This is a genomic window from Candidatus Kerfeldbacteria bacterium, from assembly GCA_016214565.1.
Lineage (GTDB): Bacteria > Patescibacteriota > Patescibacteriia > UBA10025 > JAHIVO01 > JAXDBW01.
This window is the reverse complement of record JACROE010000002.1, coordinates 1-115,343: the sequence shown is the minus strand read 5'-3', so window position 1 is coordinate 115,343 and position 115,343 is coordinate 1. Positions and strand designations below refer to the sequence as shown.

At 47.3% G+C, this 115,343-nt stretch carries 103 protein-coding genes, 2 tRNA genes and 1 other RNA gene (1 of these 106 running past the window's edge); 82 read left to right on the top strand and 24 right to left on the bottom strand.

Going from position 1 to position 115,343, the window contains the following annotated elements; translation table 11 throughout:
• Both HZC01_00535 and HZC01_00530 read right to left on the bottom strand, forming a co-directional pair.
• Nucleotides 1-891: the 5' portion of an ATP-dependent Clp protease ATP-binding subunit gene (locus HZC01_00535; GenBank protein MBI5037184.1), read on the bottom strand. Its footprint begins 75 nt before the window's first position; the window shows 891 of its 966 coding nt (coding positions 1-891); its start codon is at nucleotides 889-891; the stop codon falls past the left edge of the window.
• 350 nt (nucleotides 892-1,241) lie between these two features.
• Nucleotides 1,242-1,757, bottom strand: a complete 516-nt coding sequence (locus tag HZC01_00530; GenBank protein MBI5037183.1) for a hypothetical protein — start codon at nucleotides 1,755-1,757, stop codon at nucleotides 1,242-1,244.
• A gap of 278 nt (nucleotides 1,758-2,035) precedes the next feature.
• On the opposite strand from HZC01_00530, the gene HZC01_00525 reads away from it, so the two are divergent.
• The 7 genes from HZC01_00525 (at nucleotide 2,036) to HZC01_00495 (ending at nucleotide 9,145) form a co-directional block, all read left to right on the top strand.
• On the top strand, nucleotides 2,036-2,584 hold the full coding sequence (locus HZC01_00525) for a hypothetical protein (protein ID MBI5037182.1): 549 nt from the start codon (nucleotides 2,036-2,038) through the stop codon (nucleotides 2,582-2,584).
• A gap of 15 nt (nucleotides 2,585-2,599) precedes the next feature.
• A complete protein-coding gene (locus HZC01_00520) occupies nucleotides 2,600-5,146 on the top strand; it encodes a type IV secretory system conjugative DNA transfer family protein (GenBank protein MBI5037181.1) in 2,547 nt (848 codons plus the stop codon).
• Between the two features lie 6 nt (nucleotides 5,147-5,152).
• Nucleotides 5,153-5,692, top strand: coding sequence for an SAM-dependent methyltransferase (locus HZC01_00515; GenBank protein MBI5037180.1), 540 nt, complete (start codon nucleotides 5,153-5,155; stop codon nucleotides 5,690-5,692).
• Nucleotides 5,693-5,750: 58 nt separating this feature from the next.
• Nucleotides 5,751-6,371, top strand: a complete 621-nt coding sequence (locus HZC01_00510; GenBank protein MBI5037179.1) for a hypothetical protein — start codon at nucleotides 5,751-5,753, stop codon at nucleotides 6,369-6,371.
• 89 nt (nucleotides 6,372-6,460) lie between these two features.
• Complete coding sequence (dnaX, locus tag HZC01_00505) at nucleotides 6,461-8,056, top strand: DNA polymerase III subunit gamma/tau (protein MBI5037178.1); 1,596 nt, start codon at nucleotides 6,461-6,463, stop codon at nucleotides 8,054-8,056.
• 321 nt (nucleotides 8,057-8,377) lie between these two features.
• Nucleotides 8,378-8,448, top strand: a tRNA-Gln gene (locus HZC01_00500).
• A gap of 250 nt (nucleotides 8,449-8,698) precedes the next feature.
• Nucleotides 8,699-9,145, top strand: a complete 447-nt coding sequence (locus HZC01_00495) for a hypothetical protein (protein ID MBI5037177.1) — start codon at nucleotides 8,699-8,701, stop codon at nucleotides 9,143-9,145.
• Nucleotides 9,146-9,199: 54 nt separating this feature from the next.
• Here HZC01_00495 and HZC01_00490 read toward each other — a convergent pair whose 3' ends face one another.
• The gene (locus tag HZC01_00490; protein MBI5037176.1) at nucleotides 9,200-9,592 is read right to left on the bottom strand and encodes a hypothetical protein; all 393 of its coding nucleotides are present in this window, start codon (nucleotides 9,590-9,592) and stop codon (nucleotides 9,200-9,202) included.
• 143 nt (nucleotides 9,593-9,735) lie between these two features.
• Between HZC01_00490 and HZC01_00485 the strand changes: the two genes are divergently transcribed.
• The 3 genes from HZC01_00485 to guaA are packed head-to-tail and all read left to right on the top strand — an operon-like array spanning nucleotide 9,736 to nucleotide 13,326.
• Nucleotides 9,736-10,794, top strand: a complete 1,059-nt coding sequence (locus HZC01_00485) for an IMP dehydrogenase (GenBank protein ID MBI5037175.1) — start codon at nucleotides 9,736-9,738, stop codon at nucleotides 10,792-10,794.
• A gap of 4 nt (nucleotides 10,795-10,798) precedes the next feature.
• The gene (locus HZC01_00480; GenBank protein ID MBI5037174.1) at nucleotides 10,799-11,788 is read left to right on the top strand and encodes an adenosine deaminase; all 990 of its coding nucleotides are present in this window, start codon (nucleotides 10,799-10,801) and stop codon (nucleotides 11,786-11,788) included.
• A 5-nt stretch (nucleotides 11,789-11,793) separates the two neighbouring features.
• A complete protein-coding gene (guaA, locus tag HZC01_00475; GenBank protein ID MBI5037173.1) occupies nucleotides 11,794-13,326 on the top strand; it encodes a glutamine-hydrolyzing GMP synthase in 1,533 nt (510 codons plus the stop codon).
• Nucleotides 13,327-13,385: 59 nt separating this feature from the next.
• Here guaA and HZC01_00470 read toward each other — a convergent pair whose 3' ends face one another.
• The gene (locus HZC01_00470) at nucleotides 13,386-13,871 is read right to left on the bottom strand and encodes a hypothetical protein (GenBank protein MBI5037172.1); all 486 of its coding nucleotides are present in this window, start codon (nucleotides 13,869-13,871) and stop codon (nucleotides 13,386-13,388) included.
• Between the two features lie 255 nt (nucleotides 13,872-14,126).
• On the opposite strand from HZC01_00470, the gene HZC01_00465 reads away from it, so the two are divergent.
• Together HZC01_00465 and HZC01_00460 are read left to right on the top strand one after the other, a co-directional pair.
• Entirely contained in the window at nucleotides 14,127-15,644 is a 1,518-nt protein-coding gene (locus HZC01_00465) for an adenylosuccinate synthetase (protein ID MBI5037171.1), read from the top strand.
• A gap of 160 nt (nucleotides 15,645-15,804) precedes the next feature.
• Complete coding sequence (locus tag HZC01_00460; protein ID MBI5037170.1) at nucleotides 15,805-17,181, top strand: hypothetical protein; 1,377 nt, start codon at nucleotides 15,805-15,807, stop codon at nucleotides 17,179-17,181.
• A 132-nt stretch (nucleotides 17,182-17,313) separates the two neighbouring features.
• On the opposite strand, the gene HZC01_00455 is transcribed toward HZC01_00460, so the two are convergent.
• From HZC01_00455 to HZC01_00445, 3 genes are all read right to left on the bottom strand, one after another.
• Nucleotides 17,314-17,547 (bottom strand): hypothetical protein, encoded by a 234-nt coding sequence (locus tag HZC01_00455; GenBank protein MBI5037169.1) that lies wholly within the window; start codon nucleotides 17,545-17,547, stop codon nucleotides 17,314-17,316.
• A 254-nt stretch (nucleotides 17,548-17,801) separates the two neighbouring features.
• Nucleotides 17,802-17,875: transfer RNA gene (locus HZC01_00450), tRNA-Pro, on the bottom strand.
• 12 nt (nucleotides 17,876-17,887) lie between these two features.
• A complete protein-coding gene (locus tag HZC01_00445; GenBank protein ID MBI5037168.1) occupies nucleotides 17,888-18,136 on the bottom strand; it encodes a GIY-YIG nuclease family protein in 249 nt (82 codons plus the stop codon).
• 229 nt (nucleotides 18,137-18,365) lie between these two features.
• Here HZC01_00445 and HZC01_00440 point away from each other — a divergent pair, with 229 nt between their 5' ends.
• From HZC01_00440 to mutM, 15 genes are all read left to right on the top strand, one after another.
• Complete coding sequence (locus HZC01_00440) at nucleotides 18,366-19,124, top strand: coenzyme F420-0:L-glutamate ligase (GenBank protein ID MBI5037167.1); 759 nt, start codon at nucleotides 18,366-18,368, stop codon at nucleotides 19,122-19,124.
• On the top strand, nucleotides 19,108-19,650 hold the full coding sequence (gene cyaB / locus HZC01_00435; GenBank protein MBI5037166.1) for a class IV adenylate cyclase: 543 nt from the start codon (nucleotides 19,108-19,110) through the stop codon (nucleotides 19,648-19,650). The genes HZC01_00440 and cyaB overlap by 17 nt, the downstream gene beginning before the upstream one ends.
• Nucleotides 19,637-20,935: a replication-associated recombination protein A gene (locus tag HZC01_00430; GenBank protein MBI5037165.1), complete on the top strand. Its 1,299-nt coding sequence runs from the start codon at nucleotides 19,637-19,639 to the stop codon at nucleotides 20,933-20,935. Before cyaB ends, HZC01_00430 begins: the two co-directional genes overlap by 14 nt.
• A gap of 15 nt (nucleotides 20,936-20,950) precedes the next feature.
• Nucleotides 20,951-21,337, top strand: a complete 387-nt coding sequence (locus tag HZC01_00425; GenBank protein ID MBI5037164.1) for a DUF1003 domain-containing protein — start codon at nucleotides 20,951-20,953, stop codon at nucleotides 21,335-21,337.
• Nucleotides 21,334-22,227: a DMT family transporter gene (locus HZC01_00420; GenBank protein ID MBI5037163.1), complete on the top strand. Its 894-nt coding sequence runs from the start codon at nucleotides 21,334-21,336 to the stop codon at nucleotides 22,225-22,227. Before HZC01_00425 ends, HZC01_00420 begins: the two co-directional genes overlap by 4 nt.
• A gap of 2 nt (nucleotides 22,228-22,229) precedes the next feature.
• Nucleotides 22,230-22,775 (top strand): NUDIX hydrolase, encoded by a 546-nt coding sequence (locus HZC01_00415; GenBank protein ID MBI5037162.1) that lies wholly within the window; start codon nucleotides 22,230-22,232, stop codon nucleotides 22,773-22,775.
• Nucleotides 22,776-22,849: 74 nt separating this feature from the next.
• Nucleotides 22,850-22,996 (top strand): hypothetical protein, encoded by a 147-nt coding sequence (locus HZC01_00410; GenBank protein ID MBI5037161.1) that lies wholly within the window; start codon nucleotides 22,850-22,852, stop codon nucleotides 22,994-22,996.
• Between the two features lie 43 nt (nucleotides 22,997-23,039).
• The gene (locus tag HZC01_00405; GenBank protein ID MBI5037160.1) at nucleotides 23,040-23,522 is read left to right on the top strand and encodes an NUDIX domain-containing protein; all 483 of its coding nucleotides are present in this window, start codon (nucleotides 23,040-23,042) and stop codon (nucleotides 23,520-23,522) included.
• The gene (locus tag HZC01_00400; protein ID MBI5037159.1) at nucleotides 23,476-23,796 is read left to right on the top strand and encodes a hypothetical protein; all 321 of its coding nucleotides are present in this window, start codon (nucleotides 23,476-23,478) and stop codon (nucleotides 23,794-23,796) included. Before HZC01_00405 ends, HZC01_00400 begins: the two co-directional genes overlap by 47 nt.
• A complete protein-coding gene (locus HZC01_00395) occupies nucleotides 23,793-24,062 on the top strand; it encodes a hypothetical protein (protein MBI5037158.1) in 270 nt (89 codons plus the stop codon). Before HZC01_00400 ends, HZC01_00395 begins: the two co-directional genes overlap by 4 nt.
• 11 nt (nucleotides 24,063-24,073) lie before the next feature.
• Nucleotides 24,074-25,264 (top strand): glycine C-acetyltransferase, encoded by a 1,191-nt coding sequence (locus tag HZC01_00390; GenBank protein MBI5037157.1) that lies wholly within the window; start codon nucleotides 24,074-24,076, stop codon nucleotides 25,262-25,264.
• A 20-nt stretch (nucleotides 25,265-25,284) separates the two neighbouring features.
• Entirely contained in the window at nucleotides 25,285-25,728 is a 444-nt protein-coding gene (locus tag HZC01_00385; GenBank protein MBI5037156.1) for a hypothetical protein, read from the top strand.
• On the top strand, nucleotides 25,721-25,930 hold the full coding sequence (locus HZC01_00380; protein ID MBI5037155.1) for a hypothetical protein: 210 nt from the start codon (nucleotides 25,721-25,723) through the stop codon (nucleotides 25,928-25,930). The genes HZC01_00385 and HZC01_00380 overlap by 8 nt, the downstream gene beginning before the upstream one ends.
• A gap of 82 nt (nucleotides 25,931-26,012) precedes the next feature.
• Nucleotides 26,013-26,465 (top strand): CBS domain-containing protein, encoded by a 453-nt coding sequence (locus HZC01_00375; GenBank protein MBI5037154.1) that lies wholly within the window; start codon nucleotides 26,013-26,015, stop codon nucleotides 26,463-26,465.
• Nucleotides 26,466-26,467: 2 nt separating this feature from the next.
• Complete coding sequence (gene mutM / locus HZC01_00370; protein MBI5037153.1) at nucleotides 26,468-27,334, top strand: bifunctional DNA-formamidopyrimidine glycosylase/DNA-(apurinic or apyrimidinic site) lyase; 867 nt, start codon at nucleotides 26,468-26,470, stop codon at nucleotides 27,332-27,334.
• Here mutM and HZC01_00365 read toward each other — a convergent pair whose 3' ends face one another.
• Nucleotides 27,335-27,772 (bottom strand): divergent PAP2 family protein, encoded by a 438-nt coding sequence (locus HZC01_00365; protein MBI5037152.1) that lies wholly within the window; start codon nucleotides 27,770-27,772, stop codon nucleotides 27,335-27,337.
• Between the two features lie 3 nt (nucleotides 27,773-27,775).
• Here HZC01_00365 and uppP point away from each other — a divergent pair, with 3 nt between their 5' ends.
• Complete coding sequence (uppP, locus tag HZC01_00360; protein ID MBI5037151.1) at nucleotides 27,776-28,594, top strand: undecaprenyl-diphosphatase UppP; 819 nt, start codon at nucleotides 27,776-27,778, stop codon at nucleotides 28,592-28,594.
• Between the two features lie 50 nt (nucleotides 28,595-28,644).
• On the opposite strand, the gene HZC01_00355 is transcribed toward uppP, so the two are convergent.
• From HZC01_00355 to HZC01_00335, 5 genes are all read right to left on the bottom strand, one after another.
• Nucleotides 28,645-29,721, bottom strand: a complete 1,077-nt coding sequence (locus HZC01_00355) for a hypothetical protein (GenBank protein ID MBI5037150.1) — start codon at nucleotides 29,719-29,721, stop codon at nucleotides 28,645-28,647.
• Nucleotides 29,722-29,897: 176 nt separating this feature from the next.
• A complete protein-coding gene (locus tag HZC01_00350) occupies nucleotides 29,898-31,430 on the bottom strand; it encodes a hypothetical protein (GenBank protein ID MBI5037149.1) in 1,533 nt (510 codons plus the stop codon).
• 394 nt (nucleotides 31,431-31,824) lie between these two features.
• Nucleotides 31,825-35,916 (bottom strand): DUF11 domain-containing protein, encoded by a 4,092-nt coding sequence (locus HZC01_00345; GenBank protein ID MBI5037148.1) that lies wholly within the window; start codon nucleotides 35,914-35,916, stop codon nucleotides 31,825-31,827.
• 267 nt (nucleotides 35,917-36,183) lie between these two features.
• A complete protein-coding gene (locus HZC01_00340) occupies nucleotides 36,184-42,753 on the bottom strand; it encodes a DUF11 domain-containing protein (protein MBI5037147.1) in 6,570 nt (2,189 codons plus the stop codon).
• Between the two features lie 464 nt (nucleotides 42,754-43,217).
• Entirely contained in the window at nucleotides 43,218-43,847 is a 630-nt protein-coding gene (locus HZC01_00335; GenBank protein MBI5037146.1) for a CAP domain-containing protein, read from the bottom strand.
• 142 nt (nucleotides 43,848-43,989) lie between these two features.
• Here HZC01_00335 and HZC01_00330 point away from each other — a divergent pair, with 142 nt between their 5' ends.
• The 6 genes from HZC01_00330 (at nucleotide 43,990) to rplL (ending at nucleotide 48,610) form a co-directional block, all read left to right on the top strand.
• On the top strand, nucleotides 43,990-44,628 hold the full coding sequence (locus HZC01_00330; protein ID MBI5037145.1) for a protein-L-isoaspartate(D-aspartate) O-methyltransferase: 639 nt from the start codon (nucleotides 43,990-43,992) through the stop codon (nucleotides 44,626-44,628).
• Nucleotides 44,629-44,637: 9 nt separating this feature from the next.
• Nucleotides 44,638-45,714 carry a mannose-1-phosphate guanylyltransferase gene (locus HZC01_00325; GenBank protein MBI5037144.1) on the top strand — a complete coding sequence of 359 codons (1,077 nt, stop codon included), beginning with the start codon at nucleotides 44,638-44,640 and terminating at the stop codon, nucleotides 45,712-45,714.
• A gap of 2 nt (nucleotides 45,715-45,716) precedes the next feature.
• The gene (mltG, locus tag HZC01_00320) at nucleotides 45,717-46,742 is read left to right on the top strand and encodes an endolytic transglycosylase MltG (protein ID MBI5037143.1); all 1,026 of its coding nucleotides are present in this window, start codon (nucleotides 45,717-45,719) and stop codon (nucleotides 46,740-46,742) included.
• Complete coding sequence (locus tag HZC01_00315) at nucleotides 46,739-47,425, top strand: UMP kinase (protein MBI5037142.1); 687 nt, start codon at nucleotides 46,739-46,741, stop codon at nucleotides 47,423-47,425. The genes mltG and HZC01_00315 overlap by 4 nt, the downstream gene beginning before the upstream one ends.
• Before the next feature lie 213 nt (nucleotides 47,426-47,638).
• Nucleotides 47,639-48,163, top strand: coding sequence for a 50S ribosomal protein L10 (locus HZC01_00310; protein ID MBI5037141.1), 525 nt, complete (start codon nucleotides 47,639-47,641; stop codon nucleotides 48,161-48,163).
• A gap of 30 nt (nucleotides 48,164-48,193) precedes the next feature.
• Entirely contained in the window at nucleotides 48,194-48,610 is a 417-nt protein-coding gene (rplL, locus tag HZC01_00305; protein ID MBI5037140.1) for a 50S ribosomal protein L7/L12, read from the top strand.
• Nucleotides 48,611-48,669: 59 nt separating this feature from the next.
• Here the strand turns inward: rplL and HZC01_00300 are convergent, their stop codons facing one another.
• Nucleotides 48,670-50,946, bottom strand: a complete 2,277-nt coding sequence (locus tag HZC01_00300; protein ID MBI5037139.1) for a hypothetical protein — start codon at nucleotides 50,944-50,946, stop codon at nucleotides 48,670-48,672.
• Nucleotides 50,947-51,030: 84 nt separating this feature from the next.
• On the opposite strand from HZC01_00300, the gene HZC01_00295 reads away from it, so the two are divergent.
• Together HZC01_00295 and tsaB are read left to right on the top strand one after the other, a co-directional pair.
• Nucleotides 51,031-51,600, top strand: a complete 570-nt coding sequence (locus HZC01_00295; protein ID MBI5037138.1) for a winged helix-turn-helix transcriptional regulator — start codon at nucleotides 51,031-51,033, stop codon at nucleotides 51,598-51,600.
• Nucleotides 51,597-52,013, top strand: coding sequence for a tRNA (adenosine(37)-N6)-threonylcarbamoyltransferase complex dimerization subunit type 1 TsaB (gene tsaB, locus HZC01_00290; GenBank protein ID MBI5037137.1), 417 nt, complete (start codon nucleotides 51,597-51,599; stop codon nucleotides 52,011-52,013). The genes HZC01_00295 and tsaB overlap by 4 nt, the downstream gene beginning before the upstream one ends.
• Before the next feature lie 5 nt (nucleotides 52,014-52,018).
• Here the strand turns inward: tsaB and HZC01_00285 are convergent, their stop codons facing one another.
• On the bottom strand, nucleotides 52,019-53,191 hold the full coding sequence (locus HZC01_00285; protein ID MBI5037136.1) for a DNA polymerase IV: 1,173 nt from the start codon (nucleotides 53,189-53,191) through the stop codon (nucleotides 52,019-52,021).
• Nucleotides 53,192-53,306: 115 nt separating this feature from the next.
• Here HZC01_00285 and HZC01_00280 point away from each other — a divergent pair, with 115 nt between their 5' ends.
• On the top strand, nucleotides 53,307-53,900 hold the full coding sequence (locus tag HZC01_00280; protein ID MBI5037135.1) for a hypothetical protein: 594 nt from the start codon (nucleotides 53,307-53,309) through the stop codon (nucleotides 53,898-53,900).
• Between the two features lie 55 nt (nucleotides 53,901-53,955).
• On the opposite strand, the gene lexA is transcribed toward HZC01_00280, so the two are convergent.
• Nucleotides 53,956-54,570, bottom strand: a complete 615-nt coding sequence (gene lexA / locus HZC01_00275) for a transcriptional repressor LexA (protein ID MBI5037134.1) — start codon at nucleotides 54,568-54,570, stop codon at nucleotides 53,956-53,958.
• Between the two features lie 32 nt (nucleotides 54,571-54,602).
• Between lexA and HZC01_00270 the strand changes: the two genes are divergently transcribed.
• From HZC01_00270 to HZC01_00140, 27 genes are all read left to right on the top strand, one after another.
• On the top strand, nucleotides 54,603-55,397 hold the full coding sequence (locus HZC01_00270) for a hypothetical protein (protein MBI5037133.1): 795 nt from the start codon (nucleotides 54,603-54,605) through the stop codon (nucleotides 55,395-55,397).
• A 196-nt stretch (nucleotides 55,398-55,593) separates the two neighbouring features.
• Nucleotides 55,594-57,441, top strand: a complete 1,848-nt coding sequence (locus tag HZC01_00265) for a T9SS type A sorting domain-containing protein (protein ID MBI5037132.1) — start codon at nucleotides 55,594-55,596, stop codon at nucleotides 57,439-57,441.
• A 262-nt stretch (nucleotides 57,442-57,703) separates the two neighbouring features.
• The gene (gene mraZ / locus HZC01_00260; protein ID MBI5037131.1) at nucleotides 57,704-58,135 is read left to right on the top strand and encodes a division/cell wall cluster transcriptional repressor MraZ; all 432 of its coding nucleotides are present in this window, start codon (nucleotides 57,704-57,706) and stop codon (nucleotides 58,133-58,135) included.
• Nucleotides 58,136-58,140: 5 nt separating this feature from the next.
• Nucleotides 58,141-59,103, top strand: a complete 963-nt coding sequence (gene rsmH, locus HZC01_00255) for a 16S rRNA (cytosine(1402)-N(4))-methyltransferase RsmH (protein MBI5037130.1) — start codon at nucleotides 58,141-58,143, stop codon at nucleotides 59,101-59,103.
• Between the two features lie 8 nt (nucleotides 59,104-59,111).
• Nucleotides 59,112-59,468, top strand: coding sequence for a hypothetical protein (locus HZC01_00250; protein MBI5037129.1), 357 nt, complete (start codon nucleotides 59,112-59,114; stop codon nucleotides 59,466-59,468).
• A 57-nt stretch (nucleotides 59,469-59,525) separates the two neighbouring features.
• On the top strand, nucleotides 59,526-61,295 hold the full coding sequence (locus HZC01_00245) for a penicillin-binding protein 2 (GenBank protein ID MBI5037128.1): 1,770 nt from the start codon (nucleotides 59,526-59,528) through the stop codon (nucleotides 61,293-61,295).
• Nucleotides 61,296-61,451: 156 nt separating this feature from the next.
• The gene (locus HZC01_00240; GenBank protein MBI5037127.1) at nucleotides 61,452-62,741 is read left to right on the top strand and encodes a UDP-N-acetylmuramoyl-tripeptide--D-alanyl-D-alanine ligase; all 1,290 of its coding nucleotides are present in this window, start codon (nucleotides 61,452-61,454) and stop codon (nucleotides 62,739-62,741) included.
• 107 nt (nucleotides 62,742-62,848) lie between these two features.
• Nucleotides 62,849-64,786, top strand: a complete 1,938-nt coding sequence (locus HZC01_00235) for a hypothetical protein (GenBank protein ID MBI5037126.1) — start codon at nucleotides 62,849-62,851, stop codon at nucleotides 64,784-64,786.
• 428 nt (nucleotides 64,787-65,214) lie between these two features.
• Nucleotides 65,215-66,207, top strand: a complete 993-nt coding sequence (locus HZC01_00230) for an asparaginase (protein MBI5037125.1) — start codon at nucleotides 65,215-65,217, stop codon at nucleotides 66,205-66,207.
• Nucleotides 66,208-66,247: 40 nt separating this feature from the next.
• Nucleotides 66,248-66,547 carry a GIY-YIG nuclease family protein gene (locus HZC01_00225; protein ID MBI5037124.1) on the top strand — a complete coding sequence of 100 codons (300 nt, stop codon included), beginning with the start codon at nucleotides 66,248-66,250 and terminating at the stop codon, nucleotides 66,545-66,547.
• Nucleotides 66,548-66,666: 119 nt separating this feature from the next.
• On the top strand, nucleotides 66,667-67,245 hold the full coding sequence (locus HZC01_00220; protein ID MBI5037123.1) for a hypothetical protein: 579 nt from the start codon (nucleotides 66,667-66,669) through the stop codon (nucleotides 67,243-67,245).
• A gap of 2 nt (nucleotides 67,246-67,247) precedes the next feature.
• Nucleotides 67,248-68,645 carry a hypothetical protein gene (locus tag HZC01_00215; protein MBI5037122.1) on the top strand — a complete coding sequence of 466 codons (1,398 nt, stop codon included), beginning with the start codon at nucleotides 67,248-67,250 and terminating at the stop codon, nucleotides 68,643-68,645.
• A gap of 11 nt (nucleotides 68,646-68,656) precedes the next feature.
• Nucleotides 68,657-69,343 (top strand): hypothetical protein, encoded by a 687-nt coding sequence (locus tag HZC01_00210; protein ID MBI5037121.1) that lies wholly within the window; start codon nucleotides 68,657-68,659, stop codon nucleotides 69,341-69,343.
• A gap of 85 nt (nucleotides 69,344-69,428) precedes the next feature.
• Nucleotides 69,429-70,310, top strand: a complete 882-nt coding sequence (locus HZC01_00205) for a class I SAM-dependent methyltransferase family protein (GenBank protein MBI5037120.1) — start codon at nucleotides 69,429-69,431, stop codon at nucleotides 70,308-70,310.
• A gap of 1 nt (nucleotide 70,311) precedes the next feature.
• Nucleotides 70,312-73,212: a hypothetical protein gene (locus HZC01_00200; protein MBI5037119.1), complete on the top strand. Its 2,901-nt coding sequence runs from the start codon at nucleotides 70,312-70,314 to the stop codon at nucleotides 73,210-73,212.
• A gap of 121 nt (nucleotides 73,213-73,333) precedes the next feature.
• On the top strand, nucleotides 73,334-74,524 hold the full coding sequence (locus HZC01_00195; GenBank protein MBI5037118.1) for a phosphoglycerate kinase: 1,191 nt from the start codon (nucleotides 73,334-73,336) through the stop codon (nucleotides 74,522-74,524).
• Nucleotides 74,525-74,528: 4 nt separating this feature from the next.
• The gene (eno, locus tag HZC01_00190; GenBank protein ID MBI5037117.1) at nucleotides 74,529-75,800 is read left to right on the top strand and encodes a phosphopyruvate hydratase; all 1,272 of its coding nucleotides are present in this window, start codon (nucleotides 74,529-74,531) and stop codon (nucleotides 75,798-75,800) included.
• Nucleotides 75,797-77,368, top strand: a complete 1,572-nt coding sequence (locus HZC01_00185) for a 2,3-bisphosphoglycerate-independent phosphoglycerate mutase (GenBank protein MBI5037116.1) — start codon at nucleotides 75,797-75,799, stop codon at nucleotides 77,366-77,368. Before eno ends, HZC01_00185 begins: the two co-directional genes overlap by 4 nt.
• On the top strand, nucleotides 77,344-78,933 hold the full coding sequence (locus HZC01_00180; GenBank protein ID MBI5037115.1) for a 2,3-bisphosphoglycerate-independent phosphoglycerate mutase: 1,590 nt from the start codon (nucleotides 77,344-77,346) through the stop codon (nucleotides 78,931-78,933). The genes HZC01_00185 and HZC01_00180 overlap by 25 nt, the downstream gene beginning before the upstream one ends.
• Nucleotides 78,934-78,937: 4 nt before the next feature.
• Entirely contained in the window at nucleotides 78,938-80,983 is a 2,046-nt protein-coding gene (locus tag HZC01_00175) for an acetate--CoA ligase family protein (GenBank protein MBI5037114.1), read from the top strand.
• A gap of 7 nt (nucleotides 80,984-80,990) precedes the next feature.
• Entirely contained in the window at nucleotides 80,991-81,293 is a 303-nt protein-coding gene (locus tag HZC01_00170; GenBank protein MBI5037113.1) for a hypothetical protein, read from the top strand.
• Nucleotides 81,294-81,330: 37 nt separating this feature from the next.
• A complete protein-coding gene (locus HZC01_00165; GenBank protein MBI5037112.1) occupies nucleotides 81,331-83,067 on the top strand; it encodes a 2-oxoacid:acceptor oxidoreductase subunit alpha in 1,737 nt (578 codons plus the stop codon).
• A 2-nt stretch (nucleotides 83,068-83,069) separates the two neighbouring features.
• Nucleotides 83,070-83,936: a 2-oxoacid:ferredoxin oxidoreductase subunit beta gene (locus tag HZC01_00160; protein ID MBI5037111.1), complete on the top strand. Its 867-nt coding sequence runs from the start codon at nucleotides 83,070-83,072 to the stop codon at nucleotides 83,934-83,936.
• Nucleotide 83,937: 1 nt separating this feature from the next.
• Nucleotides 83,938-84,873 carry a carbohydrate kinase family protein gene (locus HZC01_00155; GenBank protein MBI5037110.1) on the top strand — a complete coding sequence of 312 codons (936 nt, stop codon included), beginning with the start codon at nucleotides 83,938-83,940 and terminating at the stop codon, nucleotides 84,871-84,873.
• A 3-nt stretch (nucleotides 84,874-84,876) separates the two neighbouring features.
• Nucleotides 84,877-86,388 carry an MBOAT family protein gene (locus HZC01_00150; protein MBI5037109.1) on the top strand — a complete coding sequence of 504 codons (1,512 nt, stop codon included), beginning with the start codon at nucleotides 84,877-84,879 and terminating at the stop codon, nucleotides 86,386-86,388.
• Nucleotides 86,389-86,390: 2 nt separating this feature from the next.
• Complete coding sequence (locus HZC01_00145) at nucleotides 86,391-87,725, top strand: hypothetical protein (protein ID MBI5037108.1); 1,335 nt, start codon at nucleotides 86,391-86,393, stop codon at nucleotides 87,723-87,725.
• Nucleotides 87,726-87,828: 103 nt separating this feature from the next.
• Nucleotides 87,829-87,987, top strand: coding sequence for a hypothetical protein (locus HZC01_00140; protein MBI5037107.1), 159 nt, complete (start codon nucleotides 87,829-87,831; stop codon nucleotides 87,985-87,987).
• A gap of 56 nt (nucleotides 87,988-88,043) precedes the next feature.
• Here the strand turns inward: HZC01_00140 and HZC01_00135 are convergent, their stop codons facing one another.
• From HZC01_00135 to HZC01_00105, 7 genes are all read right to left on the bottom strand, one after another.
• Nucleotides 88,044-88,481: a hypothetical protein gene (locus HZC01_00135; protein ID MBI5037106.1), complete on the bottom strand. Its 438-nt coding sequence runs from the start codon at nucleotides 88,479-88,481 to the stop codon at nucleotides 88,044-88,046.
• Nucleotides 88,478-88,897 carry an NUDIX domain-containing protein gene (locus HZC01_00130; protein MBI5037105.1) on the bottom strand — a complete coding sequence of 140 codons (420 nt, stop codon included), beginning with the start codon at nucleotides 88,895-88,897 and terminating at the stop codon, nucleotides 88,478-88,480. The genes HZC01_00135 and HZC01_00130 overlap by 4 nt, the downstream gene beginning before the upstream one ends.
• A complete protein-coding gene (locus HZC01_00125) occupies nucleotides 88,887-89,873 on the bottom strand; it encodes a tRNA-dihydrouridine synthase (protein ID MBI5037104.1) in 987 nt (328 codons plus the stop codon). Before HZC01_00125 ends, HZC01_00130 begins: the two co-directional genes overlap by 11 nt.
• Nucleotides 89,874-89,885: 12 nt before the next feature.
• Nucleotides 89,886-90,746 (bottom strand): FTR1 family protein, encoded by an 861-nt coding sequence (locus HZC01_00120; GenBank protein MBI5037103.1) that lies wholly within the window; start codon nucleotides 90,744-90,746, stop codon nucleotides 89,886-89,888.
• Between the two features lie 68 nt (nucleotides 90,747-90,814).
• Nucleotides 90,815-91,780, bottom strand: a complete 966-nt coding sequence (locus HZC01_00115) for a hypothetical protein (GenBank protein MBI5037102.1) — start codon at nucleotides 91,778-91,780, stop codon at nucleotides 90,815-90,817.
• On the bottom strand, nucleotides 91,777-92,304 hold the full coding sequence (locus tag HZC01_00110; protein ID MBI5037101.1) for a GNAT family N-acetyltransferase: 528 nt from the start codon (nucleotides 92,302-92,304) through the stop codon (nucleotides 91,777-91,779). Before HZC01_00110 ends, HZC01_00115 begins: the two co-directional genes overlap by 4 nt.
• On the bottom strand, nucleotides 92,285-93,130 hold the full coding sequence (locus HZC01_00105) for an ATP-grasp domain-containing protein (protein ID MBI5037100.1): 846 nt from the start codon (nucleotides 93,128-93,130) through the stop codon (nucleotides 92,285-92,287). Before HZC01_00105 ends, HZC01_00110 begins: the two co-directional genes overlap by 20 nt.
• A gap of 108 nt (nucleotides 93,131-93,238) precedes the next feature.
• Here HZC01_00105 and recJ point away from each other — a divergent pair, with 108 nt between their 5' ends.
• Genes recJ through HZC01_00090 form a run of 3 tightly spaced genes read left to right on the top strand, consistent with a single transcriptional unit; the run spans nucleotide 93,239 to nucleotide 96,224 of the window.
• Nucleotides 93,239-94,945 carry a single-stranded-DNA-specific exonuclease RecJ gene (recJ, locus tag HZC01_00100; GenBank protein ID MBI5037099.1) on the top strand — a complete coding sequence of 569 codons (1,707 nt, stop codon included), beginning with the start codon at nucleotides 93,239-93,241 and terminating at the stop codon, nucleotides 94,943-94,945.
• The gene (locus tag HZC01_00095; protein MBI5037098.1) at nucleotides 94,942-95,349 is read left to right on the top strand and encodes a ribonuclease HI family protein; all 408 of its coding nucleotides are present in this window, start codon (nucleotides 94,942-94,944) and stop codon (nucleotides 95,347-95,349) included. The genes recJ and HZC01_00095 overlap by 4 nt, the downstream gene beginning before the upstream one ends.
• Entirely contained in the window at nucleotides 95,346-96,224 is an 879-nt protein-coding gene (locus tag HZC01_00090; protein ID MBI5037097.1) for an alpha/beta fold hydrolase, read from the top strand. The genes HZC01_00095 and HZC01_00090 overlap by 4 nt, the downstream gene beginning before the upstream one ends.
• On the opposite strand, the gene HZC01_00085 is transcribed toward HZC01_00090, so the two are convergent.
• Nucleotides 96,213-96,911 (bottom strand): glycerophosphodiester phosphodiesterase, encoded by a 699-nt coding sequence (locus HZC01_00085; GenBank protein MBI5037096.1) that lies wholly within the window; start codon nucleotides 96,909-96,911, stop codon nucleotides 96,213-96,215. The genes HZC01_00090 and HZC01_00085 overlap by 12 nt on opposite strands.
• 70 nt (nucleotides 96,912-96,981) lie before the next feature.
• Here HZC01_00085 and rnpB point away from each other — a divergent pair.
• From rnpB to HZC01_00010, 15 genes are all read left to right on the top strand, one after another.
• Nucleotides 96,982-97,386, top strand: an RNA gene (gene rnpB / locus HZC01_00080) — RNase P RNA component class A.
• 42 nt (nucleotides 97,387-97,428) lie between these two features.
• Complete coding sequence (locus HZC01_00075; protein MBI5037095.1) at nucleotides 97,429-98,820, top strand: sugar transferase; 1,392 nt, start codon at nucleotides 97,429-97,431, stop codon at nucleotides 98,818-98,820.
• 4 nt (nucleotides 98,821-98,824) lie between these two features.
• Nucleotides 98,825-99,925 carry a glycosyltransferase gene (locus HZC01_00070; protein ID MBI5037094.1) on the top strand — a complete coding sequence of 367 codons (1,101 nt, stop codon included), beginning with the start codon at nucleotides 98,825-98,827 and terminating at the stop codon, nucleotides 99,923-99,925.
• A 4-nt stretch (nucleotides 99,926-99,929) separates the two neighbouring features.
• Complete coding sequence (locus HZC01_00065; GenBank protein MBI5037093.1) at nucleotides 99,930-100,562, top strand: hypothetical protein; 633 nt, start codon at nucleotides 99,930-99,932, stop codon at nucleotides 100,560-100,562.
• Entirely contained in the window at nucleotides 100,519-101,694 is a 1,176-nt protein-coding gene (locus HZC01_00060; GenBank protein ID MBI5037092.1) for a glycosyltransferase family 4 protein, read from the top strand. The genes HZC01_00065 and HZC01_00060 overlap by 44 nt, the downstream gene beginning before the upstream one ends.
• Nucleotides 101,691-102,809 carry a glycosyltransferase family 4 protein gene (locus HZC01_00055; GenBank protein ID MBI5037091.1) on the top strand — a complete coding sequence of 373 codons (1,119 nt, stop codon included), beginning with the start codon at nucleotides 101,691-101,693 and terminating at the stop codon, nucleotides 102,807-102,809. Before HZC01_00060 ends, HZC01_00055 begins: the two co-directional genes overlap by 4 nt.
• Nucleotides 102,810-102,869: 60 nt before the next feature.
• Nucleotides 102,870-105,158 carry a DUF4012 domain-containing protein gene (locus tag HZC01_00050; GenBank protein MBI5037090.1) on the top strand — a complete coding sequence of 763 codons (2,289 nt, stop codon included), beginning with the start codon at nucleotides 102,870-102,872 and terminating at the stop codon, nucleotides 105,156-105,158.
• Nucleotides 105,159-105,924: 766 nt separating this feature from the next.
• Nucleotides 105,925-106,110 carry a hypothetical protein gene (locus HZC01_00045; protein MBI5037089.1) on the top strand — a complete coding sequence of 62 codons (186 nt, stop codon included), beginning with the start codon at nucleotides 105,925-105,927 and terminating at the stop codon, nucleotides 106,108-106,110.
• A gap of 629 nt (nucleotides 106,111-106,739) precedes the next feature.
• Nucleotides 106,740-107,144: a hypothetical protein gene (locus tag HZC01_00040; protein ID MBI5037088.1), complete on the top strand. Its 405-nt coding sequence runs from the start codon at nucleotides 106,740-106,742 to the stop codon at nucleotides 107,142-107,144.
• A gap of 455 nt (nucleotides 107,145-107,599) precedes the next feature.
• On the top strand, nucleotides 107,600-109,213 hold the full coding sequence (murJ, locus tag HZC01_00035) for a murein biosynthesis integral membrane protein MurJ (protein ID MBI5037087.1): 1,614 nt from the start codon (nucleotides 107,600-107,602) through the stop codon (nucleotides 109,211-109,213).
• Nucleotides 109,210-111,033: an elongation factor 4 gene (gene lepA / locus HZC01_00030; GenBank protein MBI5037086.1), complete on the top strand. Its 1,824-nt coding sequence runs from the start codon at nucleotides 109,210-109,212 to the stop codon at nucleotides 111,031-111,033. The genes murJ and lepA overlap by 4 nt, the downstream gene beginning before the upstream one ends.
• A gap of 125 nt (nucleotides 111,034-111,158) precedes the next feature.
• Entirely contained in the window at nucleotides 111,159-111,686 is a 528-nt protein-coding gene (locus HZC01_00025) for a PH domain-containing protein (GenBank protein ID MBI5037085.1), read from the top strand.
• Between the two features lies 1 nt (nucleotide 111,687).
• Entirely contained in the window at nucleotides 111,688-112,455 is a 768-nt protein-coding gene (locus HZC01_00020) for a hypothetical protein (protein MBI5037084.1), read from the top strand.
• A 4-nt stretch (nucleotides 112,456-112,459) separates the two neighbouring features.
• Nucleotides 112,460-113,695: a serine protease gene (locus tag HZC01_00015; GenBank protein MBI5037083.1), complete on the top strand. Its 1,236-nt coding sequence runs from the start codon at nucleotides 112,460-112,462 to the stop codon at nucleotides 113,693-113,695.
• 5 nt (nucleotides 113,696-113,700) lie between these two features.
• A partial coding sequence (locus tag HZC01_00010; GenBank protein ID MBI5037082.1) for a S8 family serine peptidase occupies nucleotides 113,701-115,343 on the top strand: 1,643 nt, incomplete at its 3' end.

Below are 115,343 nucleotides of genomic sequence, written 5' to 3'. Positions count from 1 at the left end.
TGCCTCGACGGTCGCGGATCCGGCGGGAGCGGGTTTTTTAATACCGCGGAGTTTAACGAGTGCGGCGGCTTCATCCATTAGGTCAATCGCTTTATCCGGGAAGTACCGATCATGGATGTGTTGATCCGCCATTTCAATAGCTTGGGTAAGTGCGGCATCACTGATTTTCAACTGGTGGTGCTGCTCGTATCGGGAACGCACGCCTTTGAGGATATTGAACGTTTGTTCTTTGGTTACTTCGCCGATCAAGACTGGCTGGAAACGACGCTCAAGGGTCATGTCTTTTTCTACATAATCTTTGTACTCCTCGGGCGTGGTAGCGCCGATGACTTGCAGGTCGCCGCGGGCGAGGGCCGGCTTCAAGATGTCTGCCGCATCAATGGCACCGGTGGCTTGGCCCGCCTCCGCTAAGGTGTGTATTTCATCTATGAATAGAATAATAGAACGTTTGGCGGCAATGATTTCATCCACCAATGATTTTAAGCGCTTTTCAAATTCGCCGCGGTATTTAGTGCCGGCCACGAGCCCGCTCAAGTCGAGGGCGAGCACTTTCTTATTTTGAAGAATGGTGGTGACGCTGCCATCGGAGATTTTTTGTGCTAATCCCTCGATGATAGCGGTTTTACCCACACCGGATTTTCCGATCAGTACGGGGTTGTTCTTAGTACGGCGGGATAATATTTGAATAACCCGCTCTACCTCATGCTCACGGCCAATAACCGGATCCAGCTGGTTCTGGCGGGCGAGTGAGGTTAAGTCTTTTGAATATAATCTGAGTACGCCGGTGTTTGAGCGCGCTTTGATATTTTCTCGATACAACCAAAATATGACTACCCCCAAGACAATGAGGATAAGCATAAGAGAGGTCGATGCTGGCTGCCAGTCGAACATAATGGTTTTTATTTTGTGTATGTAATGAGTATAGCATTTTTTTTGCTTTTTGGCAAGGTATGGTGATAAGAAATGAACGCTTCGGGTTTGTTTATGGACGTGGCGCTGGTTAAAGATTTTCTTCAAATAGCTTGCTACTTTTCTTGGCAGCAAGAAAAGTAGCTCAAAAGAACTGCCGGGGGCTCCTATGCGCTCGCCATTTTGAATTGATGTGGTGGATAGGAGGGGCTTAGAGGATCCCCCGAACCCCACGTTCTAAATAATGGAAAGTAATTTGAACAAAAAAAGAACGCTCCGAGTGTTTGAAGTTCGAAGCGTTCGATAGTTCGTACCGCGATGTGGTACCAGGTCTAGTTCTTGTAGAACTTGACTTTGTACGACGTGATCGCGGTACCGGCGTTCTCCCGGGTATTGGTGATTTGCTCACCATATTCATCGTATCCAGTGGATACTTCCTTGAATGTTGCCCTGACAGAAAGCATGGCTTCCTTGTTGTTCTTCAGGTTCGTAATGGTCAGTATGTACCGACTGCCGTGTCTTTCGCGCTTGGCGCGAATCCACTGGCCGTCACCCCATTTGAACCAGAATCCGGTCGGAGAGGCATCACTGGTGAGCGATCCCCTTGGCTCGTCCCAATCGAAAACGAGTTCGAGGTAATCACCTTTGACCTTGATAATTCCCCAGATCTCGGCGCCAACTGATTTGTTGGCTCCTGGATAGGCTAGAAAAACCCGGTACAGAACAGATTGCGGAGCGGCTTTGACTTCGCAGCCAGTATTGTTACGCTTTTGGACGGCGTAGCAGCTGGTGGAGGTGAAGATCATCGCACACGCGACGATCAGCAGAGAAATGATTCTTGGATACATGACGTACCCTCCTATTCTTGACGATTAGTATTGTTTCGGAATTATCTGCGTATTCCCTGAGCTAAATTGACGTAATTGACAATGAGCGCAAAGAACTCAACATCCTATCATGGGTGTCAAGAAATGTCAATGGTTAGGGCAGGCTGGGCTTATCGTAATTCTAGCCAATTTCTAGATATGTGCATAACTTTTCAGGAAAAAATTGCATTTTTATTTCCTCTATCTTGATTATTTGCAGAAAAAGTGATATAATATGGGCATAATAAAAAATACACATTATGGCCGAACCAGCTCCGCAGCAAAATAGAGAGAAGCCTGTCGAAGATATTTTTGGTTTTTCTGAAGCTGGACAGGCACAGCCGACTCCTGAGCAGCGTCCACCGGTTGAACAGCGTCCAGAGCAAGCGCCACAACCCGAGCACGTGCGTGAGTCGCGGCCAGAACAGCGTCCTGAGGGTGAAAGCGCGCGTCGGACAGCGGCAGCTCCGATTCAGCCGATGCCAGCGCCGGTACCAGCCACGCCCGTGGTAAAAGACCCAGCGGTGGTTGAGATAGAGGGGATTCTTTCCGAACACCTGGAGGATTTATTTTTGGCGATGGATCAAGCGCAACAAATGGCATTTCAGCAGAAGGGTGAGGAGACTGCCTCAAAGATCAATGTGCTTTTGGGTGAAGCCAAGGTAAAAGTACGGGAGATTCTCAGTTTAATCCGCGAGTGGCTACAAATGATCCCGGGGGTCAATAAATTTTTCATCGAGCAGGAAGCAAAAATTAAGACCGATCGTCTGCTCAATGCCCGTGAACAAAAAAACCGAAATCAGCATTAATCATTACATCTTGGCATGGCGCCAAACATAAATATTTTTGGCAGCATCGGTGATCTGTGGGGGAATCTTGTCAGTAGTTCCGCTTTCCCTATACTGCTTTTGAGCATTTCAGTCGTGATCGTTGTGGTTGCGTCTTTTTTGTTATTGCGACGGCACATGCGTAATGAGCGCGCTCTTCCCGAAGCATTGCAAAAAATTGTTTTACTAGTGACGGTGCCCAAGGAATCTGAAATGGCTATTCGAGAGGGTCAACCGCAGCACGAACTTCAGTCGATGCTGGCTGAAGCTGAAGCGTGGTTTGCCACGCTGGGTGGCATGCGGGCGCAAAGGGGTATGACCTCGTCGATTGCCGGACGTACCGATCACTTTGCTCTAGAGATGGTCGTCTCGGGCGGGTTGATTTCATTCTATGTGGTGACGCCGCGCTACCTGCGTGATTATTTGGAACAGCAGATCCATGCCCAATATCCACGAGCGCAGATTGAGCCGGTTGATGATTTTAATGTTTTCACGCCTACCAGTACGGTCGTGGGTACCACGCTGCGATTCAAAAAACCATTTTTCTTTCCCATCCGCACCTATCGTCAGCTCGAAGTGGACCCACTGCAATCGATTACCAATGTGCTGGCAAAAATACCCACCGGAGAAAGCGCGGTTATTCAATATGTGGTACGCTCGGCAAAAGGCGAATGGCATGATCAGGGCGCGCGCGTGGCGCGCAATATTCACCAGGGGATGAGTCTCCATGACGCCGTGGGCAAACACGGTTTCGCCGCATTTATGTCCGCGGTCTATCATACCTTTGTCCCCAAGAAGGAAAAGCAAGACCCCTATCAGCAGCCGCGGATGCCGTCTTCACGCGATCAGGAGATAGCTAAGAGCATCGAAGAAAAAACGTCTAAGGCGGGCATGGACGTCAATATCCGCATTATTATTGCTGCCCAAACCGCTCAACGCGCGCAGGCTTACTTAACCGGCATCGTCGACGCTTTTTCCCAATACAATATGTATGAGTACGGCAATGGCTTCATGCGCAAGGACCCCTTTAAGAAAGATACGCTGATTCACGATTATATTTACCGCCGGTTTAATGAAAAGCAATCATCATTGCTCAATGCAGAAGAAATGGCTTCAGTATTCCATTTCCCGATACCTATGACTGAGACGCCGAATATCCGCTGGCTCCAATCGCGGAAAGCCCCGGCCCCGCTCAACATCCCTAATGAGGGTATCGTGCTGGGCCATAGCCCGTATCGGGGTAACGACCAGCTAATCCGTATCAGTCGAGCTGACCGGCGCCGACACGTGTATACGATCGGTAAATCCGGCGTTGGCAAATCGGTGTTGCTCTCTAATATGATTATTCAAGATATTCAGAATGGTGAGGGTGTCGGGGTCGTTGATCCTCATGGTGATCTTATTAGCACCGTGATGGAGCATATTCCAAAAGAGCGGGCGGATGATGTCATTTATTTTAATCCGTCGGACATGAGCCGACCGGTCGGCTTGAATATGCTGGAAGCAACCACGCCGGAAGAAAAAGATTTTGCGGTGCAGGAAATGGTGGCGATATTCTATAAATTATTTCCGCCAGAAATGATTGGCCCCATGTTTGAGCACAACATGCGCAATGTCATGCTGACGCTGATGGAGGATACTGAGTCGCCCGGCACGATCGCTGAAATACCCCGCATGTTTACAGATACCGCTTTTCAGAAATACAAAGTGGCGAAGGTGAAAGACCCGGTGGTACGCGCCTTCTGGGAAAAAGAAATGGCTAAGACGTCTGATTTCCATAAATCAGAAATGCTTGGGTACCTCATTTCAAAAGTTGGGCGGTTTGTGGAAAACGCCATGATGCGTAACATCATTGGCCAGCCACGATCGGGATTTAATTTTGATGACGTGCTCAATAACCGGAAGATACTTTTGGTTAATCTGGCGAAGGGGACCACCGGCGAGGTAAACAGCAATTTGCTTGGCCTGATCATTGTTTCTAAATTGCAAATGGCCGCGATGAAGCGTGTCAGTCTGCCGGAAGATAAGCGTAATGATTTCTATTTGTATTTGGATGAATTCCAAAATTTTGTTACCGACAGCATCGCCACCATATTATCCGAAGCACGGAAATACCGATTGTGCCTGACTATGGCGCATCAATACACCAGTCAGCTGGTACGGGAAAATAACGATAGCAGAATACGGGACGCGGTATTTGGCAATGCTGGCACCATGATTATGTTCCGAGTGGGCGTCGAAGATGCGGAAACGTTTGCTAAGGAGTTTGATCCGGTTTTCAATGAGTACGACATCATTAACGTTGATATGTATACAGCGTTAGTGAAGCTTCTTATTAATAATACGGCCTCGAAGCCATTTACCATGCAGACGTATCCACCGCAGCCTGGTAATTCGGCATTAGCCCAGCAGATCATAGAATTATCTCGGATGAAGTATGGTCGAGACCAGGCGTCGGTAGAGCAGGAGATCATGACTCGATCGCAACTGGGCGGGGCGGCTACTCGACCAGCGGTCACGCCGATGGCGGAGCGTTCATTATAATACGGTATGACGGAACTGCTTCGTTGGACATTGATCTTTGGCGGTATCATTTTAATTTTTGGTACCGCAGCGTATGCCGGTCTGAAAGCGGCTCCGTGGCTGCCGGTACTGAAGCGCGATATTAAGCGGGTAGTTGACCTGGCAGAATTAACTGAGAGCGACGTGGCCTATGACCTGGGTTCGGGGGATGGACGGATTTTGATCGCGCTAGCGCATAATTATTCGTGCACCGTGGTAGGGTATGAGGTTTCCTTTTTGCCGTATTTGATTTCTCGGCTTAAAATTTTATTGCTTGGATTGTGGCGGCAGGTGGAGATTCGGTTCGCTGATTTTTTTAATCGGGACCTGGGGCAGGCCACGGTTGTGTTTTGTTTCTTGACGCCAAAAGCCATGGAGAAACTGGCGCCGAAATTTCAGAAGGAATTACGACCTGGCACGCGGATCATTTCCTATAGTTTTGCCATTCCCGGGTGGACGCCGATCGCCATTAATCGTCCCGAGAAGCGTATCCCCATTTTCATCTACCGGGTTGACGCTCGCGCATAAATACGCTACACTGGTACCGCAGAAAATAACACATAGATTTTAACAAAAATTAACAGATATGCCCGCAAAACAAAATAAATTACAGCAGATCAAGAAACTTATCGATACTGCCCATGTCTCTATTGAGAGTGCTCGGCAGCTCTTGTCGCAGGTGGTGGGGGATACGGATGATTCGGCAGAAGTGACGGCGAAAGCACAAGCGGTGGGCAGCGTTTCTCAAACTGAGGGCGAAAAAATAATTGAAGGCATTTTTGACGGACAAAACATGGTCGGCCCGGATGGCAAACAGTACAGCGTCCCAGCTAACTACGCTTCGAAGTCAAAATTAGTCTTGGGTGATACTCTGAAGCTGACCATCACTGCCGATGGTACATTTATGTATAAACAAATCGGCCCGGTCGAGCGACAGCGCGTCGTCGGCATGCTGACGAAGGATGATACTACCGATGAATATCGTGTTGTTGTCGGTGATACCTCGTATCGCGTCTTGCTGGCCAGCGTCACGTATTTCAAAGGCGAACCGGGTGATGAAGTGGTCCTGTTGGTGCCGAAAGGCCAGGCGAGCGATTGGGGAGCTGTTGAGAATATTATCAAAGCAGGTACTGCCGCGCCTCAGCCAACTGCGCCCACTACTCCTGCTGCGGGTCAGCCTGTGGAAGAAATCGAGGATTTGGGCTAGTCTCCCTTTCTTGGTGTTGCCAAAAATTGAGCATCTCGTTACAATACAAGTCGCCTTACCGAATCGACTTGCAACTTTTTTCGTATCGTATGCCCGCATTGTATCGGAAATATCGCCCCCAACGATTTGACGACCTCGTCGGTCAAACACCAATAAAAGTGACCTTGCAGCATGAATTAACGCATAATCGCGTGGCTCATGCCTATTTGTTTGCTGGTCCGCGCGGCGTCGGGAAGACTACCACGGCGCGACTTTTAGCTATGGAGGTCAATACTCAGGCGTTGCCCGAAGCTGAGCGAGAGAAAATCGCCCGGGAGATATTGGAGGGTAAATCCATTGACGTGATTGAGATTGACGCAGCCTCACACACTGGAGTGGACAATGTGCGGGAAAATATTATTGAGAACGCTCGCTTTACCCCACAGTATCTCACGTATAAGGTATTCATCATAGATGAGGTGCACATGCTCTCCACTAGCTCGTTTAATGCATTGCTGAAGACGCTTGAGGAGCCACCGGCGCATGTCATTTTCATACTCGCCACTACTGAATTGCACCGCGTGCCGGAGACGATTATTTCTCGGTGCCAGCGATTTGATTTCAAGCGTGTCAGCGTGGCGGATCTCGCTGAGCGATTAGAGATATTGGCGAAAGCGGAGCAGGTCTCGCTTGATGCTGACGTGGTGCAGGCGATTGCTCGACGCGCGGATGGTTCGGTGCGCGATGCAGAAGTACTACTCGGGCAATTGATTTCACTGGGCGAAAAGAAGATTACTTTGGAGCAGGCCGGATTGGTATTGCCTCGATCAAATCAAGAGTTAGTCATTGCATTCATTCAAGCGTTGGTGAAGCGGGAGCCACAGGCAGGCTTAGAAATTGTTGAGCGACTCATCACTGACGGCGTACCACCGCAGGAATTTATCAAAGAGTGCGTTGAGATATTGCGTTTTGCTTTGCTCTATCGCGCCTACGGTGATACACGAGAAATGGATGAATATGGACTGGCGCGGGAGATCCGAGACCATTTGATTACGCTCGTGAAGGACCAGCCCGTGACCGCACTATTGACGATGATGGAGACCCTGTTGCAGGCTGAGCGAGAAATGCGCACCACGCCAATTTTGCAGCTGCCTCTGGAGATGGCTGTGATGAGATTAGTAAGTGATGATGACGTTTCCAAAAATCAATCGCCATCATCTCAGCCACCCGCTGCACCGAGCGGCACCCATACCGGTGGTCGACGTAAACCCGTGGAAACACCCGAGTCTGAATCATCGGTGCCAGCGCAGCCAACGCCCGTGCCGAAAAAATCAGCTCCAAAGCAAAAGAATGAGCGCGCGCTTTCGGATATCACGAAAAAATGGTCAGAAATTCTTGATGCAATTGGTCAGACACACCGCTCGATTGGCATGTCGCTCAAAGTGGGCATCCCTTATAGTTTGCATGATAATCGGCTGACCATCGCTTTTCAGCATGCGTTTCATGCTGAGCGCACCAATGAACGCAATGTCAAAGCGCGGATCCAGGACGTGATTCAGGAACTGACGGGAATGCTCGTCACTATTACCACGGCCGTGATTGATCCGGCTGAATTCGAGAAGTATGCGCCAGCTGTCGCACCTGCCAGCAATATTGTCCAGGACGCCGTGGCAATTTTTGGTGGTGAGGTTGTCGCAGAGAATTAAGTTCGAAAACCCCTTTGAGAAAGTGGTTTTCGATTCTTTCCTCAAAATATTAGTATCGCTCGCCCGACGTGAAGTCGATGCTCGCGATGCATATCTTGCCAAGGAGCGCCTGTTTTGTTACCATATGCCTCACCTCGTGGCGAATAGTGCCTATTGTTTCCAGAACTCCGGGATCGTCTAATGGTAGGACGCATGACTCCCCGCATAATTTCTCACTTCGTTCGAAATTTACGGGGCAGGCTGAATCAGGTGAAGTGATTTATTTGTCTGTTTTCTATAAGAGTGCGGTAATAAAATTGTAAATAGATTTGTCCGTAATCCTCCGGGATCGTCTAATGGTAGGACGCATGACTCTGAATCATGTAATCTTGGTTCGATTCCAAGTCCCGGAGGATTACGGATAATAGTCACATGCGATTCTCGAAGCGAACCCTGAGCTTGTCGAAGGGGGAGCGCAGATCCCGCCGAATGGCGGGGCCTGCCTAGACTTGACGCTCGGCGAGGCTGGCAAGTCCCGGGGGTTCTGGAAAGAAACATCAAGTCTAATTGTCACACCATCATCAGTTTTAATGTATGCTTTATTTGCTATCTCTAACAATCGGTTTGTGCGTTGCTTATCTGGCTTGTTTTTGGTTATTTCCTATGTTTTTTACTGGGGCATCTCAGCGGATATCTTCTCGATCAATACGCTCAGTAGTTCTGATTATTGGCATGAATGTCACGAGCTATCTCATCGCGTTTTCAATACCTGATGCTGAATGGAGTAATCGGATATTACACGCAGTGGGTGGGGGATTGCTTGGCATGATCGTTTGCTACTTGGCCGCGCGTGATGCACGAGTATCGATACGAGCATTTCAATTTTTTACTTTCAGTTTTGGTACAGTACTGGTGCTGGGGGTAGGTAATGAAATTATTGAATATTTTTTACAAAATTACACTCAATATTTTCAATTTGCGTTTGCAGCTACGTTTAATGATACCTGGTTGGATCTCATCAGTAATGTGGCCGGAGCGAGCTTGGGCGTTATTGTTCTGGCACCATGGGTACTAAGGAAGAATGCAGACGAAAAAAATCTTAAGATGTAAAAAAGCGCCTCAGGTTTCTGAGACGCTTGTAGTGTGTGCAGAACCAATTGCGTGTTATTCAGAAAAGGAAATTTCTGAAAATTTAACTGTCCTTGTTTCTGGTTCCGGATTATCCAGGGTTATTTCTTCTGATTCAAGTTTGTCAGCGATCTCTGCAGCGGACAATCCTTGGAATTGTAGCTCGACGAGCTGCTCAGTTTGGCCGGAATGTAGGCCGAGTTCTTTCATGATTGCCTCAGAGTGAGGCGTCGGTCCGGCTTGAGCTATTTCATCAAGCGCTAATTCGAACATCGCGATAGCACGATCAGTGCCGATTTTACCGATGAGTGCCATGCCGATAACATTAGCTTCGACACGACCCTCGTCGATCCCAGCCCCCCATATGTTCAATTCTTCAACTGCACCGCTGGCTACGCCAGCTCTGATGTATTGTACTAATTCTTTCACGATTGACCTCCGTCCTTGGGTTCTCTGTTTGGGTTTGTTTGTTTTAATGGTATCAAATTGAGTTTTTACCGTAAAGGAAAGCTGATATTATAGACATTATTTTTTAATATGCTATACTACCGGCAACCTTAATAATAGAGTGTATGGCCATTCGCATCCGACAAGGTATCACCTTTGATGACGTGCTTCTCGAACCACGTCGCTCTGGGGTGGATCGTGACCGGATCAACCTGCGTAGCCGTCTGACTAAGACGGTTTTTTTGGACATCCCGATTCTTGCTGCGGCCATGGATACGGTGAGTGAATCGCGTATGGCGATTGCCCTGGGGAAATTAGGCGGTATGGCAGTGGTGCACCGGAATTGTGCAATCGCTGATTCGGTTCGCTGGGTACGTGAAGCTCGTCGCGCCGGTGTCCAGGTGGGCGCTGCCGTTGGCCCCCATGATATTGAGCGGGCGATTGCTATCAGTAAAGCTGGTGCGACTGCTATTTTTGTCGACTGCGCTCACGCACATCATGATCGGATCATACGTGATGCTAAGAAAATCAAGAAAGCAATTCGTACCCCTTTGATTTTAGGAAATATTGGCACTGCTGAAGCGGCACGTGCGCTGATGCCATTTGCTGACGGATTGAAAGTTGGTATTGGTCCTGGTGCTATTTGCACCACGCGTATCGTAACCGGCGTGGGTGTTCCTCAATTGACTGCCATTATGGATGTGGTAGCCGTCGCTCGCAAGCGCGGGATTCCCGTGATTGCCGACGGTGGTATGAAATACTCGGGTGACGTCGTGAAAGCTTTAGCGGCCGGTGCATCCAGTGTTATGCTCGGCTCAATGTTGGCTGGTACAGATGAAGCGCCCGGAAAGGTAGTGACTATTGAAGGTAAGAAGTACAAACAGTTCCGCGGCATGGGTAGCCTGGCTGCTATGCAAAGTGGCCGATCCAGCGATCGGTATTTCCAGAAAGGAAAGAAAAAGTATGTACCTGAAGGCGTGGAAGCGATTACGCCATATAAAGGCCCAGTCGGAGATGTTGTCTGGAATATCGTCGGTGGACTGAAGAGTGGTATGGGGTATTTGGGGGCAATGGATATACCTGCATTAACGAAACAAGCTCGTTTTATCCAGATAACCAGCGCTAGCCTGAAAGAATCTCACCCCCATACAATTACAATTGCGAAAAAAGCCCCTAACTACTAGTCCTATGGACTCACGATCAAAAAATCCATCAGTTGAACTCCACGCCCATTTAGGCTCATCGGTGGATCCAGCTATGCTCTGGTCTATCGCTCATGAGCGTGGCATAAAATTACCGAGTAAGAATTATTGGGATTTTGAATCCATGATTACCATGGATAAGGATGAAAAAAATCTCAATTTGAATTCGATGCACTATGATTTTTTCTATTGGACAGAGTTAATTCAATCATCACCCGGACCACTGCGGGAATCTGTACGGAGCGTTATCGGTGGAGGTTATCGTGCCAGTAATATTGTGTTGCATGAATTACGGTTTAATCCCATGTTCCGTAATCGCGGCGGGGAGATGGATCTTGATCATATTATCATGGCTGCCATCTGGGGAATGCAACAAGCACAACTAGAGTATCCGCAAGTGAAAGCCGGACTGATTCTCATGATGGATCGCATGCTATCATTCAAACAAAATGAAGTGATTTTGAAAAAGGCGATTAAGTATCGTCACTTAGGCATCGTCGGCATTGACGTCGCCGGCCCGCAGCGTAAATCATTTTCTATGAAGCGCCACGCGCCACTCTTTGAGCAAGCACGCAAAGCTGGACTCGGCATCACGGTTCATACCGGAGAAGAGGGGAATATACCGGAGATGCGATTTGTAGTGCGCCAGATTCGTCCAGATCGGATCGGTCATGGATTTCTCTGCACCAAAGATCCCGCCCTGATGCGCGACATTGTGAAGCAGAATATCACGCTGGAAATGTGCCCAACTTCAAACCTCAAAAATTCGGTGATACGGAATATCAATGATTTGCGATCTATTGTACGAAAATACCTTCAGCATAAAATAAAATTTACCATCAATACTGATGGGCCCGAGATGTACCGGACGAACATTTTCCAGGAACAGCAATTACTCAAAAAGAATCATATTTTGACCCAGGCGCAGATCAATCAGTGCACCCAGTGGGCATTTGAAGCAGCCTTCGTGAAATAGCCGCTATGAAAGAGATTATTTACGTACTTGATTTCGGTTCCCAATACTCACATCTGATTGTGCGGCGGATCCGTGAGCTTGGGGTATATGCTGAATTAGTAGCCTACAATACACCGCTCAACACATTAGCTGATTCTCGCGGTATCATCCTCTCTGGCGGTCCCAGAAACCTGTCTGGATCAACGGCATTAATCCCTGATAAACGTATCTATACGCTTGGCCTCCCTGTCCTAGGTATTTGCTACGGACTGCAATTGATGGCGCACCAATTGGGTGGCAAAGTAACGCGTGGCACTAAGCGGGAATATGGCCCAGCCTCGGTGCACATTAAACGCGCCGGCACGTTGTTTCAGTCCCTAGCGCGAAGCCAGGCGACGTGGATGTCGCACGGTGATAATGTGACGCGATTGCCTCGCGGATTTCGTGCCTTGGCCAGTTCGGACAATTGTCCGTATGTAGCAATTGCTGATGAACGCAGAAAATTATTCGGTATTCAATTCCACCCCGAAGTATCACATACAAAAAGAGGGATGGTGATGCTCCGCAATTTTATCCGTGCCACGGGTGCCAAACGCACGTGGACCATGAAAACATTTGTCCAGCGACAGATCGAATCAGTTCAAACGCAGGTGGGGAATGATCGGGTGGTTTGCGCATTATCCGGTGGGGTTGATTCATCAGTGGCTGCTACGTTGGTGCATCGAGCCATTGGTAAACAATTGACCTGCATATTTGTTGATACCGGTTTGCTTCGCGCCGGTGAAGTGGAGCAAGTACAAAAGACATTTCGTTCGTATCAACGGGTCGACCTGCGGGTGATTCAAGCAGAATCGGAATTTCTCGGTGCCTTGGCGGGCGTGACTGATCCTGAGCGGAAGCGAAAGATTATTGGTGAATTGTTTATTCGAATTTTTGAACGTGAGGCGAAGAAACTCGGCAAGAATGTCCGTTGGCTGGTGCAGGGGACGCTCTATACCGACGCGATCACATCTGGCGTGAGCGTGGGTAAAACCGCTGCGGTCATAAAATCCCACCACAACGTGGGTGGCTTGCCAAAGAAATTCGGCTTTACCTTGATTGAACCATTTCGTGAATTATACAAAGACGAAGTTCGCCGCGTCGGCCGCGTATTAGGGTTGCCGCAAAGCGTCGTCGAACGGCAGCCGTTTCCCGGGCCGGGATTGGCGGTCAGAATCATCGGCGAAATTACCAAGCCAAAGCTGGACATTTTACGCTTCGCTGATGCTATTGTGCGTGAAGAAATTGATCACCTGCCATTAGCAAAGCGGCCGCAGCAATATTTTGCCGTACTGCCCACGATTCGATCCGTCGGGGTGCAAGGGGATTCACGAACGTATGGATTTCCTATTATTGTGCGAGCGGTGTCCACGGTTGATTTTATGACTGCGGATTGGACACGGTTATCAGAGAAAATATTATCTCGCATTGCCACGCGCATCACCAATGAAGTCCATGAAGTGAACCGCGTGCTGTACGACATTACGTCGAAGCCGCCGGGGACGGTTGAGTGGGAATAAATAACCCGCCAGTGCAGAAGCGCAAAGGCGGGTTTTTTTGTTTATCAGAGTATGAGGATTCACTCCATCGTGTAGTAGACCGTACCGCGGTCAGTGATGTATTGGTAGTAGCGGGTGCCGGTTGTTAAGCAATAGGTGAGTTTAACGATGGGCAGGTGATAGTCCGTGGAATGTTTGTACGCATTCATATCAAGGACACGACAGGGCTTATCTCCATAGTCCTCACTGAGGCGATAGCCGACGACAAAATAGTAGTCAGGTTCCGTAATAAAACTAGGTGGTAAGGTACACGATAGTTTTCGAGCGAGGTGCTGAGCTGTTATTTCACTATCGACGGCTGCATAATAGTATGTTTTGCCCGTGTCAACGGTAGAGCTCCGTTCAAAGTATGTCAGCTCCCCGGCGAGTAATGCATCCATTGTCTGAAAGGCTGCCACGACTGAGTCACGATCCAATTGCAGTTCCTGGCATTGTGCAGTAAGAGAGTCGACGGTTGTGTCGGTAGCGGTTTGGGTGGTGTTGGCGGTTGCCGTTGCCGTGCTCATACACGTGTAGAGCAGTACTATGGTAATGAGCTGGTACATGGGTTCCTCCTATGAAACCATGAAGGCGGTTTATGTGTTGGTTTTGACGTATTGTACGTCTTGGGCTGACGTGTCGTCAAGCCAGGCATTAGAAATAATCATTTTTGATAGAATTGACGGCATGCCAGTGGAATGATAAGGTGAGATAATTTGAAATAACAATAAACATGAAAAATAGCCTGCTTTGACATTTCAGGCAACGCCAGGAGGTATTCTATGTCAGTTTCTCAGAAAATGCAGCGTTTGTACGCACAGGCGCGGCGCATCTTTTGTTCCGCTCAAATGCTCATCATCACCGGTTCATACTGGGGGGATGAGGGTAAGGGCAAGATCGTCGATTTTCTTTCCCATTTGTATGATCTGGCTGTCCGCTACAGTGGCGGCGCTGGTGCTGGCCATACGCTGGTGACCCCCGAGGGTAAAAAGTTCGTTGGCCATCTGATTCCGTGCGGAATTGCACAGGGTATTCGGTGCGTGTTGGCGCGCGGGGTCTTCTTTGACCTCAAGCGGTTTATCGCTGAATTTGAGGATGCTCGGCGCGTCCTCGGCAAGAAGTTACCCCCCATCTGGGTGGATAAATACTCGCCACTCTGGACACCGTGGCACGAACTCTTCGAGCGCTGGCTGGAGCATTCAGCTGGCGGCAAGAAAGTCGGCACGACTGGCAAGGCAATTGGTCCACTCGCAGGACTAAAAGTTTTGCGGTGTGGTCCGCAGGTTCATCATCTCTATCAGTCGAAAGCACTCCGCTTACGACTTCAGGGATTGTATCGGGCGCTCAAGCCTGATTTTGACGCGATGGTCAAAGCGGGTTTGATCAAGCGTCAGGACATTCCCTTGCCTATCGCCGTTGAGAAGGCGTTGCTCCGCGATGCGGCGATTATCAAGTCAATGGTCACCGATACTGCCCACGAGCTTTCTGGAGCGTATACCGCTGGTTTGCGCATACTTTTCGAGGCGGCCCAAGCACCAGGTCTGGATATTGATCTTGGTACCTGGCCGTATGTGTCATCGGGACATTCGGTCGCCGGTGGCGCTCCCTTGGGGAGTGGTTTGCCGCTGAAGGCATTCGCCAAAGCTATCGTACTGATGGTCATGAAAGCTTTGCCAACTCGTGTTGGTGAGGGTCCATTCCCATCGGAGATTTGGGATCGGAAGAAGGCGAGTTGGTTTGCCAAAATGCATCCCAACCTCTTCAAAAATACGGCGGAACGCAATGCATTTCTCCGTGACAAACTTCAGCGGATCAATGATGGCCGCGCTACCATGGCCGACTGGAGCCAGTACTTCCAAGTGTTGGGCTATGAGCTCGGCGCCACGACTGGTCGTGGTCGAAGCGTGGGATTTATGGACCTGATGTGGCTTCACTATGTCATCCGCATCAATGGTCCGCAGTATTTCGCTTTGACGCGATTCGACATGCTATCTGGAATCAAAAAAATTCCGGTGGTGATCGGGTATCTGCTTGACGATAAGCAATTGTCCCCCGGTATGATGCCCGATACCGATTCACTCTCGCGCATCCGCCCGGTCTATGAGTTCTGGGAGGGATGGGATCAGGATATCACCGGAATAACCGATTGGAACAAATTGCCGGCAGCGGCGAAACGATACATCTGGAAGCTGGAGAAGCGACTGGGCGTGCCGATTCTGCTCATTGGTACTGGCCCTGAACGGGACGCCATTATCATTCGTCCGGATGTGGCGAAGCGTTCGCGACACAAGTCTGCATAATCAAATGGAGGATTAGTTCTATTGTTAGATCGAGATCTCGTTTTCACTTCGGTGGGAACGAGATTTTTATTATTGACGATTGTAGGTCGCGGTGCTAAGGTAGGGGAATTTGGAGGCTGAAATAAACAAAGAACCCTATAACTAAAAGAGGAGGTGTGTCGTGATTAAACGATATACACCAAAACGCATTGGCCAGGTCTGGCTGCTGCATCGTAAATTTAAGATGTGGCTACAGGTTGAATTGGCCGTCATTAAAGCACGTGAACTGCGGGGCGAGTATCCTGTCGGAACTCACCAGCGCATCAAAGATGCAGCGCGTTTCACTGCTCGGGAAATCGAACAGCGAGAAAAGGAGATCGAGCATGATCTCCAGGCGTTTGTCGACGTGGTTCGTCAGTATCTTCCTGTAGAATTACAGGGGAAATTTCACGAGCTGGTTACTTCGTATGATACCGAAGATCCGGCTATGGCGTTGCTGTTGCGATTGGCATTGAAGGAAATTACACGTGATCTCGATGCGCTGATTGACGCGACTTGCCACCAGGCAAGCGCGCACCAGTGGACTTACTGTATGGGTATCACCCACGGCCAGGATGGTCAGGTGATTACCTATGCGGCGCGATTGCTCGTATATCTCGATGGGCTGCGGCAGTCTCGAGAAAGCCTGCAATTCGTTGGTAGTCAGTTGGAGATGACGAAGTGTTCTGGAGCTATGGGCACCTACGGCTCTCTCACTCCTGAGCTGGAGGCTGACATTCTCAAACTGTTGGGTCTGCGCGTCCGGCCGGCGGCATCGCAGATTGTCTTACGTGACAGCATGGCCCGGCTTTTGTCCGAGATTGCCATCCTGGGCGGCGTTCTGGAAAAGATGGCCATGGATAATTATATCCTCGGTCAGACTGCGTATCGAGAAGTGCTTGAGCCTCGGAAGAAGAAACAGAAGGGGTCAAGTGCCATGCCGCACAAGAAGAACACGATCATGAATGAGCGTGAGCGCGGCATGCCGCGCGCGCTACGCGGTTACGCGCATGCGGCGATGGAGAACATCGCCACGCCATTGGAGCGTGATATCTCGCAGTCCTCGGTCGAGCGGATTATTCTGCCGGATTCTACCATTCTTATCAGCTACATGCTGCAACTGATGACAAAAATAGTTTCGGGCATGGAAGTCCAGCGCGACCGAATGGCAAAGGGCATTCAGCGCACTTTTGGCTGCTGGGCATCGGAGCAGGTAAAGACGGTGCTCTGTGAACAGCTCTGTACTCCTGAACATGGCTTTACTGCTGATGACGTCTACTATTTCGTCCAGGGATGCGCTTTCAAAGCGATGGAGGAAGAGCGAGACCTAGGGTATGCGCTCCGACAGTCCTTGTTCCCGCGTTCAGATGCCGAAGGCGCTCGACTGTTGCGAGACATGATTCCTGTTGGTTGCCTCGATCCTTGTTTCGATTTCAAGAAGGCACTCCAGCAGAACATGCCGGTTGTGTATCAGCGGAACGGACTCGACCTGACTGCTGCGCTTGAGCCGAATTGTTGATCCTTTGATCTGTCTTGTTTTGTATCGCCGTTGGTTTTTCGACCGACGGCGATTTTATAACATAAAAAAATAACGGCCCGTGCAAAGATGCGCGAGCCGTTGAAATGAGATAATACGCGAAGTGTGGCTGATTTAGCCGAGTTTGGTGACGACCTGTGTGAGAGGAAGGTCAACTCTGGTTGGCGCCCCACTCTTATTGGGATCCAGGAATTCGATGCGGGCCATATTGCCCGATCTTTTCTTGACCGTACCGGTCACCGTTTCATTCAGCCCGTCCGGCTGAAAGTGAATTCTGGTGCCTTCTGGTGCACGGCCGGAACCCTTGGGGAACAGTTCAGCCAGCTGAACTTGCGTAGATTTACTCATAGATAGTCCTCCGATGACATTGAAAAGTTTTTGGTTACTCATCTGTGTGATCCAAATAATGAATCAATGTCTCGGCGGACTGTGAGGAGAAGATGAAAGGATCAAGGTGTCCTCCTAAAAAGGAAGGGTGAAGGTTTCGCATTCACGTAATTATGAATGCACATGAACGATTCGCGAATGAATTATTCATGTGCAGGCACAATTGTAATATACAGCTGTTGTGACTTTTTTATTAGCTTTTGATCCGATCTCCGTCGGGGATCCGGGACTTGAACCCGGAATCTCACGAACCCGAATCGTGCGCCTTAGCCAATTAGGCCAATCCCCGACGGAGATCGCGTCAGACATCAGACAGGAAACTGTCAAGCCATTTTCTTCCCACATCTGACTTCAGAAATCGTTCACGTTTGATAGCAGATGTTTTATCAGGAAATTTTTCAGTATGTATCAGTGAAAATGGACCGTTATGTCGAGACCACGTATTAGAACCTTGGTTATGTTCCCCCAATCGTAGAGTTGGCTTCTTTGATGTGTATCCAACGTAGCGTTTTCCGTTACGTTTACTTTTCAAAACATATACAGTAAACATAAGAAGTTTCGCCTCAGCCAGAGGCTGATCCGCCTTAGGCGGAAATTAGGCCAATCCCCGGCAGTCAGAGCGGCTGAGTGGGTAACATAGGTCTAGACGCCATTTTAACACATAAAGCGCATCTCGAGAAAGGTTTTCAATTTACAACCCAGTACCATACCACTAACCATGTTTAGTGTCAAGCCCCATATCGGAGAAGTGTTAAAAATGCTATGATTATGTTAATTCTATGCGCGTAAAAGCCATAAAAACTAAAGTTTTTTATCCGCCGCAGGACGATCTGTACGCTGTTTTGCGTAAGGGTTTGCGGCAGGTGCACGAGGGTTCTATCATTGCTATTGCCTCGAAAGTAGTCAGTATCCATCAGGGACGGTGCGTCCGGAAGGATTCGGTGAAAAGTAAAGATGAACTCATTATCAAAGAAGCGGATAAATATATACCGCGCCGATTTGTTCCAGGTGGCTACGCCGTTTTAACTATCAAACATAATATTTTAATACCATCTGCTGGCATTGATGCCTCAAATAGCGGCGAGTACTATGTGCTCTGGCCCAAGCAGCCGGAAAAAATTGCCAAAGAAATTTGGCAATGGTTACGGAAAACGTATCGCGTGAAAAAAGTTGGCGTGGTCATTACTGACAGTCATACCGTGCCCATGCGTCGCGGCGTATTAGGCATTGGACTGGGGCACTATGGTTTTCGTCCGATTAACGATTATCGCGGCACCAAAGACTTGTTTGGCAGAAAGTTTAAAGTGTCCACCACCAATGTGGTGGATGCACTGGCGGGTGCGGCGGTGTTTGCCATGGGTGAGGGGACTGAGCAAACTCCATTGGTTGTCATCTCAGACGTGCCCCAAGTAGCCTTTACCGCCCAACCCTATCGCCCGCGAAAAAAGTACAGCGCATTTACCATTGGTTGGGATGAAGATTTGTATGGGCCATTATTAAAACGCATTACCTGGAAAAGCCATGGAAATAGAAATTAAAGCACATATTCGCAATCGTCCTGAATTAGAACGCAGGCTCAAGCAGTTGGGTGCACGGTATGTTGGCCGGAAACATCAAGTAGATCGGTATTATCAGCCATTTGGCCTATCATTTACCAAGCGATCAGGAAAAATACTGCGCGTGCGGCATGATTATATCAGTAAGGAGACACGGCTCGAACTTCATATGAGCTCGGGTCGATATGCTGCCACGGAGATTGAAGTGCCGGTAGGGGATGAGGCTATTCTGCGAACAGTGTTGAAAGAATTAAGAATGAAAGAGGCGTATGCAGTGGAGAAGAAGAGGCGTGTGTATCGGTTGGGGAAAGTTGAAATTGTCATTGACCAGGTAAAAGGATTGGGTTGGTTTGTGGAAGTGGAGATCCAAGGGGCAAATACGAAAAGCAATCAATTGAAATTAGCTAAGGCATTAGAGCGGCTTGGCGTGGCGCGTGCGGATTGGTCCAAGCAGCACTATAATGAAATGATGGGGAGTAAAAAAGGTCTAACCTATGCCTATTTCTAAGAAAAAACAAGAAAAGGATTTATTCGATAGTAAGCTGGAGCATGAACTTCAGCGTGGTGCGCCGTTGGCTGATCGCATCCGCCCAGAGTCGCTGGAGGATTTTGTGGGGCAACAGGATATCATAGGTGAGGGAAAGATTTTACGTCGGGCAATAGAGAACGATGAAGTATTCTCCATCATATTTTGGGGGCCGCCAGGATCAGGCAAGACGACATTAGCGCGGATTATTGCAAATATGACCAAGTCATATTTCGTAAGCATGAGTGCGGTTACTTCTGGCATTAATGATTTGCGTAATGTGGTGCGCGAAGCAGAGACGCGGCGGAAGTTTCATAATGATCGTACGATTGTATTTGTGGACGAAATTCACCGATGGAATAAAGCGCAGCAAGACGCTTTTTTGCCGTATGTGGAAAATGGCATCATCACCTTGATAGGCGCCACGACCGAGAATCCATCATTTGAAGTGATCGCGCCGTTGCTTTCCCGTTCGCGGGTGTTTGTCATGCAGCGGCACGGGGTACCAGAATTATCCCGTATTATCAAGCGCGCTCTGACTGACCCACGTCAGGGATTTGGCGTGCAAAAAATTAAGATTGCCGCGAAAGCTATGGACGTTTTGATCAGCGGGGCAAATGGCGATGCGCGAACGGCGTTAAACGCCCTGGAGATCGCCGTGAAAGCAACGCGTGCCGGTAGTGATGGGATTAAGCACATTGACTTGCCCACGATTGAGGATGCGCTCCAACATAAAGCACTGCAGTATGATAAGAAAGGCGAGGAGCATTATAATGTTATTTCTGCATTTATTAAATCCATGCGTGGCTCTGATCCTGATGGGGCGCTGTATTGGCTCAACCGTATGGTGGAGGCAGGGGAGGATCCGGAATTCATTGCCCGTCGGATGGTTGTCTTTGCCTCGGAGGATATCGGCATGGCCGATCCGCAGGGCTTGCGTATTGCGCTGGACGTATTTGAGGCAGTGCGAAAAATCGGCTACCCCGAGTGCCAGATTAATCTGGCGCATGGGGTGGTCTACCTGGCAAAGGCGCCCAAGGACAATTCTGCGTATGTAGGTTTGCTGGAAGCAAAGAAAGATGTCAAAGATACGATGAATGAGCCGGTGCCGTTGCATCTGCGCAATGCCGTCACTGATTTGATGAAAGATTTGCAATACGGCAAAGATTATAAGTATTCGCACGATTATACGCCGGAAGAGGGAAAGCAGGATTATTTGCCGGAAAAGCTCGCAGGAAAAAAATATTATCAACCAAAGAATAAATAATAATATACGTGCTATATGGTACTTCATCCAAAAAAGGTATTTGAAGAGAAATTAACCTGGTCTGACCGACTGGCAATTCGTATCGCTTCCTTCACTGGCAATATGTCATTTGTTTGGCTGCACGTGGCAGTATTTTTTGTGTGGGTTATTGGCAATTGGCTCGCCGGGGAAAAGAGTTGGGATCCCTACCCGTTTAATTTTATGACGTTTATTGTTTCCCTTGAGGCAATTTTTCTGTCCACGTTTGTTTTGATCGCCCAAAATCGGGAGGCGCGCCGGAATGAAATTCGTGAACAGCTGGATTATGAAGTTGACCAGCGAGCCGAATCCGCGATTCAAGAAATTAAACTGATGGTCACTAAAATGACTGCAGATGTTGAACAATTGAAAAAGAAGAAATGAACGTCGCACTCGGTTTTTCCCTGGCACTGAGCGCTGGCCTAATTTGGTCAATTGGCAATATCGTTCATAAGGTATTAGCCAGCCGCTTGGTCCAAAGTACCGCTTTGCTCGTGCTGTCATTGAGCTTGGCCTCCGGCCTTATCGGCGGAGTTTTATTAATTTGGTTTCCGCTGGTATCGGGTGATGGGTGGTTTCTGGCTGGAGCGGCAGCGGCTTGTTATTTGGTGGCGGTGTTTGGTTATTTGTCTGCGCTACGGACAGAAGAAGCGTCTCGAGTAGTGCCACTTTTTGGATTGGGCTCGGCGCTTATCGTATTAATGAGCGCTGTATTTTTGAGAGAAGTTTTTTCTTTTATCCAATACCTTGGCATTGCTACTGTTTTGATTGGCGCTATTCTCATTTCAGCGGCAGGGGATTGGCGCAGCATATTTCGTGGCCGGCTGCTTCGGTTCATGCTCTTGAGTGGAACCGCCTTTGCGCTTCACGCCGTCATTATCAAGACGCTCTTAGCGGATTTTAGTTACGGTTCGGTATTTGCCAGCGCTGGTTTGCTGCAGGCTGCGGCCGGGGTACTACTCATACTTATTTGGCGACGACATATTCGAGAAACAATGCAGCGCGTCACCTGGAATATTTTAGCGCTCAGCATTATTACCGACCTCGTCGGGTTTGGCGCAGAATTGCTCTATACGATTGCTTTATCCGTTTGGTATCTCGCCCTGGTAGAGACCATAGCTTCGCTCCAGTATTTTTTTATTTTTGTCTGGGGCCTGATTCTCTCTCGCTGGTTTCCTCAGGTATTGCGGGAGCCAATAACGAAGTCGGGATTGATTAATAAGTTTATTGCGATTACGCTTATTATTAGTGGTATCTACTTATTAGCTCAGTGAGTATGCGGCGAGCCTTTGGTATCAAGAAAATTAAACGCATTAAGACAATTCCAATTCTGGTAAATCAGCGAGTTGGGTTTCAGAAAGATATTATTGAATTACCCGATGGAACCCGCCGGGAATATTACCTGACGAATCGCGGAAAGAAATCTGCTTTTATTCTGCCTGTTGATGCGCGTGGGAGAATATTACTGCTGCGCGAGTATCGTTATCCATTGCAAAAGGTTATTATCGGACCAGTGGGCGGGGAGGTAGATCCTGGTGAAACACCGCTGCAGGGAGCAAAACGCGAGCTGATGGAAGAGACGGGATATCAGGCACGCTCCGTTCGACTGTTGGGCACTTTTTATGCTAGCCCAGCGAATTCCGACACATTCTTTTATACGTATATTGCAACTAGATTGACGCCAGGCACTAACCAGCTTGACCAGGGGGAGTATTTGCAACCGGTTTGGTATACCCGGGCGGAGGTGCGGCGCATGATTCGGACCCGGCAGATAAAAGACCCATATTTGCTGGCTTCATTGCTTTTATATTTCCAGGGGTAGCCATGGTAGACGAAAGTGCGGTTTTCTCATATACTGTAGGTATTAAGTAGCTAATAAGGTCTGACTGCATATATATGGATGAGCAACAACCGCAGCAGCAACCGTCTATGGCCCAGCCACAGGGTGGCCAGGACCAGCCGAAGAAAAGCGGCATGGGTACCTGGTTGATTGTCCTGGTGGTTATTGTTGTTATTGGGGTCGTGGTTTGGATGCTGATGTAGCCTACAATTGAGGTAAATTGAGCACTCAATCGGAGTACGTTTTATGGTACGAGAGAAGTCTGTCGGAGCAGTCATTTTTCATAACCAGGCGAATCAGGTACGCTACTTGCTCGTTCAGTATCGCCATGGGGTGTGGGAATTTGTACGTGGGCATGTCGAAGGCCATGAAACAGAGCATCATACAGCGGTTCGTGAAATTCGCGAAGAAACAGGGCTACGGGGGCTGACCTTTATCCCTGGTTTTCGGCAGACGCGGAGCTGGACATTTACTAATTACTATCATAAGCGGGTGCGTAAGGAAGTTGTATATTTTCTGGCAGAAACCAAGAAGACCTCGGTACAGCTGGACGACGAGAATTTAGCCTTCTCTTGGCTACCATTCAGATCGGCGCAGACTCGGTTGTCATATCCACCGTCAAAAGTTATACTGAAAAGCGCCCATCAATTCCTCATGCTGCATCATAATAAACAACGCGTATATGCACGACGATCGCTGGCAGGAGATCATCCAAAAAGTAAAAGATAGTTTTCCCGTTGAGGAGCATGATACGAAGCCGATCGACGATCGTCCAGGTACGGTGGAGTATATTATTTTTACGGGTCCGCTGGGAAAGATGAAGTTGGCGCGCACTACTTCTCCAAAAGTGATGGGGACTCGAGGCATGGGTTCACACCGGATCGGCGGAGAGACATCGGTGCAGTATCAATATTCTGATTCAGAATTTGTCCATACGTTTACGGCGTCCGTCTGGAAAAATAATGATTGGCATGAGCTTGATCCGAGCGCTTTTACCCTATGACACCGGCACAAGCACAGCTGAACGCCGAGATCGCTGAGGTGTTCTCGGGAAAAGCCCAAGCACTTCAGGCAAAAGGGGAGCGGTATAAGTTTCGATCGTTTGCCTACCTTCGAGCGGCCACCGCAATCCGCCAATTGGATCGCGGTTTGGATGATATCTACCAGCACGGGTGGTTGGTCGGATTGGAAAAAATTCAAGGTATCGGCAATCGATTAGCCCATGATATAGAACACGAATTAAAAAAGAGAGGCATCAGTAATAAGTAATAGCTACATGTATGATTGACAAGACAATACGGGACGCGCTTGCCGGGGAGCTAGCGGAGATTAAAGAAAAGGGATTGTATAAAGCCGAACGGGTGATTGAAACGCCTCAGGGGGTAGCAATCATTACCAATGGGAAGAAAGTATTGAATTTTTGTGCAAATAATTATCTGGGCCTCAGTAATCATCCGGCGTTGATTGCTGCGGCGAAAAAGGGGCTGGATGAGTATGGCTACGGCATGTCATCGGTCCGATTTATCTGTGGTACCCAAACGGTTCATAAAGAATTAGAGCGTACGATTGCTGATTTTTTGCAAAAAGACGATGCAATTTTGTACTCATCTTGTTTTGACGCGAATGCGGGATTATTTGAAACCTTGCTTGGCCCTGACGACGTCATTATTTCTGATAAGCTTAATCACGCGAGCATCATTGATGGCATTCGCCTGTGCAAAGCAAACCGCTTACTGGCAGAACATGATGATATGGCAGATCTGGAAGCGAAATTGAAGGAAGCTCAGAGTTTCAAACGGAAGTTAATCGTCACGGACGGCGTCTTTAGCATGGATGGTGATATTGCCCATATTGACCAGGTAGTTGCCTTAGCCGAGAAATATGGGGCGCTCGTCATGGTTGACGATTCCCATGCCACCGGCTTTATTGGCGATCACGGCCGTGGTTCAGCTGAATATCGGGGAGTACTGGATAAAGTTGATATCATTACCAGTACTTTAGGAAAAGCCCTGGGGGGAGCCTCGGGTGGCTTTACTGCCGCTTCACAGGAGATTGTTGATTATTTGCGCCAACGTTCCCGACCATATCTATTTTCAAATACCCTCGCGCCAGCCATTGCGGCAACATCCATAGCGGCAATCCAGCTGGTACAGCAAGACAGTACGTTGCGAGAAACGCTGCGCCAGAATACTCAGCATTTCCGTCAGGGGATTTCTCAGTTGGGACTGGACGTACGCCCGGGTGAGCATCCGATCGTCCCGGTGATGCTGTACGACGCAAAAGTGGCAACGGCCATGGCTAAAGATCTGCTGGAAGAAGGGATTTACGTGATCGGCTTTAGCTATCCAGTCGTGCCTGAAGGAAAGGCGCGCATTCGCGTGCAAATCAGCGCCGCACACACCACGGCGCAGCTTGACCAAGCGTTAGCTGCTTTCGAAAAGGTGGGAAAGAAACACGGCGCAATAAAATAATTAATTACAATATTATCATTATGAAATTCAAGACGATATTTATAGTCATTTTACTAGCTGGTCTCGGGGGAGCGGCTCTATCCGGATACCTTTCATGGTATAACTTATGGGGCCCGGGTTGCACCAACGCTTTTCTCAAGTGCGGTGGCCCAGAACCGATTCTTATCTTTGGACTGCCGACCTGTGTCTATGGATTTTTTATGTTTTCGCTTACCTCAATTCTTGCCGTCATTGGCATGATGAAATCAAACATGCGCGCGTACCTTAATGCGCTCTTGGTGGTTACTATTGTAGGCGTCCTTTTCTCAGGATTCTTAACGTACTACGAATTGTTCGTGCAAGACTACGAATTATCATCGCTGCCAGCGTGTGCCTATGGATTGATTTTATACGCGATTGCGCTTACCTTCACCATTATTGGTTTGAAGAAGCACGTTGAGCTCGTCCTAACTACCCATGAGTGATCTGCATTCACTATTTGAAATCGTCTTTGACTGGGCGACTGATCCGGAAGGGATGGGGTTGCCCATTGTCATTGGAGTGGGATTAGGCATGATTCTCTATTTTATGCATGCTACGGAAAAAGGCCAGCATGCCTCGGATACAAAAATTGAAGAGCATAAAGAGTACCAACGAAAGTATACGTTTCCCGATAAGCCATTTTGAAGCCATTGATTGAGAAAGGACCGGGGGAGAGCAAGTTTTTCGTGGCGTTTATTAAATTAGGTATTTAGGGTATACTAGGGTTATGAAGGTCAAAGACATCATGATAACGAAGGTCATTACGGTTCCGGAGCGGGCTACGCTCTTGGAAACTGCTAAGATCTTGAGCGAACACAATGTCTCAGGTGCTCCGATAACAAATGCACAGGGCATCTTGATTGGCATTATTTCAGAAAAGGATATATTTAAAGCGTTGTACCCCTCTCATGCTGAATTCTACGATAGCCCTGGGGTGTGGATTGATTTGGATCAGCTCGAAGAACGGACTGTCGAGGCGGCTGATAAGCCGATCGTAGACCTGATGACCCGCGAAGTGGTGACGGTGAATCCTGACGCATCCTTGATGCAGGTAGGTTCGATCATGCTGGTGCGGGGTATTCATCGCGTTGTAGTCGTTGGCCAGGATAACACCATCCTTGGCATTGTTACTCGTAAAGACATCTATCACAATATCCTGAAGAATCGGTTGAATATTTAGTCATGCCGGAGCTTCCCGAAGTAGAGACTATTCGTCGACAGCTTGAACATGAGTTGGTCGGTGTTTTGATTTCCCGGGTGACGGTTCGCCTGCCGAAGATTATTCGGGGGAGTGCGGTTCGGTTTGCTCGGCTGGTGCGAGGGAAACGCATCCTGTCCATCAAGCGCCGGGGAAAATATTTGTATTGGGTGCTGCAGGGAGGTCAATCGATCATGCTCCATCTGAAAATGACCGGCCAACTGATTTACCGGCGCGGGCGAACGATGCGGGTGGGCGGACATCCAATTCCCCGAGGCACTGATGGATTACCAAATCGCTATACCCATGTCGTATTTCAGTTTAGTAATGGCGGCACCGTTTATTTCAATGACTTGCGCCAGTTTGGATTTTTAGAATTACTACCCACGCCATCAATTGATCAATATTTCAAGAAAATCGCAATGGGACCCGAACCATTGTTGTCAGATTTTACGCTGGATTATTTTGACGGGCTTTTGAAACGCCGCCCCGGCACGACTATCAAGCAATTATTGCTAGATCAGACAGCCATTGCAGGTATTGGAAATATTTATGCAATTGAATCGCTCTTCCGTGCTCATATCAAGCCTATGCGCCGTGTCAAAACCATCACCCAGGCCGAAGCGACGGCATTGTATCAGTCAATCAAAGTTATTTTACGCCGGGCGGTGGCTGCCCAAGGCTCTTCAGCTGACCGGTACGTGGATGCCTATGGCGAACCGGGTAAATATTTTCCGCGGCTGCAGATGTACGGTCGAGCGGGACAGTCGTGTCATCGGTGCGGCACGATCATCCGCGGACTCAAAATCGGCGGTCGGGGGACCACCTATTGTCCACAGTGCCAGCGGTGATTAATTCCAGAGATGGAGCAGGTAGGCGATGATAAAGCCACAGAGGGCACCAACCGCTACCTGGGGGAACGTATGCTCGATTTTCGTTTCCAGCTTGGTGAAGCCGCTGCGCTGGTCAGCCGGAAGCGTCGCCACGATGTGATTGGCGGCTTTTGCCACCAGGTCAATGCGCCGCCGTAAATACATGGCATCCGTGATGACGAGGAGCGAAAATATGACTGCCACGGCAAAGACCGGGGTTTCTACCCCGTAATTAAAGCCCACTGAAGTGGTCAAAGCGGTGACATAGGCGGAATGGCCGGAAGGCATGCCTCCATATGTCGTCATGAAGCCTTTTATGGTAAAATTGCCTTTAATGCCGTCCGTAGCCAGTTTAATCGACTGGACGACGATCATCGTCAGGATGGGAGCACCAATTAATTCTATCCAGATAGCCATAGTATGATAGATTTCTTATATGCAATGCTCTTTGGAGCAATACAGGGGTTAACTGAGTTTTGGCCGATTTCCAGCTCGGGGCATTTGGTCATCGCCCACGATGTGCTGAAATTCGATTTTATTGATAGTTTAAGCTTTGACGTAGCACTCCACCTCGGAACGCTGGTAGCGCTTTTCATCTATTTCTGGAGCGACATTCGCCTGTACATTGTAGCATTTGCGCGCAGCCTTGCCAATTTTCAAGTAAAAACTGACGCTAATCAGCGATTGGCGTGGCTGCTGGTTCTGGGCACGATTCCTGCTGCGGCCGTTGGATTTTTCCTCGGGGACTGGATCGAGTCGTCGGTGCGGGCGGTCTGGGTGGTGGCGAGCATGCTGATTCTGGGCGGCATCCTGTTTATTCTCTTCGAGCGATATCTGAAGCCGACTAAGGATTTAGCTGCCTTGGGCTGGCGCGGAACGTTAGTGATCGGTATGGCACAGGCATTGGCGCTGGTGCCAGGCGTGTCTCGGTCTGGCGCGACGATATTAGCTGGCTTAGGCGCCGGTTTTTCTCGTTCCACGGCAGCTCGATTTTCTTTTTTGCTTTCAATCCCAATAGTCTTTGCCGCGGGCATTAATCAAATGCTGAAAGTTTTTTCTGAGGGCGTCAGTGGCAATGCTTGGCTGCTGATGGCAGCCGGATTCGTCGTTTCCGCAATCGTAGGCTACGGGGCAATTCGGTTTTTGCTGAAGTTTTTAGTGCAGCACCCCCTCAACGTGTTTGGTTATTATCGGATTGCATTTGGTTTGACGCTGGTTGTCTACGTATTATTGAAATAAAAAACCACCCCGGGCGCTTTCAGCCATGGGGCGGTTTTTTGAATTGATGGTTAGATCGGCAATTTGGTTTGCACATCTTCTCCCGCATCGCCACCGCGTTTGCCTTTGTAGTAGATGGTAGCAATCACGCCGATGCCGACGATGGCCCAGGGCCACCAGAGGTATTCGCCTGGGCAAATCTGTTGGTAGTAGATGATCAGTGCGATAATAGTAACGAGGAGAGGCAATATCCACCAGGCTGGTGTCGGCGCCGTTCGTTCGTACCGGTAGTAGAGGATGACGATCAGGCCGTAGGCGAGTAGAATCACGATGATGGCCCAATGCACCAGATTGACGCAGGGCTGTTTATCAGTGGTTGTCGCCGGAGTTTCGGAGGCTGGAGTTTCCGTATTGGTATTAGATGCAACTTCGTTGGCATTTTCGTTGGTGCTAGAATTCGTTGCACCAGCCGTATTCGTATTGGTTACTGTGGTATTGGTATTTGTTGGTGCGGCGGTATTCGTATTCGCATTGGTTGCCGGGCTGACTTGGTCATCGCGCGTATCCACAACGGTTAGCGACACTGATTGACTGACACCATCAAGCGTTGCGGTGATCATTCCGGTGCCGCCACGCTCAGCTTGGAACAATCCATCGGTTCCAATCGTGCCGATAGCTGAATCTGCACTCCAGACTACGCCAGCGGTGCTGGTAGCATTCCCCTCAGCGTCGATTGCTGAAACGGTAAACTGCTTGCTGAGGCCGAGAATAATCGGGGAGAGGTTAGCATTTGGCTCAATCGTTACCCGTGTAGTTACACCAGGTATGACGGAGATTTGCCAGACTTGTGTGTCATACCCATCCTTGCCATCAGTTACTTCAGCGACGACATTGTAGGTGCCGACAATGCTCGGATTCCAGCTGATAGTGTTTCCCGCCAGGGTCATACCGTTTGGTTTGACCGTTAGTTGCCAGGTGAGTGTATCACTATTTGTATCAGTGGCAGCCAGGGTATAGCCATAGGCTTCATCCGCCTGGATGGTTAGCGGCGGGGTAGAGGTGATCTCAGGTGCATTATTGCCGACTAATGCCTGTGTCGGGGTACTCGATAATCCAGCTATAATTAACGCCCCGAAAAGCGCAATCATAACCACCCTCCTCAGTGCGCGGTATGCCATAACATGTCTTCAATGAGTAATTAGATAATTACCTTATCTTATTAGATTTTTCAGTACCGGTCAAGCGCCAGGCGCAGCTAATATCTCAGAAAACAAAAACCCCGCCGAAAGCGGGGTTCTGATGCCTATGCAGGCAGTAGCAAGGTTTAAATAATTCTGATTTGGCCGGGAATTCCCTCCAGGAAATGAGTATTGAGCACGACTGCCGTCACCACGATAATAATAACGAGAATTGTTTGAACGATGACATGCGGGTGCTGCACTCGAATCTCAATGACGATATTGAGGAGTAAAGCGATGACGATAAAGGCAAGGAATATTTGGTACAGCCGGTGCGAGTATTGCAGTATATTCTGCATGATAGATGGGTTTTGCACTTCGACAGTTTGAGCTTTGACCACTGCGTCAGAATGCTGATCAGCCGCTAAGGGTTGTTCAGTGACGCCTGGGGTGGTGGGGGTTGGCTTGTCAGGCTCGGTTGTCGCCGGGGTGGTGGGGGTTGGCACAACTTCAACCTCGAGTTCAGTTGTTTTTTCCGGCGGCGCTACGACTACGATTGGCAGTTCGATTGATCCACCATCAATGAAGGTAACATTTTCCGCCACCAGACCAAAGTCCTCCTCGTAGGTACCGGCTTCTTCGGGTGCCTTCAGAGTGAATTCAAATCTTCCAACTTCGCCTGGATTTACTCGATCCTGTGAAAGGACGGCGGGTCGATATAACTCTTTCCATGATTCATCATAGAATTCGCTTTCTCGTCCAGCGGGATTTGTCACATTCAATGCGACGAAGTAATCGCCGGTGCGCACCCAGGCAGCGCTGCCGGTATTCTTAAATTCTACCCAGAACGTAATTTTTTCCAGCGGTTTGATGCCAAGCTCCTCGGCACTTTGGTCAGAGAGTTCAGCGCGGTACCAGTTAGGCTGCGGGGTTGTGATTTGGACTGGCTGGGGAGTAGGAGTCGGTGTTGGAGCTGGCTCTGGAGTAGGTGTTGGGGTTGGAGTAGGTGTCGGCGTTGGCTCTGGAGTAGGTGTCGGCGTTGGCTCTGGAGTAGGGGTTGGTGTTGGAGTGGCCACATATGGGTCGCCAAAGAAAACAACCAACAGTGTTGTTTGACTACCTTGCAGGGTGCCTTCCATCACCGCAATTCCCATCTCCGTGTATTTATCATTGAGAATATTTTTTCGGTGGCTGGCGCTATCCATAAATGCCTGGTGGACGGTTTCTGCTTCAGTGAAGTCCATGGCCAGGTTTTCACCAGCTGCAGTATAACTGTAGCCAGCCTGCTTAATGAAATACCAGGGCTTGGTGCCATCTGGAGCGGTATGGGCAAAATAATCATTCTCCATCATGTGCTGCGCTTTGAGCGAAGCGGCATAATTCAGTTTGTTGCTGATGACTAATGGTCCGACGCCAGCTTCGGCCCGCGACTGATTTGCTAAAGTAAGTAACTGAGATGAGGTAATCTCAGCAAAGTAGCCGGCAGAGGGGTTCGTCAAAAAGAGAAAACCGGTGACAAAGAGTTTTACCGCGATAACCGTAATAGCATACAGGCGCAATGCCGGTGGGCGCAGCGCGTGCGGCTTGTGGTCATTGCCATGGTGAGGAATCAAAAAATGCCGCGTGTGGTGAATCACGTGGTGGTGGAATTTCTTCTTTTGCGCGGTTGGTTGCGGCATTGCAATAAAAATTATAGCGTATTTAATGATGTTTTAACAGATGATAATAGCATGTCGCTTAGGGTTTGTCAAGCCTTATCTCCGTCATGGCGAGGAGCGGATCGACGTGACAATCTGGCGAAGCCATCCTGAACTCGTTTTCCCGGCCTCGCTCCGCGAAGTGGGGTGGGCAGGATCTCTTTACGATACTTTGTCACTTTTCTTGACGCCAAGAAAAGTGACAGAAAAGAAGCGCCGGGGGCTCCTATGCGCTCGCCATTTTGAATTGTTGTACTGGGTAGGAATGGCTTAGAGTCGCCCCCAGACCCCACATTCAAAAAATAAAGGGAAAATATATACCAAAAACCCCCACACCGTCCTACGGTGTGGGGGTTGAAGTTCTAGAGAAGCGAGATTACTTCCGTTTGCGCTTGGACAGGACGACCGCACCGAATCCAGCCAGGGCAGAGAAGGCGAGGGTTAAGAATCCAGCGCCAGTCACAGGCAGGTCTTCAGCTCCCAGTACCGCAGGTTTGCGGACTTCCAGGGTGGCTGTGTCGGTCACGTTGTTGACTCCTGCGGCCCAGGCCACGGCGGTATTGATGTAGTTGCCAGCAATGGCATTGGCATTAACCGTTACCTGATAGGTGATGGTTTTGCTCTCACCGTCGAGGATATCACCGAGGAACCAGGAGTGGTCCATGGCCATCGTGTCTGTGTAGTGCAGGCCATCCGGGAGCGTGTCGATCACGGTTACGCCTTCAGCTACGGCATCACCGGTGTTAGTCACGACAATGGTATAGGTCACAGTGTCGCCGGGATTGGCAAAGGCTTTATTGACTGTTTTTTCGATTGTCAGTGCGGGTAATGCCTCTTCGCCGAGCACAACCGGTACGTTCACTTCGACAGGAGAGTCGGCCTCGACGAAAGTCGGATCGGTATTAGATGCCGAGAGTCGAGCCACGTTGATGATGATATCGCCGTCTGAGGCAGGTACTTTCAGCGTTGCTTCATAAGTGACGAATCCACTGGCTCCAGGAGCCTGAGTACCAAAGTTCCAGGTGATCGTTCGGGTGGCTGCGTTCCACACGCCGCTATCCGAGATGGAAGCTACATTCAGATTCAGTTCCGCAGGAATTATGTCAGTCAGCACCACATCGGTTGCATTTGAATTGCCATCGACGTTCCAGTCAACGCGGTAGGTGATGGTCTCGGTGGTTTCCAGGAGACCATTGCCGCCCTGCGCTACTTCCTGGTCATTGATCTTGGCAATGCCGAGGACGACTACTTCAGGCGTATTGCCAAAATTGCAGAGAGCCTCTGAAACAATACTGTTTTCAACTGCCGTTATTCTAAGTTCTCGAGAGAAATTTAGTGAGCAGGTAGAGTTGTCAATTTGAGGAATTTGTTGCTCGTAGGTAATTTCTATTGGAACCGAAATCGTGTGACATCCGTTATTTGCCGTAGGGTATGTCTGAACCCAGCCAGCTTGGGGTGTTTCGCAGATTTCATAAGACCCGGCAGCTAAGTCGTTAAACCAATACCAGCCGTCCACATAATTGTGAGTTTGCGTCAGTATTGAGTCAATCAACTCATCATTTTGGTAGATGGAGATATTCCACCCGTTGAGCGCGGTTTCATCTTGATCCCAGATGCCATTTCCATTTGCGTCATTCCATTTCTGGCCATGAACAGCGTAGGTTTCATTTACAAATGTGCAGGTTGCTCCCTCGCTGGTTATTTCAAGGTAGATGTCACCGTCTTCATTACAGTCACCATAGGCGTAGAGGAATGAATACTGCGACGGACCGCTTTCAGAAACAGTGTAAAAGCCAGTGGGGATATTTATCGGGGTATTATGATTGATTCCGGTAATGTCATCTCCGCCTTGGGTTGGATGGAGCGTGAATGTCCAGTCTGAGGGAACAGCTGATCCATTTTGAGGGTTTCTGATTTCTTTGTTGATGGTAACCTCGCCTCGTTCCCTGGTGTTGACGAAGGTGTGAGTGTAGGTTTCGCCTGACGTAACAGTACCGAAATTATGGGTACCGTCGTCATAGAGTGGAATCCAGTTATCCGGCGTGGCTTCTGCGGCTTCGTAGCTTCCTGGCCCCATATCTGCCCAGGTGTAGCAGCCGTCTTGGCCAGTGACCTGTCCTTGATCTACAGCTTTACCGTCTTTAGCTAGATAGATTGACCATCCGTCTTTTAAGGTTTGATCATCAGTTGTCTGATCGTCACCATCAGCGTCGAGCGCTTTGCAGACCGTAATATTCACTTTTTTGAAATTGCCAAATTCTGCATATGCCTGTTCATCTTTTGTGACGTCTAGGTTGACACTTGTTTGAGTAGTGTTCATCCAACCAGTCGGGACAATTTCATCAACGTCATAGTTGCCGGTTGGCACATCATTGAATGAAAATTGGCCATTAGCATCTGTAGTCGTAGTCTGGCCGTCGCTTAGGTTGATTGTTACGCCCGGGACACCCGGCTCGCCAGCATCGAGTGAGCCGTTCCCGTTTAAGTCGTTGAATTTCAGCCCAGTGATTGTTCCGGTGTCGCGGGTATTGGTGAAGGTACAAGTGCCACCATTGGTATCAACGGTGAGTAATCCTTGACCTGGAGTCGACGGTGAGCAAACGCCGGAGACATCAGTATTTGTATAGCCATCGGGGCCTGATTCAAATACCGTATAGCTGCCAGTCGGTAAAGTGACTGAATCGCCACTCATCCAGCTGCCCAGAACACCATCAATCGTAAAAATCCACCTGCTTACGAGGGCATCGCCATTGACGATTTTTTCGAATGTGATGATACCAGTGTCTCGTGTGTTACAAAGGGTAATTTCCGTAGTGCTGTCTTTTGTTATATCAATGTTTGCGGGGAGCGTGGTGCTTTCTGGGTTTTCGCAAGAATAATCTGACCCATTGGTGTACCAGCCACTCAAGTGATAATTGGTAACACTGTTTTCATTAATGTCATAGTTCCCGGTGACTACTGTTTCAGAGCTGCCCATGGCGCGGGCAGGGGATTCGGCATCGATACCCCAGACAAAGCCAAGTGAGGCAGCTTCAGTATTGCCACCATCAAATGTTCCGTCGCCATTGGTGTCTACTTCCTTATTGACTTTGATTGTTCCGGTATCGCGCGTGTTGGTAAAGGTACAGGTCGTAGTTTGATCTTTCACGACTGTTGCTGTTGAGGGGTTTGCGTTGGTACAGTTGGTGCCCGATACTGAGGTAAGGGTGTAATTATTTGGTACAATTTCTTCCGCAGAATAGTCACCAGTTTCGAGGTCAGTAATTAAAATTTCTCCATTTGCATCGGTACTGTATGGCTCACCAGCAATAGTAAAATCAACACCGGCCATCGGCTGTTGGTTTTGATTCAGCTTGACCACTTTGAGGTCGCCGGTATCCCGAGTATTGGTAAAGGTACACTTCAGAGATTCGCCGGAGCTTACATTAATCGTGGCGGTACGAGTCCCAACGTTTTCCACGCTGTCAGTATCATCGCAGACCAAGCTGGTGAGGGACCAGTTTGTTTTTACACTTTCTGTTACTGAGTATGTTCCTGCCGGGAGGCTCGCGGTCAATTGCCCATTATCGGAAATGGTCCCCGCAATGTCTCCAGTAAATGCAAATTGTTCTGTGCTTCCATCTGGTAATGTTTGTTTCTCAATGATGATGTTCGCTGGGGGAGCAACTGCACCCGCAGAGAGTGAACGATCTTGGTTACCAAGATTACTCAGTGACCAGCCAATGAGACGCATGTGGTATGGAGAGCCGGAAATACCTCCCGCTGAAAGCGGAACATTTGATACATCATAACCCCAATCTAGTCTACTTCCGATGTGGCCGCCCCAGGAAAGCACGACTGTAGAATTGGTGGCGGTAAAAGTTATGGCTATTCGTGTTTCTGAGTTTGATGCAGTGAGGACACCCTCGGTTACATAGTTCATAGAAGAGATCGTTCCATTCCAGATTGACATCACGCGTTCAGCCGCAGGAAGATTATTGAAGCTATTTGTTGGTTGTCCTGCAACTGGTGACCCGACGGAGCTGGGAGCAGGAATTGCAAAAGTGTTTGGCAGGCCACTTGCTGCAGGAATGTCATTTATTGGGTTAACGCTCACGTCGGTTCTGTCGTACTGAGTTAGGTAGTCGATCGCATGTCTGTCAGAGTGTTTAATATCGTAGCCGAAGGTGATGGTAATTGGGGTTGCGGTTGGAAGACCTGTCAATACAGCACGATAAGGAATAGATTCCCCCTCGACGTAATGTGAATTTGCTTCACCCGCATTTCCGTTCACCCATGTAGAATCAATGCAATTCTGATGGGATGCCGCTGAACCGTTTCGGCATTGGTCAAGATTAGCTGCGGCTTGAGCAGCACGCGCCATCGGCGCATTAAAAAACAGGCCAAAACCTGCGGTGTAGGTGAGCATGGTCAGTAACACAAAAATGTGCAGACCGCGCTCTGCGTATCGTGATAATTTCTTTAACATATAGTCACTTAATTATTGGCTAAGGTTAGTTTATTTTTTTTAATCTATCTACCGGTACTGTGGGTTGTTATTAATGCCATGGGTCATTATACGCCGGAACTGGTATTTAAACCAATACAATCTTATCAGCAATCATTATTGGTAGTCTACTGTACCAATAATACCTTGTTTCGTCAAATATTTTATCACCTTTTTTGCCAGACACACCAGAAACGGATTCCTACTGATATGATGGAATCCGTTTCGTGGTTTGCCTATCAAATGGCGTTAGTTCTCATTTCGGTCAAAGGTCAGTCGCAGCACCCAGCCAGCAAAAGCCAGAAGGGAAAGCGCGACCAGTCCGTAGAGCCAGACCAGCATGCCGCCACCAGTGGTGGGGAGGGCTTCAGCGCCCAGTACTTGCGGTTTGCGCACTTCTACGACTGCAAAGTCTGAGATTTTGCCATGATTGTCTGCCCAAGCAATGGCGACGTTTTCGTAATCACCCGGAAGAACTGATTTACTGGAAACGGCGGTGTAGGTGATGGTCTTTGATTCGCCGTACATGATGTCGCCGAGCTGGAAGACTTTGGTGAGGCTGCCGTCCTCGAAGGTGAATCCGGATGGAAGAATATCCTGGATGCGGACATTGATAGCCACGGCTTCAGCCTGTGCATCACCGATGTTGGTGACTTTCACCGTGTAGATGACCTTGTCACCTGGATTGATAAATTCTTTATTGACTGATTTCTGGATAATCAAGACCGGGTCAGCCTCTTCAGCTAAGACAGTTGGCACGCGGACTTCGACGGTTGCCTTGTCAGAGATGCTGGGGTGGTTGGACGCCCAGGTAACTGCCAGATTGTCGTAGAAACCTTTTTCTACATCAGCACCAACTTTTACCTGGTAGGTAATCGTAATAGGTGCGTCTGCAGGTGCGAGATCACCGAGGCTCCAGGTCTTGGTGCCCAGGCCGGTGTCGACGAAGGTGAATCCAGCCGGTAGTGCGTCAGCCAGCATAGTGGCGATGGCTGTGTCAGTGCCGACGTTGTCGATTACTACGGTGTAGGTCACGACTGCTTTTGGATTGACGAAGGTAGTGACATTGACCGATTTATCAATGGTCAATTTCGGAGCAGAGGTGACGGTTACCGTCGCATCGTCTTCATCGAAGAGTGGGTCTGAATTATCTGCAGACAGTTTAGCCACGTTTACAATCGGAGTGCCATTGGCAATCGGGATGACGATATTTGCCGTATAGGTAACGAAGCCGGAGGCATTTGGCTGCTGATCGCCGAAGCTCCAGGTGATCGTGCGGGCAGTTGCGTCCCAGACACCACCATCGCTGATGCTCGCGAGATTGATATTGAGTTGGGTCGGAATGGTATCAACTAGCGTTACATTGGTGGCAATTGAATTGCCAGAAACTGACCAGTCGATGCGGTAATTCACGGTTTCGGTTGCCTCGACCACTGGTTTGTCAGTAGTCTTATTTACATGCAAGGTAATCTTTTCCGCATTACCGAAGAGGAAGTATTCTTCTTGATTGCCATTATCATATCCGGACGTCACGACAATTGGGCCATGGATGCCGGGCGCGACAGGATAGGTCTGTACCCAGCCGTCGGTCAGATTTTCTGAGAGGAAATAAGTGCCTGCTTCCAAGTCGGAGAATTCGTAGTAGCCATTTTCATCAGTAATGGTTGAGGCAATGATTTCATCGGGCTGACCGTCTGATTCATCCCAGAGATTGATGGTCCAACCGGCTAAGCCGCCTTCCTCGTTGTTCCAGGTGCCACTACGGTCAATGTCTTCGAATTTATATCCGGAGATTTTGCCGAGCTCAAAGTTGCCGAAGTCATAGCGAACATTCTGGCCTGAGACGGCGTCGAATTCATATTCATCGGGATCAACCGGATACGTTTGCATCCAGCCTTCATCTGACGCTTCGCTCAAGTCGTATGATCCAGGACCGAGATTGGCGTAGGTGTAGCAGCCTTTGTCATCAGTAGTGGCTTTTGCTTCATTCAAGTACATGTCCCATCCACCGGTGTAGAGTGAATCGCCCTCGAGATCGCCATCGCCATTCAGGTCCACATATTTGCAGACCGTGACGTCGATGTTTTCGAAGTTAATGAAGGTGACTGATTCCTCATCACCTGAGGTGATTTCTATCGTGTATTCGGTGTTGGTGAGTGCAGTGAATTCATTGGTATCAAATACTTCTTTGACCGTGTAGGTGCCGGGCATGAGGTTTTTCCAGGTGTACTGGCCATTCACGTCAGTGGTCTGATCATCGCCGAACTGAGCATCACCTTTCCAGAGCTGTACGGTCCAGCCTTCCTTGGCAGTTTGATCCTCGTCAGATTCGAGATCGCCATCAGCATCAATGAGTTTAGTGGCAGTGATGGTTGAGAGTTCGGTATTACCGAAATTGTTATCAGTTGAATTTGTTCCTGAGATAACCTTGATTTTTGATGGAGCAGCCATTTGTACCCAACCATCCTGGATTTCTTCTGAGAGACAATAGGTTCCCGCTTCAAGACCAGTGAATTCGTAGTAACCAGTTTGCCATTCACCGCTGCCGGTGATGACGCATTCTTCTTCCTCGTCAATGCAGATTTCCCAGCCATCGAGCGCTGGTTCGCCTTGGTCCCAAGTACCATTGCCATTCATGTCTTCAAATTTGTATCCAGCAATTTTACCGAGCTTGAAGTTGCCAAAGGTGTTACTGGTTAGGTTGGTACCGGAATTCAGGATTTGGAGACCGGCAATGCTGTCAGGGGTAGTGTTGGTCCAGCCGGACTGCATTTCTTCGCTGACGGTGTAGCTGCCAATCGCGAGATTGGTAAATTCGTAGTAACCGTTACCGTCTGTTTTTTGCGTGTCAGTTGCTGATCCAGACAGATTGATGGTCCAATCTGCAATAGCTGGTTCATCCTGATCCCAGTTACCATTGCCATTCACATCTTCGAATTTGTATCCGGAAATTGTTCCGAGCTGATAATTGAGGAAGTCAAACTGATGCGTGTAGCCAGGCACGACTGAGAAATCATAGCCCTGGTCTGAAACCGGTACCCAGCCGGTCAGCATGTTTTCCACGACTGAGTAGTTGCCGACCGATAAGTCGGTAAATTCGTAGTAGCCATTGCTATTGGTTTGGACAGTGCCAATGGTTTGGCCGGCCTGCTTCAGGAAGATGGTCCAGCCTTCGATAGCCTGGTCATCCTGGTCGTATTGGCCATTGCCATTGTTGTCGTCGTATTTGTATCCCCAGATTTTTCCGGCGATATCGTCATTAGTGATGGTGCAGGTGGCAGACTCACCAAGTGCGAGGGTAATCGTGTCTTCATCCTGAATGCCACCGCGGCAGATCCAGTCGCTGGCATCATAACCAGTCGGGCCCTGTTCAGACAGTGCGTAAGTTCCCGTATTCACATCACCGTCAGCCGTGCCGTAGTCGGAGAGGGAAGTCGGACCTGAAGAGCTCAAGAGCCAATCGCCGGCAGTGGATAAGCCGCCATCGTCGTTGGTTACATATTTGATGAGCGTCAGGTGAGCCGTTTGGTCATCATTGGTGATGGTGCACGATTTTTCGTCTCCCGGGAGCAGGGTCACATTACCCTGGGCGTCACAGTCACCCGAGATGGTGGCAGTATAGCCGGGCAGGCTTGTTTCAGAGACGATGTATGATTTCGCGTCAAAGCCGTTCTGTACGCCTGAGGTTACTTGTGTTTGGTCGACGTACAATGGGAAGTCAGACACGACAGCCGTGCCGCCATTGTCATTGGTGACAATTTTGGTGACGGTTAATTTTGGCTGAATGTCGTCGTTGGTGATGGTGCAGATTTTTTGGTCTCCTGGCTGAAGCGTGATGGTTCCATTGTCTGAGCAGTCACCACCCCAGATCGATGCCTGGTAGCCTTTGTCCGAGGTTTCTGTGGCGATGTATTCGACACCGGCAGTGAGCGTATTCCACTGACCGCTGGTGACGGAATTGCCATTTACGAAAAGCGGGAAGTCAGACACCTGTTTCGTACCGCCGTTGTTATTAATGACAGTCTTGACCAGCTTGAGTTTCGGAGCAATGTCATCGTTGGTGACCGTGCAATATTTTGTTTCACCGACGCTGATTGTGCCTGAGCAATCAGTGCCCAATGTTTTTGCATAGCCCGTAAAAGCATTTTCGTCGACGTTGTACGCACCAGCATTGAGCGCAACCTCAGTCCCTGCTTCATTGCCAGTAAATGACGATGGGGTGGCGCTGATGCCCGTCACATTCAGTGTGAAGTCAGCGGCAACTGCGGTACCTCCGTTATTATTGATGACGTGCTTGGTCACAATCAATTTCGGCTGAATGTCGTCGTTGGTGATGGTACAAACTTTTTCTTCGCCAGGCTGCAGCGTGATAGTGCCGTTTGCAGCACAATCAGTTCCCCAGACTGAAGCTTGGTAGCCAAACTGATTAGTCTCAGTTGCGGTGTATTTGACACCCGCAGTGAGCGTATTCCACTGACCGCTGGTGACGGAATTGCCATTCACGAAAAGCGGGAAGTCAGCTACTTGTAATGTTCCTCCGTTGTTATTAATGACGGTTTTCACTAGCTTCAGTTTTGGAGCAATGTCATCGTTGGTGACGGTGCAAACTTTGTCTTGGCCCAGTGCAATACTGCCCGAGCAATCGCCGCTCATGGTCATGGCATAGCCGGAGAGGATATCTTCAGAGACGGTGAATGTTCCTGGGACAACATTGAAGGTTTGTCCAGCTTCTGAACCGTTGAACGTGTAGTCACCTGCGGTGCCCGTGATATGCAGGGTGAAATTGCTGGCGGTTTTTGTGCCACCATTGTCATTGATGACGTGCTTGATAACTTTGATGGTTGTGGTGCAGGGCGCAGCAAAGTGCGTACTGACCTCATTTGACCAGATACCGTCAGGAATTTCATTCGAGTAAATTTTTCCTTTATTCAGAATATCTAGCTCTTCACATTCCTGGAGGGTGCGGACATTGACTTTGAATTTTACCCAACCAGTTTCCTGGGGGTTGAGCACGCGTGCATTCCAACTCAACAGTGATCCGTTATAGCCGGTTGTATTCGTTGTGCCAAATTTTGCGTACTCGTATCCAAATTTGACTTCATTAGTGTCGGCGGAATGTTCTGCATGCCAATTGGCGTATGACGTGTTTGTAGGAATAGCGTCGTCAATGCGGACACCGCCGCCGGTGCAGTCAGCCGTGCCGATGTTTTGGTAATCGAGTTTGTAAATGATTGAGTTGGTTTGAGTGTCGACTGAGTCAACCGATTTGGTAATGCGGAGGTCGCAAGCGTATGTCACTTGGATCTTCGCTTTTGAAGTCTGAGTGCCATTGAGGGTAACCGTGTTGATCGAAGAAGTCGTCCCGCTCGTTGCTGTCGTTGCGTCTACTTGTTTTTGGTAGGTAACAATTTTCCAATAGGCGCCATCTCCAGCTGCGGTCGTCACCGATGGCATAGCGGCTCCATTCTGATTGGGGATTGACACGCTTGAGAATAGAGTGCCGCCCGTATAGGTCGGATTGTATATGGTTGAATTGCTGGTTGCGTCAACGACCGTGGCAGTGCCAGGAGCGGTACCGCTATTCCAGGTAATCACTTTATATTCAACAGTTTCACCTGGCAGTACAGTCAAAATTTGTCCAGCAACATCCCAGTTGTACCAGTTGCTCGCGACATTCGCGTCGGCTGATACTTTGCGCACGTATTTCTTGATGTTCAAACTTGCAGAGCCGTTATTGGTGTAGGTACAGGTAACATTTTCACCTTCTTTAAGGCTAATAGATACCGACGGTTTATTAACCGTTTGGCTTCCGCCGTTTGGAGAGGTAACCACACAGGTGATACCAGCTAGTGTCCAGCCAGCCAGTGCCGACTCAGTCACGGTGTACGTCGTGAAATTTGTAATGCCAGTGTAGGCGCGGGTGTTTGCAGTGGTGCCGTCATCAACCAATGAGAAGTTTGCCGGTGAGAGGCCACCAGTGGTGGTGTAGTTAAAGCTTTGTGAACCATTTGGATTAGCGTCCTTTACCACGGTGATGGAAGCTGGATAAATAACCGCGTCTGCAGACAGTGAACGATCTTGATTACCGCCAGAACCGTCAAGATTAATCAATCGAGTATGATACGGCGATCCTGGAATTGCCACTGCGGAATTTTCAGTTCCCCAATCGCCGCGATGTGAGATGTGTCCACCCCAGGCGAGTACTGGGTTAGCTACCGATGCGGTGAAGGTCAGCGTGATGCTGGCTGATTTGTCGCCGGCAAATCCAGCGCCGTTAGAATAGGAATATGCGCTTGCAGCGGTGATCGTTCCACCGTATAAGGTAAAGTTTCCCGTAATGGGGGTGACACCAGCACCGGTGACCTGTGGGTCAGCGGGGATGGCGAACGTGGTAGGAGCGCCGAGACCAGCAATGCCGAGTGTCGGGTCAGCCGTTGTCACGGATCGGTTGTAGGTGGTGAGGTAGTCTATCGCATGCTTTCCGGATTTCGTGGTATCCCATTCAATGGTGACCGTATGTGAGCCAAGCGAAAGATCCCCAAATACCATGCGGTAGGGGATTGAATCACCTTCATAGTAAACAGATTTGCTTGCGCCGAGGTTACCATTGACCCATTCAGTGGCGCTGGTTGAGCAGCCATTTGTACTTGGTGAGGGAGCGGGATCGTTAGCGCATTGGTCTAAATTCGCCGAAGGACTTGCCGCGTTGGCCACCTGCGGATTCACGAGGAATCCGGCGGTCGTCACGTTGAGCACCATCACCAGGGCGGTGAAAAGGTGAAGGGCTTTTGAGGCTATCCGTCGGGCCTTAGGACTCATATAGGTATTCATAGGTTTTAGCTTATTTCTTGGAAAAGTTATTAAAATTATGGTTTGCGTTATCCCTCCGCATGGTTGGTCCAATGAGCAATTAAGCATCAAAAAAACCAACAGAAAGTTATAAAAAACTTGTTTTTTAATTCACATCAGCGCAATTACCAGAAACTCTGCAAAATTGAGATGTTTCGGCATTACTACCTTACTTGGTGCTGATTTTAGAATCTTATAACTTTTTGTTGGTCTTTTTACGCTCCTCCTACGGTTTAGCGTATTGTACAAGGTGCAAATTCTCCTGAAAATGAACGAATGTTTTGTTTTCCGTTACACTAGTTTTGGTTTTATCTGTCAAGATTTTTTCTTTTGATGTCCCACCATCTTAGTCTATTTGGGATTTTTGTCAACCCTAGTCAAAACACAATAAAAACAGCACGATTGCATCTGTGGATAAGTGCTATTAAGAATAGTTATTGATTTGAGTCTAAAGAGTGCACTGACCGCAGCTGAAGAAATTGGCTAATAACAATAGGCCAATTATCCCAATTAGCTTTTTTTTCAGCCCTTATTATTGATACTGGTTGATCTAGCGCAGCTGGATTTGTTGATTTGGGAACAACATCACTGAAAATCGTGGCAATAAGCATACCATCTGGCGTTTCGGTTGCGGCAAGGCCAAAACCTCGATAATTGCCATTCAGTAGGTTTTTTCTATGGTCCGGACTGTCCATCCAGGCAGAAACCAGGCTTATAGGATCTGAGTAGCCGAGCGCGAGATTTTCGCCAATGTATATGTATGGCAGCTCTATCTTTTCTGCAAATTCGACAACAGTACCCATCTGATCGTAATCATGGCCAAAATATACCTTGGAGACCATATCATTGACCCGAGCTAAGGCGATTTCATTCAACATATCATGTAAAACAAGCGAATTGAGTCCGGCGGCAGTCCGTTCTTCATTAATGGCATTCAGCGTACTATATATGAGTCGCGGTTGGACGGGCGTGTCAGTGGTGGCGGTAGCCAGGGTAGACACGCCAAATAGCATGACAACAATTATTGCCACGGTTAGAAATACCGATGTTTGATGGCTTATCATTTTGTTTAATTTTTGTTTTTATTTTGAATACATTTCGTATTATATCATTTTTTTAGAGAAAAATCAATAGGGGCGTCTAGCAGTATGGAGGATGCTCTTTTTTTGCTATACTGCATGAGTATCGAGATTGAGCGTACATTGTATGGAGGCATTGATCAGTGAATTGATCGAAGATGGACATCTAAAGACGAAACGGATCATAGACGCTTTTCGGAAGATTCATCGTGCGGGATTTATCCCCGAGGAATATCGGGATTATGCTACGGCAAATCATCCGGTGCCGATCGGGTATAATCAGACAATTTCTCAGCCGCTGACCGTTGCGATTATGCTCGAGCTGCTGCAGCCACTTCCGGGCCATCATATCTTGGATATCGGCGCAGGGTCAGGCTGGCAGACCGCGTTGCTTGCTGAAATCGTTGGACCCGAGGGACATGTTTTCGCCATTGAACGAATTCCCGCGCTGAAGCGCACCGCCGAAAAAAATATAGCTGCCTACAATTTTAAAAATGTGACGCTGCTCGTTGGCGATGGCACACGCGGGTATCGGCAGGGCGCGCCATATCAGGGGATCATCGTTGCCGCCGCTGCAGAAATTGGCATACCCGATATCTTGCTGGAGCAGTTAGCCGTCGGCGGTAAGCTGGTTATTCCGGTGGGTAAGCATGATCAAGACATGGTGCTTAAGAAAAAAATTAGTGAGCATGATTATACAGAGGAGCGCATTCCGGGATTTCAATTTGTACCTTTGGTTCCTCGGCAGTGGCATGAAGACAATTAATATATACGCATGAACATCGTCATATTGGCTGGAGGCGGCGGTACGCGACTGTGGCCCGTCTCACGCAAAAAAAATCCTAAACAAGCGCAGCCATTTATCGGAACTAAAACATTGCTGCAAGTCACCTACGCCCGGCAGCGGAAGGGTTTTCCGATAAAGGATATTTTTATTTCATCGAACGTTACTCAGTATCCACTGATAAAAAAACAGTTGCCGTCAGTACCGCGGCGGAACTATATATTAGAGACAGCCAAGCGTGATACCGCCCCGGCAATCGGCCTCGCGGCTGTGTCTATTCACAAGAGAAATCCACATGGCATCATGATGTCAGTGGGGTCTGATCACTTCATCAAAGATGAACGAGCGTATATCAGATTGGCAAAATTAGCAGAGCAGATTATTAAAAAGAATCCCGAGTATTCGCTCCTGATTGGAGTCAGGCCGACGTATCCTGAAATAGGCTATGGCTATGTGAAAATTAATAAGCTTTTTTCTCAGGTTGGACAGACGGAAATTTTTTATGGTGAGCGGTTTGTCGAGAAACCCGATCTGGTTACGGCTAAGAAGTATGCACACAGTTGGGATTATCTGTGGAATACCAATATGTTCTGCTGGCGGGTGGATACGCTGCTCGCGATGTACCAGCGGTATTTGCCTGAGCACTATCGTCGATTGATGATTATTCAGCGAGCGATTGGTACGTCGCGCGAGCAGGCCGTGATCAAGAAAGAATTTGCCCAGATGCGCGCCGTTTCCATTGATTATGCCATCATGGAGAAAACAAAAAAGATGCTGGTGCTCCCGGCGACGTTTGACTGGACTGATGTGGGGCATTGGCGGACAGTGCATGAAGTCCTGGCGCAGCATCCGCATGATAATATCATCCGTGGCCAACATATCGGCATTGATTCGAAATCAAATTTGATATTTAGCTATACTGGTCGTTTGATCGGTACGGCTGGGCTCGAACGCATGATCGTTATTGATATGGAGGATGCGCTCTTGATTTGCTCTCAGGATCGCGCGCACGACGTAAAGAAAATCGTGGCGGAAATTGAAAAGAAAAAATTAGATAAATACCTTTAATCATGATGAAGAAATTATTTATTATTGTAGTAGTTCTCATATTTGTCGGTGGCGCGCTGGGTACGCTGTATTATTGGAATCAAATTAGCTGGCCCGTATCGGATGATACCAGTACGAAATTATATGCCGTCCGAGAAGGTGAGGGGGTCAAAGAAATTGCCCAAGGGTTATTTGAGGCTGGATTGATCAAAAGTACCTTTTGGTTTGAAACCTACGTATTCTTTGACGGTTCCGAGTCGCAGTTTATTGCTGGGACGTATTCATTGTCCCCATCATTAAATTCGCGAGAAGTGGTTGATGTTCTTACCAGCGGTGAGACGACACCTGAGGCAAATATTACTATGATTGAAGGTTGGACGGCGGAGGATATGGGAGCGTATCTGGAAGAACGTGGAGTGGTGCGCAAGGATGAATTTTTGCAAGCAGCACTGGTGACTGATTCGCGTGATATTATTTCGGATGTCACGTATGGTTTTTTGGCAGATAAACCTGACAACCAGGGGCTCGAGGGGTTTTTGTTTCCTGACACGTATCGCATATACGACGGGGCAACTTCTGCTGACGTAATAAAAAAAATGTTAGATAATTTTGATGTAAAGCTTTCTGACGAATTGCGGAGCGCAGCTGCGGCGCGGGGGATGAGCATCTACGAGATCGTGACGCTTGCGTCAATTATTGAAAAGGAAGTACGGAGCGATGACGACCGGGCGATTGCTTCTGGAATTTTTTATGCGCGCCTGGAACAAGGTGTTGCTCTTCAATCGGACGCTACGGTCAATTATGTGACGGGCAAGCAAGCCCTTCAGCCGACGCTTGAGGATTTAGAAACTGATAACCCATACAATACCTATAAGCATCAGGGGTTGCCGCCTGGACCTATTTGTAATCCTTCATTGTCGGCGCTGCGCGCGGCAGTGTATCCAGCCGAAACTGAATATTTTTATTTTTTGACGAAACCAGATGGCTCAACTGTGTTCAGTGTTACGTATGATGAGCATTTAGAGAATAAAGCTAAGTATCTTCAATGAAACGACGCGCCACAATCGTCCTTTCCCTGGGTGGTTCATTGATCGTTCCCGATGCCATCGCCGTATCCTTCCTTAAACGATTTCGTAGGTTGATTCTGGCTCAGGCGGCGCGTGGTTTTCGTTTTATCATTGTCTGCGGCGGCGGAAATACCGCACGTCGGTATCAAACGGGTGCTCATGCCGTCACCCCGATGTCACCCCGTCAGCTCGACTGGGTTGGGATTGCGGCCACGAAGATAAACGCGGAATTAGTCCGGGTGATTTTTGGTTCTTCTGCATATCCCGTGGTCGTGGATGACCCGACCGTACGGATTCGCTCACGGCAGCCCATTATTATTGGTTCAGGCTGGAAACCAGGCTGTTCATCGGATAAGGATGCGGTGCTGCTGGCACGGACCTATGGTGCAGCGCTCGTCATTAATATGAGTAATATTCCCTATGTCTACACGGCTGACCCCCACCGAGTCCCTTCAGCAAAACCGATTCGCCAAATGACGTGGCGGGCTTTGCTTGGTATTACTGGTCGTCGCTGGCATCCCGGTGCTCATGTGCCGTTTGACCCGCAAGCGGCGCTTTTAGCTCAGCGGGAAAAAATGCGTGTGATTGTGTGCGAGGGCAGGAATTTGGCTAATCTTAAAAATATTTTACTAGGAAAGCGATATCAGGGAACCACCATTTCCTAGCCTTTTTACCCTGTTTACAGCTGAAAGGGTTGACGCTTTTGTACCGTCTGCTATACTGCTACCACAAATTACGAATGCCATAGACCGTGGGTTGTCCGAAGCGACAATGGATATAAATCCCACCGAGGCGAAATGATCCCGACAGCACTCCGGCTGGCGGTGAATCGCTCAAACGGTCTGTGGTTTCCACAGATTTTTTATTAATTCTCCTATATGCCAAAATCTCGCGCCCAAAAGAAAGAAACAATCGAATCGTTACAGAAAAAATTTACCGAGGCTAAAGCGGTTGTGTTTACTAATTTTGATGGACTGAGCGTAAAAAATGCCGATGCATTACGAGCGGCATTGCGTTCCGCCAGCATTGATTATACGGTGGCAAAGCGGAAGCTGGTTTCCATCGCTTTAACCCAGGCTGACCTCAAGGATGTACCGCTCAGCGACATGAAAGGCGGCATTGGCGTAGCATTTGGTTATGAGGATGAGGTCGCCCCGGCAAAAACGTTAGCTACCTTTGCGAAAAAGGCAGAGGCTCTGAAGTTAGTTGGCGGTATCGTCAATGGCGCTTATTTGGATGCGTCAGCCATCAAACAATTAGCCACGTTGCCATCGAAGGAGGAACTCTTGGTCAAATTGCTCTGGCTTATTCAATATCCGACCACTGGTTTTGTCAATGTACTGGCTGGCTCATTGCGCAAATTTTTGTACGCGCTGACAGCCATTAAAGATTCAAAAGTTTAATATAATAAATCATTAATAAGGATTACGACTATGACCGACGAAACACAAAAGGGAACTGTCGAAGTTCCAGAGAAATTCAAAAACCTCGTCGCTGAGGTTGAGAAAATGTCCGTAATGGACTTAGCCGAATTGGTTAAAGTTCTTGAGGATAAATTTGGCGTATCGGCCCAGGCTCCGGTAGCAGTGGCTGCCGCAGGTGGTGCAGCCGCCGGTGGCGACGCCGCAGCTGAGGAAAAGACCAGCTTCACTGTTGAATTGACTGAGGCTGGCGGCAATAAGATTTCCGTCATTAAAGCCGTGCGTGAAGTTACTGAAATGGGTTTGAAAGATGCCAAGGACCTCGTGGATGCCGCTCCGAAAGTTATCAAGGAAGGCGTAGACAAAGAGACTGCCGAGACTATGAAGAAGAAACTCGAAGAAGCTGGCGCCAAGGTTACACTGAAATAGTTGCCAATGTAAATCAAAAAACTGTCGAGCTGAGCTCGGCAGTTTTGTTTTTCCTTCTACTATTCTTCATTAGCAAACTGGACGACCGCGGTACCGTTCAAGACGGTAATTTGCTTTTCGTCAGCACTTACCGATAGGTCGGTCAGCTTATCAAAAGATGCAGCGGTGAATTGGCGAACAAGACTTCCATTTTTTGTGATAACAACAATGCGTTTGCTGGATCGATTGAGGAGATAGAGATAGTCTGCCTCTGCGCCGGTCCAGACGGTGTCGATTGAGGAAAGTGCTGGTTCAATTTGGTTAACGCTCCACTCTTGGCGGATGCTGCTGGTTAGACGGATTATGCTTCCATCACCTTGTCCGACATAAATTGATCCATCAATTGCCAGGCTCGTGCCACGGCTGACTTCAGTGCCATCGGTAATCCAATTGGTTGGGGCGGCATACCCGTTGCCCGCCGCGTTTGCGCGGAGAATTTGGTTATTGCGGATGTCGAGAAGGTAATATCGGCCCAGGTAGGTGGCGGTGTCGACAATGTTTGCTTCAGCCGGGAGCTTGAATTCTTGATTAGCGAACCGCTCTGTTTCAGTATTAAAGAAGTCAACGGAGTTATTTGATCCGAGGAGCACCAATTTTTTGTTATCAACTACGATATCAAGCCAGGTGTGGTCAGTGGCGGAATTGGGGAATGAAGTCACATTTCCATCAGCGGCAATGCGGTAAACGGTTTTACTATTTGAGTCGGCTGAGTACAGCACGTCTCCAATCTGCACGAGTCCAATCGGATTGAGCGCTGTACCAGTGGTCGCTAGATCAGTCATGAGACGCGGATTCTCTAAATTGACAATTCGGTATGTTTTTTGGCGCTCAGTGGCAATCTGGTTTTGCAGTGAGGTTCGTTTTGATTCTTCTTGATCGCCGGACGGCTCGAGATCAGCCAACAACGTTTCCGCAGAATTCAGTAGTTCCTGGGCGCCAGTCATATTGTCATAACTAATGGCCGCCTGCGCTCGAATAATTGCGTCTTCGGCCTGGTTAAATAGCTGGTCGTGCGCGATGCTTTCTTGGTTTTTAAAGCGAGACATCGCCGTCGAATAGAGGCCTTGAGATAGGGCAAAGGCAATAATGATGGCGAGTCCAAGCAAGATTTTGCTCACTCGTGGTAGGCGCTGGAAAGCTTTGATAGCAGTGGTCAGCCAGTGCTGTAGCCGTCGTGGAGCTTCCTGCACAGTCGTGGTAACTTGCTTTCGTTGTCCCACCAGATTACGCAGTCCTTTTCCCACGTGTGCTCCAGCTGCGCTGACTTTTTTTGCTACGTCGATAACTGTCGGAGTCGGCTGATGGCGTTCTCCGTCCGTGACCCGTGCGGGTGGACGGTGCGCGGCTTGGTAGGCGCGGAGGTCGCGCTCAAGCCGGACGCGACGAGGAGATTGGCGGAATAATTTGAGGCGCATAAAGTCAAAAGCACGCTCAACCATGCCGCCGATGCGTTCTCGCAGGTACCGTGTCAGCGACGGGGTAAGAATATTGCCCGTGTCAGCCTGCTTTTGCAATAAACTCTGCATTGATTCGGCGGGGGATTGTGGAAGCGGACGAGTGTACGAAGGTGTATTACTAGGCTGCGTTGCACTCATTGCTTGGCTAGGCACCGGCATCGGTCTGATTTGAACCAACGCCGCGGCAAATGTGGCGCGATTTTCATTCTCCATCAATAGAGATTGCAACTGACTGGCCGCTTGGCTGGGATGGCGATCGCTGACCGTACGGCGCAATTTTTCGAGCGAGAAATAATCAAGTACGCTGGGAGTGGTAAACATGAGTACGTCATCTGGCGCGGCGTCTCCGGAAATAATATTTGAAAATGCCTTAAGTGGATTTGGCGCTTGGCGCTCATTGGTGTCACCGGCTGCGGCAATAATGTCGGTAATGCGCTGGTGGCGAATCAAAAATGCATTAATCGGACCAACGGTGCTCATATATATGGTCTGCGTGGTTACTGCGGCCACGAGCCCTCCGAAATGATCCAGCCAATTTGTATCTGCATCGCCAATCAGGTCGGCAATACGGTGATTGAGGAACTCCAGGGAACGCTCAAATGCTTTTTCGGTATTGAGGTCATCTGTTCCGTAATAATTGCGTGTCACTTCGTCAGCGAGGGAATCGAGAATACGCGCGAGCCGCTCATCGGGCAGCGCGATTTCCCCAACAAAAAATATCCTCCCCAGGCGCTGCGCTTCTGCAGCGGGAGGTTGGGATACGTATACCGTCGCGATGGATCGATGCCGCTCGCGGGGCTGTATCAGTAATTTACCGTATGAAAATCCTGTGTCCATCATGTCCGCTCAATACGCCAGACTTGCTCAATGAAAGTAGCCATAGTATACTATATTCACTTTCAATCGTAAAGATGGCTTGCCCCTATGCTTGATCAATTATTTGGTTCACGAACGCGGGTAAAATTGCTCCGACTTTTTCTGACTAATCCCGAAACAGATTACTTCGTCAGGGAATTAACCAGGAAAGTAAATGAGCGGATCAATTCAGTTCGTCGTGAATTGGAGAATCTCGAATCGTTGGGTGCCGTGACCGCCTATCAGAACGGCCAAAAGAAGTTTTACCGAGCGAATACTAATTTTGTTCTCTTTCCTGAACTCAAAAATTTAATTTTGAAGTCTCAAATGACTCTGGAGCGGAATTTGGCGCAGAGCATCCGTGCGGTAGGGCAGATTTCATATCTCGTATTGACCGGCGTCTTCACAGGCGTGCCTGATGCACAAACTGATATGTTGATCGTCGGAAAAGTAAATCGGTCAAAGCTGACTCGATTAATTGATCGTTTTCATAAAGACTTCGATAAAAAGATCCGTTATACCGTTATGACGCGTAAGGAGTTTGATTATCGCAATTCGCTGACCGATAAATTTCTCTATCAGATTTTAGAAAACCCAAAGATAGTCGTTTCCGACAGCATTTTCAATTCTGCTGCATGATTCTTTATATTGATACGCATCATGGGGATACCAGCACCCTGGCTACTGCGAATCGTGCCGGGTTAGTGGTGCGTCAGCGGGTGCTACATCATGATCGTGATCAATCAGTACAGCTGCTTCCAGCAATCGAAGCTCTTTTGCGATCCAGCAAATTGAAATTAACTGATATTACTGGTATCGGGGTAGTACAAGGCGAGGGTGGATTTACCGCACTTCGACTCGGCATCAGCACGGCTAACGCACTTGCCTATGCGCTGCATATCCCGGTTGTCGGAATAATGCATCGAGAAACTGAGCGTCTGGAAACTCGATTACAGAAAATCGCCAGGTCCCTGAAAACAACTCGAGGAAAGCTGAGACTGGTAATGCCGAAATACGGTCGATCACCGAATATCACCCATCCCAAAAAGTGATCCAATTAGCCGATCTGTCGAGATAGGCTGGCTGTTGGACGAAATCCGAATTGGCGTTCGAGTAATTCGAGTGATGCGCGGATTTTGTGCAACCTGCGAAATGAAACGGTAAAAGCGGGACTGGAAGCATCGCGCCGCTCAAGTTCATCAATGCGCACCTGCACTCCGGTCAAAATTGAACATTCGCGATGAATTTGATCAAGTAGTAATTCTGCACATGTGGAAAGTTGATGCGTCGAATTAGTCGGCACCTCCAGGCGGCGCTGGCGCGAAATGTGCTTTCCCCAGTGCGTGATGCCCGTGATCTGCAGCACTCGACCAATTTGGCGTGTGGTACGGATGGTGGAACATGCAGCATCAAGCAATTCATAAATTATTTTGGCATGAATTGAGCTATCCTGCGTCGCAAATGAAAATGTTCGTGATCGGGTAATTGATTTGGTGCGACCTGGTGCTAGCACCGGGCGGAGATCGATGCCATGAGCTAATGTCCACAACCATCGGCTGTGCGGCCCAAATATTTCGTCCAAAAATGAATCACTTTGCATGGCCAAGTCACCAATCGTTTGCACCCCGTATTCGCGTAAAACGTCAGCGGTGCGAGGCCCAATAGTGGGTAAGCTGGTTATGGGGAGTGGCTTGAGAAATAAATTTTCTTGCCCCCAGGGAACATAAGTGACCTGGCGAGGTTTAAATGTTTTTGCGGCGGCGCGGGCAGTCACTTTATTGCTGGCAATGCCGATGGAAACTGGGATTTCCAGTTCACGCTGGATTGTTTTTCGGATTTCCTCGGCGACTGCCTCGGCATTGATCCATTGGGTTTCAAATTTTTTCAGTTCTAGGTACGCCTCATCAAGGCTGACTGGTTCGATGATATCAGAAAATCGACTGAGGATACGATAAAATTCTTCAGAAAATTTTTCATATTGGCTGAACGATCCTTCTACAAATTGAGCTTGGCGAGCCAACTGCTGAGCGGTCGAGATTGTCATGCCGGATCGCACACCAAACACCCGCGCCTCATAGCTGACACCGGCCACAACGTTCCGTGACAGGGGATTGCTACAGACAATGATAGGCTGGCCGCGCAGTGATGGATTGAGCGCCTGCTCTACCGAAGTAAAGAAAGCATCGAGCGAAATATAAAGGATGGTACGGAGGGAAGTTGTTGGCTTCATATGATTATGGGGTTAGATAATTAGCCGAATAAAAACCGAAGATATAAAGTAAAAAAATTTGACGGGTGTTCATATTTACAGATAGAGTGGGTAGATACAGAACATTTACTGAACCATGCATCCATCAAAGGAGGCGATCATGGCAATCGAACACACCTATTACGTTCGTTTACAAGAAGCATATACCCAAGCAGGTAAGGAAGGTTGGCGAACCTTTTACTCCAGAATAATCGGGGAGCTCCGGATTGACAATGAGCCATTGCGTGAATTACTCATACGACTGGGGGATAACCGCAATATTTTTCCAGAGTATCAGCGAGAAATTTACTATGAATCCATCGCCCTACTCATTGCCGCGCTCGAGCCGATTCGGAAGATTTCACCGCAAGATGTGGCGGACATGGGCGAGGCGCTCACCAGCAGTCTGGGCGACCCAATTCATTTAGAAAAGATGGAGAAACTGGCTCGGGGGATCCAGATCTTCGAACAAGCTGAGTGTAAACCGCTCTATGCCGATCTGAAGGATTTCATTAGGAAGATTGTCGGTAGCGAGAGTAATACTTACCACGCTATTATGTGCGTGATGTACATGATTATGGCGCTGGCACATCCCGAACTGGATGCGTCAACCGCAGCCGATGACCAATCTCCTGTAATGACGCCGGCCATTGCCGCGCTATTGCAGAAACAGCCTGGTATACGTTGGTAATGAACGTTTATATGTACTCGAAAGGTTTGGCATCTCGTCAGACCTTTCTTTTTTTCTAAAATTTCCTGATGATGCCTAATACTTTTCCCTGGATAATGACACTATTCGTATACAGGGGTTTGTATTTTTTATTGGCAGGCTGGAGGCGAATCAGATTTTTAGTTTTAAAGAATTTTTTCAGGGTAGCGGTTCCATCCTCCAGCATCGCCACCACCGTGTCGCCGTCTTTGGCGTATTCGGTTTTCTCGATAATGACATAGTCACCATCAGCGATCAGGCTCTCGATCATGGAGTCACCTTTGACCTTCAGGATGTAGGCGTTTTTTCCTTTGACCATGGTTTGAGGGACGGGGATATCGAGCTCACGGTCTTCGATCGCTTCAATCGGTTGGCCGGCCGTAATGGTGCCGACTAAGGGGAGGAGGATGGATTCTTCCTGAGCCACCTCACGTTCAAGTTCGGGGATAGTAATGCCACGCGATTCATTTGGATCACGCACGATAAAGCCGTGCTCTTCTAGGTATTGGAGGTGCTCATGAATTGTTGCCAGCGATGAAACGTCAAATTCTTCGGCAATCTCCGTTAATGTCGGGGCATAGCCATACTGCTTAATGTATTCTTTTAGAAATTTGAGTATCTGCTGTTTTTTCTTGGGGAGAATTTTTGTCATACTCTTTATTAATAGTTTGCTATACTAATTGTATGGAAATAGTCTTAAATGTATTTTTACCACTGGTACTGCAATTATTGGTACTCTATGGCGTATCTCAGGCGATTGATCGTTTAGTGCTTCGGTATTTGGGTCGGGGGTGGTATCTGGCGTTGACCTGGCCGGGGGTAGTGGTTCACGAGCTTTCTCATTTTGTTGGGTGCATTATAACCTTTACTCGCGTTACTCGTGTGGAATTATTTCATCCGCATGGCAATACGCTGGGGATGGTTGAGCATGTACAAACGCGGAATCCGATTAAAAATATTATTATATCCATTGCGCCGCTCTTTGGCGTGACATTTATTATGTGGTTGTTAACGCGGTGGGCAATGCCGACGTTTTATCATGATCAGCTCGGTGTTGTCAGGGGCGCGCTGCAGGACGCTGATACCTACTCACATTTTTTTAGTTTATCAGGAGCTTTCATTTCTCAGTATTGGGATTCGTTAACTGAATTGCTATCAGTGATTGATTTTGGACAATGGCAGACTTATCTATTTCTCTACCTGATGATTACGTTGAGTTCCCATGCGGCACCGTCTAATGTGGATCTGAAGCATACATACTTTGGTGTGGCTGGGTTGGGCATTCTTTTTTTCTTGCTTATCCTGATAGATCGATGGCTACAGACGCAGGCTACTTGGATAGTAGTACAATGGTTGAGCGGCCCGGTTTATTTCTTGGCCCAATTTCTTACTATCGGTATATTCTTCAGCTTTGTCAGCTTGTTGGTGATGGGAGGGCTGAGTATGATGGGAAAGTTCATGAAAAAGGGGAGTATTTGATTAAATTAAGTATAACCGAATAAAAACCGAAAGTCAATTCCACCCTGTGGAAAAGTAGGGGGCGGCTGATTTAGTGTCATTACGCTTGACAAAATGCAGTAAATGCGGTAGTCTATGCGGTAAAACAAAAAAGATAGGGCAATTTGAAAATCAAAAGGAAGGCGGTTCTAAAATGAGAATTTTTGCGTTCGTTTGTATGATTGTAGGTGCAGTCTCTGTACCCTCAGTTGTATTTGGAGGATCTGATGTTGCTTTGAGCAACACTGTACCAACTTCAGAGATAAGTCTTCAGTCCTCAGGGATTGTGATGACGGCTACAGAGTCAGACTCAACAAACTCAGTCAACCTGTCTTGGACAGCTCCTGCCGATGACTCTGGTAACATGGCAAGCGGATCGTGCGCGGTATTTGATCTACGTTATTCGTTTAATGTGATTACATCCTTGAATTGGGATTTGGCAACTCCGGTTGCCGGTGAACCAATTCCTGCGGATCCAGGCACGCGCCAATCAATGCTGGTTACTGGTTTAACGCCGGGGACAACATATTATTGGGCCATCAAGTCAGCCGATGAGGTATATAATTGGTCAGGACTGTCGAACGTGGTGATGAGGGGGACAAAGCACGTCCCAGTTACCGGTGGCATATACCGTGCAGGAAAAGGCGATTTTAACAGTGACGGTTTAGGTGATCTCGTGTTGCGCGATACACTTACTGGTGATGTATGGATCGCGCTTGGTAATGGACACAATCAATTCTTTCCGGTACATGGACCTGGATACCAAGGGTCTATGTTTGCAAATGGTTGGTTGCCTGGCGTCGGACCATACCGAGAGTATTATGCTGATTTTTCTCGGGATGGGTATTGCGATATGTTGCTCGTTGACCTATCCAATGGCGCACTCTATGTTGCATTTAATTGGATTGCTCCAGGACAGCCACATTTTGAGGTGGCGCGGAGTCCGTATCCTAACAATGCCTGGATGCCTAGTGGTTGGGGAGAATATCCATACTATCTCATGGTTGATGATTATTCACATGATGGCCTAATTGATGTTTGCGTTTTTCATCCGATCTATGGTCGTCTCTTTGTTGCCTATAATGCGGGTAATCATTTTGTTCCTGCATTTGGTACCTCAACCGGTAAATCATGGATCACCAATTGGAACGCTGGGTCACGTGGGTCGTATATTCCATTTTCAGGTGATGTATCCGGAGATGGATACCCCGATGTCTTTGCGCTTCAAACAAGTAATGGACGATGGACTGGCTTATATAACTATGCCGTTCCTGAACCACCAAAGTTTGTCATCGCAAAAGGCAAGTATATTAATTATTCTTGGATCGCAAGCGGCTGGGGGCAGGCACCGTATGTGTCTTTTCTCGATGAATATAATGGTGACTCGCTGAAAGAAGTGAGCTGCTGGCATCCGCCCCTCGGAGCCATATTCATCACTGAGAAGGTTGGTAATGAGTTTAGGCCGAAGTTTGGTCCGCATGCCGGTGGAGCTATGCTCATTGGTTGGAAAGCGGGGCTTAACTTTTCCGTACTCAGCACCGATTTTTCTGGTGACAATTATGCCGATTACGTTCAGGCAGATCTCACTGCCGGTGAGTGGTGGATGGCCTTTAATTGGGGAACCGAGTTTCGAGTAGTCAATGGTGCGGCAGGCGGTGGCGCAGTTCTTCGGAACTGGGGCATCCAAGCCGTTGGAAGTTCGGCAAAAATCGCTGAGATGGATGAGTCTGACACGCTTCAAGCTGTTTCCGAGCAACCTGAATCAGTTCAGCTCAAACAGAACTATCCAAATCCGTTCAACCCTACAACCACCATTTCATTTAGCCTTCCGGAAACCGCCGAGGTAACACTTTCGGTTTATAACGTAACCGGCCAGCGAGTTGCTGTGCTGGTCGATCATCAGGTCCTTGCCGCGGGCACTCATTCGATCGAGTGGGATGCTAGTGGTAAGGCGACTGGGGTATATATTTATCACCTCATATCAGGATCGGTTACTCGATCCGACAAAATGCTCTTGCTTAAGTAATTTTACCTCTTCTTTCCTCTCAATATGACGCCTTGGTTTCCCAAACCACGGCGTCTTTTATTTATTGACGAAAATAGGTGTTTATTTCCTATTTATCCACAGTTTGGGTGGGGGAGACGGTGGTTGACCAAAACATAATAGTGGAGTAAAATGGGTATGTGAGGTGAAAAGTGGATAAAAGTGGGGATAAGTCAAAAATACTGTGGACAACCCCCTGACACCGGTCAAATATTCTTTTTTTACATAAAGAAACAAAAACCTAATGTTTATCGGCGAATATCATCATTCAATAGACGAAAAAGGGCGGTTAGCCGTTCCGGTTAAATTTCGTCGTGACCTCCAAAAAGGCGCAGTGGTGACCCGGGGCCTGGATAACTGTCTTTTCTTGTATACTGCAACTGAATGGAAAGAATTAGCTGATAAATTAGCTAAATTACCTATTTCCAAAGCAAATACACGCGCCTTCGCCCGGCTCATGCTTGCGGGTGCCATGGACGTGGAGATTGATAGCCAGGGTCGTATCGTGGTTCCTGATTATTTGCGCCAATATGCCACCGTGAGTAAGAAAGTGGTCATTGCCGGATTGTATAACCGTTTGGAAATCTGGGACGAGGATGCCTGGAACCGTTATAAAGCTGGTACGGAGAAGCAGTCGGGTGATATTGCTGAAGCACTTGGCGAATTAGGAGTATAGCGCGTATGCCAGGAACACACGTTCCGGTGCTTATTCGCGAAGTAGTTGAACTTTTGCAACCGAAGCCGGGCCAGCATTTCATCGACGGAACCGTCGGGGGTGGGGGACATGCTAAAGAAATTTTAGAAGCCACCACGCCAGACGGGCATCTCTTAGCTCTTGATCGAGACGCTGAGGCGCTTCGTATCAGCCAGGAGTTTCTTGCATCGTTTGGGGATCGCGTGAGTTTTGTCCACGATTCGTATATCACTATTCAACAAGCGTACCATGAATATTTCGGCCTATATCAGATTAGCGGTATTTTACTCGATCTTGGTATATCCAGTATTGAGCTCGAAGATAGGTCTCGAGGATTTTCTTTCCAAATAGACGCTCCGCTCGACATGCGGTTTGACCTTCGGCAGTCACTGACCGCAGCAGACATGATCAATGAATGGCCGGCTGAACGTTTACAAAAAGTATTCCGAGAGTATGGCAACGAACCTTTGGCGCCCGAAATCATACGAGCATTGCTCGCCCTGCGCCAACAAAAACAAAAAATACAAACAACTAAGCAATTAGTTGCTGTCATACTCTCGGTTTACCGAGAAAAACTACATTCAAAACACGAAGTTCCCTGGATTGGGGGAATTCATCCTGCCACACGCGTATTTCAAGCACTACGAATTGCGGTCAACGAAGAGCTCGATGCCGTCACTGCCGTATTGCCGGAGGCTATTTCGCTCCTCCGTACTGGTGGACGATTGGCCGTCATCTCATTTCATTCACTTGAAGATCGAATCGTTAAAAATTATTTTCGTCAAGAATCACGCGACTGTATCTGTGGGCCAGACGTACCAATCTGTGTCTGCGGTCATCGCGCCCGTGTCCGTCTCATAACTAAAAAACCTATAACTCCTTCCGCGGAAGAAATTGAAAAGAATCCCCGGAGTCGCAGCGCTAAGCTCAGAGTTGTAGAAAAAATATAACAAAGACAATGACAAAATTTTCACGCCAGCAATATCAAAAGCAATCTAATCGATGGTCTGACCAGCCGGTTCGCGTGGCTGTCATGCCGCGGCTATCCGTGCAGGTGCTCTTGCTCGGGGTCATCGTTTTCGCCAGCCTTGCCTATTTATTTTATATGAACCAGACGGCTACGGGCGGATTTGATATTAAAGGAATTGAGAACCGTATTACCGATTTACAAAAAGAAAATTCTTCACTGGAGTTGCGCGTGGCTGAATTGCAGTCATTGTCCACCATTGAAACAGCGAGCGCCGACCTTCAATTGGTATCCACCTCTTCAATCGAGTACCTCCCGGCGGTGGGGACTACGGTGGCCCAGCGCTAAAAGCGAGCGTGATACAGCTGATGTAGTAGTATAGAATAGAGAAGGGGGAGTAAGCTTATGCGACGACGATCACCGCACGCACAACAGAATACCAGAACCACGCGGCGTTATGAACGACTCGATTATTTGACCGGGGCGATTTTTTTCATCGGAGCAATTATTACCGTTAGATTGGCTGATATTCAAATATTTCAACATTCATTTTATGAGGCCTTGGCGGCGGATCAGCATAATTTGTATGAACAGCTGTCGCCGCGCCGCGGAGAAATTTTTGTACGAGACAAGGATGATCCTGATACGAAGTACCCCCTGGCGACCAATAAATCATTCTTTTTGGTATATGCTGAGCCAATGCGCATTGAGGATCCGCAAGGCACGTATGACAAACTGGCCTCAGTGATTCAATTTGACGATGAGGAAAAAGTTCAAATTCTCGAGCGTTTGAAACGAGAAAATGATTTATATGAGCCAATCAAGCGCCAAGTTGACGAGGCGACTATGAATACAATTAAGGCAATGAATCTGACGGGCATTCAGTTTCAGGAAGAGTATTACCGGTATTATCCAGAAAAAAATATAGGCTCGCACCTGCTGGGATTCCTTGGATTTACCACTGATCAAAAAAAAGGACAATACGGCCTGGAGGGATACTGGGATGAAGAACTCGCTGGTACGGCGGGGTTTCTCCAGGCAGAAAAAGACGCGCAAGGTCGCTGGATAACGTTTGGTACAAAATTGCTTGAGGAGGCTGATGACGGTTCAGACCTTATTTTAACCATTGATCGAACAATCCAATACGAGACTTGTAAACGGTTGGATGAAGCGGTAGCCAAGCATGGGGCGGACGGAGGTAGCGTCACCATCATGAATCCTCATACGGGCGCCATACTCGCGATGTGCGGCGCGCCGGATTTTGATCCGAATGAATATAATAAGGTGGAGGATATTAACACATATCTTAATCCGGCTACATTCTATATTTATGAACCAGGCTCGGTGTTTAAACCGATTATCATGGGCGCGGCTCTTGATACCGGAGCGGTGACGCCAACCACCACCTATGTTGATACCGGCTCAGAAAAAATCGGGCCGTACACTATTAAAAATTCTGACGGTGAAGCGCATGGTACGAATACGATGACGCAAGTATTGGAGCAGTCATTAAATACCGGAATGATTTTTGTTTCACGTCAGCTACAACCAGAAACCATGGAGGAATATGTGAAGAAATTTGGATTTGGTGAAAAATATAATCTTGAATTGAATTCAGAAGCCCAGGGTGATATTTCATCTGTGGAAAAGCATCAGGAGATTTACAATGCGACTGCCTCATTTGGGCAGGGCTTATCTGTCACTCCACTGCAAATGGTGGCCGCCTATAGTGCCATCGCCAATGGTGGCAAACTGATGCAGCCATATATTGTTGATGAAGTAGTGAAATCTGATGAGGTCAGCATTAAAACAGAGCCAAAAGAAATCCGTCAGGTATTGAAGCCTCAAACCGCCACGACGCTGGGGGCCATGCTGGTAAAGGTAGTGCAAAATGGCCACGGCCAGCGCGCGGGCGTGCCGGGGTATTTCGTCGCAGGTAAAACTGGCACAGCACAAATTCCTCGCACGGATGGCCCAGGTTATGATCCAGATTTTACTATTGGAACATTTTGTGGGTTTGCGCCAGCCGATAACCCAATCTTTGCTATGTGCGTCAAGCTGGACAAGCCGCGCGACGTGCGATTTGCCGAGTCCACCGCTGCGCCGCTCTTCGGCGATCTCGCTCAATTTATGTTGAATTATTATAATGTGCCGCCGGAAGAGACGGTTGAGTGATCACCTCACTTGTCATTCTGAGGGAAGTCGAGCTCAGCTCGACGACCGAAGAATCTCAATGACGATTGACCATGTGGAGTGGTATACTGTTAATGTATCGTTTAATTAATGTCATAGAGACTCTTCGCGTTCGCTCAGAGTGACAGCAAAAACAATATGAAGAAACTCATTATCTGGAAATTACAAATGCTGGCACGGATGATATTAAGAAAATATCAGCCACACGTTATTGGCGTGACGGGAAGCGTGGGTAAGACGTCTACCGTTGAGGCAATTTATACGGTACTGCGCACGAAATACCGCACCCGAAAAAATTACAAGAACTACAATAATGAATTTGGTACGCCGTTGTCGATCATAGGAGCGGCTTCCGGAAATTCAAATCCGTTTGCCTGGCTCGGTGTTTTTTTCAAGGCACTTTGGTTGATTCTGGTGCGCGATACCTCATATCCGGAATATCTGGTATTAGAAATGGGCGCGGATCGGCCCGGCGACATTCAGGCGCTGACTGAGCTGGCGCCCTGTACCGTCGGCGTGATCACGGCAGTTGGTCCGGCACATCTCGAATTATTTAGCAGTGTGGAAAAGGTCGCGCGGGAAAAATCCATTATTGTTACACATCTGAAGAAGGATAATTTTGCAGTGATGAACGCGGATGATTCATTAGTCATGAGTTGTCAGGATAAGGTCCGGGCGGAAATCATTTCTTTTGGTTTTTCTGACAGTGCCACGGTACGCGCCAGCGACGTGCGCATTTCCTCAGGTCCATCGGATGATCCCTGGGTGGACGTCCAGATAAAGGGATTAAGTTTTAAATTACAATACAAGGGTGCCAATGTCCCCGTTTTTCTTCCCTCGGTCTTAGGTCAGCATCAAGTGTATGCTGGTCTAGCGGCTGCAGCGGTCGGCATCGCTTTTGGCATGAACCTGGCGGACATTTCAGCTGCGTTGCGCGAGTATCAGTCTCCCGCGGGTCGGATGCGTCTCATCCCCGGCATTAAACATACGTCATTGATTGACGATACCTATAATTCCTCGCCATTGGCGGCAAATGCGGCGTTACAACTTTTGAAAGAGGTTAAAGTTTCAGGGAAGAAATATGTGGTGATGGGGGACATGCTTGAGCTGGGGCAGTATACCCAGGAGGGACATGAAGATGTGGGTCAACATGTCATGGGTGCCGCTGATTATTTGGTTACCGTCGGTGAACGGGCAAAATGGATCGCCGATGGCGCTGAAGCTGCTGGTATGCCCGTTGATCGCGTGGTTCGTTTTTCTGATACTGAGGCGGCTGGTAAATTTGTCCAAGAAAAAATTAAAACCGGAGACATTATCCTTATTAAAGGATCGCAGGGAGCTCGCATGGAGCGGGTAACTAAGGAATTGATGGCCGAGCCGACTCAGGCAGGGGAGCTCTTGGTCAGACAGAGCGCTGAGTGGAGGTAAGTACGGAGGCATCGTGGTTGTCCTTCCCGCCATTGACGGTGGTGGCTGATTTTTGGTACCCTCACCATTCCCTGATAGAATATATCTAGTTAAACAGTTGCAGATCTTTGAAAAACCTCACAGCCATAGAAACGGAGGAAATTGTGAGAAAAAAACAAGGAGTTCACAATCACACTTCTTGCCAGTGTCTGAATTGTCGTTTCCGGTCATGGTGGATTGTCTTTGGGTTGCTGATCGTCGGTCTCATCAGCTTCGGGACGGTGCTGCCAGGAGTATGGCAGGAAGCCTTCCCGCCATTGCCAGGTGATGATCCACATTTTGCATTTATACATGGAATACACGCCTTGGGTAGTATGTATGTACAAATACCAAGTGGGTATCTGTGGATGGATGATTCGTCATTTAACCAGATCAACGGCAATTTTCAGTCGCTCGACAGTATCGCCCGGGGGCTTACTGCGGTCCAGCCAGCTTCTATTGAAGATTTTGCCGATGTCGATGACATTGGCCGTATTCAGTATATCTGGTATGTGGATCGTAATAGTATCGTTCTGTTCAACCTTCCCGATTCCTGTTTTGTCGCAGCTGATCCAGTCTATCGTATGATTGGTCGGTTACCGGATATGACCCCGGTCGTGGATACAGGCCAAGAGATACAATTTCAGGTTGATTGTCTGCGTCGTCTTCCGACGGTGGCGTTTCAATCGGTCCCATACGTGATTCAAACCAGCGATCGTGGTAATCGTGTTGCCATTGGTGCATTCATTGATTCAGTCGTGACTTTGTATTCCGGTGGCGTGCTCGATGATGCATCGCGTGCGACAGCTGACACACTCAAAGCACGGGCGAATCAAAGTATGGATATTGTCACTGAGTATGTTCTGGATCATAGACAAGTACCATGGAGCAATCGCATCATAGGTATTCTGACTGCCACGTTTTCACTTTTGTGTTGGTGGTGGATCAAGCGCCACCAAGCAGCCTGGAGCGATTTTAGACAAGAGTACATTCAGGCGCATCAGATTTATTTGTGCGGTATTCCACAGTACGGTTTGGATTTAACTCATCCGGCCACAGCATTGCGGCGTTTCTTTAGACAGCGTGATGTTCATAATTTTTTCAACTGGTATCGTCTGATACTGGATGGGGAGATTGCCTCAAAAAAGCGACAAGCGCAGGAAGCACAGCTCTATGCCCAAATGGAGGAGGAATATGCGCAGGAGGTCTTGTTGTTTCGTAAACAGCTGGATACCTTTTTTGATGCTGATGTTCCTGGGAATATAATCGATGTACTGGTCCAAGCTGAGCGAGGCGATTTATCGCTGACTAATCGTCAAGCTTTTTTCCGAGAAGCGCAGCGATTATTTCGTCTACACCAGGAAGCGGTAAATGAAGCTGCGCAGCGTGCTGAGCAGGAACGTAGTGATATCGAACTCGAACGCAATATTTTGGCAATCAATCTAGATGACCTCGCACCTGAAGTACGTTATGCATTTTTGAATTATCTTCGAGATGCAGAAGCGGCTCGTGGTCGACCAGCAAAACGACGCTATTATCTAATGCAGGCACAAGCCTGTATTAGCACTCGGTCAGATGATTGCACGCTTGTGAACACTGAACACCCAGCTGTATCAAGTGTCAATCACGTAGCGGATGCATCAGTCATTCATTCAGTAGGTGAACTAGATTCACTCATTGATTTCAATGGTCTCCTGCCATCCTCAGTCGATCGTTCTCATGTGATCTGGATTATCCTTGCCTTTATTAACCCGACCGGCGGTATTCCGTATGTAAAACACGCCTATACACATTTGGAAAATATTCGGCGGGACGTTCGCAATAAAATCGAGGCATACAGTGATGAATCCTTTCAGGTGGCGTTTGAATGGTTACTTGACCATCAAGTGATCCTGCTCTACAAGCGAACCCGAACCAAAGAAGGGTATAGCTTCAATACGCGCGCCAAAGAGGCTGATGAGATCGGTCGTCCGATCATTGAGCGGGTTGTCTCGTTCATGCATCAAGTCAAGATTCGGACTCAATAACTGTTCGTCTTTCAATTCTTTTTTGCCCCTGACAGTCTATACTGCCAGGGGTTTCTTTTTGGTAAATATAAGCGAAACGACCAACGTGGGTCGGTGGTCGTTTCAGCCCTAGTATAGCACTGGCAATTGATATATCAATAGTTTGCAAAAAAGAAAAACCACCTACCAGCTTTTCCGATGCGGAGGGGGAGGAAGAATTCCGCGGTACTGGGCTGATAGGTGGGAATATTGGGACAAAAGGTCGATTTCAAGGGGGAGTTCACATAATATATGGATTTAGTGGGTAATGCAAAGAGAGTTATCCACAGCCTATACTCTTTACGGAAATTGAGGATAGTATTAGGGTTTATACATACCGACGGCTCTAATAATTGCGACGGCGCATATAATCAATTAGACTTAGATATGGCATAAAGAGAATTAATTATATGCCATCAAAGAATCACAATATATGCCTGCTTTTCTGCGGAGGATCGTCAATCATCACCGATGACGGTATATTGACCGTGCAGCAGGAGGGCGATATGAAGAAATGGCTGGCAGCCATGCCGGAATTAGGATTGATTGCAAATATTGATCCGGTTTTTGTGTATGGCGGCGATGCATCAGAGATTGAGCCCGGCCTGTGGCAGCGTTTGGCGCGAGAAATATATAAGCGGATTGACCAGTATGACGGATTCGTGGTGACGCATGGCATTGATACCATCATTTACACTGCTGCCATGCAATCATTCATGCTGGCTCAATTGCCGAAGCCCATCATTTTTACTGGCTCACCATTAGCGCAGGATGCGGAAAGCGCGGATCACGATTTGGCCGGCATGATGTCGAGCTACAAAACCTTAGGCGTTAAGGCAAATCTCATCAATGCTGCGCAAGTGGCTACCATGAACATTGCCGAGGTGGCGATCATGTTTGGCAACCGCCTTATCAAAGCCGTCGAGACAGTGAAGAGCGACTCGGCGTCGTTTAATTTCTTTGATGCTAGTTCAGAGCACGGCATGTTGGGTAAAGTTGATTTTGGCATTAAATTATTTAATCAGGTCCGACCGCGATCACGCCAAACACCGCGGCTGACTGATGCAGTTGATGATCAGGTCTGCCTTTTCCAACTTGTCCCCGGGGTGCAGGCAAGCCAATTGGAATCACTGGTTGAGAAAAAATATCACGGAATTATGATACGCAGTTTTAATACGAATTTGTTCCCTCAATCGTTTGAAAAGGTGCTGGCGTTGGCGTACCAGAAAGGTATCCCAGTCGTGGCGCATAATCCATTTGCCCTGGATCTGAAAAAAAAGAAGCGGGAGTATATTTTAGTCAATCATTTGACTTTTGAAACTGCGTTTGTGAAATTCATGTGGGTGCTTGGCCAGACGAATGATCTCGGCAAAATCCGCTTAATGATGTGGGAGAAATATTAATTGTCATTCTGAACGAAACGCAGTGGAGTGAAGCATCTCTATGCCGACTGAAAAGCAGTATTACGTATATATTATGACAAATAAGACCAACTCAGTTTTATATATTGGAACCACAAGGAATCTGGAGGGTAGAGTAAGACAGCATAAGTCAAAGGAAATTCTAGGCTTCGCAAAGAAATATAATGTTAATAAGCTTGTATATTATGAAGAATTTTTCATGGCAACCGATGCGTTTGCACGAGAGAAACAATTGAAGAATTGGCATCGTGACTGGAAGTTAAATTTAGTACGAGCTATGAACCAACACTTTAATGATTTATCAGTAGAATGGTATGTCTGAGATCCTGAAACGAGTTCAGGATGAGGCGGGAGGACGAATGATGGGTATAAAAAAGTCCTCATGCCGAACTTGTTTCGGCATCTCCTGCCACATAACTCAGAGTGACAACTTATAAAAACATGAGAGCTTACTTTTTCCAGCCAGCCATATCAAATAATAACCTGAGCGACCAATACGGACGCATCGCGGAAATTCTCCGCAATGCCGGCGTCTTTGTCGTTTCATCATCAAATGAAAATAATACCGATTTCCGCAAGGAAGATCTGGAGGCGATGCAGCAGTCGGGGGAAATTTTGCTGGATAAAATGGATTGCTTCGTGATTGAGGCATCTCAGCCGGATCAGGAGATTGGGTATTTATTGGCCTACGCGATTTCCCAGAAAAAGCCGTTGCTCTATTTGTTTCATAAGAATACGCCTGATCGAGTTTCTCATGGGTATTTAACCAAGAAAAATACCCCGGAATTCGTGTGTATGGAGGAGTATTCACGCGAATCGTTGGAGCAGGTTCTGATGAATTTTATAGATGATGTTACCTCAGGCAAAGGCTTGAAACAGCGCCCCACCATTAAATTTACGCTTCGCATCACGCCTCGTATGGAACGATATCTGGAGCAAAAGGCAAAGCGATCCAAGAAGACGAAGGCTGACTACTTACGCGATTTAATTGATAAACTAATGGAGGGGGAGGGGAAGTAAGTATGGCGCAATCACTAATTTTTTTAGCGGCATTATGTAATTTATTTCTAGGAACATTCCTTTTTGTTAAGTCAAAAAATAATATTCAGCGCCAATTTTCATTCGTGGTTTTTGTCATTACAATTTGGAATCTGGTCAATCTACAATATTTCATGAAGCCAGAATATCCGTTTGTTAATTTCTCTTACGCGGCAGGAAGCCTGGTTGTATCGTCGATTTTTTTATGGGTTTTGAGCTATGCCAAAATCCATCTGAGCATAATTCAGAAAGTCTGTTTCTTTATTATTGTGGCAAGTGTTTTTATTTCTTCGTTGATACCTGATGCAGTCATTTTACAGAATATTGTAGTTAAAGATTATGGGTTTGAAATCGGCATTGGAAGATTCTTTCTATTTTTTGCAATTTTGGTTACCGCGCAGCTATTGGTACTCATTGGAGTGCTTTTGAAGCACCTACGTAATACAACGGGGATTGTTCGATTGCAGACAAAGTATATTTTTCTTGGTTTTACTGTCCCAGCAATTTTTGTCATATTGGTTGATTTTATCCTCCCGTACTTTTCATACACCCAGTTTTCAAGTTTTGACATGCTGTCAACACTTGTTTTTGCCCTGGCAATTTCGTATGCAATTTTTCGGTATCGGTTTTTCGACATCCAGTTAGTAATTAAAGAAGGGTTGACACACTTTATTTCCCTGGCCGCACTTCTTGCTTTTTATGTGTATTTGCTTTTACTCTCTAGAGATTTTGTCTCTCAGGAATATAATTGGTCTGAACAAGCGACGACGATTGTTCTTGTACTCATTATTGCCACAACCTTTGAGCCCCTACGGAGAATCACTACCAAGTTAGTACATACGGTTTTTATTTCTCGCGAGAAGAATGCCCAAGAGAAAGTGAATCGTTTACAATTGTTATTTGGCTCAACCGTTCAGTTTGAGACGTTGATTGAGAAGTCACTATCGGCTCTGGAATCGTTTTTGAGTGTAAAGCAGAGTAATTTTATGTACCGCGATTTGGCTGCCCAAAAAATGACGGCTGCGAGAAAATTAGATCCACAGCTGGATATTGAAGGTGCGGGGTATGCGTATTTAACTCATAAACCGGAAATTTTGGTAACTGAAGAAATACCCTATCGAATGGAGGAGGTCGGTGCTGATGAACGAGAGCAGCTGCAGAAAATTCAACCGGAATTGCAGCAGGCGGGCATTAGTATGGTTGTACCCATCGGGGAGCCAGGTGAACTTTTTGGATTATTTCTTTTTGGGCAGAAAGCACGATCGGCGGCTTTTACCGAGGATAATATCAAATACATTAAGGAACTACAGCCTCACATGACCAGTGCGATTGCCAATGCCCTCATGTATAAACAGGCTATGGAGCGGATTGGTAGGAAATAAAAAGGAAATATATGTCTCATACTCACGCAATCATTCTATTAATAATTGCTGGTGTAGAAATTGCGCTAGCAATGTACACGCTGCTTGGAGATATTAAAAGTCAGGTGAGGCGGTGGTATGCCATGTTTGCTTTAAGTGTCGCAATATGGGTTGGGTCATTAGGATTGGATATTTTAGTATCCGCAAAAAAAGCGGTTATAATTATCGGCTACTTTCCATGGATAGGGGGTGTCTTAATCGTTACTACATTGCTTTTTCTAGTATGGATATGGCCGTATAAATCACAACCAATCAAACTATGGAATTGGGTAGTCATTATTTTGCCAATAATCGTTTTTACCTTTTTGATTTTATCACCATATGCACCAGTTGTTGAAAAAACACAAATGACCGCGTGGCGTTCAAATGAGCAAGGGCCATCATACGGTTTGTACAATACCTTAATTTTTGGATACTTACTGTGGGCAGTGGTATCTTTGTATCGAAAATTTAGAGAATCTGACGGAATTTATAGATGGCAACTTAAGTATTTCATGGTTAGCGTTATTCTTGCTGGAGGTATTATCGTCGTGACTAATATCATTATTCCTTGGTTAGGATATTCAGAATGGGAAATATTTGAGAGCGCCTTTGGGCCAGAAGTATCAATATTATGGGTTGGTTTTTCAACATATATTCATCTAAAAAAACATACATAAAATCTTTAATAAATGGGGCAATATTGAAAAAAAGACGATTTTGTGGTATGGTAGAGTCAAATATCTATTTAATAAAATTAAATAAATGGAAAATAAAGACAAATTAGTTATACAAAATTATTATAAAGTTGATATTAGTGAAGAGTATGAAGTAATGACGCCAGTATCAAAAGTTTTAAATTTTTTTTGGATATCATTTTCAACCATAATTCCGTATAGTATTAGTCATAGGTTATTAGTTGCGAGTAAAAAAGCTGAAATTATTAAAGCAAATTCAACTCAGTATCGTGCTTTAGAGGAAATGTATACTTTTCACCAGAAAAGTAGAAATATTCTCAATACACGATTTTTTGATTATCTATGGTTAAATCAAAAAAATCCAAAAGCGTTAAGAAATCGATTAAAACTTTTCAAAAAACTTTTAACTGATGCAATAAATCGTAATGGTCAAGATGAAACGAGAATTTTGAGCTTGGGGTGCGGCTCTGCAAGAGGTGTTGTAGAGACAATTGCTGAAATTAAAAAGGACAAAAAAAATATTCATGCCAAGCTAATTGACCAAGATTTGAATGCTATAAATTACAGTAAAGAATTGGCTCACCAGTTTAAAATTGATTATTTGATCTCGCAGCATAATATAAAAATTGAGGATTCCTACTCAATTATTAAGAGTTTTAATCCAAATATTATTGAGATGGTGGGTATATTAGATTATTTTAAGGATGAAAGAGTGGTTAGGGTGATAAATAGTTTGTACGATGTTTTAGATCATGGTTCAATTCTGATTACTGGTAATATTAATAAAAATATTGAGGAAAGATTTATTTCCAAAACAGTTAAATGGCAGATGATTCATCGTTATCCAAAGGATTTTTATAAAGTTTTGTGTAATACAAAATTTGAAAGTTTGGAAATAATTTATGAACCATTGTTAGTTCATGGGATTGCATTGTTAATAAAAAAATAAAATGTTTAATGTCATTCTCATCTCTGAGGCCATATTAGAATTGGTTTTATTACTACTTCTTGTTTATAGGAAAAGTAAGACTTTAAAGAATAAAGTTTTTCTTTTTTATGTGGTCGGAATTATTGGATGGGTTTTCGGCATAGCTATGTTTAGAATATCGAGTGATGTTATTACAGCAAAAATTTGGGTAGTTATTTACTATATTTCGGCTGGGGTAATTGCTACAACTTTATTTCAGTTTTCTTATTTATTTCCGTATCGGCACAGTAAATTTTCAAGAAGCTTGCAAATTATCTCATTTCTTCCATTTGTAATTTTTTTATTAATCATTCCAACTAAGATATTCATAGAAAAAGTAACAATTTCGGAACCAAATATTGTTACTTTAGGTCCAGCGTACCATTTTTTTGGGGTGTGGTTTATAATATACTTTTTGTTGCTATTTTTTAACCTTTTCCGAAACTATCAAAGAGCTCGGGGTATACTAAAGTTACAATTTAAATATTTACTCATTGGCACCCTAATGTCAGGCATTCTTGGGGTTACGTTTAATTTAATTTTACCTTGGATTGGTAATTATAAATTAATTCAAATTGGACCCTCTTTTTCAATTATTTGGCTAATATTTATTGTTTACGCAATATTAAAACATAAGCTTTTAGATATAAGAATATTTGTATTAAGAACTGTAACTTATTCCATTGTTGTAATAATTGTATCGGCAACAGTTGTGGGTGTAATAATTTTCATTCCCGAGTATTTGAAAGTTGATGATAGTATAAAAGCACTTGCCGCCGTTACTATTGCGGGGGTTATAGTTTCAATTCTAGATCCACTTAAACGATGGATTGCAAGCGCCACAGATAAACTTTTCTTCAAAGCCCGCGTGGATTACCAAAAACTTTCCAGCGAGCTGTCGGAGATTATTAATCGGGAAATTGATTTGGACATTTTGCTTTTTTCCTTGACGCATAGATTAGAGAAAGACCTGAAGATAAAAAATGTGAGCATTTATTTAGCTGGTTCTACGGGCGGAGCATTCTACAAACGCATTGGCCGAGTGGACAAGGGTGGCCATAAGGTGAGCGACCAAGTGTTTGAACAACTGACTGAAGAAGAAAAAACCGACATTGCCAATCGGATACGGCATGACAATCCATTGATTAAATATTTGCGTTCAAAGCAAGATATTATTGTGCTCGAGGCGCTGGAGCGAAAGATCGAAGATACCCAAGACGAAGAATCGAGAAAAATATTAGAATCATCAAAAGCTTCACTCGACACGCTTGACGCGGCCGTCGTCGCACCAGTGACCGTCGGGAATACCATTAATGCAGTCATGGTGCTGGGACCGAAATTATCCGGAGATCCATTTGGCAGTGAAGACCTGAATGTATTGAGCCTGATCGGTCCGCAACTTGCCTCCGCACTTGAGAAATCGCGGCTGTATGAAGAGGCGCAGCAATTTACTGAGCGTTTGAAAAAAGAGGTGGCGGTAGCGACGGGCGATTTGCGCAATGCGAATATGCAGCTGCAAGAGCGGAATCGGTTCCTCCAAGCATTACAAAAGGTGACGACGCTTATTTCCCGCACTCTTGATTTTGCAAAAGTCACCCAATCAGTTGTGGACAGCATTGCCTCAGAGCTGGGCTACTTGGGCGGTGTATTATTATTGCTGGGTAAAGACCGGCATAAATTATTTCCTGAAGCCGTCACCCGGACTCCATTGACCGAGAAAGCGCTCAAGCTATTGCCCAAGCCGTTGAATTCGTATTATGGATATTTCCCCGAAGATGACAGTTATTCGGTAAAAGCGATTAGTACCGGGAAAGTCCAAATCAGCGAAAAACTGTCAGACTTTATTTCACCCGCGGTGCCACCCTTGGTCGCATTTGGCATGCAGAAATTAGCGGGGATTAAGACGGTCGTGGGAGTGCCGGTGTATGCGGAAAATGTTATTGTGGGTGTTATTAATTTTATGCTTCAGCAAGAACACGGGGAATTGAAAGCGACCGATCTCGATGCCATGAAAGCATTGGCTAGTCAGACCGGCATCGTCTATCGCAATATTCAGTTATATAAACAAATTGAGGAATCAAACGTCCATCTGGCTGAAGCAAACGTCCATTTGCAGCAGCTCGATCAGGCAAAGTCGGAATTTGTTTCGATAGCTTCACACCAATTGCGTACGCCGATGACTGGCATTATGGGATATCTTTCCATGATTACTCAAGGCGACTTTGGTAAAGTGCCAAACGAACAGCTGAAGATCCTTCAGGGCTTGCTCGAAGAATCACAGCGCATGATTCGGTTGATCAATCTTTTCCTTAACGTGTCCAAGATTGAGTCTGGCAAGATGACTCTCAACCAAGTACCGATGCAGATGGAAGGATTGATAGAAAAGGTTGTAAATATTTCCAAGAAAGCGGCGACTGACAAAGGTTTGAAATTAATTTACAAGTCGCAAAAAGAAAAATTACCGCCCGTATTTGCCGATGCTGATAAATTAGGCGACGTCATCATGAACTTGGTTGATAACGCAATAAAGTATACTGACAAAGGAAGCGTTACGGTGGCTCAAAAACTTGACGGCGCATTTATTGAGACAACGGTTCATGATACTGGCCGCGGCATTGATCCCGAGGAAGCTAAAAAATTATTTACTAAATTTGTCCGTGGATTCGGGATAGCTCAGGTGAACCCCGACGGTTCAGGCCTTGGGCTGTATGTGGCACGTCGTTTAACCGAAGCTCACAGCGGTAGAATTTGGGTTGATTCAGAAGGAATAGGCAAGGGCTCTACATTCCACGTGCGTATACCGATTTACCATGAGGGGATGGAGGAGGCGGTGAAGAAATTGGCAGATGATGAAGCATCGTCATCTTTGCCGGCTCAAGAATAGATCGGATTAGTAAAAAACGAGATTCTTCGCTACATTCAGGACACCCTAACGATTATTAATATAGGGTTGATTATTGTCGAAAAATGTGTTATAATGTAAAACATACAAACAAAAATCACCTATGCAGCTTCGTACACTCAACGACGTCGATGTTAATAATAAAGTGGTCATCCTGCGCGTGGCGCTGGATGTTCATTTTCATAATGAAAACGGCAAAAAAGTGATCGAAGATGATACTCGGGTCCGCGCTATTGTGCCATCGGTACAGTTATTGGCCGGTCGGGGAGCAAAAGTGCTGCTCATGTCATGGCTGCAGCGGCCAGAAGGAAAACCAAATCCGGAGATGAGCCTGGCGCCGGTGGCTGCTCGACTAACTGAGTTATTGGGCAAACCAGTGGCTTTTGTGCCAGACTGTATCGGTGAACCGGTGAAGCAAGCCGTTGCCAACATGCAGCCCGGCGCCGTCGCGCTACTGGAAAATGTCCGATTCCATCCTGGAGAAGCGGGGGAGAAAGTTTATGACGAAGCGTATGCCAAGCAACTGGCAGAGTACGCGGATATGTTTGTCAATGACGCCTTTGGCCAGAGTCATCGGAAAGTCGCTTCAATTATTGGAATCCCGAAATTTATACCGAGCTATGCTGGACCAGAACTAGAAAAGGAAGTGACTGAACTATCCAATCTTTTAGAAAACCCTACTCGTCCGTTTGTGGCAATTATTGGAGGCGCAAAGATTTCTACAAAAATGGGCGTGATCAAATCGCTTTTGGGCAAAGTAGATAATATTCTGCTGGGAGGAGCGTTGGCCAACACCATCCTTCGTGCTCAAGGCTTGCAAGTCGGTACCTCGTTAATCGAAGAAGAGATGATTGCAGAAGCGAAATCAATGAATTTAACTGATACACGTTTGCACATCCCGGTTGATGTGATTACCGCGACTGATATTACCGAAGGATTGCCCACGCATATTCGAGCTGTCGGGAATTTGAAAAAGGATGAAAAAATATTGGACATCGGCCCGGACACGGTTAAGTTATTTCAAAAAGTTATCAGCCAGGCGAAAACCATTGTCTGGAATGGGCCGATGGGGTGGTTTGAGCTGCCGGCCTTTGCCACAGGAACAAATGACATTGCTCAGGCACTCGCGAAATCATCGGCCCGCACCGTGGTGGGCGGGGGTGAGACGATCGCCTCTATCCAACAGCAGGGATTGGGTGAGCGCATGACTTTTATGTCCATGGGCGGTGGGGCGATGCTTAAATTTTTGGAAAAAGGAACTTTGCCCGGAATTGAATCATTAATTATCTCATAAACGCATGTCGACAAAAATCAAAAAGATCATAGCGCGTGAAGTGCTTGCCTCAGGCGGAGTGCCGAGCCTGGAGGCGATTGTTGAACTTGAGGGAGGGATTACCGGAAGCGCTTCAGTGCCATTTGGCGCGTCGGCTGGTATTCATGAAGCGTATGTCATGCTTGATGGCGACCCGAAACGGTATAACGGCAACGGCATGCTGAAAGCTTGTGAAAACGTTAATGGTCCGATTGCCAAAAAATTAAAAGGTATGTCAGCTACCAGCCAAGAAAAAATTGACGAGGCAATGATTAAGCTTGATGGCACAGCCAATAAGAAGAAACTGGGGGGCAACGCGATTTTAGCAGTATCCATGGCAGTCGCGCGTGCAGCCGCCGCATCGAAGAAACAGCCGTTGTATCAATACATTCGTTCAACCTACAAATTGCCGTATAAAAAATGGACATTACCCAAACCGATGATGGTGGTGATCGAGGGCGGTGTTCACGCGGATAACTCCACTGATTTTCAGGAGTATCTGCTGAGCGTCAATGGCGCACCGAGCGTTCGTGAGGCAGTCCGCTGGGGAGAAGAGGCGTATATTCAGGTCAAGAAAATTTTGAAAGCGCGCGGCTTCAATACGAATGTGGGCAATGAAGGTGCATTTGCACCGGCGGGCATCGAGACGAATGAAGCACCGCTCGAGGTACTGGTCGAAGCGATCAAAAAGGCTGGATATCGTCCGGGCAAGGATATATCCGTGTCGCTGGATCCGGCGGTGTCAGAATTGTATGATGAGAAGCAAAAAAAATATATTTTGAAGCGCGAGAACGCGGGTTTGTTATCGAGTCAGATGGTGGGCCTTTTCAAGGGCTGGGTGGATAAGTACCCAATTCTCTCCATCGAAGATCCGCTGGCTGAAGATGATTGGGAGGGGTGGCAGGCTTTTTATCAGGAGATGCACGATCGGATTCGGATCGTGGGTGATGATTTGACGGTGACGAATATCGAACGAGTGCGGAAAGCAATTAAGCTGAAAACGATTAACGCCGTACTGATTAAGCTCAATCAGATTGGGAGCCTCACGGAAACAATCCGCACCATTCGTTTGGGTCAGTCGCAGGGTTTCTGGCAAGTCGTATCGCATCGTGGCGGTGGAGAGACCGAGGATACCGGCATGATTGATGTGGCGGTAGCGGTGAATGCCGAGTATGTCAAAGTTGGTCCAGCTCGCGGCGAACGTACTGCAAAATATAATCGTTTAATGGCAATCGAGGACGAGTTGAAGCGCACATGAAAAATCCGATCAAACCATTTTTATTAGTCATCATCGACGGTTGGGGCATCCGCAAAGCAAAAGCGGGTAATGCCATCGCCCAGGCGCATACACCGGTCATGGATCAGCTGATGAAAAATTATCCTAACACGACGTTAGGCGCCTCGGGTCGTGACGTGGGTTTGCCGCCGGCGCAAACGGGTAATTCGGAAGCCGGGCATATGAACATTGGCGCGGGACGCATCGTGGAGCAGGATTCGGTGCGCGTCTCCCGATGCATTAGTGATGGAAGTTTTTTCAAAAATCGAGCGCTTTTGGATGTCGTTGAACATGTGAAGAAATATAAATCAGACGTCCATTTGATGGGTCTTTTAACCGATGATCAGTCGCCCCACGCTGACCCTGATCATTTGTTGGGATTGATTACGTTATTCAATTTATCATTGGAGCACGTCAGTTCGTCCATCAAGGTATATTTGCATTTATTTACTGACGGACGCGATTCATACCAGTACTCAGCCACAAAACTACTTGATCGTTTTAAGCCGGCGCTGAGCCGACGCAATCAAATCGCTTCAGTGTGTGGCCGGTTCTACGCGATGGATCGGATTAAGCAGTGGTCGCGGACTGAACGAGCGTATAATGCACTCGTGATGGGGGAAGGCTTTCAGGCAAAATCAGCTGAAGAAGCCGTGATGCAAGCGTATAATCGAAATGAGAACGATGAATACATCCAGCCGACGGTGATCAAAAATAATCATGATAAGGGAGGACGGATTAACAATAATGACGCGGTTATTTTTTTTAATGTCCGTTCGGATCGAGTGCGGCAGTTAGCTAAAGCTTTTGTTCAAAAGAAATTTGTCGGATTTAAGCGGAAAAAGGTGCTCAAGAATCTTCGATTCGTTTCCATGACCAGCTTTGGCCCTGATTTGCCCAGTATCGTCGAAGCCTATCCAACGTTGCAGCCTTTAAAAAATACCGTACCTTTTGTTTTGAAAGATTATCGTCAGTTGTACGTCGCGGAAAGTGAAAAATATGCGCATGTTACCTATTTCTTCAATGGTGGATACGACCACCCGGTGGGGGGCGAGGATCGCGTAATTATCAAATCACCCGTGGCGTACACGTATCGCACGAAGCCGGAGATGCGCGCGAAGGAAATCACTGATATTGTTTGCGATTCGATTGAATACCAAAAGCATGATTTTATGGTGATGAATTTCGCCAATCCAGATATGGTGGGGCATACGGGTGATTTTCCGGCTTGCATCCGCGCCGTTGAGTTTGTCGATAGCCAGATCGGGAGATTGGCCGAGTCGATTTTGAAGCATAATGGAACCATGATGGTGACGGCGGATCATGGCAATGCTGACGAAAAGTTTGATGTCGAGACCGAGCAGATTATTACTTCTCATTCAAAATCTCCCGTGCCGCTAATTATTGTACATAAGAGTATTCCTAAAAATACTAAAGTTATCCGTGGCGTGCTTGGCGACATCGCTCCAACGATGCTGCATATGCTAGGCATACCGCGTCCTCCTGAAATGAGTGACCATATTTTATGCAAATACCGAATCGTCCAGTAGTTTTAATCGTGTATGATGGCTTCGGCATTGCGCCGGTTGGCCCCGGCAATCCCATACGTAATGCGCCGACTCCGACGTTTGATGCTTTGATTGAGCATTATCCGACCGTCGCGCTGCAGGCTTCCGGTGAAGCGGTAGGGCTACCGTGGGGGGAGATGGGGAATTCAGAGGTTGGGCACTTGAATTTAGGCTCCGGTAAAATTATTTACCAGAGTCTACCCCGCATTTCACGAGCTATCGCCGATGGAAGTTTTTATTCAAACGCGGCTTTTCAAAAAGCGATCAAGCACGTAGCAAAAAACGATACGAAATTGCATTTGCTCGGCATGGTATCAAATGGCGGCGTGCATAGTTCAATTGATCATCTATTTGCTCTGCTCGAATTATGCCAGAAATCGGAAGTCAAGGAAGTATACTTACATGTGATTCTCGATGGTCGGGATACTACCCGCGATAGCGGTGTCACATTCGTCCAAAAACTACAGGATAAATTGGCTGAGACGAAAGTTGGAAAAATAGCCACCATTTCTGGGCGGTATTATGCCATGGATCGAGATAACCGCTGGGAACGTGAGGAAAAAGCGTATCGAGCCATGGTTGACGGAGAAGCAGAGAGCTTTGGAACCGATCCGGTACAATTAATCAAAGCGTCGTATGCAAAAAAAGTGTATGACGAAGAATTTATGCCGGCAGTTATCGGCACCAAGGGCAAACCCACTGCCACGATCGCTGATGGTGATGCAGTCATATTTTTTAATTTTCGGCCTGACCGAGCGCGCCAGCTGACAAAGGTGTTTAGTGTTAAGCAGTTTAGTGGATTTAAGCGCTCCACTTTTTTGAGCAAGCTGTGCTTTGTCACCATGACCGAATATGATAAAACATTGCCTGTTGATGTAGCATTTCCTCCCGAATTAATAACTAATCCGATTGCTCGAGTTATCTCGGACGCGGGGCTGAAGCAGTTGCATATCGCGGAGACGGAAAAGTACGCTCATGTCACGTATTTCTTCAACGGGGGAAATGAAGACCCTTTTAAACATCAAGATAATCTTTTAATCCCATCCCCGCGAGTCGCCTCCTACGACAAGAAACCGGAAATGAGCGCCCCGGAGGTTACGGAAAAATTATTGGCTGCGATTGACGCTGGTAAGCATGATTTTATTGTGGCTAATTTTGCTAATCCTGACATGGTCGGGCACACCGGCAATTATAAAGCAACGTACAAAGCAATTACGGTTATTGATACGCTGCTGAAAAAAGTGATTGATGCGGTTTTGGAAAAAAATGGGATGGTATTTATAACTGCTGATCATGGCAATGCTGAACAAATGATTAATCCTCAGACAGGCGAAATGGATAAAGAGCACACGACGAATCCGGTTCCATTCTTTGCTATCGCAAATCAATGGAAAGATCACTTAATTTTTCCTGAATTGGCGAATGACCATGATTTGTCAGTCTTGCAGCCGACTGGTATTCTTTCTGATGTGCCGGTGACGATCCTTACCTACATGGGGATCAAGCCACCCGAGGAAATGTCAGGGAATAATTTATTGATGACCTAAGCACATGCTCGAATCATTATTAAAACCGCGTTCTATTGCCATAATTGGCGCCTCGCATGATCCGGAGAAGCTGGGGCATGTTATTTTGTATAATTTGATTACGTATCGTTATCGCGGGCGGCTGTACCCGGTTAATCCAAAAGGCGGATTGATTTTAGGAAAAAAAGTATTTTCATCAGTGCAGGAGATACCCGCGCAGGTTGATTTGGCGATTGTGGTAATTCCCGCGGCATTGGTACCTGCCGCGATTCGCGAGTGCGGAAAGAAAAAAATTCGCACGGCGATTATCATAAGTGCGGGGTTTGCCGAGCAGGGTGGCGTTGGCGCTCAGCTCGAGGCGCGCGTTTTAGCTGAGGCGAAGAAGTATCATATGCGCATTCTTGGTCCAAACTGCCTCGGGGTGATCAACCCGGCCCTCAAAATGAACGCTTCGTTTGCCGCTGGCATGCCTGACTTTGGTGGCGTGGCAGTGATTTCTCAGTCAGGAGCCATGGCCGTGTCAATTACCGAATGGGCGGTGGCGGCTGATGTCGGTTTTTCTTCCCTTGTTTCGTTGGGTAATAAATCAGATATTCAGGAAGAAGAATTAGTTAAATATTTTGGAGCGGACAAACGAACGCACGTAATCGTTATGTATCTCGAAAGCCTGAAGACGGGTCGCGCGCTGCTTCGCACTATCCAGCGTGTTTCCAAAAAAACGCCGATTATTATTCTCAAGCCAGGCAAGAGTTTGGAGGCTCAGCGCGCGGTGGCTTCGCACACCGGAGCGATTGCCGGGGCTCATGCGGTTCAGCAGGCCATGCTGCAATCAGCGGGTGCCGTAGTAGTGGATACGCTTCAGGAATTATTCCTTTTTACCCAGCTATTTGAAAATCGTCATAAGTTGTCCGGTAATCGGGTAGCGATTGTGACGAATGCGGGTGGTCCAGGCATCATCGCGACTGACGCTGTTGTGGCTGCGACGAATTTACGCATGGCGACGCTCGCGCCACAGACGATCGCCGAACTTAAGAAAAAATTACCAGAAGCGGCAGCCACTGGTAACCCCGTGGATGTGATTGGTGATGCTACCCCGGCGCGGTATCAGATTGCTTTACGCGCTTTGATGCGCGATCGGGGCGTTGATGCGGTGGTGGCATTATTGACCCATCAGTACGTGACTGACAGCGATGCCATCGCAAAAATAATAATTCGAGAACAGCGGGCGCACCCAGGTAAGCCGATTGCCGTTTCATTTATTGGTGGTGCAGCGATGCGTGCGTCACGACAGATATTGACCAAGGCCGGAATTATTACCTTTGCCTACCCTGAACACGCGGTGGCAGCTATCGCCATGCTGAGACATGATGTGATGGCACGCACTGAATTGCGTCGTTTTCCAGAAATGACGTATCGAACGTCTCAAGCCACCCAAATCGTATTGGGCACGCGGGCCGAGCGCATGGTCAAACGGTTTGTTCCGTATGTTATGCCGTCACGGCTGGCTTCGAGCATTGAGGCTGCCCTGAAACAAGCGGCGCGCCTACGCTATCCCGTCGTAGCAAAAATTATCAGCCAGGAGTTCATCCATAAGACTGAACGCGGCGGTGTTCAGATAAATATTACCGGACCTGAACAACTGCGCCGTACGCTCCGCTCCTGGCAGACCCAATTCAAGCTTGCATTTGCTAAGGATGAAGGGTTTCTCTTGCAACCGTATCGTCCGGGTATGATTGAAATGATTATTGGTGCAAAGCGTGACCCGGAATTAGGCGCGTATTTAGTGATAGGCTTGGGTGGTATTTTTGTGGAATCAATCGGCGGCCAAGTGATTGTGCCGATCCCTGCGTCGCGGGCAGAGATTGAACGCGCGCTTGATCGATCGCTCCAGGGTCTGCTCAGTACCGCACGAGGCGCGCGGATTCCGAAAAAAGATATTATACAGTGCGCGCTCGGTATTTCACGGATGATGCTCGCCACGCCGCGCCTTGAGGAATTTGACGCCAATCCGGTATTGTTATCTGCGGGGAGGATTGAAATTGCTGATCTACGCATTGTCGTGCGTCGCTAGGGGAACTATGGAGATACGCTTAACAGGCACATTGCCGGAAAATCTGAAAGTCCTGATGGGTCGACTTGGGTATCATGAAAACCGCAATCGCCAAGGCGACACGTCCTTTATTAGGCGGTTGCACAGTTTAGGGTATCCGCGATTTCATATCTACCCGCATACTACTCGGTCAGGGGTCAGTCTCAAGCTGCATTATGATGAGAAACGTCCGTCATACGCTGGGTCGCACGCCCACTCGGGGCAGTACGATGGCGATCTGGTGCTGGCAGAGGCTGAACGCATTGATACATACCTCAAAAGCCTGCAATAATTTTTGAATTTTGGTTGATTTCGTGTATACTAGATGAATGGAACGTACTTGGATTAATTGGAAAATTGGAGGCCCAGCCGGCTTTGGCATCAAGTCAGTCGGCGCTATGTTTGCCCGAGCCATGCTTCGATTGGGGCAGTATGTTTTTGCATATGATGAATATCCATCGTTGATTCGTGGCGGCCACAATACCTACGAAATTACCGTATCGCCTCAGCCGATCTATACCACACGACGGCCAGTGAGCATTTTGGTGTGTTTGGATCAAATGACTTTTGATGAGCACCACCAGGAATTAGCCGAGAATGCGATTGTCATTATTAATGACAGCCAAGTCACTGCTCCAGTGGCGCAATTACCCAGTAAGGCAACTGTGCATGTGATTCCGATGGATCAACTAGTGGAAGAAAACGGTGGCGAAAAAGTCATGCGCAATGTTGTAGCGCTGGGTGCAAGTATTGCCGTGCTGGGGGTAGAATTTGGGCCGCTCAACGATATTATAGAATTTAATTTTGGAAATAAGGGCAAAGAAGTTGATTTGAATGTACGCCTGGCTAAAGCTGGGTATGATTACATCAAATCGCACATGTCCCAACCGTCGCCATTTTTAGTAAAGACTCAGAAAAATCCCAACCGACTCTTTATGACGGGCAATGAAGCGATTGCTTGGGGAGCGATAAAAGCTGGTTGCAAGTTGTACGCTGCATATCCCATGACGCCGGCCACTTCAATTTTGCATAACTTAGCGTTGCAAGCGCGAAACTATCAAATGGTGGTCAAGCACTGTGAAGATGAAATCTCCGCGGTGAATGTCGCCGTCGGTGCCGGCTATGCGGGACTGCGCGCAATGACCGGTACGTCAGGTGGCGGATTTTCTCTGATGTCAGAGACCTATGGCATGGCTGGCATGATGGAGGTCCCGGTAGTGATGGTGAACGCTATCCGCCCTGGTCCTTCGACCGGTATGCCCACCTGGACCGGCCAGGGAGATTTACGATTTGTGTTGCACTCGTCCCAGGATGAATTTCCTCGATTTGTATTAGCCCCTGGTAGTATTGAGCAATGTTTTGAAATGACCCAGACTGCGTTTGATCTGGCGGAGCGATATCAGACGCCGGTCGTCATTTTGACTGATAAGCAGTTGGCGGAATGTAACATCTGGGTGGACAAACTTGATCTCAAACCACGCACGTTGGATCGCGGGTTGATCTATGATGCAGGTGATGTAGAAAAGCATAAACCTTACAAACGATACGCCTTAGACGTCGAGCATGGCATTTCCCCACGCACGTTACCGGGTACGCCAGGCGGTGAACATATTCAAAATAGCGATGAACATACGGAAGAAGGATTTAGTGAAGAGGGTTCAGAGATGCGCGTACGCCAAATGGATAAGCGATATAAGAAAATTGATGCAGCCGCCCGGTTGTTGCCTGATCCTGAACTGGAGGGCGACGCACATGCTGACCTGACATTCGTGTCCTGGGGCTCTACCCGAGGTGCCATTCTCGAAGCGATGGAGGATTTACGCGCCGCAGGCATGAAAGTTAATTTTTTGCAGATTCTATATATTAGCCCGTTACCCGTCAAAAAGATTCGCGAAGTATTTACCAAAGCAAAAAAGATAGCCATAGTAGAAGGAAATAAAACTGGCCAATTAGCCGGTTGGATTCGCGAGCAGACCGGCTTAGCGTCTGATTATAAAATATTGAAGTATGATGGGCGACCGTTTTTTCCGCATGAGATTGTCCAATCAGTGAAAGACATGAAATAAGTATGGCGACCACACCCCTAACTCAGCGCGATTACACGACGAAATACACCCCCAGCTGGTGTCCGGGTTGTGGCAATTTTGGCATTATGCCTGCCACCAAAGGCGCCTTTGCTGAGCTTGGCATTCCGCCGCACCAGATAGCTATGATTTTCGGCATCGGCTGTTCTTCCAACGGATCAAATTTTTATAACGTCTATGCCTTTCATGGCATTCATGGCCGTTCATTGCCGGTGGCATCTGGTGTGAAGCTGGCTAATAGCGAATTGACCGTGGTGGCTGATTCGGGTGACGGCGATGCGTATGGTGAGGGGATCAGTCATTTTGTCCATACCGCCCGGACCAACATTGATATTACCTATTTAGTGCACGACAATCATTTGTATAGTTTAACGACTGGCCAAACCTCGCCAACATCGGAGGAGGGCATGAAAACGAAATCAGCGCCGTTTGGTAATATTGATCATCCTTTTAATCCTATTGCTACCGCCATACTGAATGGCGCGACGTTTGTGGCGCAGGGGTTCTCTTCTGACATTCCGCAACTCAAAGAGCTGATCAAGCAAGCGATCAAGCACCGAGGGTTTTCATTTATCAATATTATGCAGCTCTGCCCGACATTTAATAAATTAAATGAATTTCCTTGGTACAAGGAGCGGGTGATAAAGCTAGAAGACGAAAAGCATAACACCTCAGATTATCAAGCAGCACTGATGCAAGCAGTGCGGACCGATGGGAAAATTCCCCTGGGGGTGTTTTACCAAATTGAGAAGCCGACGTACCACGATCGACTCGAGCAACTGAAAACACCATTGGTGAAGCATCGAATAGATCGCATTGATATTACTCGATCACTTGAAATATACCGATAGCATGCGCGTTATCGTTTCAGGATCACTAGCCTATGATCGGATTATGGATTTTCCGGGACATTTTGGTGATCATATTCTTCCCAAGAAAATCCACCAGTTGAATGTGAGTTTCAATGTATCGACATTTCGTCAGGAATTTGGCGGAACCGCTGGCAATATTGCGTACGGGTTACGTCTTTTAGGCGTCGAGCCGCGCATCATAGCTCGATCGGGGAGTGATTTTGGGGCATATCGCACTTGGCTTTCTCGTCATCGGATCTCGCAGGCGACCATTCGTACCGATCTTCAGGCAACCGCCGCCGCGCATATTATTACTGATCAGGACGATAATCAAATTACCGGATTTTTCCCCGGCGCCTTGGGGCGATCCTACGGTAGTTTTCCGAAATCATTATTTACCGATGTCGGTTTGGCAATTATATCCCCGGGGAATCTCGTAGATATGGATCGATTGCCACGCGAACTTCATAAGCATCAGGTGTTGTATTTTTTCGATCCGGGACAGGTAACCACGGCGCTGTCAAAAGCTACACTCTTGCAGGGGATTAGCGGCGCACTGGGGATGTTTTGCAACGATTATGAATTAGCCATGATTGTTTCAAAAACCTCATTACCGCTTCCTCAACTGCGGAAGCGACTTGAATTGTTAATCGTGACGCGGGGTGGGGCGGGTTCTGACGTGTACGCGGGTGGGGAGCAGTATCGAATTCCGATTGTGAAGCCGCGACGACTGGTCGATCCCACAGGCGCGGGGGACGCGTATCGAGCGGGATTCATCGCTGGTTTGCTCCGCGGGTATTCGATTGAAACAATTGGTCGATTCGCTGCTACGGTGGCCGTCCATGCCGTCGAGCAGTATGGAACACAGACCTATCGTTTTACGAGTACGACGATTCGTCAGAGATTTAATCAAGCATTTGGTCACACCCTGGAATAACGTATGCTGTTTAGTTCGCCAATTTTCTTATTCGCGTTTCTTCCAATTTTTTTTATTATATATTTTTCGCTGCGTACACAGCGGTTGCGTAACCTGTGGCTACTCATCGTCAGCTTGATTTTTTATACTTGGGGTGAGGGAAAATTAGTTATGATTATGCTTCTGACCTCTGGGATTGATTACGTTGCTGGTTTAGGAATTGAGCGGGGATTTCGAGGAATCTTTCGGCCACGGGCAGCACGGGCATTTATCACGACCCATCGGAGCCGATCCCAGACTGTATTTTTGGTACTCTCCGTAGTTTCTAATTTGGCGTTACTTGGGTTTTTTAAATATTTTAATTTTGGCATTGATAATCTTAATGCCATTTTTGAATTTTTTGGCTGGCAGACAATTACCCTCTCGGGCATGTGGCAGATAGTGCTACCTTTGGGCATTAGCTTCTATACTTTCCAATCAATGAGCTATACCATTGATGTATACCGCGGTACGGTTAAGGCAACGACGAGCTACATCGATTTTATGGCATTCGTCACCATGTTTCCTCAGCTGGTAGCTGGGCCGATTGTACGCTATGAAGTGGTGGCACGCGAGCTGATTGACCGTATTGTCACGCGCAACGGATTTGCCTATGGCATACGTCGGTTTGTTATGGGGCTGGGCAAGAAAATGCTCATTGCCAATTTAGTAGCTGTTCCGGCAGATGCAATTTTTGCCTTACCCGCTGAGGCACTGACCGCTCCGATGACGTGGTTTGGGGCTGTCTGTTATGCACTGCAAATTTATTTTGATTTTTCCGGATACTCGGATATGGCGATTGGCATGGGACGCATGCTTGGTTTCAACTTTCTTGAGAATTTTAATTTTCCCTATGTAGCAAAATCAATCCGAGATTTCTGGCGTCGATGGCATATTTCATTGTCCACTTGGTTTCGTGACTATTTGTATATTCCGTTGGGTGGTAATAAACGCTCTCGCGGACGAGTATATTTTAATTTACTCTTTGTATTTTTTGTGACCGGTTTGTGGCACGGTTCTAGTTGGAATTTTATCGTTTGGGGATTATTTCACGGGGTTTTTTTGCTACTTGAGCGAACTCGTTTCGGTGAGTTGCTTGGCCGAGTCTGGTGGCCGATCCGACAACTGTATGTACTCTTCGTTGTCTTAATTGGTTGGGTTTTCTTTCGTGCCGAAACATTAGGGGAGGCGTGGCAGTTTATTATAGCCATGTTCAGATTTGGTACTGCCGGTCAAACAGAGTACCACCTAGGCTTATTTGTTACCCCGGTGATTCTATGGGCGTTTGTTGCTGGTATTATTGGTTGCACGCCAGTTATCCCGTGGTTGCACGGCCACATTCGTCGCTGGTGGGAACAAAGCGCTCACGTGAGTGGGCGTATTATCCAAGTTTCGTGGACTACGGCAGTCTTCATTGCATTGGCGGGAATTTTCTTACTGACGGTCATGCATATGGCGAATGATACCTACAATCCATTTATTTATTTCAGGTTTTAACTATGCCGCTCATGCACCACGAGCATAAAGAGATCATGCCAGTCTGGGGGGAGTATGTATTGGTAGTTGTATTTTTGGCTGCATTAGCCGTGCCTGGGATCATGGTAGCAGCCGGTTGGTCAGTGCCAACCAGCAATACGGAAAATCGACGATTGGCCGAACTGCCAGAATTTGCAGTTAAAACTTTTTATACGGCGCCATTTCGCCGTTCGTTTGAATCATACTTAAATGATCATTTTGGATTTCGGAATGTTCTCGTTGGTTGGCACTTGCGCATGTACGTGAAGTGGTTTAAGACCGTGCCGATTCGGGGCGTAGCGGTGCACCAAACCGCAACTGACCAGGCACCGACGATTCCGACTGCGGAAACACCTACGTTACCCGACGCAGACGAAGTCGTACAACCTGCGACAAATACCTCGCAAACCAACACGGCACAGCCGGAGCCACAACCTGAAACGCTGCCGCGAGAACATGTTACCATCGAGACGAATGCTATTTTAGGAAAAGATGGTTGGTATTTTTATTCAGCCGGGACGACCATTGATGATTATCGCGCCACGCAACCGTTATCTGATGCAGAATTAAAAACTATTGCCGATAATATTATTAAAACAAAAGATGACCTCGCGGCGCAGGGGATTGCATTTTATGTGATGGCGGCACCTGACAAACACACGATTTATGGTGAATACATGCCCGACATTTACAATCGGGTTGGACCTTTGACTCGCCTCGACCAGACGATACAGTATTTAGAGCAGCACACTGACATAACCATTATTGATCCACGAGCTGATTTATTAGCAGCTAAGCCAGCCAGTCGACTGTATGAGAAAACCGGAACGCATTGGAATGAATATGGGGCTTATATCGGATATCGTGCGTTACTACGAGCTATTCAAAAAGATTTTCCTGCAATTTCAATACCCTCAATTGAAGATTTTACTATCAAAACACAGATAGCTGGTGGAGCTGATTTGGCCATTATGCTGTCACTCCAAGAGGACTTGCAAGAAGAGCAAATTAAACTAATCCCAAAAGCGCCGCGCCAGGCTGTAAATGCGTCGTTCGCCTTTGAGAATCCAAATCCCGATCCGGAAAAATCTGTTTTAGCAAAAGAGATCACCGCATCAGACTTACCACGGCTTTTGATGTTTCGTGATTCTTTTACGAATGCCATGGCGCCATTTATTTCGGAAAATTTTAGTCGATCGGTCTTTATTCGCAATTATCCGATTGATCAGACCATTGTCGAAATAGAGCAACCAGATGTTGTGGTGCTTGAGTTTGTTGAGCGCCAATTATATGACGCGCTGTACATTGGCCTGAAGTAGCCATCCATTGTTTGCATACGCCCGCAGCGCCCCCTATTGACAATGAATAGGGGCCATGTTATTATGCTCAGTTATTTTAATATAAGCATAATTTCAATAATATATGGACTACCAAACACTTAATGAGCGACAACCCAATGGCAAGTTTCAAGGCATATTTGACGAAGTTACTGATGAGTTGAAGCTCTTCAAGATTGAAATGGATAAACATAAGGCGCTGTTAAATGGAACTGGTGTCATTGACCGAGATCAACTTGCATAATCATAAATGATAAAACAGCCCGGCTTGGCCGGGCTGTTTTTCGTTCTCTCAATACGTTATCGCCACAAAAAATACCAGGAAAGTATGGCCAGCCCAATGCCAATAAAGTAGTACAGGGGAATGCGAATTTTTCCGAGGCGCACACGAGGGTAGTAATTCGCAAAATCAGTGTTAAGTTCTGATACTTTGACAACTGGATTTACCACGTACCACATAAAGTCTTCAATAACCGATCCTGAGGTAAAGGCACTAACTACAATGCCAAATTTCCGGGTGTCCCAGCCAAACATGATAAAGGGAAGTGTGAGGAGGAGCGGCCACATCACATAGAATAAGAAAAAGTGGTACCCCGTGAGGCTATATTTTCCAAACGTGATTTTCCAGCCCAGCTTTCCCTTATCCCAGGCATTGCGGCCCTCGACGTACGCTTCCCAAAAGGCCGTAGCAATCATGGCCGCCCAGATCCAAGCGAAAATAAGTAACGTATTGTTCATCGCTTTGTAATTAATGATTGAAATGCCGGAATTAGATTTTCAATAATAGGGTATTGAAAATAGTAGTGAGGTTCTATCCACTGGAAATCATCATGATCGTGGCTCAGTTGTACCGCGGTCGTTTTTGCGGTGCAACGGAAAAAAACTCGAACGATTTGATGTTGTTCACCGTTAATGGTTGGCCATGATTCGTTGACAAAAAATGGGCTGCCCACTTCGATTTCCAAACCAACCTCTTCTCGGGCTTCACGTTTCAGGCCATCGTCAAAATGTTCCCCAGCCTGCAAACGGCCACCCACCACGTCATATTTGCCGATTTGGGTGCCGGTGGCGTAGGTTGGTGCTTCACGCACGATTAATATTTTGCCCTGGTGGAGGATAAATGCTTTGGTGGCAATGAATAATTTAGGTGGCATAGCTGGGAATGGGTTGTTGGCTTGCTGCTATGGATTCAGTGTGCACCTGCGCGCCAATTGCATCAAGTGCGGCATTGACTTCAGTCAGGCTGGTGACGCGCACTAATTGAGAACGATACTGAGTGGCATGCGGGATATTACGCACGTAGGCGAGTAGATGTTTGCGCACTTCGAAGGCTGCCCATTTTTCGCCCTTCAGTTCGAAAAGCAGCCGAGCGTGTTCTTTAATGAGGGGTATTTTTTCAATAAAACTCGGCGCGGGTTGTTCACTAAATACCCATGGGTTGCCGATGGCGGCCTGGCCAATTAAGAAACCGTCCAGATTGTCCAATTTCGCTTTTCCATCGGCAATGGACGTGATGCCGCCATTACCGAGGACAGGGATGGCGACGGCTTTCTTCAGTTCATAAATTGGTTCAAAGCGAGCTGGACAATTATAGGGCTCAGTATAGGTGCGGCCGTGAATAGCAATGGCTTGCGCCCCGGCATTCTCGCAACCCTTGCCAAATGATATCAGGTCAGATGCGTCACTCCAGCCAAGGCGTGTTTTGACAGAAACTGGCAGGGAAGTAGCTTTGGCTACTGTTTCAATCAAATGAAACGCACGATCGCAGTTTTTACGTAGTGCCACGCCATGCTCGGAGCGCACCACGCTTTTTGAGGGGCAGCCCATATTTATGTCGATTCCGTCGAAGCCTTGTGCTTCCAAATATTTTGCCGCTGTGGCGAAGGTCTCCGGATCTTTGCCAAATATTTGGGCAATGATTGGGTGTTCTGACGGATGATACGTAAATTTCTCAAGTACCCGACGTGCCTCATGGTGGACACCGTCGGCTGAAGAAAATTCGGTGTATACCAAAACCGATGGATTGACGGATTTGCACACACGTCGAAAAGCGCTATCGGTATAGCCATCCATCGGGGAGAGGCCGATAATCGGCCGTGGCAATGTTTTCCAGATTGATTTGTGCGACATGGCACTACGGTATCACGCTGATTCTGCTGCGTCAACGGGTTTTTTAGTCTGGGTTGACCCGCGCATGAGATACCACAGCACGGCGATACCTGATAGATAAATACCATATGCCAGCACTTCTAACAAAGAGGGATTGCCATTAAATCCAAAGAGGCTTTTCAGAAAACTACCGACGGTTCCATTTTCGTGCCAAAATGGAAGGGTCCCATCTGCCAATTGCGTGGGATTAATATTCCATAGTTCGTCAGTACCCCAGGGAAGCAGGTGTGCTTCTTGCAATTCGTGCACGCCGTGCGCAATAAGTCCAGCCGCAATAAACATCAGTAATATGGCGGTAACGGTAAAGAAGCGCTTTAGGTTCATTTTGAGAGTACCCGTATATACTGCATAACCGAGAGCAATGCCTGCGGCAATCCCGAGGAGGGCTCCGATCAAATTGTGGTCGGGGGAAGTGAAGCGGGCTGACTGGAGAAAAATAACGGTTTCTATGCCTTCGCGCATGACCGCGACACCGGTTAACCAAAAAATGCCCCAGGGGTAGGCAGCAGTCACATGTTGATCAATCTGTTTTTTTAATTTGGCACTGCTCTGGTAGCGTTGCATCATCCAGAAAATCAGTGTGGTTATGAGTAGGCCGCCAGCTAACATGGCAAAGCCTTCAAAAATTGCTTCGGTACGTCCAACAAAGCCTCCCAGTAGCCGCTGGAAGAGGATTGCGCAGAAAACGCTGAATGCGACACCGGCGATTACTCCCAGCCAGGCCACACGGATGTAGGTTGTTTGGGAAGTGCGGCGCAAATAACTGATAACAATGCCCACAATCAATGCTGCTTCAAGTGATTCGCGAATGGTGATGAGAAAGCTTGCGGCCATGGAAGGAAATGTATGTAAGGGGCCGTATTCAGGGCTTAATTATTATTGATACTGATTATCAGTTTATACTATACTCGTTTTTTAGGCAACGCACGTTTCATACCAAACAATATTTGTACTACTTGTTCCGCAATATTAGTAATGGGGTTGCTTGCATTACTATGAATATCTATCGCCGGGTTATGATTAATTTCGGTAATACCGCCTTTAGTTTTGAGGTAGGATTGTGTTATGTCGGTAGTCATAAAATCAACTCCCGCAAGTTTAAGGCCTACGGTGTGTACTGCTTTTATACAAGCACGTAGGTTGTCTGGATGAGCTTGCTTTGGATCAATGTTGATTGTTGTTCCACCAAGGGCAGCGTTTGCGCGATATCGGAGAACAACTTGTTGGCCAGGCTCAAGGATGGTGTGAAGCGTTGCATCGTGCTCTCGCAATCGATTTTTTATTTCCTGATCAAGTAGTATTTTTTTTGGTAATATTTCATTTGCATGATTAATCAGTTCTTCAATCGTATGTATCCCATCACCAATAACCTGAGCAGGTAATCGGTGGGTCAGCGCGAGAACTTTATCCTGGCAAATCAATACTCGGTAATCAGTTCCCGGATAATATTTCTCAATAATAACCCGTTGGCCATATTCAAACGCGTGATCAATCGCAAATGTTAGGGTTTGCTCATCTCGCACATTAACCGTTATGCCGTGACCCTGAAGGCCGCTGGCTGGTTTGACGACGACGGGATAATGAATTTTCTTAATGTAGTCTTTGATACTCTTGCGGGTATGGCGAGAAAACCACGCTTGGTCAAAAACCGGTAACCGAGCGCGTCGCAACAATGCATTTGTCCCGGATTTATTTTGGCTGAGCGATGCCGCGACACTATCATTTAAACTATTCATGGCATAGTAAAAACGGATAGTTGTATTTCGATAGGTAATATCGACCGTCTGGTCATTGATTTGCGTGGTCCGGAGTCCTAGTGATCGAGCAGCGCGCGTATAGATACGAGCATACGTCCGAAGTCGTTTCATGTTCGTTTTAAATCAATAATAAATCTGCTGCGTTCTATTCCGTGTGCGTCTCGAATGATACTTTGGGGAGTGGCGCTCACCTGGGCGAGAATTCTGAGTGACGGGTAATTATCTCGGCGAGAGACGATGTGGATTTTATCCAGGCCGAATTCACGAGCATGAGTCAAGGCGAGTGAAAAAAGCTGTTTACCATAGCCTTTTCCTCGCCACGTCGGACGGACGATATAGCCGATATGCCCCAGCGTTTCAGTTTGGGTTGGGGTGAGGCTGTGTCGGATGCCCACTCGGCCGATGATAATACCATCGACGACGCCGAATAGTTTTGTTTCAGGACTAAAGCCAGGCGGTAGATTGATGCCGCGCGCTCGCTCTTGGTAGTACTTCAGTAAACCAGTAAAATCATTCAAGGCTCGATCAAAATGCCATTCAGTATTTGGCTCTCGATGCTGTATCATCTCGAGAGCGATATCCAAATATGCTTCGCGCATTGATTCACGCAGTGGCTCAAGTCTCAAGGTAGCCATTTTTTTCAGCTTTTGCTTTTAGATAATCAATCACTGCACCCGCCGTATTAAATCCAGTGGCGTCTTGGGCCCGTCCGAAATAGCACGGGAAATTAACTTCAACGACATAATGAGACTGCGTATCATAGAGAATGTCGACGCCACCAAATTCTAGGCCCAGCGCCTGAACGGCGGCTACCGCCGATCGTTCTAATGTTGCATCAAATTTTTTAGGTTGTACTTTTGGAGCTTCACCGACGTTTGATCGGAAGTCACCTTCGGGAACCTGGTATTCAATGCTGTCTATGACCTGCGCACCCAAGACAATCAATCGAGCTGAATTTGGCACATGAATATAACTGCGCAGAATATAATACATTTCTTCTTGATCTAGATAATCCATGAAGGATAACAGTGATTCGCGTGAGTCAGCACGGAGTACGCCGATGCCATGACTGCCGCCGATGATTTTGATAATGACCGGGTATCCGCCGAGGTATCGGACATCCGCGTCAATCGACTGGCGCAATGGGGAGAATATCGTGCGGGGCATCGGGATGCCGGCGTGGAATAGGGTGAGCGTGGCGTAGCGGTCATTACGCAGATAGAGCGGGTCGCGGTACAGTGTCACAATATTAGAACGGAGAAGCATCCGTTCCATTGTTGCTGGTCTAATGCCGGTTGCCACTCGATAGAGGAGTGTCCCGGGAGCGAGGGGCGGCAATTCCGTCGTTGAATGACGGTCGGCGTCCAGCTCCCGATAGGATATTTTTCGCTGCTGGCAGGCAGCCGAAAGCAGCTCGTTGGTTCGGGGATTTGTCGAATTGGTAATTGTAACAAATTCCATAGGCGTATATGGGTATCAATAATACTTTAAGTATACGGGTTAATAGTAGCCGGCACAAGGCAGCGTTGCGGCAAATGGTCAGTAAATGGTATACTCATACTCAATTCTATGGAACGTATTTGGCAGATCGCCCCAGCAGTATCTGATACGATCAGAAATTCATTTCCTGAGATTCATCCCTTAGTACTGCAGTTATTGGTCAATCGAGGATTGTCTGATCAAGCGGAAATTGATGAATTTCTTAATCCGGATTATGGACAGGACACCCATGATCCATTTTTGTTTCGTCACATGCATCGCGCCATTGATCGCACCATGAAAGCGATTGAGGCGGGCGAGAAGATTGTGGTGCATGGCGACTATGATGCCGATGGGGTATGCGCCTCGGCCATCATGGTTTCGACGCTCCAGGCACTTGGTGCCGACGTCTCGGTTTATATTCCACATCGCATGTCTGAGGGGTACGGCTTGAATATGAACACCGTGGCGGAGCTGCAGAAACAGAAAGTATGTTTGGTTATCACGGTTGACTGTGGCATTAGTAACGCTCCGGAAATTGCCGAGGCCGAGAAGCGCGGCATTGATATTATCGTAACTGACCATCATGAAGAACCACCGTCATTGCCAACTGCATTTGCCATCATCAATCCCAGCGTTGCCGCAGATGAGTACCCATTTCGTGCATTAGCTGGCTCGGGAGTCGCTTTTAAATTTGCTCAGGCACTTATTAAAGAGGATGCAGGAAAAAAATTAAAAGAGGGTTTTGAAAAATGGCTGTTAGATTTAGTAGCGCTCGGCACTATCGCTGATATGGTTCCATTGATTGGTGAAAATCGTACACTGACTAAGTATGGTCTCATTGTGTTGCGCAAAACTCGTCGCTTGGGCATTCAGGCTTTGGCGCAGTCAGCTCGCATCAACCTCCCGTCGGTGGATGGCACCGGCGTTGGATTTGGATTGGTACCGCGCTTAAATGCAGCGGGTCGGATTGACCATGCCAATACAGCCTACGAATTGTTGATGACCGAGGATAGCGATGAAGCAAAACAAGTCGCGGAAAATTTAGATAAGAATAATAAAGAACGCCAGCGGGTGACTGAATCAATGGTACAAGAATCAAAGCGGCAACTGGGCGAGGTTGGTGACGCGCGCATACTATTTGCCATGGGCAAAGATTGGTCAGCAGGATTAGTCGGTCTAGTCGCTGGCCGCATCATGGATCAATTTGATCGGCCCGTCATCGTCATGGGCGAGCGCGATGGTGAAATCATGGGTTCGGGACGATCAATTCCTGGTTTTGATATAACCGCCGCATTAGTTAAAAGCAGTCAGTATCTTGACCGGTATGGCGGCCATGCCAGTGCCTGCGGTTTTACCCTGAAGCCAGGCGCATTGGAAGCATTTAAGTCATCCATGACCGCATTAGCTGGCGAAGCATTGCGCCTGGAGGATTTAACTAAGCGACTAGTAGTCGATGCCCGCGCCGTATTGGCTGATATCAATTGGGAGCTCGTTAGCCAATTGGAGGGCTTTGAGCCCTGCGGTCAGGGAAATCCTACCGTTCGTCTGCTTGCAGAAAAGCTTGAAGTTGTTGATTTTCAAAAAGTTGGTGCTGAAGGCAAACATTTGCGGCTTCAGGTTGTCCAAAGTGGCGTCACTAAGAAGGTGATTGCCTTTGGCAAAGGAGCCACGTGGGGTAATGATTTGAGCATTGGCGAAATGGTCGATATTGTTTTTGAGTTGTCTATCAATGAATGGAATGGCAGCCGTGAGTTGCAGCTTAAATTAGTAGATATGCGGAAATCAAACGTATGACGCCTGAAGTGGTTCGATTATATACGGATGGAGGAGCCCGGGGCAACCCAGGTCCGGCGGGAGCTGGTTTTGTGCTGTATCGCGGATCTGAACGGGTTGCCGAAGGCGCTCGGTATTTAGGCGAGGCAACAAATAATCAAGCAGAATACGCCGCGCTCATTGATGGAATGAAAAAAGTTGTGGCCTTGGGTGAGCGTGATGTGGATGTATATATGGACAGCGAATTAATTGTTAATCAGATGCGGCGTACCTATCGAGTAAAGGACGCTGCATTAGGCAAACTTTTTATCCAAGCCTGGAATATTGTCCAAACATTGGGCCGCGTTACCTTCAGTCATATTCCACGCGAAGAAAATGCTGAAGCGGACCGTTTAGTTAACCAAGCTATAGATCACGGCGCATGATCGTCGATATTATATTGGGCGTAGTTATTTTGTTATTCCTCGCTATTGGCATGGCGTGGCATATTTCGTCACGCATTATTATGCAGCCCCGTGAAATCAAGGATGACGAATGGAAGAACTATAACTTACATCCCGAGCGAGTAACGTTTCAGTCCGCTGACGAATTAAAACTAGATGGAGCCTTGGTGCCCGGCTCAAATGGCGCGACGGTTATTCTACTCCATGGCTATGGCCGTTCTAAAGAACAGATGTTACCCCAAGCTCAATTTTTAAATGATGCTGGGTATACGGTGTTTATGTTTGATTTTCGTGCCTCAGGAAAGAGTGAGGGTAAGTTTATTACCTTCGGCTCTCGGGAGGTGGCTGATCTCGAAGGCGCCATTCAATACCTGCGTGGCCGTGGTGATATCAATATGCAGCGGATCGGCGTACTAGGTTTTTCTATGGGAGGCGCCGTGGCGTTGTTGAAATCCGGTGAAATCGAGGATATTCGAGCGGTGGTGGTCAATTCTACGTTTGCCCGGTTTAAATCAGTGATTTGGCAAAATTTTCAGCTGTACCTAAAAGGCATCCCCTTTTTTCCGTTAGGCTACCTTACGTTATTGGTAATGAAATTTAGAACCGGTATTTATTATGCCGGCATCAATCCGATTTCCCGACTGAAAGCCCTCGAGGCGCGGCCACTCATGGTTATTCATGGTGCGCATGATAAGCGGATACCGGTAGAGGACGCTATGGAATTTCATCGGACCGCACCTTGGCTTAAGGAATTTTGGCTGGTCAAAAATGCAGACCACAGTAATACGTATACCATGACTAAAGACGAGTACGAACATAAAGTACTTGGTTTTTTCCGGAAGTTTTTATTGCACTAGATAGCGTTCCGGAAAGTCAGTAAAGATACCATCCACCCGGCAACCAGTGACTCGATCATAGTCAGTAGGTTCATTGACGGTGTAGGTGAATACTTTCAGGCCCGCTTGATGGGCTGTCGATACTAGTTCCTCTGTTACTGACTTTTTATCAGGATTGATAGAGTACGCGCGCATGCTACGAGCGTAGGTGGTTGGTTCTACTGGCAGCTCATTACTAAAGAGTACCCCGATGTTAACATCGGGCAGTATTTTTTTTATTGCACGCAGTTGTGGGTGGTCAAATGACGAAACAAGAAATTGATCCAAGCTCCAGCCGTGTGTTTGTATGTATTGGGTAATTTTTTGTGCTACTGGTAATGCAGTATTAACCCCCTTCAGTTCAATATTGATGGAGCATCGGTGGTTAATGAGTTGCAGTAATTCGTCAAGCGTTGGGATGCGTTCGCCATTACCCGCGTCTAACTGTTGGAGTGCTGAGAGTGTCAGGTTAGCAATTGGTCCTGTACCATTGGTGGTGCGATCAACTGAATCGTCGTGAATAACGACGAGCTGGTTACTCTTGCACACGTGGACATCGCATTCAACCATGGGGACCCCACTGGTTATGGCAGCGGCAAATGAACTGAGGGTGTTTTCGGGGTGGGTGCCGGCAGCCCCACGGTGGCCGATAATGAGTGGTTTAGTCATATAGGATTACTATATCAGGAATGGGGGGATATTGACAAAAATGGCCTTTTTTCATATACTCCACCATGCCCAAGTGAACCGGGTGATTGCACATTGCATTTGTAATGTGAGGAAAGTCCGAACACCCTCCGTCATTAAAAACGGAGCCAAGGATAGTCGTGAAAGACGACCGAAGTCAGCAATTAGAAGGTCTTAAGTCTTCTGGATGTTGCCTTTAGGGAATAGTGTCACAGAGACAATACCGCCTCGGAAGCAATTTCGGGGTAAGGGTGAAAAGAAGTGGGGTAAGAGCCCACAGGTTTGGTCGGTGACGGCCGAACGTGAAAAACCCTATCCGGTGCAAGACCAAGTAGATTCCGACGATTCGTCGGGATGGGTTGGTCGCATGATCCTGATGGCAACGTCAGGACAAGATAGATAGTCACCGTCCGCCTTTGGCGAGACACAGAATTCGGCTTATAGGTTTGCTTGGGCACAACCAAATCTATGAATAATTTACTAATCCAGTCGGCCAGGCATGAAAAAATCAGAGCTGCTGTTTAGCGCAATTTTAGTGCCCGTCGACTACTGTATGGTAGTCATCGCGGGCATTTTTGCATACAATCTCCGTTTTTTTTCGTTTTTCACGGAAATCCGGCCAGTGTTTTACGAAATTGATTTTCGTGAATTTTTTACCATTATATTGGTCGTGGCCGGCATTTACGTCATTACATTTGCCATGTCAGGTCTGTATGCTATCAAAAGCACTCGCCGGTTAATTGATGAGGTGTCGAAAGTTATTGTGGCCGGCTCTGCGGCAATTGCCATAGTTATTATTATCATCTTTTTTCAGCGGGAGCTATTTTCATCCCGCTTTATTATTTTATCTGGCTGGATTCTTACCATTATTATGGTAATTATTGGCCGTTCGCTGGTACGCATGGTACAGCGATATTTTTTGAAGCGCGGGATCGGTTTGCATAATGTCATTATTGTCGGCGATGACGCGACCACGGAAGATATTGTGAAACAGATTTATCAGCGGCCGACGCTCGGGTATCGCATTGTTGAGCGGAGTGCTCAGTTTGACGAAGAATTTCAAGCTCGATTGATTGAAAAAATGAAATCAACCCATATTGATGAATTGATTCTCGGCAATCCCACCATCGATCGTCAGCAGGTGCTCGCTATGCGAAATTTTTGTACGGATCATCATCTGATTTATAAATACGCCACCGACCTCTTTGAAGTACAGCCCACGCATGTGGAAATCAATACCATTGCAGACATACCCATCATTGAAGTTCGTCGAACCAAGCTGGATGGATGGGGGAAAATTGCGAAACGGAGCGTCGACCTCGTATGTTCGAGTCTTGGTTTGATCATACTTTCTCCAGTATTTTTGTTAATTTCTTTGATTGTCATGATCGATTCTCAGGGTGGCATCTTTGTTCGATTGGAACGAATTGGGTACAAAGGAAAGCGATTTCGGCTATATAAGTTCCGCTCCATGGTGCGCAATGCAGAAACGCTGAAAAAGGATTTGGTTGAGTTGAATGAACGCGCTGATGGACCGTTATTTAAAATCAAGAACGATCCGCGAATTACTCGCGTGGGCCGATTTTTGCGCAAGACAAGCCTCGATGAATTGCCGCAACTGTATAATGTTTTGCGCGGGGAGATGAGCCTGGTAGGGCCACGTCCGCATGAACCAGAAGAGGTGTCTCGGTATGAGCGCTGGCAGCGGAAGTTATTGATGATAAAACCAGGTATGACCGGATTGGCGCAGATTTCAGGCCGTTCAGAATTGCGTTTTGAGGAAGAAGCTCGGCTTGATCTCTACTATGTGGAGAATTGGTCACCTGCGCTGGATATTCGCATTATTATTAAAACCCCGTGGGTCGTCGTGACCGGCAAATCCGCAGCATAACGTCATGAAACTCGCACTTGTCCATGATCATCTGAATCAGCTTGGAGGGGCAGAACGCGTATTGCGGTCATTGGTGGAATTGTATCCAGATGCACCGCTGTATACGCTGATTTACGATGCAGCAAAAACAAATCACGAGTTTGACGGTGTTACTATTCACGAATCATTTATTGCGCGCATGCCTTTTGCTCGCCGGAAGTTTCGGTGGTATTTACCGATGATGGTTGCCGCAACCGAAAGTTACGATCTAAATAAATACGATGTGGTACTCTCGGATAGCTCTGGGCTCGCCAAGGGTGTCCTTACGTCGCCCGATACATTTCATGTATGTTATTGCCATACACCAACTCGCTATTTATGGAGCGATCATAATGAAGTGATTGATAAATTAGAGCGTAATCGGCTCGTCGGTCGTATGTCGCTGCTGTATCGGAGCTATTTGCGGATGTGGGATCGGATGGCCGCTGATCGTGTGGATTTATTTATTGCGAATTCAAAATTTGTCGCCGATCGCATTAAGAAATATTATCGAAAGGAGAGTCTGGTCATAGAGCCGCCGGTTTACGCCGATCAGTTTCAGATAAGTTCAGAGATTGACGACTATTTTTTAATTGTGTCACGTTTGCGCCCTTATAAGCGAGTTGACCTGGCGATTCAGGCCTTTAATAAATTAGGGTTGCCACTCTATATTATTGGCGATGGTGAGGAAGAGGAGCGCTTGCGCGCGATGGCTGGGCCGACAATCAAGTTTCTTGGTTACGTCTCTGATGCAGAAAAAAGCAAATATTTATCTCGTTGCCGAGCGTTTATTCATCCTCAAGAAGAGGATTTTGGAATTACGCCGGTGGAAGCAATGGCGTCGGGACGACCGGTGATCGCCTACGGAGTAGGCGGCGCGGTGGAGACGGTAATCCCTGGGAAAACCGGGACATTGTTTGACGAACAAAGCTGGGAAGCGTTGGCTGATACGATTATTCATTTTAAACAAGAGCAGTTTCATCCCGAGGAAATTCGTAATCATGCACTTCAGTACGATGTCCGGAGATTTAAGGAACGAATTGACGCAGCGGTACGTGAGGCTTGGCAAAACTTTAAAAAAAAGTAATACTATGATTATTATGCAAACAACCATTCCTTTGGTAAAATTCCGTTTTCTCATCATTGGCATGACATTGCTCGGCGGTGTTATCGCGCTGTTATTTGCGCTGACCGCAGCAGTCCAATTTGATACATCCATTTCGTTTTCGATAAATCGAACCAATACTCTCGAAACCCAGCAATATCAATACGATGGGTATTATGCCATTCAAGCATCTGATTTATTTTCCCAGACTGTCATGAGTTGGTTTTTGACACCCTCCGTACTACTCGAGATATATGACAGTGCTGAGATTGACCCAAATATTTCGTCAATTGAAGAATTAACCTCCCGATTTAAAACGCGCAAATACTCACCTCAGAATATCGTGGTGCGGTATCAAGAAAGGGATCGGCCAACCGCGGACCGCATTGCTCAGGCAATAACTGCAGTCGTTGAACAGCGCGCTGCCGAAGCCAATAAGACTATCGAACAGGAGGCACTTTTTGAGGTTAAGGGCGGTACGCCCGTTATTGTGGAGAAAAAGCCATCTGCAATTATTAATACGATTATTGGATTGGTCGCTGGATTTGTATTAAGCGTGGTGACAGTATACAGTTTTGAGTATATTCGTCGTCCGGGCGCTGTTCCGACCCAATCATAAATACGCGATGCGCATTGGCGTCGATATTCGATCATTGATCGAACCATATCCCTCGGGAGTCAGCGTGTATACCGAAAAACTCCTTCGTGCCATGGTCCGAATCGGTAGTGAACATACGTTTCACTTGTTTTGTAGTGGCTTAACGTCGCTGCCGAGATCGATTACACATTGGCTAACCGCTGAACCCCGGGTTACACTGACGCACCAGCGCTGGCCAAATAAGCTTTCTAACCTGATCCATATCGGTTTAGGACGACCGTACCTCGATACGGCTGTCGGAGGTGTGGATGTATGGTTTATGCCCAATATGATGTTTGGCCAGGTATCCCGACACACCCCACTTGTTTTAACGGTGCATGATTTATCATTTCGCTATCCAAATTTTTTTAACCACCGAGGAAATTGGTGGCATCGGCTGGTGCGGCCCGGACATCTTATGCGACAGTCCCAGCGGATCATCAGCGTCTCGGAAAATACCAAGCGAGATATCGTGGCGACCTATGGCATCGCTCCTGAACGTATAACGGTGATTCAGCTGGGCATTGAAGCACAATTATTTGCGGCGGTACCAGACCAGGCAGTTGAAAAAATACGTAATCGTTATCATTTGGAACGGCCGTATGTATTGTCAATTGGAACAGTTAATCCGCGGAAGAATATTGACGGATTGATTGCTGCATGGGGAATTGTTACTCGTCAAACTCAAGGAGCGTACGAATTAATTATTGCAGGACACGCTGGCATGTCGCGTAGCAATGCGCAGTTATCCCGTGTTCGTTTCGTTGATTACGTGCCAGAAGCTGACAAGCCAGCCTGGTATCGCGGTGCGGCGGCGTTTGTCTATCCTTCGTACTTTGAAGGATTTGGACTTCCCATTCTTGAAGCAATGGCTGCACGCGTCCCCGTGGTCACCAGCGCCGCACCTGCGCTCGGGGAAGTAGGGTCAGACGGAGTTTTAATGACTGATCCCTATGATGCTGCCGGGTTGGCCGAGGCAATATTTCGGGTATTACAGGATCATGATCTCCGTCGCGCTTTGATAGCTCGTGGGTCAGCTCGCGTACAGCAGTTTTCTTGGGAGCGGGCGGCTCAGGCTACTCTGGCGACATTAATGACAGCATCAAAATTATGAAAATAGGGATTGACGCTCGATTTTATGGCACCGGCGCGAAGGGTTTGGGTCGGTATACAGAAAAATTAGTAACTCACCTTGAGAAGATCGATGATCATAATGAATATGTAATTTTTTTGCGCAAAGAAAATTGGGACGAATATACTCCGCGCAATCCTCGGTTTGAAAAAAGATTAGCTAATTTTCGTTGGTATACCATCATTGAGCAAATATGGTTACCGTGGGTGCTGTGGCGTGCGCGGCTGGACCTGATGCATTTTCCGCATTTTAATGTTCCTTTATTATATCGGCGACCGTTTGTAGTTACGATTCACGATCTTATCTTAACGAAGTACCCCACACAACGCGCCACAACACTGGGGCCGCTCCTATATCGAATAAAGCACTGGGCATACCATATCATTATTCGCCGAGCTGTGCGTCAGGCGCGTCGTATTATTGCAGTGTCGAAATATACTAAACAAGAAATTGTGCACCATTTTGGCGTTGACCCTCAGCATATTAGCGTAACGTATGAAGCGGTAGATACTCCCATGCAAGAGGCAGCCAGCGACCTGAACGTTCTCGAACAGTATTCAATCAAGCAGCCATATATTTTGTACGTTGGAAATGTTTATCCGCACAAAAATAGCGAAGGTCTTATTGAAGCATTTATTCAGCTGCGCCAGACCCATCCGAACGTTCAACTAGTTTTGGTTGGTAGACAGGATTATTTTGTGAAACGTTTACAAAAAATTGTTGAGGCCAGCGGTATTGCGCACGCCGTACGTTTCACGGGGTATGTGCCTGATGGAGAACTGCCATCATTATATCGCCATGCTGCCGCATACGTTTTCCCTTCTTTTTGCGAAGGATTCGGTTTGCCGGGATTGGAGGCGTGCGCGTTTGGTGTGCCGGTGGCCGCCAGCGACAATTCTTGCTTGCCGGAGATATTAGGTGATGCGGCATTATATTTTGATCCGCATAATCATGAAGATATTGCTCGGCAAGTATCCGTCTTACTTGATAATGCCCACGTAGCTGCAGATATGCGCGAGCGGGGTTATAAGCGGATTCGGCAATTTAGCTGGGACATAATGGCCGAACGAACGCGTGACTTGTATGAAGCAGCGTGATACTATAGAGTAATATTCTAGGAAATTATGCCACGCGTTCGCCAACATCAGCCACAATCTATGCCTATTCGACCACGATCCGGTTTTACCGGAGTGCCGCGAGAGAATGTAATTGACTTGCGTGCGATGCGCAAGCAGGAATTGCAGCATATTGATCAGCCCCGCGAATCACGCTGGAAACAGCTGATCGAGCGTGCGACAACGTGGTGGACCGCACGACGAACGAAGCGGGTAATTGAAGAGGGGCGACAGACTCGGGAATCGGTGATCGTTTCACGGTATCCTCATGCGTCATTGTCACAGCCGATAGCACAGCCAAAGGCACCTGTGCCGACCGTTACAACAACATCGAATCAAGTCCGTTTAATGCATTTTACGTTGCCTGCCGGGTGGCCAAAACGACTGGTTGGTTTTGCTACCATGTGCCTCGTTATTATTTTGCCGATTATAGGTTTCACCGTCTACCAGCGTGCAGTGCGGGCGGAGGGTACGGTACTTGGTATTTCTTCAAATGCCTATGATGAACTGCAAGCTGCCGGTGGAGCAGTAACAGACACGGATTTTATTTCAGCCGCTGAGCGTTTCCGCAATGCCGCGACAGAATTTTCCGCTGCTTCAACCGAACTAGATGCTGCGGGGGGCGTTGTTACCAGCATTGCGACTGCATTGCCAGGAAAAGTGAAGAGCGCTTCAGCGCTACTGGAAGCAGGCACCCATCTGAGTCAAGCCGGGGCACAGATCACCGAATTAATAAGCCTGCTTCAAGCGCAAACACCAGGCACCGCTGGGGTTTCTGATGATTCTACACTGACGTCGTATTTAGCAATCGCCAGTGGCCAGCTTGATCCAATTATTGGAGAAATTGAAGCGGGGACAGCAGCACTGGCAAATGTTCGGATTAATGATTTGCCCGAGGAGTACCGAGCTCCGATTCAGGCGCTGCAGGAGAGTGCACCACAGCTCAACCAGCGGCTTCGTGATGCGTCTGAATTGTCCGATGTGTTACTATATATTTTGGGTCATGACGCACCTCGTCGATATTTATTAGTGTTCCAAAATAATCGCGAACTTCGTCCCACCGGTGGATTCATGGGTTCAATCGCTCTGGTTGATATGTATCGCGGTGCAGTACAGGAAATTGCGGTACCTGGTGGCGGTATTTATGACATTGCCGGCCAGCTCAAGGACAAATTGATTTCCCCGAAGCCACTCTGGATCGTAAATCCACACTGGAATATACAAGATAGTAATTGGTTTCCTGATTTTCCCACCTCAGCGAAGAAAACCATGTGGTTTTTTGAGCGTACCGGTGGCACCTCTGTTGACGGAGTCCTGACACTCACTCCTACGGTCATTGAGCGGCTCTTGGAAATCACTGGACCACTGGATATGCAGGAGCGATATGGCGTGACGGTTGATGCCAGTAATTTTGTGCGTGAGGCGCAGGTCTGGGCAGAAGTGACCTATGATCGCGAAGAAAATCAGCCGAAACGATTTATTGGAGACATGATGCCGCTATTGATGAATAAAGTATTTAATGCGGAGCCAGCGCAGCTATTATCTGTTGTTGAAGTCATGCTCAATTCATTGCAGGATCGCAATATGCTCGTGTATTTCACTGACGCTGATGCGCAGGCGGCAATTCATGAACAAGGCTGGGATGGCGCACTGGCACAACCCGATGGTGATTATTTGGCGGTGGTCAATACTAATATCGGCGGGGGAAAGACCGATCAAGTCATTGACCAGCTGATCGAGCATACCGCAACAATCGAATCTGACGGTTCAGTAATCGATACGGTGCGCATCACGCGTAGTCATACCGGTAGCCCGTTTGATAAATTTGCCGGGCAGGCAAACGTGTCCTATGTGCGATTATATGTACCGCAGGGGAGCGAATTCTTAACCGCCGAGGGATTTGATGAGATGGTTAGCTCGCGTTTCAAGTTACCCGATACTGATGCGAAGGAGGATGCGGACCTTGCGACGATTGAAACTGATTCAATTATTAACGAACAAACAAATACACGCATTACGAATGAATTTGGCAAAACAGTTTTTGGAAATTGGATGAGTATTGATCCAGGAGAGTCTCAAACGATGACCATTACCTATCGACTTCCCGGGCGCTTAGATTTCAGCGGTTGGTGGAATCCGACTGATGTCTATTCATTGTATCTACAGCAGCAGCCAGGCGCGCCAGTTTCCGGTGTGATTAGCCGGGTGACGACTAATCCCGACTTGGATATTCGCTGGACTTCTGGAGACGTGGATACCGATACCCATACCGCCACCTGGAGAGAAGATTTGCTTGGCGACCGAGTTATTAGGACGCTCATCGAGGGCTAGAACGATAGCTAGTTTGAGGCCTATTGAGGGCCTTTTTGTTTTATCTAATATTAGCCATGAATAATTCATTGTGGATAACTTTTTGGCTAATGATCGAAAAAAAGCATTTCTAATATCCCCAGCCAACCCTTGACGGTGTACAGCCTTCGCGATATACTCTTCTGTTACGCTATTGATTCTTTTACATTATCAATAAACTCTTTGAGGAGAGAGTCACCGCAAACGCCGGTGGAAATGCGTTTGGTACAAGCCATGAATAGCGTACTATCGTAGTATTGCGTTCACGTTGGTTATAACAACCAATAACTCAAGCAAAAAACGTCTCTCCCTCAAATCACGGAAAGACGTTTTTTGTAAACTTAAAAACTCCTTTAAGAAAGTAGTTTTCAATGCTTTCCGCAAAGCTGCAGTATCGCTTGCCCGACATAAAGTCGATGCTCGCGATGCTTCAACAGTTTGTTCGTAGGGAAAAGGAGGACGAGTAATGGGTGCCACCATGAGATAGTCGTGATCCGGTTTCGACTGGAACATAACTACCTCTGGCATTCGGTGCGTCGGTCACCTCGGTGACCAAAGGCGCGCCTCTCGAATCCTTCTCCCTACACACAAATTGCACATCCCTTATCTTCTATCATCCGCCCTAGGGCACCTAACGCATCTTTTGATGAATTACGTGCCCTCCCTCCTTCAGCGGTTAATGGGTTATCTCATTAATTGCTGAAGGAGGGAAACTGAATGATCTTTGACTTTAAGTAAGGAGTAAGTCATGAGTACGTCCATTAAGGTTCTGTTGATTGGAGCCGCATTTGTACTTGAGCAAGTCATTGCTCATTTTATTGGCTCTTGGCTTTTTAGCCAAACTAGGCCGTTTGATATTAACGGTTTGATGTTATTCAATGTAATGCTGCTGGCAGTACTCTATGAGTACAAAGTAATAAAAGTTAGCAAGTAAATTGTTAACAAGACCTGCCACAATGTCAGCAGTTAAGCATCGTCAGTTTATGGATGATGAAAAATACGCTTCGTATTTCCATCATCCACTTTCTCCAGCGATTAATCGGTTATCTGGTTGATTGCTGAAGAAAGGAAATTAACTAAAGTGCTCTAACCTTAACAACTGAGGTTGCCATGAAAAGATGGAATCATCCGTCGTCAGTATCCACACATCGTCTGGGGGATCTCATCCCTCGTCGGTTGCAGCAGGAACTACGAGACATGGTTCGTCGGAGCCAGTATGTGCATGGAACCGTAAAGACGGTGCCGAACAAACCTCATTGACGCTCCGCCCGCCCGTCCTTAGGCCAGTCGTAAATCTTAGGATTTATTACTGGCCTACTTTCTCCAGCGATAAATGGGTAACCCGTTGATTGTTGAAGAAAGGAGTTTTTTACAAACTAGTCACCGAAATGGAGGGGTAGTCTGGTATACACCTGGCATATGCTGCGCGGTACCCACTGCGTTATGTGCCTGGATATGCCGTTGTCCGTCAGTCCGATTTATCGGACATAAGGCGGGCGGCTCGCCTCCACTTCGGTGGTTAGATAGAACGTGTTCATTGTAATAATAGAAAGTGAGGATGGTATGTCTTATGAACCTTTGCGGATTGTAACGTCCGCAATACTTGTTACCAGTATCTGTACCGTGTACTGGTTCATCGTCAAGTGGCATAGCGGAAAGAAGCAGACAGCCTGGGCGTGGACTATTGGGTTTTTTCTTTTTTGGGGGATCTATCTCGTAGTACCGTTGCCGGCGATTGATCATCAGTGGCCAACCAGTGGATTTATGAAATACTACATCCGCGATATTGGCACTCATCTGATGCCGGTTCCGTTTTGGCTGGTCGGTATGGTACTCAGTGTGTATACAGGAACTGTGGTTCCTATCAACGCAGCATCTGAAAAAAAGGTGTTTCAAACAATCGCCACATTCCTCATCGGATGGGGCGTAGGAGTACCAATAACATACTTCTACTTCTACACTCACTAAGTTATCGGAGGGCGTCAATGCATTTTAACCACTTGCATTGATTGCCCTCCACTCCTTTTTTGAATATTGAATAAGGTTTCAATGCTCAAAAAAGCAGTATCTTGACATTTTACTAAATCGCAACTATACCAAATATCGTGCTTACCTGTGTGTACGCATCAGCAAGCTGTCGGCAAGTAATGTAATAGACGAGTCCACAACCACTGGTTTTGGAAAATCTCTCTCCTCAAATGTTCTAAAAATTGTATTTAGGACATTTCCAATAATCAGAGGTACCAATTGGGCTTGTCGCTTGTCGGCAGCTTTTTGGTTTGCCTGAGACCCTTCTCTGACTCAGGGCGACCTTGAGGTCCTTCGCTACGCTCAGGATGGTTTGCATTGCAAACCATTTTACGACACACTAAAGGATAACAAGACTTGAAAAATGTTAATAAAGTTGGTATAATTTTTTTACTATGTTTGTGAAGATTTGGCGAAAGCTAACCACCACCCTTACCGGTGGGGCAATTATTATCGCCGGCGCCTCAGTTGTCAGCCGGCTTTTTGGATTGATTCGCGATCGCTTACTCGCTTCCCAATTTGGAGCCGGGGATACACTGGATGTGTATTACACTGCGTTCCGTATTCCTGATTTGATTTTTAATGTACTGGTACTGGGAGCACTTTCGGCTGCTTTTATCCCTGTGTTTGTACAGTACATTGAGCGTGCAAAAATTGATCCTTCTGAACGGCAGTCAGTTTGGTATTTAGCCAACGCAATGATGAATATTCTACTGTTTGGTTTAGTTGTATTTGGGATTGTGTTATTTATTTTTGCGCCGCAATTAGTCCCGTTTATCGCACCTGGCTTTACGCCAGAAAAACAGCATATGGTGGCTCAGATGACACGAATTATGCTTTTATCAATAATCTTTTTTGGTGCCAGTAATATACTGACCGGCATTCTTAATTCTTTTAAACGCTATGTTAGTTTTGCATTTGCGCCGGTGCTGTACAATGTTGGCATTATCGTAGGTATTATTTTTTGGGTGCCCGATTATGGTATCTATGGACTTGCTTATGGAGTTGTTTTTGGTTCATTATTGCATCTGCTTGTTCAGGTACCAAGTGTACTGAAGCTCGGATATCGGTATGCATTTGTAGTTGATCGTAAACATCCCGGAGTACGAGAAATTGGACGACTCATGCTACCGCGAACATTTGGTTTAGCGGTTAATCAGATTGACCAATTGATTAGTGTTATCATAGGTTCGACCCTGGCAGCCGGTTCAGTCGCAATTTTTAATTTTGCTTCAAACCTTCAGCATTTTCCGATCAACGTATTTGGCGTTTCACTAGCCGTTGCGTCTTACCCCTTTTTTAGTGAAGCCTCAGCGAGAAAAGACAGTGACATGTTTGTGATGCATTTTTCTACAACGTTTCGACGAATTTTATTCCTCATTATTCCTACCTCTGTTCTCATATTATTGCTGCGTGCTCAAATTGTTCGAGTCGTGCTGGGAGCTGGCGCGTTTGATTGGTCTGATACATATTTAACTGCTCAAGCGTTGGGTTTTTTTGCATTGTCTTTATTCGCTCAGAGTACCATACCATTATTAACTCGTTCGTTTTACGCCTGGCACGATTCGAAGACGCCCGTCAAGATTGGAATTTGGACGATGATATTAAATGTAGTTGGTGGCATTATGCTTAGCCGGATGATGGGTGTGATGGGACTAGCGCTGTCTTTTTCCATCACCAGCTTCGTACAAATGGCGGTGCTTCTAATGCTGCTTCGTCGTGCCCGAGGGTATCTCGATGACAGAAAGATTATTAATTCGGTTCTGAAAATATTGGTGATTTCTGCGATGATGGCAGCAGTCGTTATTGCTGCTAAATACATACTTGCTTTGGGGGTTAATATGCAAACTTTTGTCGGCATAATGGTGCAAGGCATTGGAGCCACCGTAGTAGGCGTAGTTTCGTACCTCATATTTGCCCTCGTTTTTCGCTGTGACGAAATAACTATTATTACGCATTGGTTCCGACGAGCGCGTCAACAATTAAGTAATGGGAGGCCAACCGAATGATTCCCTTGAAGCAAATTCGAAATTTTTGCATCATTGCGCATATCGATCATGGCAAATCAACACTTGCGGATCGACTATTAGAATTGACGAAAACGGTTGACCCGCGTCACATGAAAGCGCAATTATTGGACCAGATGGAGCTCGAGCGTGAGCGTGGGATAACTATCAAACTACAGCCGGTGCGCATGGAGTATAATGGTTATATTTTGAATCTTATTGATACGCCCGGGCATGTCGATTTTACCTATGAAGTCTCGCGTTCGCTGGCTGCGGTTGAGGGCGCCTTGCTATTGGTTGACGCGAGTCAGGGGATCGAGGCACAGACACTGGCGAATTTGTATTTAGCACTTGATCAAAATTTGACCATTATACCGGTCATTAATAAAATTGATTTACCAAATGCTAATGTTGATCAAGTTCGTGCAGATTTGGTGCAATTGCTCGGGTGTCGTCCAGAAGAAATTTTAGCTGTGTCAGCAAAAACCGGGCTCAATGTTGAACAAATAATTGCTGCAGTAATTGGACGAGTACCGCCGCCCGTGGGCGATACTACAGCGCCAGTGCAAATGCTGGTGTTTGATTCATTCTATGATACCTATAAGGGGGTGGTGGTATATGGACGTGTCTTTAATGGTACCATCCAACACCATGAACAACTCAAATTAATGGCACGTAGTGTTGTTTCCGATGTTGAGGAAATTGGTTATTTCAAGCCGGGGCTTACTCCGCGTGAATCGCTTCAGGCGGGTGAAATCGGGTACATTGTTACCGGACTGCGCGACATTCAGCACAGTCGTGTTGGCGATACAGTGACGACGGTGCGTCAACCTGCTACCCAGGCGGTGCCTGGGTACCGAGAACTGAAGCCTATGGTTTTTGCCGGAATCTATTGCAAAGAGGGGGATGCGTATGAAGAACTGCGTGATGCTATAAGCAAGGTCGCCTTGACTGACGCTTCACTCGTGTACGAGCCGGATCACTCAGAAGCACTGGGGTTTGGGTTCCGTTGCGGATTCCTCGGGATGTTACATTTAGAAATATTTCAAGAACGCATACGTCGGGAACACCATGTAGCAATTGTTGTGACCGCGCCTTCGGTCGCATATCGCGTTACGCTCAGTAAGGCGGGGATCCACAACCGTCAGCGCAAAGACAAACGGTTTTCCGGCACAACCATCGTTGTCACCAATCCGCATGAATTACCCGAAGCCACTCATATTGATCGGGTGGAAGAGCCATGGATGCGCGTTGACATTGTTACCCCGAGTAGCTCCATTGGGCCCATCATGACTATGGTACAGGAAAAACGCGGTGTTTTTAGCACCACCGAGTATTTAGATGCCGAGAAAGCAGTGCTTCATTATGAAGTGCCCTTAGCTAGTCTCTTGGTTGATTTTTATGATACACTGAAGAGTATCAGTGCTGGTTATGCTTCATTAAATTATGATTTTCTGAACTATCGTCCTTGTGTGGTTCAGCGCATGGATATCATTGTAGCCGAAGATCCCGTCGAGGCATTGGCATCGATTGTATATAGCGCTGATGCTTATCGGATTGGCCGTACCGTTGTTGATCAATTAAAGGAAGTAATCCCGCGGCAGATGTTTGAGGTTAAGATTCAGGCCAGCCTTGGTGGAAAGATTATTGCATCCAGCCGCATATCCGCAATGCGAAAAGACGTTACCGCCAAACTCTATGGTGGTGATGTCACTAGAAAACGCAAACTCCTAGAGAAACAGAAAAAAGGCAAGCAGCGCATGCGGAGTATGGGTACAGTGGATATCCCACCCGAGGCGTATCGGGCCGTCCTAAAACGCTGATGAACCAGAAAAGGCTGGCAGGAAAGTAAAGAAGAGCATACTGAGGACGCCTATGATGACGATGATGAGCCAGATGATTCGAATTGTTTTTTTATGCATAGTATCTATTTACTATAGTATTACCCATGTTTGAACAGCGGTTACAAAAAATGCTGAAAGCTGAGGAACTTGTGGTGATGATCGTGCGTAAATACGCGCTGGTGTTCACGGGAAGCGTGGTGATAGCTGCAGGGTTTATTATAGCACCATTTTTCTTTATGGTGCCACTGGTGCGCTGGGGATTACCGGGAATCGTAATATTTGTAGTAACCCTCTGCATCGGAGTATTTCTTGGAGCGCGGATCGGCTATGTATATACGTTTAACGTATTTGTTATCACGGAAGATCGTATTATCGATCTTGACCAACGCGGTTTTTTCGATCGAACTGTTTCTGAAACGACCTACGAGAAAATTCAAGACGTCAGCATACGTATTAAAGGTATTGCCCAGACTGTATTTCATTACGGTAGTGTCATCATTCAGACGGCAGGCAATCAGGCAAATATTGAGCTGCACGGAGTGAAAAATCCAGAATTAGTCCAGCAAAGCATTATCAGCGTGCAACGGTCGCATCAAGAAGCTGAAACATCAACCGATAATTCAACCAGTTAGCATGTTGTATTTATTTAATAGATTTGTTCCATATATAAGCGCAATCCTTATTGCCTCGACATTTGCTATTTGGTCGATTCGTCCAACCTGGATTGTTGGAGTAGGAATTACATTTTTACTCATAGCATTCGGCTCAGTTTGGTCATTAACTCACGAACAGTCAGGGGATACACACTTTTTTCAATTCATTACTACACCGCTTGCGTTAATAATTTGCGCCACTTGCTTTTTCGTATTTATTGATAATGATGTAGTGCGGTGGATATTTGTTGGAGGCATTTCGATTATATTTACTCTTTTATTGAAAAATATTTTTTCATTTCTTCATCAAACGGAAAAGTATCAGCCATACGCGTTGGAGAATATATATAGTTATAGTAATCTCCTAGCCTTATTTTTATTATATGGGAGTGCCTTTGGGGCAAACATTTTGATTGGCTGGCGATTTTGGCCGCTTTTTTTGATTATTTTGTTTGCAAGTGGATTTCTTTATTCACGAACCCTTTGGTCGTATAAGATTTCATGGAAAGCCGGCCGCTTTTTCACATTGATCGCCGGGTTAACTATGGCTGAATTGGCGTATGTGTTGAGTTTTTTACCAGTGAGTTACGTGGTGAGCGCTATTACCGTTACCTGCGCGTATTATTTATTTATGAATATTTCTAAAGATTACCTAAAGGATTCTTTATCTGCGAGCGGGGTACGCGCGTATGTGCTCATCGCCGGAGGAATTATTTTGGCCGTATTTTTAACTACTAAATGGATCTAACAGCATGAAACCACGCACGAGTCCGACCTCACCTAAAGTCATTGCCGAAGAAGGCAGTGACATTGAAAAATTATATGGAACTCAATTAAAATCATTTGATCGTCCGCGTGTCGCCCCACGTCCGTCAATGGTGTGGCTTATGATGATTTTGATTATTGGATTTGCGGCTGGTATTGTTGGGCAGTTATCACTGATTTGGTTCTCGAACGAACTACCTTTTCTTGAGCAATTAGGGTTTTCTTCGAGTGATTCCCCCTCAGTTGTCTTGACTTCACGGAATAAAGATCGCGTTCTAACCGCCGAGCAGGTAGAGACGATCGCTCAGGACCTCGACCATACGCTGGTGACTATCTACCCCGCACACACCTCAAGCGCGGGCTTAGAAAACCAGTATGTAAGCAGTGAAAAAGTCGGTGAAGGATTTGTCATTACAGAGGATGGATACGTCATTATTGACGCAACTACCGTTGTCGATGATCAGTCGTATGTAGCCATTGGCTATGATGGAAGCGTGTACGCTGTTTCGAGCGTAATGCGCGATTCAGCTACGCCGTACGCTATATTAAAATTAGATGCGAATAAACTATCTACGGTTGCATTTAGCGACATTGATAGCATCAGAAATTCTGAAGAGGTGGTCGCTTTAGCGCGTGATACTGGCAGCCGTGGCCCGCGAATTTTAAAAACGTCGATCCAGCAGACTAGGTATTACCCAGTATCGACGGGCGCCGATCTTTATTTTTCAACTGATCGTTATCAAGCACGGGTGCTGCTCGGCAGCGCGCTTGATTCTGATTTTCTGCATGCCGTTGTTTTTACTCTAGATAAAAAAGCCTTAGGCATTTTGGTGCGAGAACATGATACCTATGTGGTTGTTCCATTTTCATACGTATCAAACATTCTCGAATCAAGCTTCGTAAGCGGACGGATTATCCGCCCATCGTTTGGAGTACATTATGTTACGCTGGATATGCTTGCTGACGGAAGCCGTATAGCTGATGGGGCATCCCAAGGCGCCTATATTACTAGCTTCGGTTCCGAGTCAGGGGTCGTCAGCGGTAGCCTTGCTGAAAAAGCAGGCATTCAGATAGGTGATATCATAACCGAAATTAATAGCACACCACTGACCGAGTCTGAAACATTAAGCGAACTCATTCTTAATCATGAGGCAGGCGATACGTTAGCAGTGACGCTGATACGGGATGGGACCTCACAAAAAATAAATTTGACTATTGAGTAATGTTCATGCAATTACGCGTGTGGCAGATTATTAGTCTATTGGGGGTCATTATTGTAATTTCCGTATGCCTAATAAAACCGGTATATGGGCAAACTGGCGATTCATTGGTAGTTAGCTTTGTCGGCGAAAAGCAGGCAGTTGCGGTCCCCATTATTGAGGCAGGCGATACAGAAGCGGTTCGAGCCTGGTTAGCCATGCAGCCGGAAGTTGCGATGGTAGGGGGTAATTATCGCTATGAAGCGGTTCGCATTCCCAATGATGCATATTATTCGTCGCAAAATTATTTGCGCTATGTTAATACACCCCCAAGCTGGGATCAGACGATCGGCTCCCGAAGCGTGGTGGTTGCGGTATTAGATACGGGGGTAGACACGAATCATCCTGATCTTGCTAAGAATATTTGGGTAAACACGGGTGAGATTCCTACTAATGGTATTGATGATGATGTGAATGGGTATATCGATGATCGTAATGGTTGGAACGCCATAGATGATTCTGGCGATCCTAATCCTGATTTTGATCCCGGGTGGGTTGAATCAGGCGTGCATCATGGGACAGCGGTAGCTGGCATCATTGGTGCGGTTGGAAATAATGGTATCGGTGTTTCCGGGGTTGCCTGGGCTACCCGCATTATGCCCGTTCGGGTGCTCGACAGCACTGGGAGTGGTTATACAGTCGATGTATACAACGGCATCCAATATGCAATAGCAAATGGCGCGCACATTATTAATTTGAGTCTCGTCGGCGCTGAATTGGACCCATTTTTAGCGCTCGCGATCAATGACGCTTATGCTGCGGGCGTTTTAGTGGTGGCTGCTGCGGGGAATGACTTACTTGATCTCGATGAATTTCCAGTCTATCCTGCTTGTTTGCAACATGTTTTAACAGTAGGTGGCGTTGATGCGCAAAATCATCTTGCTCTCTTTACGAGCCAAGGTGAAGTGATCGGAGGGTCTAATTATGGGAGCGCGTGTATTGATCTGGTGGCTCCAGCAAAAAATATTTTTTCTACGGGTGTGTATGAGCCCAGTAAGACACATCCAGTGACAGGTGTGAGATTGGATGATTATTACCTCGGGGGGTGGTCGGGCACTTCGTTTGCCAGTCCGATTATTGCTGGCGCTGCCGCTTTATTGAAATCATATAATGCCAGTCTCACCCCTGATCAGCTTATTCAGATTTTGAAGCAAAATGCTCGTGGTTTAGATTCTGTCAATCCTGACTACCGTGGTCAAATGGGATCGGGACTGGTCAATATCGCGGCAAGCGTTGGTTGGCTATTACCCTCTTCGCACCCGATTATTACTGCGGCTGGCAAGGGGGGCGGTCCGCACGTACGCCTGTTTAATACTGGTGGCGTTCTGCAGTCCCAATTTTTCGCCTATGCCACGACGTTTCGGGGTGGGGTGAATGTAGCAACTGGTGATATTGATGGTAATGGTATATATGAAATTATTACTGGCGCAGGCGCCGGTGGCGCTCCTCATGTCAGGGCTTTTGATGCACGCGGGAATTCGCTCTACAGTTTCTTCGCCTACGCCACGACGTTTCGGGGTGGGGTGAATGTGGCGGCTGGAGATGTCAATGGTGATGGCGTTGATGAAATTATTACGGGCGCAGGCGCCGGTGGCGCTCCTCATGTCAGGGT

What these genes read in the sequence shown, in the direction of transcription:
- HZC01_00515 (MBI5037180.1), top strand. Translation starts at nt 5,153, where the DNA reads ATGACGGAACTGCTTCGTTGGACATTGATCTTTGGCGGTATCATTTTA.
- HZC01_00465 (MBI5037171.1), top strand. Translation starts at nt 14,127, where the DNA reads ATGTCAGTTTCTCAGAAAATGCAGCGTTTGTACGCACAGGCGCGGCGC.
- HZC01_00200 (MBI5037119.1), top strand. Translation starts at nt 70,312, where the DNA reads ATGTTTAATGTCATTCTCATCTCTGAGGCCATATTAGAATTGGTTTTA.
- HZC01_00170 (MBI5037113.1), top strand. Translation starts at nt 80,991, where the DNA reads ATGGAGATACGCTTAACAGGCACATTGCCGGAAAATCTGAAAGTCCTG.
- HZC01_00400 (MBI5037159.1), top strand. Translation starts at nt 23,476, where the DNA reads ATGCACGACGATCGCTGGCAGGAGATCATCCAAAAAGTAAAAGATAGT.
- HZC01_00345 (MBI5037148.1), bottom strand. Translation starts at nt 35,916, where the DNA reads ATGTTAAAGAAATTATCACGATACGCAGAGCGCGGTCTGCACATTTTT.
- HZC01_00050 (MBI5037090.1), top strand. Translation starts at nt 102,870, where the DNA reads ATGCCTATTCGACCACGATCCGGTTTTACCGGAGTGCCGCGAGAGAAT.
- mutM (MBI5037153.1), top strand. Translation starts at nt 26,468, where the DNA reads ATGCCGGAGCTTCCCGAAGTAGAGACTATTCGTCGACAGCTTGAACAT.
- HZC01_00480 (MBI5037174.1), top strand. Translation starts at nt 10,799, where the DNA reads ATGGACTCACGATCAAAAAATCCATCAGTTGAACTCCACGCCCATTTA.
- mltG (MBI5037143.1), top strand. Translation starts at nt 45,717, where the DNA reads ATGATGAAGAAATTATTTATTATTGTAGTAGTTCTCATATTTGTCGGT.
- HZC01_00215 (MBI5037122.1), top strand. Translation starts at nt 67,248, where the DNA reads ATGGCGCAATCACTAATTTTTTTAGCGGCATTATGTAATTTATTTCTA.
- HZC01_00325 (MBI5037144.1), top strand. Translation starts at nt 44,638, where the DNA reads ATGAACATCGTCATATTGGCTGGAGGCGGCGGTACGCGACTGTGGCCC.
- HZC01_00350 (MBI5037149.1), bottom strand. Translation starts at nt 31,430, where the DNA reads ATGCCGCAACCAACCGCGCAAAAGAAGAAATTCCACCACCACGTGATT.
- HZC01_00445 (MBI5037168.1), bottom strand. Translation starts at nt 18,136, where the DNA reads ATGTTTACTGTATATGTTTTGAAAAGTAAACGTAACGGAAAACGCTAC.
- HZC01_00185 (MBI5037116.1), top strand. Translation starts at nt 75,797, where the DNA reads ATGAAAAATCCGATCAAACCATTTTTATTAGTCATCATCGACGGTTGG.
- HZC01_00280 (MBI5037135.1), top strand. Translation starts at nt 53,307, where the DNA reads ATGCATCCATCAAAGGAGGCGATCATGGCAATCGAACACACCTATTAC.
- HZC01_00045 (MBI5037089.1), top strand. Translation starts at nt 105,925, where the DNA reads ATGAGTACGTCCATTAAGGTTCTGTTGATTGGAGCCGCATTTGTACTT.
- HZC01_00520 (MBI5037181.1), top strand. Translation starts at nt 2,600, where the DNA reads ATGGCGCCAAACATAAATATTTTTGGCAGCATCGGTGATCTGTGGGGG.
- HZC01_00020 (MBI5037084.1), top strand. Translation starts at nt 111,688, where the DNA reads ATGTTGTATTTATTTAATAGATTTGTTCCATATATAAGCGCAATCCTT.
- HZC01_00265 (MBI5037132.1), top strand. Translation starts at nt 55,594, where the DNA reads ATGATTGTAGGTGCAGTCTCTGTACCCTCAGTTGTATTTGGAGGATCT.
- cyaB (MBI5037166.1), top strand. Translation starts at nt 19,108, where the DNA reads ATGGAAATAGAAATTAAAGCACATATTCGCAATCGTCCTGAATTAGAA.
- HZC01_00530 (MBI5037183.1), bottom strand. Translation starts at nt 1,757, where the DNA reads ATGTATCCAAGAATCATTTCTCTGCTGATCGTCGCGTGTGCGATGATC.
- HZC01_00315 (MBI5037142.1), top strand. Translation starts at nt 46,739, where the DNA reads ATGAAACGACGCGCCACAATCGTCCTTTCCCTGGGTGGTTCATTGATC.
- HZC01_00125 (MBI5037104.1), bottom strand. Translation starts at nt 89,873, where the DNA reads ATGTCGCACAAATCAATCTGGAAAACATTGCCACGGCCGATTATCGGC.
- HZC01_00470 (MBI5037172.1), bottom strand. Translation starts at nt 13,871, where the DNA reads ATGAGCACGGCAACGGCAACCGCCAACACCACCCAAACCGCTACCGAC.
- HZC01_00425 (MBI5037164.1), top strand. Translation starts at nt 20,951, where the DNA reads ATGGTACTTCATCCAAAAAAGGTATTTGAAGAGAAATTAACCTGGTCT.
- HZC01_00210 (MBI5037121.1), top strand. Translation starts at nt 68,657, where the DNA reads ATGTCTCATACTCACGCAATCATTCTATTAATAATTGCTGGTGTAGAA.
- HZC01_00160 (MBI5037111.1), top strand. Translation starts at nt 83,070, where the DNA reads ATGGCGACCACACCCCTAACTCAGCGCGATTACACGACGAAATACACC.
- rsmH (MBI5037130.1), top strand. Translation starts at nt 58,141, where the DNA reads ATGCCAGGAACACACGTTCCGGTGCTTATTCGCGAAGTAGTTGAACTT.
- HZC01_00105 (MBI5037100.1), bottom strand. Translation starts at nt 93,130, where the DNA reads ATGGAATTTGTTACAATTACCAATTCGACAAATCCCCGAACCAACGAG.
- HZC01_00430 (MBI5037165.1), top strand. Translation starts at nt 19,637, where the DNA reads ATGCCTATTTCTAAGAAAAAACAAGAAAAGGATTTATTCGATAGTAAG.
- HZC01_00335 (MBI5037146.1), bottom strand. Translation starts at nt 43,847, where the DNA reads ATGATAAGCCATCAAACATCGGTATTTCTAACCGTGGCAATAATTGTT.
- HZC01_00495 (MBI5037177.1), top strand. Translation starts at nt 8,699, where the DNA reads ATGTTTTTTACTGGGGCATCTCAGCGGATATCTTCTCGATCAATACGC.
- HZC01_00415 (MBI5037162.1), top strand. Translation starts at nt 22,230, where the DNA reads ATGCGGCGAGCCTTTGGTATCAAGAAAATTAAACGCATTAAGACAATT.
- lepA (MBI5037086.1), top strand. Translation starts at nt 109,210, where the DNA reads ATGATTCCCTTGAAGCAAATTCGAAATTTTTGCATCATTGCGCATATC.
- HZC01_00510 (MBI5037179.1), top strand. Translation starts at nt 5,751, where the DNA reads ATGCCCGCAAAACAAAATAAATTACAGCAGATCAAGAAACTTATCGAT.
- eno (MBI5037117.1), top strand. Translation starts at nt 74,529, where the DNA reads ATGTCGACAAAAATCAAAAAGATCATAGCGCGTGAAGTGCTTGCCTCA.
- HZC01_00085 (MBI5037096.1), bottom strand. Translation starts at nt 96,911, where the DNA reads ATGACTAAACCACTCATTATCGGCCACCGTGGGGCTGCCGGCACCCAC.
- lexA (MBI5037134.1), bottom strand. Translation starts at nt 54,570, where the DNA reads ATGACAAAAATTCTCCCCAAGAAAAAACAGCAGATACTCAAATTTCTA.
- recJ (MBI5037099.1), top strand. Translation starts at nt 93,239, where the DNA reads ATGGAACGTATTTGGCAGATCGCCCCAGCAGTATCTGATACGATCAGA.
- HZC01_00240 (MBI5037127.1), top strand. Translation starts at nt 61,452, where the DNA reads ATGAAGAAACTCATTATCTGGAAATTACAAATGCTGGCACGGATGATA.
- HZC01_00095 (MBI5037098.1), top strand. Translation starts at nt 94,942, where the DNA reads ATGACGCCTGAAGTGGTTCGATTATATACGGATGGAGGAGCCCGGGGC.
- mraZ (MBI5037131.1), top strand. Translation starts at nt 57,704, where the DNA reads ATGTTTATCGGCGAATATCATCATTCAATAGACGAAAAAGGGCGGTTA.
- HZC01_00140 (MBI5037107.1), top strand. Translation starts at nt 87,829, where the DNA reads ATGGACTACCAAACACTTAATGAGCGACAACCCAATGGCAAGTTTCAA.
- HZC01_00355 (MBI5037150.1), bottom strand. Translation starts at nt 29,721, where the DNA reads ATGATTGCGCTTTTCGGGGCGTTAATTATAGCTGGATTATCGAGTACC.
- HZC01_00220 (MBI5037123.1), top strand. Translation starts at nt 66,667, where the DNA reads ATGAGAGCTTACTTTTTCCAGCCAGCCATATCAAATAATAACCTGAGC.
- HZC01_00410 (MBI5037161.1), top strand. Translation starts at nt 22,850, where the DNA reads ATGGATGAGCAACAACCGCAGCAGCAACCGTCTATGGCCCAGCCACAG.
- HZC01_00090 (MBI5037097.1), top strand. Translation starts at nt 95,346, where the DNA reads ATGATCGTCGATATTATATTGGGCGTAGTTATTTTGTTATTCCTCGCT.
- HZC01_00440 (MBI5037167.1), top strand. Translation starts at nt 18,366, where the DNA reads ATGCGCGTAAAAGCCATAAAAACTAAAGTTTTTTATCCGCCGCAGGAC.
- HZC01_00420 (MBI5037163.1), top strand. Translation starts at nt 21,334, where the DNA reads ATGAACGTCGCACTCGGTTTTTCCCTGGCACTGAGCGCTGGCCTAATT.
- HZC01_00155 (MBI5037110.1), top strand. Translation starts at nt 83,938, where the DNA reads ATGCGCGTTATCGTTTCAGGATCACTAGCCTATGATCGGATTATGGAT.
- HZC01_00230 (MBI5037125.1), top strand. Translation starts at nt 65,215, where the DNA reads ATGCCATCAAAGAATCACAATATATGCCTGCTTTTCTGCGGAGGATCG.
- HZC01_00295 (MBI5037138.1), top strand. Translation starts at nt 51,031, where the DNA reads ATGCTTGATCAATTATTTGGTTCACGAACGCGGGTAAAATTGCTCCGA.
- HZC01_00525 (MBI5037182.1), top strand. Translation starts at nt 2,036, where the DNA reads ATGGCCGAACCAGCTCCGCAGCAAAATAGAGAGAAGCCTGTCGAAGAT.
- HZC01_00065 (MBI5037093.1), top strand. Translation starts at nt 99,930, where the DNA reads ATGATTATTATGCAAACAACCATTCCTTTGGTAAAATTCCGTTTTCTC.
- HZC01_00245 (MBI5037128.1), top strand. Translation starts at nt 59,526, where the DNA reads ATGCGACGACGATCACCGCACGCACAACAGAATACCAGAACCACGCGG.
- HZC01_00380 (MBI5037155.1), top strand. Translation starts at nt 25,721, where the DNA reads ATGAGTGATCTGCATTCACTATTTGAAATCGTCTTTGACTGGGCGACT.
- HZC01_00150 (MBI5037109.1), top strand. Translation starts at nt 84,877, where the DNA reads ATGCTGTTTAGTTCGCCAATTTTCTTATTCGCGTTTCTTCCAATTTTT.
- dnaX (MBI5037178.1), top strand. Translation starts at nt 6,461, where the DNA reads ATGCCCGCATTGTATCGGAAATATCGCCCCCAACGATTTGACGACCTC.
- tsaB (MBI5037137.1), top strand. Translation starts at nt 51,597, where the DNA reads ATGATTCTTTATATTGATACGCATCATGGGGATACCAGCACCCTGGCT.
- HZC01_00205 (MBI5037120.1), top strand. Translation starts at nt 69,429, where the DNA reads ATGGAAAATAAAGACAAATTAGTTATACAAAATTATTATAAAGTTGAT.
- HZC01_00070 (MBI5037094.1), top strand. Translation starts at nt 98,825, where the DNA reads ATGAAACTCGCACTTGTCCATGATCATCTGAATCAGCTTGGAGGGGCA.
- murJ (MBI5037087.1), top strand. Translation starts at nt 107,600, where the DNA reads ATGTTTGTGAAGATTTGGCGAAAGCTAACCACCACCCTTACCGGTGGG.
- HZC01_00040 (MBI5037088.1), top strand. Translation starts at nt 106,740, where the DNA reads ATGTCTTATGAACCTTTGCGGATTGTAACGTCCGCAATACTTGTTACC.
- HZC01_00180 (MBI5037115.1), top strand. Translation starts at nt 77,344, where the DNA reads ATGCAAATACCGAATCGTCCAGTAGTTTTAATCGTGTATGATGGCTTC.
- HZC01_00310 (MBI5037141.1), top strand. Translation starts at nt 47,639, where the DNA reads ATGCCAAAATCTCGCGCCCAAAAGAAAGAAACAATCGAATCGTTACAG.
- HZC01_00285 (MBI5037136.1), bottom strand. Translation starts at nt 53,191, where the DNA reads ATGAAGCCAACAACTTCCCTCCGTACCATCCTTTATATTTCGCTCGAT.
- HZC01_00135 (MBI5037106.1), bottom strand. Translation starts at nt 88,481, where the DNA reads ATGAACAATACGTTACTTATTTTCGCTTGGATCTGGGCGGCCATGATT.
- HZC01_00365 (MBI5037152.1), bottom strand. Translation starts at nt 27,772, where the DNA reads ATGGCTATCTGGATAGAATTAATTGGTGCTCCCATCCTGACGATGATC.
- HZC01_00025 (MBI5037085.1), top strand. Translation starts at nt 111,159, where the DNA reads ATGTTTGAACAGCGGTTACAAAAAATGCTGAAAGCTGAGGAACTTGTG.
- HZC01_00130 (MBI5037105.1), bottom strand. Translation starts at nt 88,897, where the DNA reads ATGCCACCTAAATTATTCATTGCCACCAAAGCATTTATCCTCCACCAG.
- HZC01_00300 (MBI5037139.1), bottom strand. Translation starts at nt 50,946, where the DNA reads ATGATGGACACAGGATTTTCATACGGTAAATTACTGATACAGCCCCGC.
- HZC01_00120 (MBI5037103.1), bottom strand. Translation starts at nt 90,746, where the DNA reads ATGGCCGCAAGCTTTCTCATCACCATTCGCGAATCACTTGAAGCAGCA.
- uppP (MBI5037151.1), top strand. Translation starts at nt 27,776, where the DNA reads ATGATAGATTTCTTATATGCAATGCTCTTTGGAGCAATACAGGGGTTA.
- HZC01_00195 (MBI5037118.1), top strand. Translation starts at nt 73,334, where the DNA reads ATGCAGCTTCGTACACTCAACGACGTCGATGTTAATAATAAAGTGGTC.
- HZC01_00395 (MBI5037158.1), top strand. Translation starts at nt 23,793, where the DNA reads ATGACACCGGCACAAGCACAGCTGAACGCCGAGATCGCTGAGGTGTTC.
- HZC01_00455 (MBI5037169.1), bottom strand. Translation starts at nt 17,547, where the DNA reads ATGAGTAAATCTACGCAAGTTCAGCTGGCTGAACTGTTCCCCAAGGGT.
- HZC01_00330 (MBI5037145.1), top strand. Translation starts at nt 43,990, where the DNA reads ATGGAGGCATTGATCAGTGAATTGATCGAAGATGGACATCTAAAGACG.
- HZC01_00340 (MBI5037147.1), bottom strand. Translation starts at nt 42,753, where the DNA reads ATGAGTCCTAAGGCCCGACGGATAGCCTCAAAAGCCCTTCACCTTTTC.
- HZC01_00075 (MBI5037095.1), top strand. Translation starts at nt 97,429, where the DNA reads ATGAAAAAATCAGAGCTGCTGTTTAGCGCAATTTTAGTGCCCGTCGAC.
- HZC01_00145 (MBI5037108.1), top strand. Translation starts at nt 86,391, where the DNA reads ATGCCGCTCATGCACCACGAGCATAAAGAGATCATGCCAGTCTGGGGG.
- guaA (MBI5037173.1), top strand. Translation starts at nt 11,794, where the DNA reads ATGAAAGAGATTATTTACGTACTTGATTTCGGTTCCCAATACTCACAT.
- HZC01_00385 (MBI5037156.1), top strand. Translation starts at nt 25,285, where the DNA reads ATGAAATTCAAGACGATATTTATAGTCATTTTACTAGCTGGTCTCGGG.
- HZC01_00225 (MBI5037124.1), top strand. Translation starts at nt 66,248, where the DNA reads ATGCCGACTGAAAAGCAGTATTACGTATATATTATGACAAATAAGACC.
- HZC01_00375 (MBI5037154.1), top strand. Translation starts at nt 26,013, where the DNA reads ATGAAGGTCAAAGACATCATGATAACGAAGGTCATTACGGTTCCGGAG.
- HZC01_00115 (MBI5037102.1), bottom strand. Translation starts at nt 91,780, where the DNA reads ATGAAACGACTTCGGACGTATGCTCGTATCTATACGCGCGCTGCTCGA.
- HZC01_00055 (MBI5037091.1), top strand. Translation starts at nt 101,691, where the DNA reads ATGAAAATAGGGATTGACGCTCGATTTTATGGCACCGGCGCGAAGGGT.
- HZC01_00015 (MBI5037083.1), top strand. Translation starts at nt 112,460, where the DNA reads ATGAAACCACGCACGAGTCCGACCTCACCTAAAGTCATTGCCGAAGAA.
- HZC01_00270 (MBI5037133.1), top strand. Translation starts at nt 54,603, where the DNA reads ATGGAAATAGTCTTAAATGTATTTTTACCACTGGTACTGCAATTATTG.
- HZC01_00110 (MBI5037101.1), bottom strand. Translation starts at nt 92,304, where the DNA reads ATGGCTACCTTGAGACTTGAGCCACTGCGTGAATCAATGCGCGAAGCA.
- HZC01_00405 (MBI5037160.1), top strand. Translation starts at nt 23,040, where the DNA reads ATGGTACGAGAGAAGTCTGTCGGAGCAGTCATTTTTCATAACCAGGCG.
- HZC01_00165 (MBI5037112.1), top strand. Translation starts at nt 81,331, where the DNA reads ATGGAACGTACTTGGATTAATTGGAAAATTGGAGGCCCAGCCGGCTTT.
- HZC01_00485 (MBI5037175.1), top strand. Translation starts at nt 9,736, where the DNA reads ATGGCCATTCGCATCCGACAAGGTATCACCTTTGATGACGTGCTTCTC.
- HZC01_00250 (MBI5037129.1), top strand. Translation starts at nt 59,112, where the DNA reads ATGACAAAATTTTCACGCCAGCAATATCAAAAGCAATCTAATCGATGG.
- rplL (MBI5037140.1), top strand. Translation starts at nt 48,194, where the DNA reads ATGACCGACGAAACACAAAAGGGAACTGTCGAAGTTCCAGAGAAATTC.
- HZC01_00175 (MBI5037114.1), top strand. Translation starts at nt 78,938, where the DNA reads ATGCTCGAATCATTATTAAAACCGCGTTCTATTGCCATAATTGGCGCC.
- HZC01_00390 (MBI5037157.1), top strand. Translation starts at nt 24,074, where the DNA reads ATGATTGACAAGACAATACGGGACGCGCTTGCCGGGGAGCTAGCGGAG.